This is a genomic window from Massilia sp. 9096, from assembly GCF_000745265.1.
Lineage (GTDB): Bacteria > Pseudomonadota > Gammaproteobacteria > Burkholderiales > Burkholderiaceae_D > Telluria.
Genome location: NZ_JQNN01000001.1, coordinates 5,027,008 through 5,141,229 on the forward strand (window position 1 = coordinate 5,027,008; position 114,222 = coordinate 5,141,229).

Below are 114,222 nucleotides of genomic sequence, written 5' to 3' on the forward strand. Positions count from 1 at the left end.
TACGCCACGCCCAAGGTCGACATCCGCGCCGTGCTGTTTCGCGGCGTCGATGCGGTCCTGATGGTGCGCGAGAAAGCCGACGCTGGCCGCTGGACGCTGCCGGGCGGCTGGGCCGATGTCGGCTATTCGCCGTTCGAAGTCGCCGTCAAGGAAGTGCGCGAGGAAACCGGCCTGCAGGTCGAGGCCATGCGCCTGCTGGCGCTGTGGGACACGCGCAAGCACGGGCATCCCCAGCAGACTTGGGCCATCTACAAGGCCTTCATCGCCTGCCGCGTGATCGGCGGCAGCCTGCTGGCCGAAACGCCCGAGACGACGGAAGCGCGCTGGGTCACGCGTGCCGAACTGCCGGGTCTGGCGCTGTCGACCGGCCGGGTCACGCTGGCGCAACTGGAGCGCCTGTTCACATATGCGCACCAGCCGGACCTGCCGGCCGCATGCGACTAGGCGAGGTCGCCGATGCTTGGCAACCAGCAAACTTTCGCTTAGCATCGCAGGCTGAACTCATCCTGGAGACCCCCATGAAGCGTACCCTGTGCAGCGCCCTGATCGCGGGCCTGTTCGCCGCCAATTTCGCCATCGCCGGCGCCGACAACCCATCCAGCGCAGCGGGCGACGCCATCCAGTCGCAGGCGGCCAATCGCGCCGGCGTCGACCTGTCCTCGCTCGATGCGAAAGTGCGTCCGCAGGACGACTTCTTCCGCTACTCGCAGGGCAAGTGGCTGCAGGACGTCGAGATCCCGGCCGACCGCTCGAGCTGGGGCGCCTTCAACGTGGCCCAGGAAAACGTCGAGAACCAGATCCGCACGCTGATCGAAGCGGCGTCGCAGGACAAGGCTGCCCGTGCCGGCTCGGACGCGCAGAAGATGGGCGACTACTACGCCAGCTACATGGACGAGGCGCGCCGCAACGCGCTCGGCCTGACGCCATTGAAAGGCGAGCTGGCGCGCGTCGCCGCGCTGAAGGACAAGAAGGGCATCGCGGCGCTGGCGGCGCACTTCAACCGCATCGGCGCCGGGGCGCCGGTCGACATGGGCGTCCACCAGGACAACAAGGATTCGACCCGCTACATCGTCGATATCGGCCAGTCAGGCCTGGGCATGCCGAACCGCGACTTTTACCTGCAGGACGACGCCAAGCTGAAGGACACGCGCGAAAAATACCAGGCCCACGTCGAGACGATGCTGAACCTGGCCGGCCACGCGCACGCGCGCGAGGAAGCCGCCCGGATCGTCGCGCTGGAAACCGCGATCGCCAAGGCGCAGTGGAGCGCGGTCGAGAACCGCGATCCGGTCAAGGCCTACAACAAGCTGTCCATCGCCCAGCTCAAGGCGCTGGCGCCGGGTTTTGATTTCGCCGGCTACCTGAAGGGTGTGGGCGTGGCCGGCAAGGTCGATTCGGTGATCGTCAGCCAGCCGTCGTACATCCAGGGCCTCGACAAGATCATCGCCGACACCCCGGTCGAGACCTGGAAAGCCTACTTCGACTTCCGCCTGCTGAGCAGCTACGCGCCCTACCTGTCGCAGCCCTTCGTGGACGAGAGCTTCGCCTTCCGCGGCAAGGTGCTGACCGGCGCGACGGTGAATCGTCCGCTGCAGAAGCGCGCGATCGCCCAGATCAACCGCGACCTGGGCGAAGTGGTCGGCAAGGTCTACGTGCAAAACTACTTCCCGGCGGAGCGCAAGCAGCAGGTGCAGGAGATGGTCCACAACTTCCTGCTGGCCTACAAGGAGCGCATCGACACCCTCGACTGGATGAGCGAGGCCACCAAGAAGCAGGCGCAAGTCAAGCTGTCGAAGATCGCGGTGAAGGTTGGCTATCCGGACAAGTGGCGCGATTATTCGTCGCTGAGCGTGAAACGCGACGACCTGGTCGGCAACGTCACGCGCGCGCGCGAGTTCGCCCATCAGTACGAGATCAACAAGCTGGGCAAGCCGGTCGACCGCAGCGAATGGGGCATGACGCCGCAGACCGTCAACGCCTACTACAACCCGGAGCTGAACGAAGTCGTGTTCCCGGCCGCGCGCCTGCAAAGCCCGCTGTACGACGCCGGCGCCGAACCGGCGATCAACTATGGCGCGGTCGGCATCTCGATCGGCCACGAGATCAGCCACGCGTTCGACGACCAGGGCGCGCAGTACGACGGCGACGGCAACCTGCGCAACTGGTGGACGAAGGAAGACGGCGAAAAATTTGCCGCCAAGGGCAAGATGCTGGTCGCGCAGTACGACAGCTACAGCCCGGTGGCGGGCTTCCACCTGAACGGCGAGCTGACGCTGGGCGAGAACATCGCCGACAACGCCGGCGCCGTGATGGCCAGCCGCGCCTACCAGATTTCCTTGCACGGCAAGCCGGCCCCGGTCATCGACGGCTACACGGCCGACCAGCGCATCTTCATGGGCATGGCCCAGGCGCGCCGCGGCAAGGCGCGCGACGCCGCGCTGATCGCGCAGGTCAAGTCGGACCCGCATTCGCCGTCCGAATTCCGCGTCAACGGCAGCCTGCGCAACCACCCGGACTTCTACAAGGCGTATGACGTCAAGCCGGGTGACAAGATGTACCTGGCGCCGCAGGGCCGCGTGGTGTTCTGGTAAGCGCGGCTGGCCCGCGCCAGCGCCGGACGCCAGCCACGCGGCTGGCGTTTTTTTTCGCCTGGGCGTTTGCCTGCCGGCGTCATCGCCGGGTCACATTCGGGCGCTACAGTCGTCGGCGATATCGTTGACGACAGGACGGGGGCCATGTACGAGTATCGATCGATGGGAAGCGCAGCGCACGCCGTGGGCGCCGGGAAGTGGGCGCCGTGAGGGACGGCGGCGCCGACATCGGCATGGCCGGCAAGCGCATCCTGCTGCTCAGCGTCCCTGCCGGCGCCGGGCACGTGCGCGTGGCCGACGCGATCCAGGCCTGCGCCAGCATCGATCCCTGCGTGGCCGGCGCAGTGCACCTGGATGCGATGGCGTTCGCCGCGCCGCGCCTGCGCAAGGTCTACACCAATCACTACATCGCCCTGGTCAGGCACGCGCCGCAGCTGTGGAGCCGGCTGTACCGGATGAGCAACGAGGCCGCGCCCGAGGGCTGGATCAACCGCCTGCGCCGGCGCGTCGAGCGGCGCGCGTGCCGCCGCCTGGTCGAGCACGTCACCGCGCTGGCGCCCGACGCCATCGTCTGCACCCATTTCCAGCCGGCCGAGATCCTGGCGCGCCAGGTCGCAGCCGGCGCCTTGCGCTGTCCGCTCTGGGTGCAGGTGACCGACTTTGACCTGCACCGCATGTGGGTCCATCCGCACGTCGCCGGCTACTTCGCGCCCAACGAGGAGGTCGCGTTCCGCATGCGCCAGGCCGGCATCGCGCAGGACCGCATCCACGTCACCGGCATCCCGGTGATGCCCGGCTTCGCGCGCACCCACGAGAGCGGCATGTGCGCGCGTGCGCTGGGCCTGGATCCGGCCAGGCCGATCTTCCTGCTGATGGGCGGCGGCGCCGGCCTGGGCGGCCTGAGCGCCGTGGCGCGGCGCCTGCTCGAGATCCCCGCCGACTTCCAGCTGATCGCCCTGGCCGGCCGCAACGCCGCCGAGCTGGCCGCGCTGCACGTGCTGGCGGCGCAGTATCCGGGCCGGCTGGCGCCGCAGGGCTACACCGACCAGGTCGAGCGCCTGATGGCCTGCGCCGACCTGGCCATTACCAAGCCGGGCGGCTCGACCAGCGCCGAGTGCCTGGCGATGGGCTTGCCGATGATCGTCAATTCGCCAATCCCGGGCCAGGAAGACAGCAATGCCAACTTCCTGCTCGAGCAGGGCGCGGCGCTCAAGGCGACCGACCTGGCGGCCCTCGAGTACCGCGTGCGCTATCTGCTGGCGCATCCCGCCGCGCTGGCGCAGATGCGCGAGCGGGCGCGCGCGCTGGGGCGGCCGCAGGCGGCGCGGCAGGTGCTCGGCGCCGTGCTCGGGCAGCTGGCGAGCGAGCATGCCGGTGTTTGAGCTGTCGCGCGCAGGCCAGTTCGGCGCTACCTTCGCCGCGGTGCTGCTGGCCGCCTACTTCTTCGCGCGGGTCGAGGTCGAGATCGAAGGCGATGCCGGCTGGGCCGCCAACCTGCCGACCTGGCGCATCGAACAGCACGTCCTGCTCGACCTGTTCTGGGGCGGGCGCGCCATGACCGGCTACCACGCCTGGATGTTTTCCTTCATCGCGATCTTCTTCCACTTCCCGCTGTGCTTCATGGGGCGCTGGTCGGCGCCGCTGGAGGCCCAGGTGCTGGCGTCGATCATGCTGTTCTGGATCGTCGAGGATTTCCTGTGGTTCGTGGTGAACCCGAGCTTCGGCTGGCGCCGCTTCAAGCCGGCGCACGTGCCCTGGCACCGGCGCTGGCTGGCCGGGGCGCCGGTCGACTACTGGATGTTCGGCGCCGCCAGCGCGCTGCTGTTCTGGTATGCCTTCTGAGCGCGCAAATCGAGCGCATGGCGCACGCGCCGGCTCAACTCGTCCGGCGTGCGCGCGATCAGTTCCGGCGGCACCTCGAACTTGAGCGTCAGCCGGTCGTGGTCTTCGAAGCCGTAGGACACGATGAACGGGTGCATGCCGCTGCCGACCGCCGCCGCGAAATCCTTGTGCTCGTCGCCGCAGACGTAGGCGCGCGCCGGATTGATGCCGAAGCGTTCGCGGATCGCGCGGAAATGCTGGGTCTTGCGTTCGCTTAAGGGGATGTGGACGAAGAAGTCCAGCGCGTCGATGTCGATGCCGTGGCGCGCGAACAGCTGGCGCAGCGTCTCCAGCGGCTCGTGGGTGATGTTGCGCGTGACCATCCCGACCACGATGTCGGGCGCGGCGATCAATTCGCGGATCAGGTCGGGAATGCCGGCGTACAGGCTGGCTTCCTGACGGTAGACCTGGGTCAGGCTGTCGACCAATTTGGCGCGGCTGTTCTTGCGCAGGTTCTTCTTGATGATGGCCGGGAATTCCTTCAAGCCGCCCAGGTACTTGAACAGTTGGTGGCGTTTCTGGAAGCGGGTTTCGTCGCCGATGACCAGGCCGTGCCGCAGGAAGGCGGCTTCGATGGCGGAAAAGGCGTCGATCGTGGTCCCGTCCGCGTCCAGGATCAACAGCCGTTTGTTGCTTGTGTACATGCGCGTAAGCCCCAGGATGCCCAGCCGACCGCCAGGCAACCGTTGTTGCCCAGTTTCCTCATCATACAAACGCAGCTGTGACAGGCGTGTGACAGGCTGGCCGGTTGTTTTTTACGCGCTACTTTCTCGGGTCTCCGTTGCCGGATCTTACTGCGCCAGCTGCTCGGCCGCGACGCGCTGCAGCGCCGCCGCCATGTCCGGCGCAATCCCGATTTCCCTGGCTACGCCTTCGTTCGCGCCCAGCGAACGCGGATCGCGCCCGGTCACCTGGCCGAAGATGGTCAGCGCCTCGAGGTAGTAGCCATGGGCGCTGGCGTGGTAATTGTCCGGCGCCCACAGGTTGACCTTGCCCGCCTCGATGCCGTCGTAGGGGTCCGGATCGGCCAGGCCGGCGGCGATCGCGCGGCTGAACGCCTGGCCGACCGGGATCACGCGCATGTGCCAGGCCTGGCCCGCCTGGTCGTAGCCGGCGCGCAGGTCGAGCGCCATCTGAGTGATCGGCTTGCCATACCAGGCGCCTTTCGGCCGGTAGGTCTGGTCCGGGCGCGACCAGGTCGAATCCAGGCGGATGTCGATCTTCGGGTTCTGCGCGCGCAGGGCCTGGGCCACCAGGCCGGCATACTTGGTCAGCGTGGCCGGGTTGCCCGGCTTGGCGGCATCCAGCGTGCTGTAGCTCTGCAGCACCGCGACGTCGAACGGTTTCGAGATGGTCTTGAGCGCATGGTCGTAATGCCAGTCGAGACCCTTGCCAGGCGAGGTTTCCAGGCTGACCTGGTAGTCCAGCCCGGCTTCTTCGGTGAACGCCTTGAACAGAGCCGGCACCCCGCCGATGCCGCTGCCGTTCAGGTCGGTGACCGTGCCGGGCCGGAAGCGCTCGACCACGGGCGCGGCGCCGGCCGGCTCGCCGAAGGTGAAGCTGTTGCCGATGAAAAGGATCGTGGTCGGCGCGGCCAGCGCCGCCTGTGCGGTCAGGGTTCCCAGGGCGACGAGCAGGGCGGCGACGGTGGGGCGGCGGAACGGACGTGGAATGTGCATGGTGATCTCGGCTCGGTAGTGTCGGGTTGATACCGCATCTTACCGTGACTCGAGCCATGACTTTGCGTGCTGCAAATAATGCACGAGCAGCGCAAAAGTATTTGTACGAATACAATAGCGGGTTGGTCCGCTGCTGTCGAGCGGACGCAGTTACAAAGGAGTGATGCATGCAAATGGTTTTTTCAGCAGGATTCATCTTGCTCGTCGTGCTGTGGGGCGTGCTGGCGCCCGAGAACATGGCGGGCGTCTTCGATACCGTGCTTGCGGCGCTGACCCGCAATTTCGGCTGGCTCTACCTGTGGGTCGTGCTTGGGCTGGTGCTGTTCGCGGCCTTCGTCGCGTTCAGCCGTTACGGCGACCTCAAGCTCGGCGGCGAAGACGAGGAGCCCGAATTTTCGGCCGGCAGCTGGTTCGCGATGCTGTTCGCGGCCGGGATGGGTATCGGCCTGGTGTTCTGGGGCGTGGCCGAACCGGTCTCGCATTACGTGACGGCGCCGCCGGGCATTGCCTCCGGCACGCCGGAAGCCGCCAACGCGGCGATGCGCTACGTGTTCTTCCATTGGGGACTCCACCCGTGGGCGGTGTATGGCGTCGTCGCCCTGGCGATCGCATTCTTCCAATATCGCCGCGGCGGCAATGCGCTGATCAGTACCGCAACCAGCGCCTTGCCATGGCGGCCGGTACAGCGCCTGGCCGGCCTGTTCAACGGCCTGGCGGTGGTGGCCACCGCCTTCGGCGTCGCCGCGTCGCTCGGCATGGGCGCGCTGCAGATCAACAGCGGACTGCGGGCCATGTTCGGCGTCCCGGTCGACCAGGCCTGGCAGGTGGGCATCATCGTGGTCACGACCGCGATCTTCGTGCTGTCGGCGGTGAGCGGTGTCGAAAAAGGCGTCAAGCTGCTGTCGAACTTCAACATGGTGGTGGCGGCGCTGCTGGCGCTCGCCGTGTTCCTGCTCGGGCCGACCGTGGCGATCATCGAGACGTTCACCAATACCCTTGGTAACTACCTGAGCGACATCGTCCGCATGAGCCTGAGGGCGACGCCGTTCCGCGACAGCCACTGGATCGGCAACTGGACCATTTTCTACTGGGCCTGGTGGATTTCATGGTCGCCGTTCGTGGGCCTGTTCATCGCCCGGGTCTCGCGCGGGCGCACGATCCGCGAATTCATCATGGGGACGGTGCTGGCGCCGTCGCTGGCGGCCTTCTCGTGGTTTTCGATTTTCGGCGGCAGCGCGCTGACCATGCAGATCTGGCAGCACGTGCCGATCGCCGCGGCCGTCAAGGACGATGTCGCGACCGCGCTGTTCACGATGTTCGCGGCGATGCCGTTCGGCGCGGCGATGTCGGCCATCGCGACCTTGCTGGTGCTGGTCTTTTTCATCACCTCCGGCGACTCGGCCGTGCTGGTGCTGGGCATGATGAGCACGGGCGGTAATCCGAATCCGCCGGCGCGCATCAAGATCGTCTGGGGAGCACTGGTGGCCGGCATCGCGATCAGCCTGCTGCTGGCCGGTGGCCTGCAGGCGGTCCAAACCGCGACCATCGTGTTTGCGCTGCCGTTCGCGGTGGTGATCGTGCTGATGGTGATCGCCTTGTGGCGCGCCATGCGCGAAGACTGGGTCGAGCAGCAGCAGCGCGAGCGCGAGCTGCGCCGCCGCCTGCGCGCCATGGCCGCGAAATGATCGGCGGCTGCGCATGTCCGGCCCTTGACGTCGTCGGTGCGCGCCAGCCGCTACACTGGCGGTTCGACACCTACCGCAAAGGCAAACATGCGCACCCTCGATTTCAGTTCATGGCATGCGGTCCTGACGACCTTCCTGGGCCTGGCCGTCTTCACGCTGCTCGGCGTCGGCATCCGCGTGCTGATGATGCAGACCGTGCAGCAGCGGCGCGAGCGCATGAACCGCCAGATCAACGAGCGCCTGCGCACGCTGATCGCCGCCTACCGCACGCTGGGCGGTTCCTTCACCGGCGAGCTGACGGTCGATCCCACGCACCTGCGCGCGTTACGCGCGGGCGCGGGCACGGAAAGCACCGCCGCCAGCTTCGACCGTGCGCGCCGCATCCGCGACGCGGTCGAAGCGGCGCTGGCCGACATCCTCCTGCTCGGCACCGAGGAGCACTGCCGCCTGGCCGGCCAGGCGGCCAACGACATGGCGGCCGGCCGCCCTATCCACACGGCCGACCTGGTGATCGCGCTGCGCAGCTTCATCCGCGAGGCGCTCGACCTCGGCCCGGTCCCCGCCGACGTGCCGATTCCGCTGCAGGGGCCGACCCGCACCCAGGGCAGCGGCGGCGGCCGCGGCAAGGGTGAGGGCGGCAGCAAGGCAGAAGGCGGAGGCGGAGGCAACAACATGGACGGCGGCGGCGGCGACGGCCGCGGCATGGCACTCGGCCTGGGCGGCGGGCATCGCGCCGGCGTCCACGATGACCCGGACGCACCGCTGGGGCAGGTATAATCGGCCGCCTTTTTTTCTTCTCTGAGCGATGACGATCGACTGGTTCTCGCCGGCGCAGTGCGTCGGCTATGTGGCATTCGTGCTGGGCGTCGGCGGTTTCCTGCAGCGCGACGACCGCCGCTTCAAACAGTTCATGGCGGCGGAATGTCTGGCCTACATCGTCCACTTCACGCTGCTGGGCAACCCGACCGCCACCGCCAGCTCGGCCGTGTCGATGCTGCGTTCGGTGCTGGCGCTGCGCACGCGCTCGCCGTGGGTGGTGGCTTTCGTGCTCGCACTCAATCTCGGCCTCGGGCTGTCGCTCGCGCACCGCGCCAGCGACTGGCTGCCCTTGACAGCCTCCTGCCTGGGGACGCTGGCCCTGTTTCTGCTGGAGGGCGTGGCGATGCGCGCGCTGATGCTGTGCGGGACCGCGCTGTGGATCGCCAACAACCTGATCGCCGGTTCGATCGGCGGCACCGCGCTCGAAATCGCGATCGGCGCAGTCAATCTGCGCACGACCTGGCTGATGGCGCGTGCCACACGCGCCAGGCCGGCCGGCGCAAGCGCAGACGCCTCACAAGCCGACGACGCGGCGCTCAGTCCGTGACCGCGTGCCAGGCGTTCATGGCCTTGTCGCCGGTCTTGTCGCCGGGTTTCTTATCCTTGACGAAGGTGTACAGCGGCTTGCCGTTGTAGGCCAGCTGCTTGCTGCCGTCCTCGCGCGTGACGACCGAATACGGCGCGGCCGGCTGGGCGGCGTCGGCCTGTACCGGCGGCCAGTTCTCGGCGCAGCGCCCGGTGCAGACGCTCTTGCCGCTGTTGGCGGTGTCCTTGTCGAAGGTGTAGACCGTCATGCCCTTGGCGTCGACCAGCACGCCATCGGATTTTTTCAGGGGGACCGGATCGGCGGCGTGCGCGGACACGCTCGCCAGGGCAAGCACGAGTGCACAAGCCGGGCTGATCGATTTCATGGACGTCTCCTGTCGAGGTTTCGGCCTATTCTAGTCCGGTTGACGACCTTTATTTACCTAGCATTTCGTGCAGGTCATCGCGGCGGCGACGCATCGGGCGCGGCCTTGGCCGTGCGCCGGCAGCGCTCCGAACAGTATTTGACCTGGTCCCAGTCGCGTTCCCACTTCTTGCGCCAGCTGAAGGGCAGGCCGCAGCAGGCGCACTGCTTGCTCGGCAATTCCGATTTTTTGCGCATCTTCATATGACGTCCACGTTACCCGGTTCAAAAACTGTTCAAAGTTCCCTTTTCGCTACAGCAAAAAGTCTTATTCTTGTGTAAGGTTCACAAGTCGCCATTCAATTACGACATCCGACATGACACGCGCCGCGCCGCCGCTCTACAAGCACCATGTGCTGCTGTTGTCTCATAATTTCTTCATCAAAGACAACCGCACCGAGCTGCGCCTGCATGCGCACAAGTACGACTTCGACATCCTGTGCTTCGACGAAGTCCGCGATTTCGTCGCCGCGGTCGCCGCCGTGGCCGAGGAGGGCGGCAACACCCTGTTCGTGATCGACCTCGACGCCCTGCACAACCTGCAGGCCGACATGCTGGCAGCCCGGCGCACGCTGATGCTGAGCGAGCTGCTGCAGCGCCTGCCCGCCGACCACAGCTACGTCTACCTGCAGAGCGCGCGCCAGGGCGGCCGTTTCCTGCTGCAGCAGCGCCTGGTCGACAGCCATTGCCTGGCCTACGCCGAAAAGCCGATCGCCAACGACGTGCTGGTCGACAAGCTGTTCAACCTGTTCGTGCAAAACAAGCGCGGCGACCTGGTGCGCGTGATCGGCCTGGGGGCGGCTGGCGTGGACGAGGAGGCGCTGCGCGAGCATCGCATCGAGCTCATCCATCATACCTATCCCTTAACCCTGCACCTGCGCGTCAAGGAACTCCAGCCCGACCTGGTGCTGATCTCGGACGCCGAGTACCAGCGCACCGAGGCGCTGGTGCGGGTGCTCAAGAAGAACATCGAAGCCGATCCGGTGCGCGAGATCGTCCTGCTGCAGCGCCACAGCGACGCCGACCTGATGCGGCGCGCATTGGCCAGCGGCTTCGACGCGGCGATGCCGGCCGCCGACGGCGCGCTGCTGGCGGCCCAGCTGCTCAACCGCGTCAATAAGATCCGCGTCAACCGCGACCTGATCGGCAAGGACCGCGCCACCGGCCTGCTCAACAAGGTCGGCCTGCAAAAGAAGGCGCAGGACCTGATCCGCCAGGCCGCCATCGAGGGCCGCCCGCTCGCCTTCGGCGTGGTCGACATCGACAAGTTCAAGACCATCAACGACACCTGGGGCCATCATTTCGGCGACATCGTCATCAAGCGGCTGTCGCTGACGCTGGCGTCGATGCTCGGCGAGCGCGACCTGTTGAGCCGCTTCGGCGGCGAGGAATTCGTCGTCGTGTTCTGGGACAGCACGCAGGAACAGGGCCGCCAGAAGCTCGATGCGATGCGCTGCGCGTTCGGTGCGCTGCCGTTCGAGGTCAAGCCGGGCGACGTGCGCCATTTTTCGTTCAGCGGCGGCATCGCGGGCTACCCGGCGTGCAAGACCGAAAACGAATTGTTCGTGCGCGCCGACGCCATGCTGTACGAAGCCAAGCAGGCCGGGCGCAACCGCATCTGCGGCGCACCCATCCCCTGCGACGCGCCGGTCTGCCAGGCCGACGGCTAGACTCCGGATTCGACCAATCGAAGCAGGAGGCATTCATGAGCGATCTGAACAACTTCCCCGTGGCGCATAAATGGCCGGCCAGGCATCCCGAGCGCCTGCAGCTGTACTCGATGCCGACGCCGAACGGCGTCAAGGTGGCGATCATGCTGGAAGAAATCGCCATGCCCTACGAGCCGCACCGCGTGGCGTTCGACAAGAACGAGCAGCACTCGCCCGAGTTCCTGGCGCTGAACCCGAACAACAAGATCCCGGCCATCCTCGACCCGGACGGTCCGGGCGGACAGCCGCTGCCGCTGTTCGAATCCGGCGCCATCCTGCTGTACCTGGCCGAAAAGAGCGCTCGGCTGCTGCCGCAGGATCCGGCGCGGCGCATGGCAACCATCCAGTGGCTGATGTTCGGCATCGGCGGCATCGGCCCGGCCTTCGGCCAGGTCGGCTTCTTCCACAAGTTCGCCGGCAAGGATTGGGAAGACAAGCGTCCGCGCGACCGCGCCGTCGACGAAGCCAAGCGCCTGCTGCGCGTGCTCGATGGCGTCCTGAAAGGGCGCAGCTGGATCATGGGCGACGACTACACGATCGCCGATATCGCCATCTTCCCCTGGGTGAATGGACTGGTGAACGCACTCGGCGCCGGCGAGCTGGTCGGTTTTGCCGATTTTCCCGAGGTCGATCGCGTGCTGCAGGCGTTCCTGGCGCGTCCGGCGGTGCAGCGCGGCTTGAAGGTGCCCGGCCCGAGCGACTGAAGCGCCGCAGCGGCGCAGTGGAGCACAGCCCGCGCGCACGCGTGCGTCCCGCGCGTGCGATCCGTGTTCAAATGCCGCATCCTCAATTCGGCATCGGACCCATCATGACGGACACGCTCAAGGTCGGCGACAAAGTGGAATGGCATTCTTCCCAGGGGCCGGTGCGCGGCACGATCAAGCAAAAGCTCACCAAGCCGACTCACATCAAGACGCACGAGGTCGCGGCCTCCGGCGAGCACCCGGAATACCTGGTCGTCAGCGACAAGACCGGCGCCGAAGCCGCGCACAAGGCCAGCGCGCTCAAGAAGATCTAGTTCACAGGCGTGGCGCGAGTGCCGCCGCAAAAAAATCGGTCACACTGTGCACGTTCGCTGGAATGAATTTGCGATTCGGCCAGATCAGGCTGACATCCCTCATTTCGGCTATGTAGTCGTCAAGGACGGTAACGATGCCGGGGCTGCCTGGACCGGGCAGATCGCCATCCGCACGATTGCCGGTTTGTTATCTGGCGATGCAGCATTACAATCGGCCATCTCATCCAAGGAGTTGACATGCCCGTTCGTGCCGCCGTCCTGCCCCTTATGCTCGCCCTGGCCGCCGCGCCAGCCTTTGCCGCTCAAGCGGCCGCCCAAACCGAAATCAAGATCGGCAGCGCCTCGCCACTGTCCGGTCCCGGCGCCCACCAGGGCAAGGACATTGAAAACGGCGCACGCATGGCGATCGACGACCTGAATGCAAAGGGCATCACGATCGGCGGCAAGAAGGTGCACTGGACTTTGCAGGCGGAAGACGACGGCAGCGATCCGAAGATGGGCACGGCGGTCGCGCAAAAGCTGGTCGATGCCGGCGTGGCGGGCGTGGTCGGCCACCTCAATTCGGGCACCACGGTGCCGGCCTCGAAAATCTACAACAGCGCCGGCATTCCCGAGATTTCGCCGGCTGCCACAACGCCGCTGTACACGCACCAGGGTTTCAAGACGGCGTTCCGGGTCGTCGCCAACGACGACCTGATCGGGCACGCGCTGGCGAATTATTCGATCGGCACCCTGAAAGCCAAGAAGATCGCGGTGATCGACGACCGCACCGCGTTCGGCCAGGGGCTCGCCGACGAATTCATGAAAGAGGTCAAGCGTGCCGGCGGCGCGCAGATCGTCGGCCGCGAATTCACCAACGACAAGGCGACCGATTTCAACGCCATCCTCACCAAGATCCGCGCGCGCGATCCCGACGTCGTGTTTTATGGCGGCATGGACGCCGTGGCCGGCCCCATGCTCAAGCAGATGCAGGCGCTCGGCATGCGCGCGAAAATGGTCTCCGGCGACGGCATCTGCTCGGAAAAACTGCCGCAGCTGGCCGGCGCGGCGCTCGGCAACGACAAGGTGATCTGCGTGGTCGCCGGCGGCGTCAGCGGGGCGGAAGAGGCGGGCTACGCGTCCTTCGTGCAACGCTACCGCCAGCGCTACAAGATGGAACTGCAGACTTACGCGCCCTATGCCTACGACTCGGTGATGGTGTTAGCGCAAGCGATGCAGCAGGCGCAATCGTCCGATCCGGCCAAGTTCCTGCCGGCGCTGGCGAAGGTGCATTACCAGGGCATCACCGGCGCCATCGCTTTCGATGCCAAGGGTGACCTGCAGAACGCCGCCCTGACGCTGTACACCTACCGCGACGGCAAGAAGATCAAACTGCAGGTGGTGCGCTGAGAAAAATTATTATCAAATGTGCATTAGCGTACGGACGCTGCGGTCTGTGCCGGCTTATCCTGAAATCGTCATCAAACAACACGTGAAGGAGAGCATCATGGGTAAGTATTTCCTCGGCTGGCTGCTCGGCGTTCCGGCAATCGTCCTCGTTCTGCTGTATCTGGTCTTCCATTGATTGGATCGCCGATGCGGGCCGCAAAATGAAAACGCCACCCGACGGTGGCGTTTTTGTGTTGCGGCCGCAGTTTCGCCAGCATTCCCGAATGAGTTACACTGTGGAAACATAGCGCGCTTGGACGAGCGTGGATGATGTGAAACGGGGGAATGGTGAAAAGATCAAAGCATATCGCGGCACTCATCCGGAAATGTCTCGCCGCAGCCTGTCTCTTGCCGGCCGTCGCGCATGCCGGTCTGGACGTTACGGCATTTGAAAAGCTCGTGCTCGTCCCTGTGCCGCAAGTCGACAAGGATGGCCAGCCGACCGTCAAGAATCAAGTCAAGCTGTCTCCTGGAGAAATCGTACAGCGCTTTGACGGCTTGAGCGCTGGCGCGGTGTACCACTATGATCAAGCCTTCGACTTCCGTGCTGGATCGTACTCGGGCTACAACTACTGGCGAAACGAGCTCGCAAAACTGGCAGGTTACAAGCCGACGCCATTCAAATCATTCAATGGCAACACCGAACTCCGTTACGACGCTACCGTCTGGAAAATACAGACAGGGCCGTTTTGGGAGCTGATCGATTTTTCGGATGCCGAAGGCGTGATCGGCCCCGCCGTGTGCAAGCGCGTGTATCTGGATTTCGTAAAGTACCAATCCGCGGCGGCTCAGCACCCTGACGCGTATTTTCGTTCTTCCTACCAGGACTGGATGAAAGCGTTCGCCATGTGCGCGAATGACGGCGCCATTGTCTTTCACTAGGAACGCTTGCCGGAGAGCAAAAACGCCACCCGACAGTGGCCTTTTTGTTGATGACAGCCATCGGAGGCGATGATTGCCGTGCTCAGAGGGCGTTGTAGGCACAAAAACCCCGGGCGGCGCGCGGCCGTCCAAAGCGGCTCCGGCGGACAGGCTGTTAAGATTGGCGCCAGCCTTCCAATACCCATTTGCAGGAGTCCAAAAATCCTACGTTTTTTGCTTACAACGGCGATGCGTGCGCCGAAGTCGACCATTGCTGTCGCACTCGTCGTGCTGGCCGCCCTGGCCAGTACCTTGACCTACACGACTTATCTTGTCGTCGGCGTATTGGCCGACTACCTCGGTACGGGGCGGGGCATGGCGGGATTCCTTCTTGCCGTACTGTTTGCGAGACTTCCGTGGATCACCCGGAGTGGGCCGCGCATCGTGGGGCTATTGCCCAAACCTGCCCGTCGCCCGGTCATGGCGACCGTGCTCGCACTCTGCTGCTTGCATTTTCTGTGGCACGGCGAGTATGTGCCCGCAGGGTTCACAGGGTTCGCTATGGTTTTTCTTCTTGCATACCCTCGGTTGAGGAGGACTCTCTTTGATCGGACCTTATCGTCCGTGTTTCCGTTCGCTGGCCGGAACCCGTCCAAAAGCACCGAAGACAACGTGATCGATGTTGAGTTCAAAGAAAGGAAAGACTGAAACAAAAGTAGCGTTTGAGCTAGTTTTCTCCCATGGCTGCGAAATTGCCTTGATGACGAGCGCGGTTGTGTTGACGCCTTGTGTTGCGCAGTGCTAGTTAGCGCTGAGTTTTTTTGGCCTCTGACGATGACGGTGTCGGACACTCATCATTCCAGTCGACGACTTTCATGTACTTAATTTTCTCACCGACGGTAAACACCGTGAGGCATTCATTACCGCGCTTGTAGCGCATGACGCAGCTTGAATTATCAATACTGCAAGAGTCAAATTCCTTGATATTCATTTTTGCGAGTTCATGCTCGACCCCAATGAGGGGATAGTCGTCGTGGGCATGAACGTTGATCGGCTTCCATTTGTCCTTCAGCAGTATTTTGCGAGTAACGGCAAATGAGCTGTGCTTCTGTAGCGACGCTGGGAACGCATATGCGATCGAAGGAAGGGCGAAAAAAAGTATGAGTAGTCGTTGTGCTCTAATCATTTGAGATGCCCCCTAAACGCTTGTAGTTCGACTCAAATGCGTCGAACGAGACCGAAGGCTGGTTGGGATAATACCCTGACTTTCCTTTGCCTTGCGGAAGGGATGACCACCGACGCGATGCCTTGCTCAATGCTGCGTTGATGTCGCCAGATTGAATACTGTCGATCGCCTTGATGACGCGGAGGATCTCGATAGCGATCAAATCCTGTGTTTCAGGCGTGAAATCAGTCAGTCCCATATTTCCGCCCATCTCACGCCAAGTATCGATATTTTCTTGATACATTCCTGCGGCGGTTGTTTTGCCGCCAAATCCAGGGCCGGGGTGGGTGGAGTAATCGGTAAAACGCCATGGATCGTTTTTCTTTCCCTTGACTGCTCCATATTTGAAGTCATAACCACCGCCCTCGGCCTCGGCGATAGCCTTGAGAAATGCATATATATTCGGGTTCTGAAGATATTTCCTATTTTCTGCTAATCGCCGCTCCTTGCTTAGTTTGATCCGCACCACCTTTGCTTCTGCGTCCTCGCGAGGCGTTGTTGTTCTCGTCGCGCGATGGTGCAGGACGCGTCCAGATGGAGAATTAATTGCGGCTGGCATGTTGGCCTCACAAATAGATTTCAATGGATTCAGCGCGTGCTGCTGCCGCTAGTAGATGCGTATGGCCCTTTTCGTCTGTAACTCCAAACTCGACCTTTCCGTTGGCGCGTCTTATCGCGTATTCAGTATGGCGAAGCGGTTCGCCTGTGTCGTCGTCGAGTAAAGAAAATCTGTCGTCGAACAGCGGTTCACCCGTGAATGCACTTATAGCGGCTGATTGCTTATGAGCAACTGTGCTCGCCATACTGTTGTCGCTCAGATTTTGGTATCTGATCGATTGGGAAGGCACGAGCCGAGGTGGGCTGGAGCATCCGCACATACATAGATCATTTTCTAGTGCCACTTTTTTCCCGTTCCATGTCTCGGGAATCCGCGGCTCGACGCACAAGATCTTCCCTGACGACTTACAAGCTGGACAAGAGACTGAGTCGCCCTCAAGCGCTATCGTCACACCATTGACGCTGCCGCTGCTACTTGCTGAGAGAACCGTTCCGCCGACCGTGGTCGATGCTCCAAGCGTAATTGTGTACCGCTTCATCTTGCTGCTCCTGAACGACGATCTGGTCTTTGCAGAACGCTAATTCGAATGCTCAACCCGATTGATCAAAGTAGTACTGGATCATCTCGATAATTATTGACCAGCGGCACTAAAGATGTTTGCGCAAGCGCAACGAACACGCGACATTTGCAAGTGCTCGCAATTCGCGAGCCATTGATGTCTTAAAGCATCGTATAACGGCACAAGTGCACTTGTCTGGGCAAGGTAATCGCGAGCCAATCGACGCAGGACCCAGGCACACACAGTTCTGTAACTTTGAAATGGATGCTTTTGTTCCTTCGTTCGTTTGCCTCGCTGATCGGGTACGCCGCACAGTGGTCGGCCCGGATTGCGGCAACCCGCTGCGACCGATAGTTTTTATTATGGAAAAATAACCATGAAAGCACGCGTCTATAACTGCTTAAAATGTCAAGACCAACCAGACTGTTCCGTTCAAGCCTGCCGCTTATGAATGTTTCTGGATTGCTGATGCGCTAAGTCGTGGGAATCCAAATCATTTCAACCATTGGTTGGAAGCAGCGCACATTCGGCTATATGCACATAAAGCGAATTACAAAGATGAATGGGATGTTGTTGCGTGTCGACATCCACACACTATATAATCTCGACCTACTACAGCCGATCGACGCGCAACTGCGAGTAAGGCTCGCCCCGGCTTTAATGCAATCAAAGTACAAAACCTATGACAGCAAGAGATTCCGGCCACCAAGCTATCCTCTGAGATTCCGAACGCTGATGCATTAAATCGATGCTATCGAGCGTTTATTGTAAAGCAATTGTCAATCATCCTGCCCTTGGGGGATTCGCGACTGTAGAGGTTTTTTTGATAGTCCTTCGATCCAATTTTCGAATATTCAGTCAACAGTATTGACCGAGCGCAAAGGCATGATCTATCCACGCCTCGTCAGTTCCGTCCACAGGATGTTTCCAAGATTTCGATCTCGGTTATCAATTGCTTCATCGCACACTGCTGCAAGTGGTGTGGTTGTGAGACTACACGCGAGCGATGCCGAAACTCGCAAAGCAACATCGCGTGCTGGGCGAGGGGCAGGCTGTCTAGCGCGAGAGCTTGTTTAAGGTTTGGGTAGCTAATGTCAGCACTGGCAAATGCCAACGTTTGCTCTTCATCGATTAAGAACGGCATAGAAGCCGGAAGGCCCCATTTGCCCCAACAAGAGCGCTGAGAATGCTTCAGCCATGATTGACCGGGCGGCCTCTTTTTACGATCGCCGAGCGTTTTGTGCCATCCGAAAGCATGAGCAAGCATCGTAATGCACCGGTCACTCCGTCGCCAGGAGGGGTTTCCGTTCCGCTGATAATTGTCGCAACTTGAATTTCCACCTGACGGTTTCGCTAGATCGTTAGTGCCTGTTAGCAAATATCTTACACCAGTGTACGCAGCTGATGTTTAATGCCTAGAAGAACCATTCTTGTTGAACTATCCGTAAACGCTATTAAGATACGTAAAGTCCGAAGCGCAGGCGGCACTAGACCTCGAAGTCGCTCCCAACAAAAGCAATCAACCCAAAATAGACCGGACACAAGGACTTCGCGTACTAGAAACGAAAACGCCAACCTGCATGGGTTGGCGTTCTGTAAGGGATATTCTTTGGTGGCCCGGGGCGGAATCGAACCACCGACACAAGGATTTTCAATCCTCTGCTCTACCAACTGAGCTACCAGGCCAAAGGAGGCACGATTATAGCCAGTGGTTTCCAAGCACGCAAGTCCTGAGCGGCAAATTTCGGCTGGCCGGACAGGTATAATGTTCCCCATGACGACATCGACCACCTCTACCGCATCGGTTCGCGGCGAACTCGTTCGCAGCGACATCTGTATCGTTGGCAATGGCGCGATCGCCAAGACGGCGGCGCTGGGCCTGTCCCAGGCCGGCCACAGCGTCGCCTTGCTGGTGCCGCCGGCGCGTCCCGGCCAGGACGGCGCCGCCGTCTCGAGCGGCGAGCGCCCGTGGGACACGCGCGTGTACGCGCTCAACCACACGGCGCATGCGCTGCTGTCGTCCTTGAGGGTGTGGGGCGCGCTCGACATGGGGCGCGTGGCGCCGGTCGATGCGATGGACGTGCAGGGCGATGGCGAGAACGGCGGCCGGATCGGCTTCGACGCCTTCGGCGCACACACCGGCACGCTGGCCTGGATCGTCGAAGACAGCAATTTGAACGCGGCGCTCGACGCCGCGCTGCGCTTCGCCCAGAACGTCAAGGTCGTCACCGGCCGCGCGCTGCGCCTGGAACACGCCGACGACGCCCGCATCGAGCTGGAAGAGGGCGGCGTGATCGAGGCAGAGCTGCTGATCGGCGCCGACGGGCGCGACTCCTGGGTGCGCGGCCGCTGCGACATCGGCATCGACTACCGCTCGTACCACCAGCGCGCCATCGTCGCCAACTTCGAGTGCGAAAAGCCGCACCACAACGTCGCCTACCAGTGGTTCACCTGCAAGGAAGGCATCGTCGCCTTGCTGCCGCTGCCGGGCAAGCGCGTGTCGCTGGTGTGGTCGGCGCCGGATACGCTGGCCGACACCATCATGAACGAGTCGCTGGGCGAGCTGGCGATCCGCCTGGGCGAGCACGCCGACGCCAAGCTCGGCCTGCTCAAGCCGCTGCAACCCGAAGCCGTCCAGGCCCTGCCGCTGGCGCTGGTGCGTCCGCATGCGGTCACCGCGCCGCACGTCGTGCTGATCGGCGACGCCGCCCACGTCGTGCATCCGCTGGCCGGCCACGGCATGAACCTGGGCTTCGCCGACATCGTCGACTTGTTGAAAGTGCTGGGTGCGCGCGAAGCGCACCAGGGCGTCGGCGACGCGCGCGTGCTGGCGCGTTACGCGCGCACGCGCAAGGAAGATGTGTTGCTGATGCAACTGGCGACCGACGGGCTCGAACGTTTGTTCGGCGCCAATCTCGAACCGCTGCGCGTGGTGCGCAATTTGGGATTAAACTTGCTGGATAAATTGCCGCTGGTCAAGCGCCGGCTGATTGCCCACGCCATGGGCAAGTAATCATCACTGAGGAAACGTATTCATGTTCAAAACCAAGCTCGCCGTGCTGTTGGCGACCGGCCTGATCACGTCCTGCGTCGGCGCGCAGAACTCGGTCGAAGCCAATATCAAGAAGGCGATCGAGCCACGCCTGGGCGGCGCCAAGATCGAATCGATCAAGGAAACACCGTACGGCGGCCTGTATGAGCTGCGCGTTGCCGGCGACATCATGTACACCGACAAGACCGGCCAATACCTGGTCATCGGCCACGTCTACGATGCCAAGACCACGCGCGACCTGACCCGCGACCGCATCGACGACATCAACAAGATCAAGTTCTCCGACCTGCCGGTCAATGAGGCGATCAAGCAGGTCAAGGGCGACGGCAAGCGCGTCATCGCCGTGTTCGAGGATCCGAACTGCGGCTACTGCAAGAAGCTGCGCAAGGAAACGCTGAGCCACCTGGACAACGTCACCGTGTACACCTTCATGTACAACATCCTGGCGCCGGACTCGTTCGACAAGTCGCGCAACATCTGGTGCTCGCCGGACCGGGCCAAGGCCTGGGACGAGTGGATGATCAACGGTAAGCCGGCAGCGAGCGCCAAGGCCGACTGCCAGGCGCCGAACGACCAGGTGCTGGCGCTGGGCCAGAAGCTGCGCATCAACGGCACGCCGGCGATCTTCTTCGCCGACGGCAGCCGCATTCCGGGCGCGGTCGACTTGCCGACGCTGGAGAAGAAGCTGGAAACGGTCAAGCAATAACACTGTCGAGTCGTCACTGGCGGCCCCGGGCCCGTGCACACGGACCCGGGGCCGTCACGCATAAAAATAAAGAATCCAACTAGGAATTGTCATGGTTACACTCAACATCAACGGGCGCGACGTCCAGGTCGACGCCGATCCCTCCACGCCCGTGCTCTGGGCGCTGCGCGACAACCTGAACATGACCGGCACCAAGTTCGGCTGCGGCGCGGCCCTGTGCGGCGCCTGCACCGTGCACCTGAACGGTCAACCCATCCGCTCCTGCGTGACGCCGATCTCCGCCGTCGCCGGCCAGAAGATCACCACCATCGAGGCGATGGAAAGCGACAAGGTCGGCAAGGCGGTGCAGGACGCCTGGGTCAAGCACGACGTGCCGCAGTGCGGCTACTGCCAGAGCGGCCAGGTGATGAGCGCTGTCGCGCTGGTGCGGGTGAACAAGGCGCCGACCGACGCCGACATCGACAACGCCATGAGCGGCAATATCTGCCGCTGCGGCACCTACCAACGCATGCGCGCCGCCATCAAGGACGCCGCCAAGACGCTGGCGTAAGGAGGCCGCATGAAACCACAATGGATGCACAATAGCGCGCTGCAGGGTGCGGGCACGGCCGCGGTCAAGGCCGGCGTCAGTTCGCGCCGCGGCTTTTTGAAGGCCGGGGCAGCGGCCACCGGCGGCCTGGTGCTGGGCTTCATGCTGCCCAGCGGCGGGCGCATGGCGCACGCTGCGGAAGCGAAGCCGCAAGGCTATGCGCCGAACGCCTTCCTGCGGGTGGCGCCGGACAACACCGTCACCGTGATCGTCAACCGCCTCGAATTCGGCCAGGGCGTGCACACCGCGCTGCCGATGGTGATCGCCGACGAGCTCGACGCCGACTGGGCGCAGATACGCGCCGAGCTGGCCCCGGCCGGCGATGCGTACAAGGATCCGGCCTTCGGCATGCAGATCACCGGCGGCTCGGGCACCATCGCCCACTCGTTTACGCAATACCGCGAAATCGGCGCGCGCGCCCGCGCGATGCTGGTGTCGGCCGCCGCCCAGCAGTGGAACGTGCGTCCGGACGCGTGCCGCACCGCCAAGGGCATGGTCTACGGCCCGGCCGGCCAGAAGGCCAGCTATGGTGCGCTCGCCGACGCGGCGATGAAGCTGCCGGCGCCGGAGCAGGTCGCGCTGAAGGACCCGAAGCAGTTCAAGTTCATCGGCAAGCCGACCCGGCGCCTCGATGCGCGCGCCAAGTCGAGCGGCCACCAGCAGTTCGGCATCGACTTCAAGCCGCCTGGTGCCAAATTGATGGTCGCCGTGGTGGCGCACGCGCCGGTGTTCGGCGCCAAGGTGGCGAAGGTCGACGCATCGAAGGCGAAGGCGGTGCGCGGCGTGATCGACGTGCTGGAGATCCCGCTCGACCGCGGCGGCCGCGGCGTGGCCGTGATCGCCGACGGCTACTGGCCGGCCAGGCAGGCGCGCGACCTGCTGGCGATCGAATGGCATACCGAAGGCCTGGGCAAGACCAGCAGCGAGACCCAGCTGATCGAGTTCACCGAGCTGTCCAAGAAGCCCGGCGCCATTGCGAAAACCGCCGAGACGCCGTCGCGCGGCAGCGCCGCCAGGACCATTTCGGCGGTGTACGAATTCCCCTACCTGGCGCACGCGCCGATGGAACCGATCAACTGCACCGTCGACCTGAAGGATGACAGCTGCACGCTGTGGGTCGGCACGCAGTTCCAGACCGGCGACCGCGCCGCCGCCGCGGCCACCGCCGGCCTCGCGCCCGAGCAGGTCACCTTGCATACCCTGATGGCGGGCGGCGGCTTCGGCCGGCGCGGGGTGCCGAGCTCGGACTTCGTGGTCGAGGCGGTCAACATCGCCAAGGCTTGCAAGGCGGCCGGTCATGCGGGTCCGGTCAAGATGATCTGGAGCCGCGAGGACGACATCAAGGGCGGCTACTACCGTCCGTCGCACGTGCACCGCGCCGACATCGCCCTCGATGCTCGAGGCAACATCGTCGCCTGGGACCACGTGGTGGTCGGCCAGTCGATCGCGCAGGGCACGTCGTTCGAGGGCTTCATGATCCAGAAGGGCGTCGACAGCACCATGGTCGAAGGCCTGGGCGAGCCCTACGACGTGCCGATGAACCTGTCGGCCCACATGGCCCAGGCCAACGTGCCGGTGCTGTGGTGGCGCTCGGTCGGCTCGACCCACACCGCGTTCGTGATGGAGACGCTGATCGACGAAGCCGCTCATGCCGCCGGCATGGACCCGGTCGCCTACCGCAAGAAGCTGATCGACCCGGCCAGGCACCCGCGCCAGATCGCCGCGCTCGACCTGGCGGTGGCCAAGTCCGGCTACGGCAAGAAGACGCTGCCGAAGGGCCATGCCTGGGGCGTGGCCGTGCACGAATCGTTCAACACCGTGGTCGCCTACGTGGTCGAAGCCTCGATCCAGGACGGTACGCCGAAGCTGCACAAGGCGACCGCCGGCGTGCACTGCAATCTGGCGGTCAACCCGCTTACCGTCGAAGCGCAGATCCAGGGCGCGGCGCTGATGGGCCTGGGGCTCACGCTGCCGGGCGCGCGCATCACGCTCAAGGACGGCGTGGTCGAGCAGCAGAACTTCAGCGACTACCAGGTCGCGCGCATGCTCGACATGCCGCAGATCGAGGTGCACATCGTCCCGTCGACCGAAGCCCCGACCGGCCTGGGCGAACCGGGCCTGCCGCCGCTGGCGCCGGCTTTTGCCAACGCGCTGTTCAAGCTGAACGGCAAGCGCCAGCGCAAGCTGCCGTTCGAGACGGCGGCGGCGTGACCATGCGGGGCGCCACGGTCGGCATCCTGATGGCGGCGGGCCGTGGACGCCGCTTCGATCCGCAGGGGCTGCGCAACAAGTTGCTGCAACCGCTGCCCGGCGGTGACGACGCGGTCGTGGTGGCCAGCGCGCGCAAACTCCTGGCGGTGCTGCCGCGCGTGGTGGCGGTGGTGCCGCCCGACGATGGCGGCGTCGGCACGCTGCTGGCGTCGCTGGGCTGTACGGTCACGGTCTGCCCGGACGCCGACAGCGGCATGGCGGCTTCGCTGACCCATGCGATCCGCCATTCACTGGACGTATTCGCCCCGGTCGACGCCTGGCTGGTGGCGCTCGGCGACATGCCGCGCGTGGCGCCGTCCACCTTGCAGTCTCTGGTCGACGCATTGCAGCAAGGCGTGCCCATCGTCGCCCCGGCGCTGGCGGGCAAGCGCGGCAACCCGGTCGGCTTCGGCCGCGCGCACCTGGACGCCTTGCTGGCGCTGCGCGGCGAGGAGGGCGCGCGGCGCCTGCTCAAGACCTTCCCGGTCACCGAAGTCGCTGTCGACGACGCCGGCATCTTCCTCGACGTCGACACGCCGGCCGATCTCTGAGTCGCCACTGAGTCGCCACTGAGTCGGCACCGAGTCGGCACTGAACCGGCGCCAGGCGTTGCTCTGCCGTCGCTTCGGCGGTTTGAACTCCCTCTCTCCGAAGAATCCGATTACACTTAGCCCAATCGGAGAGAGATTGTTCAACCCTATGAAAAAAGCCAACCAAAAAAAGCTGGCGGCGATCCAGTACACCATCGTGCCCAAGGACCTCGCCGGGCACCTGTTCAACGTCAGCCTCACGGTGGCGGCGCCCAGCCCTGAGGGCCAGGTGTTCGCGCTGCCGGCCTGGATCCCGGGCAGCTACATGATCCGCGAGTTCGCGCGCAACATCGTGCGCATCCGTGCCGAGAGCGCCGGCCAGCCCGTCGCATTGGAAAAGCTCGACAAGCATTCGTGGCAGGCCGCCCCGGTCGACGGCCCCTTGACCCTGCACTACGAGGTGTATGCCTGGGACCTGTCGGTGCGCGCCGCCCACCTCGACCAGACCCACGGCTTTTTCAACGGCACCAGCGTGTTCCTGCGCGTGCTTGGCCAGGAAAACATGCCGCACCAGGTCGACATCCAGCGTCCGGGCGACCCGGCCGCCGGCAACTGGCGCGTGGCGACCGCGCTGCCCGAGCTGGGCGCCAAGCGCTACGGCTTCGGCACCTATATCGCCGGCGATTACGATGAACTGATCGACCACCCGGTCGAGATGGGCGATTTCGCGCTGGCCAGCTTTACGGCGCACGGTGTCCCGCACGACATCGTCATCACCGGACGCGTGCCGAACCTCGACATGGAGCGCCTGCAGCAAGACCTGAAGGCCATCTGCGAGACCCAGATCGCCTTTTTCGAGCCGAAAACCAGGAAGGCGCCGGTGGAGCGCTACCTGTTCCTGACCATGGCGGTGGGCGATGGCTACGGCGGCCTGGAGCACCGCGCCTCGACCGCGCTGATCTGCTCGCGCAACGACCTGCCGACCACCGCCGCCCCAAAGACGGCCGAGCGCAGCGAAGGCTACGTGACCTTCCTCGGCCTGTGCAGCCACGAGTACTTCCACACCTGGAACGTCAAGCGCATCAAGCCGGCCGTGTTCGCGCCTTACGACCTGCAGGTCGAGAACTACACGCCGCTGCTGTGGCTGTTCGAAGGCTTCACCAGCTACTACGATGACCTGATGCTGGTGCGCAGCGGCATCATCAGCGAAGCGACTTATTTCAAACTGCTCGGCAAGACCGTGGCTAACGTCGTGCGCGGCACTGGCCGTACCAAGCAGAGCGTGGCCGAGTCCAGCTTCGACGCCTGGAGTAAATATTATCGCCAGGACGAGAACGCGCCCAACGCCATCATCAGTTATTACACCAAGGGTTCGCTGGTCGGCCTGGCTTTCGACCTGACGATCCGCGCCAAGAGCGGCGGCGCCAAATCGCTCGACGACGTGATGCGCACCTTGTGGGCACGCTACGGCCGCGATTTCTATACGAACGGCGCCGGCGGCGGGACCGGCGTGACCGAACAGGACGTGGAAGCGATCTTCGACGAAGTCAGCGGCGTGCGCCTGAAGAGCATCTTCGAGCGCTACGTACGCGGCACCGAGGACGTTCCGCTGGCCAAGCTGTACGCCCCGTTCGGCATCAAGTTTCTCGAGGATCGCAAGGGCAGCAAGCCCGCCCTGAACGCGCCGATCGGCCGCGACGTCATCGGCGCCAAGCTGAACCAGGTGCACGAGGGCGGGGCGGCGCACCAGGCCGGCTTGTCGGCGGGCGACATCGTGATCGCGCTCGACGGCTTGCGCGTGAACGGCAATCCGTCGAACCTGGACCAGCTGCTTGCGCGCTACCGCGTCGGCGACACGGTGACGGTGCATGCCTTCCGCCGCGACGAGCTGATGCAGTTCGACGTCACGCTGCAGGGCTGCCGCGTGCCGTGCATCCAGATTGCGGTGGCGCCGGGTACGCGCAAGGCGGTCATCGCGCGCCCGAGCGCGAGCTGAGCGCGTAACAAAATCCCTCTTGGCTGCGTTGCATCGTCTCGCCGTACAAGCGTACTGTCTTCGCGGTCCGCCGATGCGGCGATGCGCCTTGCCCTGAGGGTTTTGTTACATGCTCTTGTACGGTCTTATTCACCGGCTTGGCCGCTGGCGATGCTGCGCAGCTGGTAGCGCTCCGCGTCGGCGAACAGGAAGGTCTCGGAAAACTTGAGTGAACCCGCCTGGGCCAGGCGTTGCGGCGGGGGCAGCGGTTCGCTGCGCCGCATCGACGCCAGCGCCACCTGCGCCGCGTGCGCGTCACGCGCGCGCTGCACGGCGACGTCGGTCATGCGGCCCTCCTGGTCGACGGTGATCTCGAGCACCACGATGGCCGGCAGCATCGGCGGCAGCGTGCCGCTGAATTGGTGTTCGGGATTGCGGCTGGCCACGTGCTGGGCGACCTGGCTCTTGTAGTCGTCCAGCCCGGCCGGGGGCGGCACGGATGTCGATCTGGAGAAGGGACGGGTAGCGAGCGAAGCCGCGTGCCCGACCGTACTGGTGACGCCGGATGCGACCGTGCCGACGGCCGAACAGCCGCACAGGCTTGCCAGCATCCCGAAAAACAGCAAAACAACGCGAAGTGACGCGCGAAGCCGCGTGCCGGTTGAGTCGCTCATTGTCAGGCCCCAAAGCAGGCGATGCCGTTCAGGACCTGTGAGGAAGGCAGGTCAGCCGAACAGGCGTCGCAGTTCCTTGCCGGGATCGGGCGCGCGCATGAAGGCCTCGCCCACCAGAAAGGCATGCACGTTGGCGTCGCGCATGCGCTTGACGTCGGCCTGGCCCAGGATGCCCGACTCGGTCACCACCAGGCGGTCCGCCGGCATTTGCGGCAAGAGGGCGATCGTGGTGTCGAGCGTGACTTCGAAGGTGCGCAGATTGCGGTTGTTGACTCCCATTAGCTTCGTCTTGAGGCGCAGTGCGGCGTCCAACTCGCCGGCGTCATGCACTTCGACCAGCACATCCATGCCGAGTTCCCGCGCACAGGCGTCGAGGTCCGCCATCAAGCCATGATCCAGGGCAGCGACGATCAAGAGGATCGCATCCGCGCCCATCGCGCGCGCCTCGTACACCTGGTACAGGTCGACCATGAAATCCTTGCGGATCACCGGCAGGTCGCAGGCGGCGCGCGCCTGTTTCAGGTACTCGGGCGAACCCTGGAAGAACTGCACGTCGGTCAGCACCGACAGGCAGGACGCGCCGCCTTCGGCATAGCTGGCGGCGATCTCGGCCGGGCGGAAATCGGCGCGCAGCACCCCCTTGGACGGCGAGGCTTTCTTGACTTCGGCGATCACGCCGGCGCGGCCCGCGTCGATGTTGCGGCGCAGGCTCGCTTCGAAGCCGCGGATGCCGGCGCGCAGCTCGGCATCGGATTCGACGTCGCGGCGCAAGCCGGCGAAATCGCGGAATTTGCGGGCGGCGGCCACCTCGTCGGCTTTCACGGCGAGGATTTTATTCAGGATATCGGACATTGGGAGAGCTTTCTGGTCAGTGCGCGCCCAGCTGGCGCGTCACGCTGACGAACTGGTCGAGCTTGGCCAGCGCCGCCCCCGAGGCGATCGCCGCGCGCGCCTTTTGCAGGCCGTCTTCGATCGAGGAGGCCACGCGCGCCGCGTACAGGGCGGTGCCGGCGTTGAGTGCGACGATGTCGTGCGCCGGACCCGGTTCGCCGCGCAGCGCTTCCAGGATGCGCGCCTTCGATTCGTCGGCGTTGGCCACTTTCAGGTTGCGGCTGGCGATCATCGACAGGCCGAAATCTTCCGGGTGGATTTCGTATTCGCGGATCTCGCCGTCGACCAGTTCGCCGACCAGCGTGCCGGCGCCGAGCGAGACCTCGTCCATGTTGTCGCGGCCCCAGACCACCAGCGCGTGTTCCGCCCCGAGGCGCTGCAGCACGCGCACCTGGATGCCGACCAGGTCGGGGTGAAACACGCCCATCAGGATGTTCGGGGCGCCGGCCGGGTTGGTCAGCGGGCCGAGAATATTGAAAATGCTGCGCACGCCGAGTTCGCGCCGCACCGGCGCCACGTGCTTCATCGCCGTGTGGTGGTTCGGGGCGAACATGAAGCCGATGCCGGTCTGGGCGATCGACTGGGCGATCTGCTCGGGCTTCAGGTCGATCTGGGCGCCCAGCGATTCGATCACGTCGGCGCTGCCGGAAGACGACGACACGCTGCGCCCGCCGTGCTTGGCCACGCGCGCGCCCGCGGCCGCGGCCACGAACATCGAGGCGGTCGAGATGTTGAAGGTGTGCGCGCCGTCGCCGCCGGTGCCGACGATGTCGACCAGGCCCGCGGTCTCGGCCATCGGCACCTTGGTCGAGAATTCGCGCATGACCTGGGCCGCGGCGGTGATCTCGCCGATGGTTTCCTTCTTCACGCGCAGGCCCATGGTCAGCGCCGCGACCATGGTCGGCGACATTTCGCCCGACATGATCTGGCGGAACAGGTGCAGCATCTCGTCGTGGAAGATCTCGCGGTGTTCGATACAGCGCAGCAGGGCTTCTTGTGGGGTGATCATTCGCGCCTGCTCCATCAGCGTTCCAGGAAGTTCTTCAGCATCGCATGGCCGTGCTCGGACAGGATCGACTCGGGGTGGAACTGCACGCCCTCGATGTCGAATTCCTTGTGGCGCACGCCCATGATCTCGCCGTCGTCGGTCCATGCGGTCACTTCCAGGCAGGACGGCAGCGATGCGCGCTCGATCGCCAGCGAGTGGTAGCGGATCACGGTGAACGGGCTCGGGAGACCCTTGAACACGCCTTCGCCGGTGTGGGCGATCTTCGAGGTCTTGCCGTGCATGACCTGCTTGGCGCGGATGATCTTGCCGCCGAACGCCTCGCCGATCGCCTGGTGGCCCAGGCACACGCCGAGGATCGGTTTCTTGCCGGCGAATTCGCGCAGCACGTCCACCGACACGCCGGCATCCTTGGGCGACTTCGGACCCGGCGACACGCAGATGCGGTCCGGGTTCAGGTCGGCGATCTGCGCCAGCGAGATCTCGTCGTTGCGCACGGTGCGCACGTCTTCACCCAGCTCGCCGAAGTACTGCACGATGTTGTAGGTGAAGGAATCGTAGTTGTCGATCATGAGCAGCATGTCAGATCTCCCCATCCAGTCCGTCTTGCACTTGCTCGGCCGCGCGCAGCACGGCGCGCGCCTTGTTTTCGGTTTCCAGCCATTCCATCTCGGGGATGGAATCGGCCACGATGCCTGCCGCCGCCTGCACGTACAGGTTGCCGTCCTTGATCACGCCGGTGCGGATCGCGATCGCCACGTCCATCTCGCCGCCAAACGACAGGTAACCGCAGGCGCCGCCGTAGATGCCGCGCTTGACCGGCTCGAGCTCGTCGATGACTTCCATCGCGCGCACTTTCGGCGCGCCGGTCAGGGTGCCGGCCGGGAAGGTCGCGCGCAGCACGTCCAGGTTCGACATGCCGTCCTTGAGCGTGCCTTCCACGTTCGAGACGATGTGCTGCACGTGCGAGTATTTTTCGATGACCATCTGGTCGGTGACCTTGACGGTGCCGGTCTTGGCGATGCGACCGATGTCGTTGCGCGCCAGGTCGATCAGCATCACGTGCTCGGCGATTTCCTTCGGGTCGGCCAGCAGCTCTTTCGCCAGCTCGGCGTCGCGTTCCGGCGTCGAGCCGCGCGGACGGGTGCCGGCGATCGGGCGCAGCGTCACGGTGCGGCTGCCGTCGGCTTCCTGTTCATTACGGACCAGGATCTCGGGCGACGAACCGACGATCTGCATGTCGCCGAAGTTATAGTAGTACATGTACGGCGACGGGTTCAGCGACCGCAGCGAGCGGTACAGCGACAGCGGCGAATCCACGTACGGCTTGCGGATGCGCTGGCCGATCTGCACCTGCATCAGGTCGCCGGCCATCACGTATTCCTGGGCCACCGCGACCGCCTTCAGATAGTCTTCCTTGCTGAAGTCGCGGATCGATTCTGTGCGCACCGAGGCCGAGGTCACGGGCGCGTCGACGCTGCGGCGCAGCATCATGCGCAAGTCCTTCAGGCGCTGCTTGGCCCTGGAATAGGCTTCCGGCTGGCCGGGGTCGGCGTAGACGATCAGGTAGAGTTTGCCGGACAGGTTGTCGATCACGGCCAGCTCTTCGGTCAGCATCAGCTGGATGTCGGGCAGGCCCAGCTCGTCCTTCGGTGCGCCGCCGGCCAGCTTCTTCTCGATGTGGCGCACGGTGTCGTAGCCGAAGTAGCCGGCCAGGCCGCCGCAGAAGCGCGGCAGTCCCGGTCGCAGCGCGACCTTGAAGCGCTTCTGGTAAGCCTCGATGAATTCGAGCGGGTTGCCCTCATGCGTTTCGATGACTTCGCCGTTCTTCTCGATCGTCGTCACCTCGCCGGTAGAGCGGAGCAGGGTGCGCGCCGGCAGGCCGATGAAGGAGTAGCGCCCGAAGCGCTCGCCGCCTACCACGGACTCGAGCAGGAAGGTGTTCCGGCCGGCGTCCTGGCTCTGGGCCAGTTTCAGGTACAGCGTGAGCGGCGTTTCGAGATCGGCGAAGGCTTCCGCGATCAGGGGAATACGGTTGTAGCCTTCCGTGGCCAGCGATTTGAATTCGAGTTCGGTCATGCTTTTCTCCAGGCCGGCCCGTGCGCGGGTGGACGGGCGGCGTCTTTTCTTTTCAAAAAACCTGCCTGGTCACGTGCGTGCACAGGCAGCAATCAACGGGTCAGTTTGCCCAGGATTGCCAGCGTCGCCACAGCCAGGCCTCGAGGGCGCCGGTTTGGTTGACGGTGTGTTTTTTGGTGAAAAACATGGAGTAGATGGTGTTAGGAAAGGTTGTTACTGAGGGCGCCGTTGTGGGCGCTGATCAGTTTTGCGGCATCGAGCAGCGAATCCACTATACCATCGGAATTAATACTTTGCACAGGTTTACCGTGGTTGTAGCCATACGGGACCGTCAGCACGAAACAACCGGCGGCACGTGCGGCCTCGGCGTCGTTGCTGGAGTCGCCGATCGCGACCACCCGGGCCGGATCGAGATCGAAGTCGCGGCAGACCTGCAGCAAGGGCAGCGGATCGGGCTTTTTCTTCGGCAGCGAGTCGCCGCCGTAGACGATCTCGAAGAAGGGCGCCAGCCCGAACCTGGCGAGCAGCGGCGTGGTGAACGCGATCGGCTTGTTGGTCACGCAAGCCAGGCGCAGGCCGCCGTCCTTGAGCGCCTGCAGGCCCTCGAGCACCTGCGGGAACAGCGTGCTCTTCTCGCCGTTGATCGCGAGGTAGTGGCGCTGGTAGCCTGCCATCGCCTGTTCGAACACGTCGTCGATGCGGGACGGGGCGTAGTCGAGCGCCAGCACGTCGCGGATCAGCTTTTCCGAGCCCTTGCCGACCATCGGCTCGATGGTCGGCTGGTCAATCGGGGCCAGGCCGAAGTCGGCGCGCATGCCGTTCAGGGCCAGTTCGAAATCCGGCACCGTGTGCAGCATGGTGCCGTCCAGGTCGATGATGGCGGCTCGAATCGCCGCGGCGCCGGCTTTCATCAGGCCGCTTTCCTGGCGACGCCGGCCAGCTCGCCGCGCATGGCGTCGATCACGGCCTTGTAGTCCGGCTTGCCGAAGATGGCCGAGCCGGCGACGAAGGTGTCGGCGCCGGCCGCCGCGATCTCGGCGATGTTGTCGGCTTTGACGCCGCCGTCGACTTCCAGCAGGATGTCGCGGCCGGACTCGTCGATCATGCGGCGCGCGATCGCGATCTTCTTGAGCGCTTCCGGGATGAAGGACTGGCCGCCGAAGCCCGGGTTGACCGACATGATCAGGATGATGTCGATCTTGTCCATCACGTGGTCGAGGTAGTGCAGCGGCGTGCCCGGGTTGAACACCAGGCCGGCCTTGCAGCCGTTGTCGCGGATGAGCTGCAGCGAGCGGTCGACGTGCTCGGACGCTTCCGGGTGGAAGGTGATGATGTCGGCGCCGGCCTTGGCGAAGTCGGGGATGATGCGGTCGACCGGCTTGACCATCAGGTGCACGTCGATCGGCACCTGCACGTGCGGACGGATGGCCTGGCATACCATCGGGCCGATGGTCAGGTTGGGAACGTAATGGTTGTCCATCACGTCGAAGTGGATCATGTCGGCACCGGCGGCGACGACATTGCGCACTTCCTCGCCCAGGCGGGCAAAGTCTGCGGACAGGATGCTGGGAGCGATGCGGTAGGTGGTCATGGCGGTGAGGCGGTCTGCCGGGTCTGCTGGTAAATAAAGACCGCCATTGTACGCCGATGCTCCGTGCGAGTCTGTTATATGATGCGGCCTTCTGCGCTTATCCGCCCCACAAGGAACACCCATGCCCGTCTACGACTTCGCGATTTCCGTCAGGACCCAGTATCTGCCGGAGCAATCCAGCCCGGAACGGACGCGGCACGTGTTCACCTACACGATCACGATCAAGAATACCGGCAGCGTCCCGGCCCAGCTGATCTCGCGCCACTGGGTGATCACCGACGCCAACGGCCAGACCCAGGAAGTGCGCGGGCTGGGCGTGGTCGGCCACCAGCCGCTGCTCAAGCCGGGCGAGCAGTTCGAGTACACCAGCGGCACCCAGCTGGCCACGCCGCAGGGCTCGATGGTCGGCGAGTACTTCTTCGTGGCCGAGGACGGGCATCGCTTCGAGGTCAACATCCCCGAGTTCGTGCTGTCGCTGCCGCACGCCTTGCACTAGACTGATCAAGAGCCCGGCTCATCCGAGCCTGGGGCGGGGTCGGCCTTGCGCGCGCGCGCAGGCGGCTGCTCGGGCGCGCGGCCCGAGTACATGGTCCACCACACGATGAACACCAGCAGGAGCAGCGCCGCGCCGGCTTCCAACACGAGTATCCACATGACGGTTTCCCTTATGTTTTCGACACGCCGCAGTGTACCTGCTTTGCTCACCCTCGTGGCCTTGCTGGCCGCTTGTACCACGCCGCAACAGCAACCGCAGCCACAACCGCAACCGCAAGCACAGCCGCCGGTGAAGATGCCGCCGCCGGTCGGACCGGTGACGGTACCGACGCAGCCGCCAGCACAGCCGCCGGCCCCGCCCGCGCCGCTGTTCACGCCGGTCAGCTTCGAGGCGCTGCCGGGCTGGCGCCAGGACGACCTGCGCCAGGCCTGGCCGGCGTTCCAGGCGTCCTGCCGCGCGCTCGCCGCCCGGCCCGACTGGAAGACCGCCTGCGCCGCCGGCCGCCTGGTCGACACGGGCGACGGCGAAGCGATCCGCCATTATTTCGAGACGTATTTCGTGCCCAACCTGGTGCGCGCGCCGGACGGCGCGGATAGCGGCCTGATCACCGGCTACTACGAACCGCTGCTGCACGGCTCGCGCAAGCGCGGCGGCGCCTTCCAGACCCCGCTGTACAAAGTGCCGGACGACCTGATCACGGTCGACCTGGCCAGCGTCTACCCGACCCTGAAGGGCATGCGTCTGCGCGGCCGCCTGGTCGGCAAGACCGTCGTCCCGTACGGCAGCCGCGCCGAGATCGAGCGCTCCAAAATTCCGGGCAAGGAGCTGGTCTGGGTCGACGATCCGGTCGAGGCCTTCTTCCTGGAGGTGCAGGGTTCGGGCCGGGTGCAGCTCGACGATGCCGGCGAGACCGTGCGCGTGGCCTACGCCGACCAGAACGGCCATCCGTACAAGGCGATCGGCCGCTGGCTGATCGACCAGCACGAGCTGACGCCGGAGCAGGCGTCGGCCCAGGGCATCAAGGCCTGGATCGCGGCGCATCCGGAGCGCCGCCAGGAACTGCTGGACGTCAACCCGAGCTATGTGTTCTTCAAGGAGGAGCGTCTGCCCGATCCTTCGGTCGGCCCGAAAGGCGCACTCGGCGTACCCCTGACGCCGGGGCGCTCGGTGGCGATCGACAAGACCATCCTGCCGCTGGGTGCGCCGCTGTTCCTGTCGACCACCCAGCCGGCCAGCGACACGCCGCTGCAGCGCCTGGTGATCGGCCAGGACACCGGCGGCGCGATCCGGGGCGCAGTGCGCGCCGACTTCTTCTTCGGCTTCGGCGGCGACGCGGCCGACAACGCCGGGCGCATGAAGCAACGCGGCCAGCTGTGGGCGCTGCTGCCGAAATCATGAGCTGATTGCGTTGGCGTGGCAATTCGGATACTGTACAGATAGTTGCTAAGCAGAAACCGAAAAGGACACGCCATGCATATCTCGAAGCTCATCGCCACCGCCTTGGTGGCGGCCCTCTGCAGCACCGCGCAAGCCCAATCGAATTTTCAGAATCCTTCCGATGCCAGCCTGACGAGCGCCCTCGTCAGCGTTGCCTTGCCTTTCCTGCTGGTGTCGGGCGGCGTTTCCGTTGCCGCCCAATCGATCGACAAGCTCAGCGACCACTCGCGCTGGACGGTGACGCAGTTGAAGGATCAGCCCGGCGGCAAGACCGAAGCCAAGTTGCACTGCGACGACGGTAAATTCGACCTCACCATGACCGTGCTGACGCCCACCGTGCGCACGCAGCGCCTGGCGGCCGGCGACCGGGTCGACATCGACCGCGTCGGCGATACCGGCTACGTCGTCAGGAAGGATGGGGCGACGATCGGCGTGCTGCCGCGCACCGACGGCGGCATGGTGCACTCGAAGGCCCGCGGCTGAGCATGCGCCGCCTGCTCTTTGCCCTGTTGCTGGGGGCAGCCGCCGCGACGGCGACCAACACGGCGATCGCGGGCACGCCCTGCAAGGAAAAGGCGGAGTCGCCCGAGGCGGCGCGCAAGGCGCTGGAAATGGCCGACGCCACCCGCAAGGCCCTCGCCGGCATCGACGACGATGTCGTTCTCATCGGCCGGATCGGCCAGGACCTGTCGAAATACCACCTGACCTATTCGCACATGGCGTTCGCGGTGCGCGAGCATCCGGCGGGCGCCTGGTCGGTCGTGCACAAGCTCAATACCTGCGGCACCGCGACCTCGGCCTTGTACGACCAGGGCCTGGTCAACTTCTTCTCCGATTCGCCGGTGCGCTACCAGGCCGGCGTATGGCGCCTGCAGCCGCAGGTCCAGGCGCGCCTCAAGAAAGCCCTGCTGGGCAAGAAGGCCGGCGACTATCTCGAGCCGAACTACAGCCTGGTCGCTTACCCCTTCAGCACCCGCTACCAGAATTCGAATGGCTGGGTGCTCGAAGTGCTGGCCTATGCGCTGGCGCCCGAGGACGAGGCGAACACGCGGCGCAGCGCCCAGGCCTGGCTGCAAATCGCCGGCTATGTGCCGACCGAGCTCGAACTGGGCACGCTGACGCGTCTCGGCGCGCGCATGACCAAGGCCAACGTCAGCTTCGACGACCATCCGCCGGCGCTGCGCTGGTCCGGCCATATCCAGACGGTGACGGTCGACTCGGTCGTCACCTGGCTGCGTACGCTGCCGAACGGCTGCCTGGCGATGGGATGTCCCGAAACCCGGGTGACGCTCAATCCCTGATGTGGCGCAGCCGGGTGCCGAACCAGGTGCTCAGCGTCAGCAGCGCCGCGCCGACGGCGACGCATCCGAGGCCGCCGCGCACGCCGACGTGCTCTGCCAGCAGCCCCGCGCCGGACGCGCCGAGCGGCGCCGTGGCCACGGTCATGAAGCGCATTGTCGATGTCATCCGTCCGAGGAAAGCGTCGGGCGTGACGCGCTGGCGCAGCGCCAGGTAGGGCATGAAGAACAGCGTGCCGCCGCAATCGAGCCAGAACACCACGACGGCATAGGCGATGGCGCTGGCGGCCGGGCTGCCGAACAGGTCGTGCGGGATCGCCGGCATCAGGATGAAGCCGATGCTCGATGCGCACAGCCCGATCACGACCGTGCCGCCCGAGCCGAAGCGCCGGGTCAGCGGTTTCAATAACACCGAGCTGGCCAGCACGCCGACGCCGCCCAGCATCTGCGCGGTCCCCATGAGGCCGGGCGACATGCCGAGCACACGCGTGGCGAACAAGACATATAAAGCGGTGTAGCCGTAGAACAGCAGGTGCCAGCAGGCCGAGGTCCAGGCCAGCAGCCGCAGCGTCGGCTGGCTCCAGACGAAGCGCAGGCCTTCCAGCATCGCGCGCAGCACATGCGACTGCGGCGGGTGCGGCTCGGGCTCGCGCGTGCGGATCTGGCGCAGGTTCCACAGCGACACCGAAAACCCGGCGACATTGCACAGGATCGCGAACGGCGCACCCAGCGCCTGCACCAGCACCCCGGCGATGCCCGGCCCGAGCAGGCGCGACGCCGATTCGGTCGCCGCGAACTTCGACTGGGCATCGGTCAAGCCGTCGCGGCCGACCAGGAAGGTCAGGAAGATCTGCTCGGCACCGCCGCCCACCACATAACCCGTGCCCAGCATGAACTGGACCGCGTACAGCCAATGCACGCTGAGCCAGCCCTGCCACCAGGCGAAAGGCACGCTGGCCAAGCTGAGCGCGACCATGGTGTCGCTGCCCAGCATCACCGGAAGGCGCCGGCTGCGGTCGAGCAACACGCCGGTCGGCAAGCCGAACAGCAGGAAGGGCAGGGAGCCGACCGCCGCCAGTGTTCCCATCTGGGCCGGCGTTGCGTGCAGCAGCAGCGCCGCGCAGATCGGCAGGGCCAGCAGGGTGATCTGCGCGCCGAAATTGGTCAGGATGCTGCTGAACCAGAAGCGGCGAAAGTCGGCGCTGCGTAGTTGCGGGTCGGTGGCGAGGCTGCGCAAGAAAGCGAGGAGCGGCACGAAGGCATCCAGCGAGCGGATTGATCGGATGACGATGATAGCAAAGCATGCTTGCCGTATACGTCATATCCGTGCGTCAGGCGCTACAATCGGGACTCATCTTACTAAGGGGTGTCTCATGGAATATTCTGACCTGCTGATCGAACAGCATGGCAAGGTAGTCGTCATCCGCCTGAATCGTCCGAAGGCGATGAACGCCCTCAACGACAACATGATGAACGAGTTGGGCGAGGCGCTGTATGCATTCGACGCCGATCCTGCGATCAACGTGATCGTCCTGACCGGCAGCGAAAAGGTATTTGCGGCTGGCGCCGACATCGCTGCGATGGCAAATTACACCTACGCCGATACCTATCCGCAAAATTACATCGGCCGCAATTGGGAGCACATCCTGAACGTGCGCAAGCCGGTCATCGGCGTCGTGGCCGGTTATGCGCTGGGCGGTGGTTGCGAACTGGCGATGATGTGCGATTTCCTGATCGCCTCCGACACCGCCAAGTTCGGCCAGCCGGAAATCAAGGTCGGCGTCACGCCGGGCGCCGGCGGCACCCAGCGCTTGCCGCGCGCGATCGGCAAATCGAAAGCGATGGACATGCTGCTGACGGCGCGCATGATCGACGCGGCCGAGGCCGAGCGTACCGGTCTGGTGTCGCGTATTTTCCCGGCCGATAAACTGATGGACGAAGCGCTGGCGGTGGCCAATACCATCGCCGAGATGCCGGTAACGGTGGCCATGCAGATCAAGGATTCGGTCAACCGTGCTTTCGAGACCACGCTGACCGAAGGCGTGCGTTACGAGCGGCGTTATTTCCACGCAGGCTTCGGTACACCAGCGCAGAAAGAGGGCATGGCCGCGTTCCTGGAAAAGCGCAAGGCGAACTTCCAGGGACTCTAATATAGACGAGGAATTTCGGCCTTTGCCTGGGCTGGCGCAGCCAGCCCAGGCTCGAGCGTGTGTGGTATCGGTACAGCGGTTACGATAACGGGCCCTTGCAGGCTGGTGCGGGCTTTGCTATAGTTTGCCTCCTGCTTCTGCAGCGCACGAAAAGTTTAACCGAAACAAGGAGTTAAGCTTTTCATCTCAGCAACATCGAGCGCACTGCAGAAAACGAAGGGGTTGACGAGTAACGCGAAACACAGCATAATCTCACTTCTCTGCTGCTGACGAACAAAACGATTCGCAAGTGCAGCAAGGCAGTACAGAACACAGTTCTTTAACAATAAACAGTCGATAAGTGTGGGCGTTTGATGAGGTGCCGGCAGCCGCGTAAGTGGTTGCTGAATACTTAAATTATCAAATGTTCACGCAAAAGAAATACGTTGTCTCAGCAATGAGGCGACGGTCAGTATTTTGAGTGAGCGACTTCGCTAGCGATAGCGAATGACACGAAAGTGTCGCAAACAGAGATTGAACTGAAGAGTTTGATCCTGGCTCAGATTGAACGCTGGCGGCATGCTTTACACATGCAAGTCGAACGGCAGCGCGGGGCAACCTGGCGGCGAGTGGCGAACGGGTGAGTAATATATCGGAACGTACCCAGAAGTGGGGGATAACGTAGCGAAAGTTACGCTAATACCGCATACGATCTACGGATGAAAGTGGGGGACCTTCGGGCCTCATGCTTTTGGAGCGGCCGATATCTGATTAGCTAGTTGGTGAGGTAAAGGCTCACCAAGGCGACGATCAGTAGCTGGTCTGAGAGGACGACCAGCCACACTGGGACTGAGACACGGCCCAGACTCCTACGGGAGGCAGCAGTGGGGAATTTTGGACAATGGGCGCAAGCCTGATCCAGCAATGCCGCGTGAGTGAAGAAGGCCTTCGGGTTGTAAAGCTCTTTTGTCAGGGAAGAAACGGCTTGGGTTAATACCCTGGGCTAATGACGGTACCTGAAGAATAAGCACCGGCTAACTACGTGCCAGCAGCCGCGGTAATACGTAGGGTGCAAGCGTTAATCGGAATTACTGGGCGTAAAGCGTGCGCAGGCGGTTTTGTAAGTCTGACGTGAAATCCCCGGGCTTAACCTGGGAATTGCGTTGGAGACTGCAAGGCTGGAGTCTGGCAGAGGGGGGTAGAATTCCACGTGTAGCAGTGAAATGCGTAGAGATGTGGAGGAACACCGATGGCGAAGGCAGCCCCCTGGGTCAAGACTGACGCTCATGCACGAAAGCGTGGGGAGCAAACAGGATTAGATACCCTGGTAGTCCACGCCCTAAACGATGTCTACTAGTTGTCGGGTCTTAATTGACTTGGTAACGCAGCTAACGCGTGAAGTAGACCGCCTGGGGAGTACGGTCGCAAGATTAAAACTCAAAGGAATTGACGGGGACCCGCACAAGCGGTGGATGATGTGGATTAATTCGATGCAACGCGAAAAACCTTACCTACCCTTGACATGTCAGGAAGCCTGGAGAGATCCGGGTGTGCCCGAAAGGGAGCCTGAACACAGGTGCTGCATGGCTGTCGTCAGCTCGTGTCGTGAGATGTTGGGTTAAGTCCCGCAACGAGCGCAACCCTTGTCATTAGTTGCTACGAAAGGGCACTCTAATGAGACTGCCGGTGACAAACCGGAGGAAGGTGGGGATGACGTCAAGTCCTCATGGCCCTTATGGGTAGGGCTTCACACGTCATACAATGGTACATACAGAGGGCCGCCAACCCGCGAGGGGGAGCTAATCCCAGAAAGTGTATCGTAGTCCGGATCGCAGTCTGCAACTCGACTGCGTGAAGTTGGAATCGCTAGTAATCGCGGATCAGCATGCCGCGGTGAATACGTTCCCGGGTCTTGTACACACCGCCCGTCACACCATGGGAGCGGGTTTTACCAGAAGTAGGTAGCTTAACCGCAAGGAGGGCGCTTACCACGGTAGGATTCGTGACTGGGGTGAAGTCGTAACAAGGTAGCCGTATCGGAAGGTGCGGCTGGATCACCTCCTTTCTAGAGTGGCACCTGGGCTAACGCTCAATCATCAAGCGCCTACGCTTATCGGCTGTTGAACAGAGAGAACAGTTTCGGGGCTGTAGCTCAGCTGGTTAGAGCACCGTGTTGATAACGCGGGGGTCGTTGGTTCGAGTCCAACCAGCCCTACCAAGCCCCTTTCAAACGAAAGTAAAAACCTACTTTCGTTTGGAACTGCGTTAGCTAAAAATGCCCGGCAGAGCCGGATAATTTTTAGATGACAAAGGCGGCATGGGGGGATTAGCTCAGCTGGGAGAGCACCTGCTTTGCAAGCAGGGGGTCGTCGGTTCGATCCCGTCATCCTCCACCATCGACTGTTTCTACTACCTTTATCCAAGACATAACGAATTATTGTTCAGTCTTTGATAAGTGTAGTTCTCGTTCTTTAACAATCTGGAAGAAGTAAAGTTTTCTTTAAGCGTGTAGTTGATCCAACGATCAAATGCACACTTAGGGTAGAAAATCTGTATGTATCAAACAAAGTAAGCTGAACTTTAACTATGACGTTCCCTGACACTCATGCAGGGGCCAACGTTATAGGGACAAGTGAATAAGTGCACATGGTGGATGCCTTGGCGATTACAGGCGATGAAAGACGTTGTAGCCTGCGATAAGCTACGGGGAGCTGGCAAACGAGCTTTGATCCGTAGATGTCTGAATGGGGAAACCCGGCCTTTTAGGTCATCGCATGCTGAATACATAGGTATGCGAAGCGAACGCGGCGAACTGAAACATCTAAGTAGCTGCAGGAAAAGAAATCAACCGAGATTCCCAAAGTAGTGGCGAGCGAAATGGGATGAGCCTGTACGTGATAGTCGATTGAATAGTGGAACAGTTTGGAAACACTGGCCATAGCGGGTGATAGCCCCGTACACGAAATTCAAACGGTGGTACTAAGCGTACGACAAGTAGGGCGGGACACGTGAAATCCTGTCTGAAGATGGGGGGACCATCCTCCAAGGCTAAATACTCGTAATCGACCGATAGTGAACCAGTACCGTGAGGGAAAGGCGAAAAGAACCCCGGGAGGGGAGTGAAATAGATCCTGAAACCGTGTGCATACAAACAGTCGGAGCCTCTTCGTGGGGTGACGGCGTACCTTTTGTATAATGGGTCAGCGACTTACATTCAGTGGCGAGGTTAACCAAATAGGGGAGCCGTAGAGAAATCGAGTCCGAACAGGGCGACAGTCGCTGGGTGTAGACCCGAAACCAGGTGATCTACCCATGGCCAGGATGAAGGTGCGGTAACACGCCCTGGAGGTCCGAACCCACTAATGTTGAAAAATTAGGGGATGAGCTGTGGGTAGGGGTGAAAGGCTAAACAAACCTGGAAATAGCTGGTTCTCTCCGAAAACTATTTAGGTAGTGCCTCAAGTATCACCATCGGGGGTAGAGCACTGTTATGGCTAGGGGGTCATTGCGACTTACCAAACCATTGCAAACTCCGAATACCGATGAGTGCGAGCTTGGGAGACAGACGTCGGGTGCTAACGTCCGGCGTCAAGAGGGAAACAACCCAGACCGCCAGCTAAGGTCCCAAAGATTGGCTAAGTGGAAAACGAAGTGGGAAGGCTAAAACAGTCAGGATGTTGGCTTAGAAGCAGCCATCATTTAAAGAAAGCGTAATAGCTCACTGATCGAGTCGTCCTGCGCGGAAGATGTAACGGGGCTAAGCCAGTCACCGAAGCTGCGGATATGCGTAAGCATATGGTAGGAGAGCGTTCTGTAAGCCTGCGAAGGTGTCTTGTGAAGGATGCTGGAGGTATCAGAAGTGCGAATGCTGACATGAGTAGCGATAAAGAGGGTGAAAAGCCCTCTCGCCGAAAGCCCAAGGTTTCCTGTTCAACGTTCATCGGAGCAGGGTGAGTCGGCCCCTAAGGCGAGGCAGAGATGCGTAGCTGATGGGAAGCAGGTTAATATTCCTGCACCGTCGTATGATGCGATGGGGGGACGGATCGCGGAAGGTTGTCCAACTGTTGGAATAGTTGGTTTTTGGCTCATAGAAGGTGCTTAGGCAAATCCGGGCACGTAATTCAAGGGGTCGAGACGAGCGGCTTTAAGCTGCGAAGCAATCGGAAGTGGTTCCAAGAAAAGCCTCTAAGCTTCAGTCATACGAGACCGTACCGCAAACCGACACAGGTGGGCGAGATGAGTATTCTAAGGCGCTTGAGAGAACTCGGGAGAAGGAACTCGGCAAATTGGTACCGTAACTTCGGGAAAAGGTACGCCCCGGTAGCTTGATCACTTTACTGTGTGAGGGCGAAAGGGTTGCAATAAACTGGTGGCTGCGACTGTTTAATAAAAACACAGCACTCTGCAAACACGAAAGTGGACGTATAGGGTGTGACGCCTGCCCGGTGCTGGAAGATTAAATGATGGGGTGCAAGCTCTTGATTGAAGTCCCAGTAAACGGCGGCCGTAACTATAACGGTCCTAAGGTAGCGAAATTCCTTGTCGGGTAAGTTCCGACCTGCACGAATGGCGTAACGATGGCCACACTGTCTCCTCCCGAGACTCAGCGAAGTTGAAATGTTTGTGATGATGCAATCTACCCGCGGCTAGACGGAAAGACCCCATGAACCTTTACTGTAGCTTTGCATTGGACTTTGAACCAATCTGTGTAGGATAGGTGGGAGGCTTTGAAGCGGGGACGCCAGTTCCCGTGGAGCCAACCTTGAAATACCACCCTGGTTCGTTTGAGGTTCTAACCTTGGTCCGTGATCCGGATCGGGGACAGTGCATGGTAGGCAGTTTGACTGGGGCGGTCTCCTCCTAAAGTGTAACGGAGGAGTTCGAAGGTACGCTAGGTACGGTCGGACATCGTGCTAATAGTGCAATGGCATAAGCGTGCTTAACTGCGAGACCGACAAGTCGAGCAGGTACGAAAGTAGGACATAGTGATCCGGTGGTTCTGTATGGAAGGGCCATCGCTCAACGGATAAAAGGTACTCTGGGGATAACAGGCTGATTCCTCCCAAGAGTTCATATCGACGGGGGAGTTTGGCACCTCGATGTCGGCTCATCACATCCTGGGGCTGTAGCCGGTCCCAAGGGTATGGCTGTTCGCCATTTAAAGTGGTACGTGAGCTGGGTTTAAAACGTCGTGAGACAGTTTGGTCCCTATCTGCCGTGGGCGTTGGAAATTTGAAGGGGGCTGCTCCTAGTACGAGAGGACCGGAGTGGACGAACCTCTGGTGTACCGGTTGTCACGCCAGTGGCATTGCCGGGTAGCTAAGTTCGGAAGAGATAACCGCTGAAAGCATCTAAGCGGGAAACTCGCCTTGAGATGAGATTTCCCGGAGCCTTGAGCTCCTTGAAGGGTCGTTCGAGACCAGGACGTTGATAGGTCGGGTGTGGAAGTGCAGTAATGCATTAAGCTAACCGATACTAATTGCCCGTACGGCTTGTCCCTATAACCTTGGCAGTCATGCCATTGAAGTTCAGCGTTCGATACAACAGATAAAACTACTTCTTCCAGATTCAGGGCGGCGCCAAGCCAGCGCGAACGCGACGCCCGTACAAGTCATGCCTGATGACCATAGCAAGTCGGTACCACCCCTTCCCATCCCGAACAGGACCGTGAAACGACTTTGCGCCGATGATAGTGCTGCAACCAGTGTGAAAGTAGGTTATCGTCAGGCTAATTATTCGCAGAAGCCCGCCCAGTTGATACTGGGCGGGCTTTTTGCTTTTCCAAAGCCGGAATGCCGCGACCGGAAAATACGCCTCGACGACGCCAATGCACCAGCGACGGCCGAGCCGCCGCCAGCAACCAAGCATCGCAGCTATTTATTTAGCGATCAAAGATGTCGCCATCAAAGCCGGGACGCCACACCCAGCGCCATCAGCTTGTCCAACAGCGGCGACGCCGCTTCCGCAATCCGATCCAGGCTGGCTTCGCGCAGCGCCCGGCTATCGACTTCTTGATCGCTGTCCAGCCCAGCCCAGCGCAACAGCGCGGCACACGACGCGCCTTCATCGAACAGGCCGTGCAGATACGTTCCCAGGATCTGCCCATCTTCCGAAACCGCACCTTCGCCACGCCCGTCGATTTCGAATACCGGACGAGCCAGCGCCGCGCCGGACGAGACGCCCATATGGATTTCATAGCCGCTGACAGCAGCACCGGCGGCATCGACGGAATCGACGGCACCGGGCGAAAACACGCAGCGGCCACTCACCCGCGTCAGCCGCTTTTCACGCGTCAGCACCGTCTCGAGATCGAGCAATCCCAACGCTTCCGATCGGCCAGCCACGGCTTCCACGCCGTCCGGATCGTCGACAAACCGCCCTAGCATCTGGAAGCCTCCGCAGATGCCGATGACTTTGCCGCCGTACCGCAGATGCCGCAGAATCGCCGGCAGCCAACCGTGCCGACACAACCAATCCAGATCCGCGCGAGTATTCTTGCTGCCCGGGAGGACGATCAGATCGCCGCCCGGAATCGGCTGACCCTCGCGCACGAAGCGCAAATCGACATCCGGATGAAATCGCAGCGGATCGAAATCGGTGTGGTTGCTCATGCGCGGATAGCTCGGCACCAGCACGCGGAATTTACCCTCGCGCCTGGAGACGCTTTGCACTGCATCCTCGGCATCGAGATATAAACCGTGCAGATAGGGCAGCACCGCCAGCACCGGCTTGCCGGTCTCGCGCTCCAGCCATTCCAGCCCCGGCTCGAGCAGCTTGATATCGCCGCGGAAGCGGTTGATCACGAAGCCGACGATGCGCGCCCGCTCGCTCGGCGACAGGCAGGCCAGCGTGCCGACCAGGTGGGCGAACACGCCGCCGCGGTCGATGTCGGCGACCAGGATCACCGGGCAATCGACCGCTTCGGCAAAGCCCATGTTGGCGATGTCGCGCGCACGCAGGTTGATTTCGGCCGGACTACCGGCGCCCTCGACGATCACGGCATCGTACTGCGCGCGCAGGCGCGTGTGCGACTCGAGCACTGCCTCCATCGCGACCGTCTTGTAGCGATGATAGTCGCGCGCACTCATGTCCGCGCGCACGCGCCCATGGATGATGACCTGGGCGCCGGTATCGCTCGAGGGTTTGAGCAGAACCGGATTGAAATCGGTGTGCGGCTCGAGCCCGGCGGCAAGCGCCTGCAGCGCCTGGGCGCGGCCGATCTCGCCGCCGTCGCGCGTCACCGCGCTGTTGAGCGCCATGTTCTGCGGCTTGAAGGGCGCCACCCGCACGCCGCGCCGGTGCAGCAGCCTGCACAAGGCCGCCACCAGCGTGGTCTTGCCGGCGTCCGAGGTCGTGCCCTGCACCATCAGGGTCGGGAAGGGGAATCCGCTCATCGATGGATCACTTGGCGCGGTGGCTGCGCGCCAGCTCGAGCTTTTCGCACAGCTGCGCGGTCCCGGCGATCATGCGCGGCCCGGCGCGGTTGAGCAGCTGCCCGTCGATCGTGAACAGGTTGTCGTTGCGGACCGCGGTCAAGGTCGGATAGGCCTTCCACATGCTCACGCCGCCATAGTTCTTCTCGGCGGTCGCGAAGATCGCTTCCGGATTCTCCTGCAGCACGGCCTCGACGCCGACCACCGGCGCGGTCACTTCGAGTTTGGCAAAGATGTTCTCGCCGCCGCACAGGCGCAGCGCATCGCTGACGATGTGGCGGCCGCTCAGCGTGTACAGCGGCTTGTCCCAGACCTGATAAAAGCTGCGCACGACCGGACGGTTCGCGTAGCGCTTGCGCAGGTCGGTGAGCTGGTTGCGCAGCCCATCCGCAGCCGGGCGCGCCGCCGTATCGGTGCCCATCAGCTGACCGAGCCTGGCGACGCTGTCGGGAATATCCTCGAGCTTTTGCGGATCGCTGTGAAACATTGGTACGCCGAGCTTGCGCACCATTTCGATCTGCCGCTCCGACCCGCCGTGGCGCCACGCGACGATCAGGTCGGGCTTGAGCGCCATGATGCGTTCCAGGTCGAGCTCGCGGTTCGACCCGATCTGCGGGATCTTCTTGGCCGCTTCCGGAAAATCGCTGTACGACACCACGCCGACCACGCGGCTTGCGCCGCCCGCCGCGAACAGCAGCTCGGTGACGTGCGGCGCCAGCGAGATCACGCGCTGGGCCGGCTTTTGCAGCGTGACCGTGTTGCCGTCGTCGTCCTTCACGGTGACCGGCGCGGCATGCGCAGCGATCGGCAGGCCGATGGCCGATACGGCCAGCGCCGCCAGGAACGGAGATGTCTTCATCGATGAGTCCATTGTCGTAATGCGTGTTCGAGACGTGCCCACTCGGCGTCAACCGCAGGCAGGCCGAGACGGATGCCGCGCCCGGCGTCGCGCAACAGCCGCACCCAGATCGCGTGGCGCGCCATGTGTTCGTGAAAGGCTTCCGGCTGCTCCTGCGCCCACCAGTGAAACAGCGGCGAGCCGGACGCGCGAATATCGTGCTCGCGCAGCAGCGCACGCATGCGTTCGCCGTCGCGATGCAGGCGCAGCGCGGTCGCCTGCTGCCATTCCTGATCGCGCAGCGCCGCCAGCGCCGCCTGCTGGGCCGGGCCGCTGACTGCCCATGGTCCGAGCAGATCATCCAGCGCCGCCAGCAGCGACGATTCCGCCGCGACGAAGCCGAGGCGCAGCCCCGCCAGGCCAAAAAATTTTCCGATCGAGTGCAGCACGACCAGCCCGGGCTGGTCGGCATGCGCTGCCACGCTCAGCGCCCGGTCCGTGTCGCCGAAGGCCTGGTCGACGATCAGCCAGCCGCCGCGCGCGGCCAGCTCGGCATGCCAGGCGAGCAGCCGTTCCGGCGCGACCGTGGCGCCGGTGGGATTGTTCGGGTTGACGACCACCACCACGTCGCTGTCGCGCACCGCGTCGTCCAGCTCGCCGTAGGTTACGGCGCGCATCACGTGGCCGTGGCGCGCCCAGTGATGGCTGTGCTCCGCGTACGAAGGCGCGGACACGCTCACGCGCGCGGGCGCGCGCAGGCGAGGGAGGGCCTGGATCGCCGCCTGGGTCCCGGCCACCGGGAGCAGGCGCGGCGCGCCATAGTAATCGCAGGCGGCCCGCAGCAGCGCGGGGTCGGGCTCCGGCAGGCGATGCCAGGCCTCCGGCGCAGGCGGCGCGACCGGATAGCCGACCGGATTGACGCCGGTGGAGAGATCGATCCAGTCGTCGCCGCCATAGCGCAGGCGCGCTTCGCGCAGCTTGCCGCCGTGTTCAAGCATGTCCAGCCTTCCCCCACAGCGGCAGCGACAGCAGCGCGGCAAGCGCCAGCGCGGCAAACACCCACAACAGGGTGGTGCGCATGACCAGCTTCCACGCACGCCCGATGTCGGCGCCACGCGGCTGCGGACCCATGCCCAGGGAAGGGCGCGTCTCCAGCTCGCCGTCATACAGCGCCGGCCCACCGAGGCTGACCCCGAGCGCACCGGCGCCGCTGGCCATCACCGGCCCCGCGTTCGGGCTGCTCCAGTGACGCGCCTGCGTGCGCCAGCAATGCCAGGCGCGCCGCTGCCCGGCGTTTGAAGCCAGCACGACGTACGACAGCGCGGTCAGCCGCGCCGGCACGTAGTTGAGCACATCGTCGATGCGCGCGGCGACGCGGCCGAACAGGTTGAAGCGTTGCGTGCGATAGCCCCACATCGCATCGAGCGTGTTCGCCAGGCGGAACAGCAGGGCGCCGGCGCCGCCGCCGACCAGGAACCAGAACAACGCGCCGAACACCGCATCGTTGCCGTTCTCGAGCACCGACTCGGCGCCGGCGCGCGCCAGGTCAGGCTCGCATGCCTGGGTGGTATCGCGGCTGACGATGCGCGCGGTCAGCCGGCGCGCTTCAGGCAGGTCGCCGGCGGCCAGCGCCGCGCCGATCGGCAAGGCATGGTCGCGCAGGCTGCGCAGGCCGAGGCAAAAGTAGAGCAGCAGCGCATGCACCGCCAGCCCACCCGACTGGCAAGCCAGCCAGGCCAGCACGCTCAAGGGCCCGACCGCCAGCAGCCAGCCGAGCAGGCCGCGCCCGATGCGCCAGCCGCCGCGGTTCAAGCGCCGCTCCAGCCAGAGCGCCAGGTTGCCGAAGCCGACCAGCGGGTGCCAGCGCCGTGCTTCGCCCAGCAGCACATCGAGCGCGACGCCGGCCGCCATCAACAACGCCAGCGTCAGCGGCGGCAAACCGGTCAGCACGCCGGACCTTTGAGCGTCAGCGGCAAGCCGGCAGCCACGAACACGACCTTGTCGCAGCGTGCCGCAACGTCCTGGTTCAGGCGCCCGGCTTCGTCGACGAAGGCGCGCGAGATGGCGCCGAACGGCACGACACCGAGGCCTATCTCGTTCGACACGAAGATGACTTCGCCTTCCGCCGGCGTCTCGAGCCACTTCATCAGCGCCATGCGCTCGTCGAGGAACAGGGCGGTCAGCTCGATCGGTCCGACGTCCGGATGATCCTGGTGCGTCGAGAACATCAGGTTACTCAGCCACAGGGTCAGGCAGTCGACCAGTACGATGCACCCCGGTCTGCAAAGCTCACCCAGGCGCGCTGCGAGCGCGCTCGGCTCTTCGACCGTTTGCCATTGCTCCGGCCGGCGTGCGCGGTGGTGCGCGATGCGCGACGCCATCTCGGCGTCGCCGGCCTGCGAGGTGGCCAGGTAGACGACCTCCTTGCCAGAATCGCGCGCCAGGCGCTCGGCCAGCGCGCTTTTTCCCGAGCGCGCGCCGCCCAGGATCAGGGTGCGCGTCATCGCGCTTCTCCCATCAACAGGTCACACGCCGCCACCGGATTCGATTGGAAAAACGCGTGGAAGTAGGTGGCGGTCAGCGAGCCGGCGCGATACACGGCTTCGCCCTCGGCGCCGGACGGATGCTTGACCGTGCGCGCGCTGGGTGTCAGCGGCGTGTCCAGCCGCGAATAGTGGAAAGTGTGGCCGCGCAGCAGGCCGTGTGACGTGGCCAAGCCCTGGGCGCCGAGCGCGCCGAGGCGCTTCTGCATCGTCACATCACCCGGCAGCAGACCGGCCATCGGCCAGGTGCGGCCATCCTGGTCGGTGATCGAACCGGCCACCGCCATCATCCCGCCGCACTCGGCCAGGATCGGTTTTCCCGCAGCGTGGGCCGTGCGGATCGATTCGCGCCAGGATCCTGCCCCGGCCAGCGTCGCGCCGTGCAGCTCGGGGTAGCCGCCCGGCAGCCAGACGATGTCGGCCTCGCCAGGCACCGGCTCGTCGAGCAGCGGCGAAAAGAACACGAGGCGCGCGCCCATTTCGCGCAGCGTGTCGAGGTTGGCCGCGTACAGGAAGCAGAAGGCCGCGTCGCGCGCGATCGCCACCGTCTTCCCCGCCAGCAGCGGCGCAGCCGGTTCCTGCGGCAGCGCCTGTTCCGGCAGTTGCGGCGCCAGCGCGTCCCACGCCGCATCGTCGAGCTGCAGCTGGTCGGCCAGCGTATCGAGCAGCGTGTCGATGTGCTCGACTTCGCCGGGTGTCACCAGGCCCAGGTGGCGCTCGGGCATCTTCTGCGCCTGCTTGGGCAGCGTGGCCAGCAGCGGTACGCCGCGCAGCGAATCGCGCACCATCTGCGCGTGGCGCTCGCTGCCGACACGGTTGGCCACCACGCCGGCCAGGCGCACCGGCCCGTAATCGCGCAGGCCGAGCACTACGGCGCCCGCGGTCTGCGCCATCGCGCCGGCGTCGATCACGGCCAGCACCGGGATGTCGAAGCTGCGCGCGAGGTCGGCGGCCGAAGGCTGGCCGTCGTACAGACCCATCACGCCTTCGATCAGCACCACGTCGGCATCCACCGCGGCGGCTGCGAGCTGGCGCCGGCACGATTCGAGTCCGACCATCCACAGATCGAGCGTGTGCACCGGCGCCCCGCTGGCGCGCTCCAGCAGCATCGGGTCGATGAAGTCGGGGCCGACCTTGAACACGCGTACGCGCTGCCCCATGTCTAGGCACCGGCGCGCCAGCGCGGCCGTCACCGTGGTCTTGCCCTGGCCTGACGCGATCGCCGACACCAGCACCATGCGTGCACCTGCCTGTGTCATCGCGGCTTCCTCACCATTCGGTTCCGGCCTGCGCGCCGATGCCGGCCCGGAAAGCGTGCTTCACCACCTGCATCTCGGTGACGGTGTCGGCGATCTCGATCAGCTCGGGCGGCGCCGCGCGGCCGGTGATCACCACGTGCTGCATCGGCGGGCGGTCGAGCAGGTCGGCGATCACGGTGTGCACGTCGAGGTAGCGGTACTTGAGCGCGATGTTCAATTCGTCCAGCACGACCAGGCCGATGTCCGGATCGGCCAGGAAGCGCTTGGCCTGCAGCCAGGCTTCCTGGGCCTTGGCGGTGTCGCGCTCGCGGTCCTGGGTCTCCCAGGTGTAGCCTTCACCCATCGCGTGGAAACTCACCTCGACCGGGAAGCGGCGCAGGAACAGCTCTTCGCCGGTCGACATCGCACCCTTGATGAACTGGACCACGCCGACCTTCATGCCGTGCCCCAGTGCGCGCGCGACCATGCCGAACGCGCTCGAGCTCTTGCCCTTGCCGTTGCCGGTGTTGACGATGATGATGCCGATGCGCTTGTCGGCGGCGGCGATGCGCGCATCGATGATCTCCTTCTTGCGCTGCATGCGCTCGCGATGGCGCTCGTTGAGGGTCGATCCGTTCAGGTCACTCATGCTGGAACTCCTGGGGAATGAAAATACGGCGGCCGCCGTGCTCGAGGGCCTCGAGCGGATGGCCGAGTACATGGCTCAGCCGCGCAGGCTGCATGGCCTCCTGCACGGGACCGGCGAACCAGCCGCCGTCGCCATCGGCGCCCAGCAGCAGGGCATGGGTCGACACCGCATAGGCCAGGTTCAGGTCATGGCCGATGGCGATCACGGTCTTGCCCTGCTCGCGGCACAGGCGCGCCAGCAGCGACATCGCCTGCACCTGGTGCGCCAGGTCGAGCGCGCTGGCCGGCTCGTCGAGCAGCAGCAGCGGTGTGTCCTGGGCCAGCAGCGCGGCGATCGCAACGCGCTGGCGCTCGCCGCCGGACAGCGTGCGCACGTCGCGCGCGGCCAGGTGCCCGGCCTGCATCGCATCAAGCGCGCGCATGGCCGCCTCGTGGTCGTCGCCGCCTTCCCAATAGCGGTCGGCGTGGTAGGGGTGACGGGCGGCCAGCACGGTGTCGAGCGCACGGTAGGCGAACGCGTCGTGGCGCGACTGCGCCAGGTAGGCGCGCTGGCGCGCCAGGTCCTCGAGCGGCCAGTCGGCCAGAAGCCGGTCCTGTACGATCACGCTGCCGGCCTCCGGCTGGCGCAGGCCGGCCAGCGTGCGCATCAGCGTGCTCTTGCCGGCGCCGTTGCGGCCGACGATGCTCCAGCATTCGCCGGCGTGCGCCTGCCAATCCAGCGCGCGCACCAGCACGCGGCCAGCGACGGACAGCGTCAAGGTTTGTGTGGCGATCGCGCTCATATGAGCCTCATGCACGCAGCCGGTGCAGTTGATACAGGAACACCGGCGCACCGATCAGGGCAGTGATCGCGCCCACCGGCAGCTGCACCGGCGCGACCACGGTGCGCGCCAGTGTGTCGCACAGCACCAGGAAGCCGCCGCCGGCCAGCACCGCGCTCGGGGCCAGTACGCGGTGGTCGGGGCCGAAGGCGAAGCGGCAGGCGTGCGGCACGATCAGGCCGACGAAACCGATGGCGCCGGCACTGGTCACCGAGCTCGCGGTCAGCAGGCCGGACACCAAAAACAAACCCTTGCGCAGCGCGCCGACGCGGATGCCGAGCGTGGCCGCGGCTTCCGCATGCAGGGCGGAGACGTTCATCGCGCGCGCGTTGTGCAGCGCATAGGCGAGGCTCCCCGCCAGCACCACCCAGGGCAGCAGGCGCGGACTGGCGCCGGCCAGGTCGCCGATCATCCAGAACACCATGCTGCGCAGCTGCCCGTCGGGTGCGATCGACAGCATCAGCGTGACCAGCGCCATGCAGGCCGAGGAGAGGATCACGCCGGTCAGGAGCAGTTGCGACGCGCCGCCCTCGGCCGCGCCGCCGCCGCGCAGGTCGCGCCGCGCCAGCAGGTAGAGCAGCATCGACACCGTCACCGCCCCGATCAGTGCGGACGCGTCGACCGTGACCGCGGCGCACATCAGCAGCAGCGCCAGCAGCGCGCCGACCGAGGCGCCGGCCGAGATGCCCAGCACGTACGGGTCGGCCAGGGGGTTGCGCAGCAGCGCCTGCATCATGACGCCGGCCAGCGCCAGCGCGCCGCCGCTGACGAAAGCGACCAGCGCGCGCCCGGCGCGCAAGGCCAGTAGCGAAGCCGCGAGCGATTCCTGGCGGCCGTGCAGCAGCTGGTCCAATGCGTCCGGCAGCTCGGCGACGTGCACCGCGACCGAACCGGTCATCCCGGCCACCAGCAGGCTGGCCAATGCGGCGAGCAGCAGCGCCCCGACGATCAGAAGGGCGCGTTGGCGGTGCGCTTGCGGGGCAGCGTGCATGAGGTGTTCAGCGAATGGTCAAGTGAGCGTTAATGAAAGCCGTAGCGCAGCGCCGCGAACCAGCTGCGCCCGGCCGTGCCGTAGAAGCGCGCCAGTTCGTAGCGCTCATCAAAGGCGTTGTCGAGGCGGACCAGCAGCGACCAGTCGCCCGTGAAGCGCCAGTCAGTGTACAGGTTCAGCAGGCTATAGCCGCCGAGGCGGTTGCGGTTGGCGGCATCGTCGTAGCGCGCGCCTGACGCCTGCAGCTCGGCGCCGAGGTCGAACCGGCCGATCGCATAGTCGGCGGCGAAGGTCGCGTGCCTGCGCGCGCGGCGCGCCAGCAGTTTGTCGGTGGTCTCGTCGCGCGGATCCTGCAGGTCGGCGCTGGCGCGCAGGCGCAGGTCGCCCAGGCGGTGCTGGGCAGACAGCGTCAAGCCCTCGAGCAGCGCATGGTCGACGTTGTAGGCGCAGCTGCCGGTGATGGTTGGCGAAGGGCAGGGCGAGGCCGAGACGATCAGGTCGCTCACGCGGTTGCGATAATAGTTCGCCTGCAGTTCGGTGCCGGCCAGGTCGTAGCGCAGGCCGGCCTCCAGGTTGCGGCCCTTTTCCGGCTTGTTGGCCGGCAGGCCGTAGCCGGGGTAGTACAGCTCGTTGAAGGTCGGCGCACGGAAACTGGTGCCGAGGCTGGCAGTCGCACGCAGGCCTTTACGCAATTCATAGCCGTAGCCGAGCGCACCGGTGGTCTTGCTGCCGTAGTCCGAGTCGTCGTCGCGCACGCTCAGGTCCAGCAGGTGCGGGCCGCGTTGCATGGCGTAGGAGGCGGCCAGCGAGTTGGTGATGCGCGCGCGGTTCAAGCCGGCGGTCGAGCTGGACCCGACTTCTTCCTTGCGATGGTTGGCCAGCACCTGCACGGTATCCGGACCGAGCGCGATCGTGTTCTGCCAGGTCAGCTCGTCCTGGCGCGTGTTCAACTGGCTGACGCCGCTGGCGGCGGCGCTGGTGAAGCTGCCCAGCTTGTCGAACGAGCGCGCGGCCTGCACGCTGCTGCGCCAGTTGGGCAGGAAGCGGTCGTTCAGGAACAGCGCGTAGCTGTCGACGTCCTGGATGTTGTGGGTATCGAAGCTGGCGGCGCTGCTGTCGTACTGGGCGCGCACGCGGCTTTGCAGGAACTGGGCGCCGAGCTCGTGGCCCTCGGCCAGTTGCAGCGCCACGCGGCCGGTGACGCTGTTGCGCCGGTAGCCATCGTCGTCCGGGTTGTAGCCGAAGGCGCCGGGACGGGTCGCCGAGAAGCCGCTCGCGGTCTCGTGCTCGCCGGTGATCGCGTAGCTGAGCGCATGTTCGCCGCCGCTGGACCCATTCAGGCTGGCCGAGCCCTGGCGCGTGCCGTAGCTGCCGCCGCCGGCGCTGGCGCTGAAGGCCGGCGCGCCACTGCCTTTTTTGGTGAAGATCTGCACCACGCCACCGATCGCATCGGCGCCGTACAGCGAGCTCAATGGCCCGTAGACGATTTCGATGCGCTCGATCGTCGACAGCGGGATCGCATTCCAGCTGGCCACGCCGGTGGTCGAGGAGCCGATGCGCACGCCGTCGACCAGCACCACGACCTGGTTGCTGTTGGCGCCGCGCAGGTAGACGCTGGTGCTGGCGCCGGCGCCGCCGTTGCGCACGATCTCGATGCCGCGCTGGCGGCGCAGCACGTCGGCGACGGTGCCGGCGCCGGCGCGCGCGATCTCGGCGTCGTCGATCACGACCGTGTCGGCGATGACTTCATCGGCGCGCTGCGGCGTGCGGGTGGCGGTGACGACGACGGTGTCGGCAGGGGCAATATCCGGCGATGCGGATGCGGCGGATGCGCAGGGCGCGGCAAACAGGGAAGCCAGCAAAAGCGCGAGCGGCAGCGCGAACGAAGGCGCTGCCGTCTGGCGTGGAACCGGAAAGCTCATCAACAATTATTCTTCAGCAGACAACCGGCCGACGTCCCCGTCAACCGGATGGAACAGAGGCGCGCCGGCAGCGGTCGCGCTTCCACCTTTTGGCCGGTATCCGGGCTGGCAAGTCTGGCCGTCCGACCTTCCCATGCATGCGCACAGTGGTATGTGAAGACGGTTGCCGCGTACGTCGACGCGGCACTTGCTTACCGTTGCGGGGGCAGCACGCGTTGGCCTGTCGATCGACAGGCTTCGCGTTTCCCGTTTAACTGCGACCGAGGACTCGGGCGCGAGCACCAAAACCCCGCAATTATACGTGGTTTGGTATCTTGTTTGATGGCCCGCGTTCTCAAACTTCCAGCGTCAGCAGGGCGCCGTACTCGATCTGGTGCGGCGTTTGTGCGGCCTGCAGTGCGGCCTGTTCAAGCGTTGCGCCGGCGGTCAGCCGGGTGATCTGCGTGAGAAGGCGGATGGTGCCGGCGTGGCACACCAGCAGGGCTTGCGCGGCGCCGCTGTGGCGCAGCTCGTCAAGGAAGGCGGCCACGCGGCGCGCGACGTCGAGCACGTTCTCGGCGCCGCCGGGACGGTAATGCAGCAGGTCGGCGGCCCAGGCGTCGACTTCATCACGCGCGATCGTGGACCAAGGCTGCAGTTCCCAGCGGCCGAAGTCCATCTCCATCAGGCGCGCGTCGAGCCGAAGGCGGCGCGGCCGCAGGGCTTGGGCCAGGTCCGCGCAGCGGCGCAGCGGGCTGGCGTAGACCGGCAGGTCGTCGTGGGCGCCGTCAAACAGGGCGGCCCCGCGCAGGCACGCGCAGGCGCGGGCGAGTTCGTCATCGGCGACCGGCACGTCGCTTGCGCCGTAGCACAGGCCCGGGCCGACCAGGGGGCGCGGATGGCGCACGAGGTGGAGCTTCATCGCCGGGTCAGTTTGGCCAGGCGCCGTGGCCGAGGGCCGCCAGGATCGCCACGTAGATCAGCGCTTCGGCCAGCTGCTGCACCGCGCCGAGGCAATCGCCGGTGTAGCCGCCGAGACGGCGCACGAACAGGCGTCCCAGCCACAGCGCGGCGGCGAGCGCAGAGGCGATGGCGGCCAGGATGGCAAGCGGTGCGCTCCAGCCGGTGGCGAGCAGCAGTGCCGCGGGCAGGCCGGCGCCGAGCGCGGCGATCGCGAACTCGGCGTTCGTCATCTGGTGGGCCAGCGGCTTGGCCTTGCCTTCGCCGCGCACGTATTCGAGCTTCCAGATCAGCGCCGTCGCCGCCAGGCGCGACAAGGGATGGGCGAGCAGCAGGGCGGCGACGGCGGTATGGGGCGGGAGCATGGCCAGCGCCGACAGTTTGGCCGCCAGCATGCACACGATGCCGATCGCGCCGTAGGCGCCGACGCGCGAGTCTTTCATGATCTCGAGTGCGCGCTCGCGCGTGAGGCCGCCGCCCAGGCCATCGCAGGTATCGGCGAAACCGTCTTCATGGAAGGCACCGGTGATATAGATCGACGCCGCGGTCGACAGCACGGCCGCCACCGGCGCCGGCAGCACGAGCGCCGCGGCAAAGTACACGGCGGCCGCGATTGCGCCGACCACGACGCCGACCAGCGGGAAGTAGCGCGACGCGTGCTGCAGCCAGCTGGCTTCGAAGCCGACCCAGGCCGGGATCGGCAGGCGCGTGAAGAACTGCAGCGCGATGAAGAACAGGCGGACCTGCTGCATCAGGCCGGGGCGTCGCCGCCGATTTTTTCGCTGACCGCCGCCGAGCCGAAGGTCGCCATCTCGTTCAGGAAGTTGGCGGCCGCATGCAGCAGCGGTAGGGCGAGTGCGGCGCCGGTGCCTTCGCCCAGGCGCAGGCCGAGCTGCAGCAGCGGGTTCGCACCAAGCGCGTCGAGCATGCGGAGGTGGCCGGCTTCGTCCGAGCAGTGGGCGAACACGCAGTAGTCGAGGATGGCCGGGGCGATGCGCGCCGCGACCAGCAGCGCGCTGGTGACGATGAAGCCGTCGATCAGCAGCAGCTTGCGGCGCTCGGCCGCTTGCAGCATGGCGCCGGTCATCATCGCGATCTCGAAGCCGCCGAAAGTGGCGAGGACGTCGACCGGGTCGGCTATGCCGGCATGGCGCTTGACCGCGTCTTCGATCACGCGCTGCTTGCGCAGCACGCCTTCGGGCGACAAGCCGGTGCCGGCGCCGACGCATTCCGCCACCGCCGTGCCGGTCAGCTTGTGCATCAGCGCGGCGGCGGCGGTCGTGTTCCCGATGCCCATCTCGCCGAAGCCGATCACGTTGCCGGGCAGGTCGGCCGCGAACGCAGCGCCCGCTTCGATGGCGCTGGCGCATTGCGCGCGCGTCATTGCCGGTTCGACGGCGAAATTGCGGGTGCCGTGGGCGATCTTGCGGTCGACCAGACCGGCGCGGGCGCCGAAATCATGGGCGACGCCGGCGTCGACGACGTGCAATGCGCAGCCGTTCTGACGCGCGAACACATTGATGGCGGCGCCGTTGCCCAGGAAGTTTTCCACCATTTGCCAGGTGACGTCTTGCGGATAGGCGGAGACGCCTTCCGCGACGACGCCGTGGTCCCCTGCGAATACGACGATGGCCGGGCGGTCGATCGATAAGGACACCGTCTCTTGCACCAGTCCAATCTGTTTCGCCAACCGTTCGAGCACGCCGAGGCTGCCGAGCGGCTTGGTCTTTTGGTCGATGGCGTTATCGAGTTGAGCGGCCAAGACAGAATTGGCCGTGGAAGCGATCTGGGGAATACGCATGAGAAGAAAGCCGGTATTGAGAATCGGGCAAAGATAGCACACGGACAAGCGTTGCAGAATGATCGCGGCTTTGCTATAGTTCGCCTCCTGCTTCTGCAGCGCACGAAAGTTTAACGGAAACAAGGAGTTAAGCTTTTCATCTCAGCAACATCGAGCGCACTGCAGAAAACGAAGGGGTTGACGAGTAACGCGAAACACAGCATAATCTCACTTCTCTGCTGCTGACGAACAAAACGATTCGCACAACGCAGCAAGGCAATACAGAACACAGTTCTTTAACAATAAACAGTCGATAAGTGTGGGCGTTTGATGAGGTGCCGGCAGCCGCGTAAGTGGCTGCTGAATACTTAAATTATCAAATGTTCACGCAAAAGAAATACGTTGTCTCAGCAATGAGGCGACGGTCAGTATTTTGAGTGGGCGACTCTGCTAGCAATAGCAGATGACACGAAAGTGTCGGAAACAGAGATTGAACTGAAGAGTTTGATCCTGGCTCAGATTGAACGCTGGCGGCATGCTTTACACATGCAAGTCGAACGGCAGCGCGGGGCAACCTGGCGGCGAGTGGCGAACGGGTGAGTAATATATCGGAACGTACCCAGAAGTGGGGGATAACGTAGCGAAAGTTACGCTAATACCGCATACGATCTACGGATGAAAGTGGGGGACCTTCGGGCCTCATGCTTTTGGAGCGGCCGATATCTGATTAGCTAGTTGGTGAGGTAAAGGCTCACCAAGGCGACGATCAGTAGCTGGTCTGAGAGGACGACCAGCCACACTGGGACTGAGACACGGCCCAGACTCCTACGGGAGGCAGCAGTGGGGAATTTTGGACAATGGGCGCAAGCCTGATCCAGCAATGCCGCGTGAGTGAAGAAGGCCTTCGGGTTGTAAAGCTCTTTTGTCAGGGAAGAAACGGCCTGGGTTAATACCTTGGGCTAATGACGGTACCTGAAGAATAAGCACCGGCTAACTACGTGCCAGCAGCCGCGGTAATACGTAGGGTGCAAGCGTTAATCGGAATTACTGGGCGTAAAGCGTGCGCAGGCGGTTTTGTAAGTCTGACGTGAAATCCCCGGGCTTAACCTGGGAATTGCGTTGGAGACTGCAAGGCTGGAGTCTGGCAGAGGGGGGTAGAATTCCACGTGTAGCAGTGAAATGCGTAGAGATGTGGAGGAACACCGATGGCGAAGGCAGCCCCCTGGGTCAAGACTGACGCTCATGCACGAAAGCGTGGGGAGCAAACAGGATTAGATACCCTGGTAGTCCACGCCCTAAACGATGTCTACTAGTTGTCGGGTCTTAATTGACTTGGTAACGCAGCTAACGCGTGAAGTAGACCGCCTGGGGAGTACGGTCGCAAGATTAAAACTCAAAGGAATTGACGGGGACCCGCACAAGCGGTGGATGATGTGGATTAATTCGATGCAACGCGAAAAACCTTACCTACCCTTGACATGTCAGGAAGCCTGGAGAGATCCGGGTGTGCCCGAAAGGGAACCTGAACACAGGTGCTGCATGGCTGTCGTCAGCTCGTGTCGTGAGATGTTGGGTTAAGTCCCGCAACGAGCGCAACCCTTGTCATTAGTTGCTACGAAAGGGCACTCTAATGAGACTGCCGGTGACAAACCGGAGGAAGGTGGGGATGACGTCAAGTCCTCATGGCCCTTATGGGTAGGGCTTCACACGTCATACAATGGTACATACAGAGGGCCGCCAACCCGCGAGGGGGAGCTAATCCCAGAAAGTGTATCGTAGTCCGGATCGCAGTCTGCAACTCGACTGCGTGAAGTTGGAATCGCTAGTAATCGCGGATCAGCATGTCGCGGTGAATACGTTCCCGGGTCTTGTACACACCGCCCGTCACACCATGGGAGCGGGTTTTACCAGAAGTAGGTAGCTTAACCGCAAGGAGGGCGCTTACCACGGTAGGATTCGTGACTGGGGTGAAGTCGTAACAAGGTAGCCGTATCGGAAGGTGCGGCTGGATCACCTCCTTTCTAGAGTGGCACCTGAGCTAACGCTCAGCATCAAGCGCCTACGCTTATCGGCTGTTGAACAGAGAGAACAGTTTCGGGGCTGTAGCTCAGCTGGTTAGAGCACCGTGTTGATAACGCGGGGGTCGTTGGTTCGAGTCCAACCAGCCCTACCACGTTGCCTTCATCGTGTTTGATCCGTAAAAATCATCTGGCTCTGCCAGGGATTTTTACCTCGACCCACAAAAAAGTAGGTTTGTACTTTTTTGTGATGAAGTTTGGGGGATTAGCTCAGCTGGGAGAGCACCTGCTTTGCAAGCAGGGGGTCGTCGGTTCGATCCCGTCATCCTCCACCATCGACTGTTCAGACTATTCTTATCAAAACATAGCGTTGCTATATTTTGATAAGTGTAGTTCTCGTTCTTTAACAATCTGGAAGAAGTAAAGTTTTCTTTAAGCGTGTAGTTGATCCAACGATCAAATGCACACTTAGGGTAGAAAATCTGTATGTATCAAACAAAGTAAGCTGAACTTGATCTATGACGTTCCCTGACACTCATGCAGGGGCCAACGTTATAGGGACAAGTGAATAAGTGCACATGGTGGATGCCTTGGCGATTACAGGCGATGAAAGACGTTGTAGCCTGCGATAAGCTACGGGGAGCTGGCAAACGAGCTTTGATCCGTAGATGTCTGAATGGGGAAACCCGGCCTTTTAGGTCATCGCATGCTGAATACATAGGCATGCGAAGCGAACGCGGCGAACTGAAACATCTAAGTAGCTGCAGGAAAAGAAATCAACCGAGATTCCCAAAGTAGTGGCGAGCGAAATGGGATGAGCCTGTACGTAATAGTCGAACAGATAGCAAAGTCCTCTGGAAATAGGAACCATAGTGGGTGATAGTCCCGTATGCGAAATCTGATCGGTAGTACTAAGCGTACGATAAGTAGGGCGGGACACGTGAAATCCTGTCTGAAGATGGGGGGACCATCCTCCAAGGCTAAATACTCGTAATCGACCGATAGTGAACCAGTACCGTGAGGGAAAGGCGAAAAGAACCCCGGGAGGGGAGTGAAATAGATCCTGAAACCGTGTGCATACAAACAGTCGGAGCCTCTTCGTGGGGTGACGGCGTACCTTTTGTATAATGGGTCAGCGACTTACATTCAGTGGCGAGGTTAACCAAGTAGGGGAGCCGTAGAGAAATCGAGTCCGAACAGGGCGACAGTCGCTGGGTGTAGACCCGAAACCAGGTGATCTACCCATGGCCAGGATGAAGGTGCGGTAACACGCCCTGGAGGTCCGAACCCACTAATGTTGAAAAATTAGGGGATGAGCTGTGGGTAGGGGTGAAAGGCTAAACAAACCTGGAAATAGCTGGTTCTCTCCGAAAACTATTTAGGTAGTGCCTCAAGTATCACCATCGGGGGTAGAGCACTGTTATGGCTAGGGGGTCATTGCGACTTACCAAACCATTGCAAACTCCGAATACCGATGAGTGCGAGCTTGGGAGACAGACGTCGGGTGCTAACGTCCGGCGTCAAGAGGGAAACAACCCAGACCGCCAGCTAAGGTCCCAAAGATTGGCTAAGTGGAAAACGAAGTGGGAAGGCTAAAACAGTCAGGATGTTGGCTTAGAAGCAGCCATCATTTAAAGAAAGCGTAATAGCTCACTGATCGAGTCGTCCTGCGCGGAAGATGTAACGGGGCTAAGCCAGTCACCGAAGCTGCGGATATATTTCTCGTGATTTATCACTTGATCTATATGGTAGGAGAGCGTTCTGTAAGCCTGCGAAGGTGTCTTGTGAAGGATGCTGGAGGTATCAGAAGTGCGAATGCTGACATGAGTAGCGATAAAGAGGGTGAAAAGCCCTCTCGCCGAAAGCCCAAGGTTTCCTGTTCAACGTTCATCGGAGCAGGGTGAGTCGGCCCCTAAGGCGAGGCAGAGATGCGTAGCTGATGGGAAGCAGGTTAATATTCCTGCACCGTCGTATGATGCGATGGGGGGACGGATCGCGGAAGGTTGTCCAACTGTTGGAATAGTTGGTTTTTGGCTCATAGAAGGTGCTTAGGCAAATCCGGGCACGTGATTCAAGGGGTCGAGACGAGCGGCTTTAAGCTGCGAAGCAATCGGAAGTGGTTCCAAGAAAAGCCTCTAAGCTTCAGTCATACGAGACCGTACCGCAAACCGACACAGGTGGGCGAGATGAGTATTCTAAGGCGCTTGAGAGAACTCGGGAGAAGGAACTCGGCAAATTGGTACCGTAACTTCGGGAAAAGGTACGCCCCGGTAGCTTGATCACTTTACTGTGTGAGGGCGAAAGGGTTGCAATAAACTGGTGGCTGCGACTGTTTAATAAAAACACAGCACTCTGCAAACACGAAAGTGGACGTATAGGGTGTGACGCCTGCCCGGTGCTGGAAGATTAAATGATGGGGTGCAAGCTCTTGATTGAAGTCCCAGTAAACGGCGGCCGTAACTATAACGGTCCTAAGGTAGCGAAATTCCTTGTCGGGTAAGTTCCGACCTGCACGAATGGCGTAACGATGGCCACACTGTCTCCTCCCGAGACTCAGCGAAGTTGAAATGTTTGTGATGATGCAATCTACCCGCGGCTAGACGGAAAGACCCCATGAACCTTTACTGTAGCTTTGCATTGGACTTTGAACCAATCTGTGTAGGATAGGTGGGAGGCTTTGAAGCGGGGACGCCAGTTCCCGTGGAGCCAACCTTGAAATACCACCCTGGTTCGTTTGAGGTTCTAACCTTGGTCCGTGATCCGGATCGGGGACAGTGCATGGTAGGCAGTTTGACTGGGGCGGTCTCCTCCTAAAGTGTAACGGAGGAGTTCGAAGGTACGCTAGGTACGGTCGGACATCGTGCTAATAGTGCAATGGCATAAGCGTGCTTAACTGCGAGACCGACAAGTCGAGCAGGTACGAAAGTAGGACATAGTGATCCGGTGGTTCTGTATGGAAGGGCCATCGCTCAACGGATAAAAGGTACTCTGGGGATAACAGGCTGATTCCTCCCAAGAGTTCATATCGACGGGGGAGTTTGGCACCTCGATGTCGGCTCATCACATCCTGGGGCTGTAGCCGGTCCCAAGGGTATGGCTGTTCGCCATTTAAAGTGGTACGTGAGCTGGGTTTAAAACGTCGTGAGACAGTTTGGTCCCTATCTGCCGTGGGCGTTGGAAATTTGAAGGGGGCTGCTCCTAGTACGAGAGGACCGGAGTGGACGAACCTCTGGTGTACCGGTTGTCACGCCAGTGGCATTGCCGGGTAGCTAAGTTCGGAAGAGATAACCGCTGAAAGCATCTAAGCGGGAAACTCGCCTTGAGATGAGATTTCCCGGAGCCTTGAGCTCCTTGAAGGGTCGTTCGAGACCAGGACGTTGATAGGTCGGGTGTGGAAGTGCAGTAATGCATTAAGCTAACCGATACTAATTGCCCGTACGGCTTGTCCCTATAACCTTGGCAGTCATGCCAACGAGTTCAGCAGTTCGATACAACAGACAAAACAACTTCTTCCAGATTCAGGGCGGCGCCAAGCCAACGCGAACGCGACGCCCGTACAAGTCATGCCTGATGACCATAGCAAGTCGGTACCACCCCTTCCCATCCCGAACAGGACCGTGAAACGACTTTGCGCCGATGATAGTGCTGCAACCAGTGTGAAAGTAGGTTATCGTCAGGCTAATTATTCGCAGAAGCCCGTCCAGTTGATACTGGGCGGGCTTTTTGCTTTGTACATCTTCATTTCAATTTCTGCCTTATCGGTCAAAAATCGTTTTTATGATGGAATCGAGCCGTGATCTACGGTACGATTCGCAATCTTAAACGTATGGCCAGCATATGAACGTACGCAGCGACATTGTCAGCCGAGCCGGCAAAACCAGGTCATTTCGCCTCGCTCATTTGATGGTGTCGTTCGCTTGCGTGATCGTGGCCGTGACAACGCTGCTGCAACTCGGCCTGATCGACCATTTCGCGATCGCGCATGCATCCCAGGAAGCGGAACTCCGGCTGCAGCAACTGTCCTTGCAAATGCGCGATGCGCTCGACCGAACGCTCGACCAGGCGACGCACGACGTGCAACTGCTGTCCGCATTGCCGGACTTGCGCGAGGCGAACAGCCCCGATACCGCCCGCCACATCCTTGAGAACTTGCAGCGCGCCGATCCCGACTATGCCTGGATCGGCATCGCCAAGCCGGATGGCAAAGTGATGGCGGCGACCGGCGGTATGCTGGAAAACCGTGATGTCACTATGCGTCCCTGGTTCCATACCGGCCAACAGAAGCTGGTGACCGAGGATTATCATCCCGCGATCTTGCTCGGCAATCTGCTGCCGCGCAGCGAGGACCCCTGGCGTTTCGTCGACATCGCCGGACCGATCCGCGATAGCCAGGGCAACCTGCGTGGCGTGCTGGCGATTCACCTCAGCTGGCAGTGGGCGCGCACGCTCGCACGCGAGCTTCTTACGCCGGTGATCCGCGAGTTCGGCGCCGAGATTCTGATCGTACGCAGCGACGGCTTTGTCCTGCTTGGTCCGAGCCACCTGGTCGAACAGCGCATCACCACCGACAGCCTGAAGCTGGCCTGGCAGGGCAAGAGCGGCGCGATCGAAGAACGCTGGCCCGATGGCCAGATGTACCTGACCGGTTTCAGCCTGACCGGACGCAACCTTGATCGTCCCGGTCTGCAGTGGGCCGTGCTGGTGCGCCAGACCGAAAGCAAGGCGATGGCTTCGGCGCACGCCTTCGAACACCGCATGCTGTGGCTGAGCGGCTCGCTGGCGGCGGTATTGGCGATCGGCGCCGCCATGCTGGCACGCCGTATCGTCAAGCCGCTGAATGTGCTCAGCGGGGCGATCGAAGATCTGGCGCAGGCACCGGCCAGCGCGGCGCCTGCGGTGATTCCCGAAGTCGGCAGCTTCCATGAAGCGCACGTGCTGTCGGAGGCGTTGCGCCATCTGGTGGACAGCGAACGCCGTCATCGCGATGCGCTCGAGCGTATGAATGCCGAGCTGGAGGAGACGGTAGCGGCGCGCACCGCCGAGCTGCACCAGTTGGTCATGCGCGACGCCCTGACCGGACTGCCAAACCGGCGCGCGCTGATGCAGCTGCTGCCCGAAGCGATGGCGCGGGCAGCACGCCTGGGCCGGCTGTGCGCGGTGCTGTTCCTCGACATGGATGGCTTCAAGCTGGTCAACGACACCCGCGGCCATGAACAAGGTGATGAGCTGCTGCGCCAGTTCGCCACGCGCATCCGGGACAGCATCCGCGAAACCGACACGGCAGTGCGCCTGGCCGGCGACGAGTTCGTCGTCATCCTCGACATGGTCAACGAACGCAGCGACGCCGAGCACAAGGCAAGATTACTGCTGAGTCAGCTGACCCGCCCGTTCCCGCTGCACGGCGGCAGCGTCACGGTAGGCGCCAGCATCGGCCTGGCTGTGCAATTGCCGCATCAGCGACAAGATCCAACCGGCCTGCTGGCGCGCGCCGACCAGGCGATGTACGACGCGAAGCGCAAGGGCAAGGGCCGCGTCTCGGTTGCGGCCATCGACCTGGAAAACTCGGCGCCCTGAACCTTGCCGCGCGAGCGTCAACGGGCAGGGCGCCGATTACGACGAGATGATGCGGGGTCAGACGCCCCAGAGCACGTCGGCTCTCTGGTCGCGCGCTGCGCGCAGCATTTCGAGCAGCGGGTACGCGCGCGTCGAGAACGACACGGCCTGGATTTGATCGTGTTCGGCGTCTTCGTTGTCGCCGTGGTGCGCTTTCACGTCCTGCTCGACTTCATCGGTGGCCTGGTGCTTGCGGCTTTCGTCGATCTCGTGCTCGAGCAGCTGGACTGCCTGCGGTGCTTCCTCGGAGGTAATGACGCCGCGCTCGGCATCCTTGTTCAGCAGGTCGAGGATGCGCTTGGCGTGATCCTGGTACATCAATACGTTCGGGTAGGCTTTGGATTTAAAAGTAATCAGCATAGTTTTCTCGTTCAAACATTCGTAACCAAACGATAACACGACTGCCGCATTGGGGTTGGTTACGGTCCCGTCATCCGGGTCGTCTGCGCAGCAGCCAGGCCAGCAGAAGCGTGACAAACGCCGTCGCCAGGGCCGCGGCGGCGCCCGGGACGTTCATCGCCACGAGCAGCCATCCGGCGGCGCCCCAGGACAGGATATTCAGCATTTCAAAAGCGGTGCACAGGAAGTTCTCCTTGCCGCGCGTTTTGAAATTGCTGCGCGGCGCCGGCCGGCCGAGCCACAGCACGATCAGCCCGGCGCCCAGCACCGCCCCGCTCACGGCAAAGCAGACCATGAACCCGGCGATCGGGGCGCGCAGCACCAGCCAGGCCAGCGGCAGCGCGACCAGCAGCAGCGGCGGCATCGCGGCTGCAGCCAGCTTGGCCAGGCGAATCAGGCGCAGCGGCGCCGGTGCAGAGAGCAGCAGGTCGGGCGCGTCCTCGGCCGAGATCACGATCCAGGCCAGGCTCGCGGTCAGCGAGGCGCACAGCAGCGGCAGGGCGGCGCCGATCGGCGCCAGCGGCGCTTCGCCGGAGCTCAATATAAGAAACAGCAGCGGCGCCAGGTAGATCAGTTGCAGCAACACCTGCGAAATCAAGTGCGGATCGCGCGCGATCAGGCGCCACTCCTTGATGACCACGGTGTCGAACAGGCTGCGCCGCACATGCAGGCGCAGCGGCCCGCTCGGGCGCGCGCGCGTGCGCGAGGTCGACGCGGCTTCCTGCAGGCCGTGCACGAAGAAGCGGTGGGTGCGCGCTACCGTCAGCGCGAACGCGCCCGCCGCCAGCGCCACGACGGCGAGCAGCGGCAGGGGGTGGCCCAGCGCCGCACGGCCGGGCAGCCACAGGGGGCTGTCCGGGGCCAGCATGCCGCGCGCGACCAGGCGCTGCGTCAGGTGCGCTGCGGCCTGCGGATCGCTGCCGTGGCTCATGAAGTTGTAGGCCTGGCTCAGCAGAAACAGCGCCGCACCGGCCAGCGCCGCCACCACCTGCGCCACCACGCGCGTGCGACGCGCGCCCAGCAGGCGCACCAGCAGCAGCGTCAACAGCATGCCGATGCAGGCGGCCAGCACGGCGATCGCGCCCACCACCGGACAGATCGCCAGCCAGCCAGGCCGGCCGAACGCCAGGCCGACGTTGGCGAACGGCGAGAACAGGAAGATGTACAGCGTCCCCGTGCTGACCGCAACCCCGAGCAGGCGCGTGGCGAACACGCTGCGCGAAGGCAGCGGCGAGGACAGCAGCAGGTCGAGGTCGCCGCGTTCGAACAGGACGATCACGCTGCTGCGCAGCGCCTGCGACAGCATGAAGGTCGAACAGATCAGCAGGATCGCGCCGGCCGCCACCGCCAGCAGAGGGTCGGCGCGTACGGCGTCGCCCAGCTTGCTCATCAAGGCGTAGGCGAACGCATGCAGCGCGGCCCAGCCGAGCACGCCGATGACCAGGGTAGCGGTCGCCGGCCGGCGCTTGCCGGCGCGGTTCAGCGCGGCGCCGTACCACGCGTGGCGCAGCTCATGGCCGAGCAGCCACAGGGCGCTGCCGGGCGCGGCATTGCGAAACGGCGCCGGGCGCATCATGGGCTTTCCGTCAGCTGCAGGAACACGTCTTCCAGGCTGTTGCCCTGAGTGCGCTCGCGCAGTTCGGCCAGCGTGCCCTCGGCGATCAGGCGGCCCCGGCGGATGATGCCGATGCGCTGGGCCAGCCGCTCCGCCACTTCGAGGATGTGGGTAGTCAGGATCACGGTGCCGCCGCCTTCGACGTGTGAGAGCAGCAGATCCTTGACCTGGCGCGCGGCGGCGGCGTCCAGCCCGGTCAGCGGTTCGTCGAGGATCAACAGTTCCGGCTCGTGGATCAGCGCGCCGGCCAGCGCCAGCTTTTGCTTCATACCGCGCGAAAAGCCTTCGCTCAGCTCGTGCGCGTGCTGCGTCAGGTCGAGCCAATCGAGCAGGCGGCGTGCGCGCGGCTCCGCGTCTTCGGCGCGCATCCCCCACAGGCCGGCGACGAATTCCAGGTACTCGGTCGGCTTGAGCTTCCCGTACAACATCGGGTCGTCGGGCAGGTAGGCCAGCCGGCGCTTGGCCGAGGCCGGATCGCGCGCCATGTCGATGCCGAACACTTCGACCCGGCCGGCATCCGGCGCCAGCAGCCCGGTGACCATGCGCAGGGTGGTGGTCTTGCCGGCGCCATTCGGACCGAGCAGGGCGTACAGTTCGCCGCGCCGCACTTCCAGGTCGAGGCCGTCGACGGCCGGGCGGCCGAAACTCTTGTGCAGGCCATGCAGGCGCAGCGCCGGCGGCGCGTGGAGGTCAGGCGGGAGGTCGGTCATTGGAGCTTGAAGGACGTGAAGAATTGTTCGAGCTGTTCGGGCGGGACCGCCTCGGGACGGCCCATCACGATCACCTGGTAGAAGCGCTTGCCGCGTGATTCGAAATGGCCGACCAGGCGCATCGGCGCGCCGTTCGCATTGCCGGTGGCGTCGACGTCGAGCGCGGCCCGGTTCTCGCCGCCGCTCGTGGCCGAGGCAGACGCCGATGCCTGCTGCTGCGCGCTGGCGCCGATATTGCGCAGCAGCGCCAGTTTCATCGCCTCGAGCGCGGCCTGGGCGCGCGCCGGATCCTGCGCCTGGGCGGTGCCGACCGCGAAGGTGGCGCCGTCGACCTCGGCCGCCGTCATCGTCATCGCGACGCGCATGCCGTCGAGCTCGATGTCGCGTGTAGAACTGGCCGGCTTGGCCGGGAACGTCACGCGGTAGGGCGCGTCCGGGCTGGCGTAGTCGCGCCAATTGTATTTGGGACTGCAGGCCAGCAGGGCCGGCAGCAGAAGGGCGGCGAGGGCGGGGACGGGACGGAGGGTCATCCGGCGATGGTAGCAAACACCGCGTCCCGGCGATATATCTTCTGCAATTTTTTCAGGCGCCATCTCTGGCCCCATCGCGTCAGCCATCGCGCAGTGCGCGCCGGTACTGGATCGCCTCGGCGACGTGGCCGGCCTCGACCGTGTCCGCATCGGCAAGATCGGCCACCGTGCGCGCCACCTTCAGCACCCGATGGTAGGCGCGCGCCGACCAGTGCAGGCGTTGCATCGCCTCGCGCAGCAGGGTGGACGCGGCGGCATCGAGCCGGCAATGGCGGTCGATCTCGCGCGTCGACAATTGGCGGTTGGCCTTGCCCTGGCGCGCCTGCTGGCGCGCGTGCGCGCGCGTGACGCGCTCGGCGATGGCGCTGCTCGGCTCGCCATCGGCCAGCTGGGCCATCGTCTCTGGCGCCATCGCCGTGACCGGGACCTGCAGGTCGATGCGGTCGAGCAGCGGCCCGGAAATGCGGTCCTGGTAGCGCAGCACCGCGTCGGGCGTGCAGCGGCACCTGGCCGACGGATGGCCAAACCAGCCGCAGGGGCAGGGATTCATCGCCGCGATCAGCTGGAAGCGCGCCGGGAAGTCGGTGTGGCGGGCGGCGCGCGAGATCGTGATCACGCCGGCTTCGAGCGGCTCGCGCAGCACTTCCAGCACCTTGCGGTCGAACTCGGGCAGTTCGTCCAGGAACAAGACCCCGTGATGCGCCAGCGACACCTCGCCCGGGCGCGGTACGCCGCCGCCGCCGACCAGCGCCACGCCCGAACAGGTGTGGTGCGGATTGCGAAACGGCCGGCGCCGCCAGCGCTCGATCGAAAAGCTGCCGGCCAGCGATTGCACTGCGGCCGCTTCCAGTGCCTCGTCTTCGCTCAAGGGCGGCAGCAGGCCGCGAAAGCGCGCGGCCAGCATGCTTTTGCCGGCGCCGGGCGGGCCGACCAGCAGGATCGAATGCAGGCCGGCCGCCGCCACCTCGAGCGCGCGCTTGACGTGCTGCTGGCCTTTCACGTCCGCGAAGTCGGGGTAGACCGGGGCATCCAGGCTGGGCCGCGCCTGGTGGCGCGCCAGGTGTCCGTCCTCGCTCCTGGTTGAAAAATGCGTGCAAACCTCGAGCAGCGTGCGCGCCGGATAGACCATGGCGTCGCGCACCAGCGCGGCTTCGTCGGCGTTAGCGTGAGGCAGGATGAAGGCGCGCGCCGTGCCGCCCGCGTCCCCGGCTTCGCGCCGCATGGCAAAACTCATCGCCAGCGCGCCACGCACCGGACGCAGCTCGCCCGACAGCGACAATTCGCCGGCGAATTCGTAGCCGTCCAGCGCCTCGATGGGAATCTGCTCGGACGCAGCCAGGATGCCGAGCGCGATCGGCAAATCGAAGCGGCCGGATTCTTTCGGCAGCTCGGCCGGCGCCAGGTTGATCGTGATGCGCCGGCTCGGCACTTCGAAGCCGGAGTTCTGCAGCGCCGCGCGCACACGGTCCTTGGCTTCGCGCACTTCGGCGTCGGGCAGGCCGACGATGCTCATCGCGGGCAAGCCATTGGCGAGGTGGACTTCGACGCTGACGGCATGCGCCTGGACGCCGGCGAGGGCGCGGCTGCGGAGAACGGCTAGACTCATCAGGCGTTTTGGTGGAGGATGCGAAGCTGCCCATCATAGGGCGCCGCCGATGAGACCATTTGTGAAGCAGCAAAGAGAAAGAGCAAGCGCATGCCACGACTGATTTTTACCTGCATCGTCCTGGTGACGCTGTTCTGCCTGCTATGCGCACCGGCGCTGGTCGTGGCGCGTCAATTGGAGCGGCGCGGCGACGTGGCCGCCTTGCGCGCGCTGCCGCGCGTATGGATGAGCCAGGTGGTGGTGGCCAGCCTGCTGATCTTCGCCGCCGATACGCTGGGCTGGCGCAATCCGGCCGGCTACATGGTGGGAATCGTGCTGGGCACGGGCGTGGCCGGGGCCGCGCTGTTCGGCGGCTGGCGCATCGTGCGCCGCTGGCTGCGGCGCTCGTCCAGATAAGCGGCGGCGCTTGGGTGCACCACCGTGTACCAAGGCTCCGGTCAGCCCTGGGTGGCCGATGCCGCCAGCTTGGCTTCCAGGTCGGCCACGCGCTGCTCCAGTGCATCGAGCTTGGCGCGGGTCTTGGTCAGCACCTGCGCCTGGATGTCGAATTCTTCGCGCGTCACAAGGTCGAGCTTGGAAAAGCCCTGGGTCATCATCGCCTTCACATTGCGCTCGATGTCCTTGGCCGGCGAATTTTCGATCGCCTGGTTGATCTTGTCCTGCAGGTCGTTGAAGAAGTTGTTCATCGCTATTCCTTAGCCTAAACCGCTTGCACCGGAGCGGTGCGCATGCATCCCATTTGGTGCGTGCACCATCATGAGGCGCGCATACTTACGGCGTTTATTTTTCTGGCATCAAAAGTGGGGACGGCAAGCTTGAAAAACAAGCCACAGCCGGTCCGGCTTGGGGTGGCACGCATCGTGCTAAAGCATATACAAAAGCTATACGCATACCTGAGCTGCATGCTCGATTGTAAACCTATTACAAAGGATTGTTCATAACCACAACAGGGAGAGTGTCATGAAGCGTCTCAGCAGCAATTGGACTAATACCGCAGTACTCATCGCAGGACTGTGGGGCCTGACCACCGGGCTGGCTGGCGCCGAAGAGCAGAAACCCGATAACGAAGTGAGCTATAACGCCTCGATTACCAGCGACTACCGGTATCGCGGCATTTCCCAGACCCGACTCGACCCCGCCTTGCAAGGCGGCGCCGACTACGTGAACAACCCCACCGGTTTATACGTAGGCACCTGGCTCTCCACCATCAAGTGGATCAAGGATGCGGGTGGCGACGGCAACGTGGAATGGGATATCTACGGCGGCAAACGCGGCAACATCACCGGCGACATCACCTATGACGTCGGTGGGCTGTACTACTTCTACCCAAGTAACAGCCTCGCAGTCAATGCCAATACCTTTGAGCTGTACGGCCAGCTCGGTTATGGCCCCGCCTATATCAAGTATTCGCATTCGCTGACCAACCTGTTCGGCACCGCCGACAGCAAGAACAGCGGCTACCTGGACGTCGGCGCCAACGTCGACGTCGGGAACGGTTTTACCGTGATCCTGCATGCCGGACGCCAGAACGTCCGTCACAACGGTTCACTGTCGTACACGGACTACAAAATCGGTGCGACCAAGGACCTGGGCATTTGTACCGTTGCCCTGGCCTGGTTCAAAGCCGACACCAGCGCTTACCTGAGCCCGGACAGGGAAAATCTGGGCAAGTCCGGCGTCGTCGTTTCAGTTTCAAAAACTTTCTGAAAGAGGCAACAGCATGAAAATGATCACCGCGATTATCAAACCCTTCAAGCTCGACGAAGTGCGTGAAGCGCTTTCGGAGATCAATGTGCATGGCATCACGGTGACCGAAGTGAAGGGCTTCGGCCGCCAGAAGGGCCACACCGAGCTGTATCGTGGCGCGGAATACGTGGTCGACTTTCTGCCCAAGACCAAGATCGAAGCCGCGGTGGACGATGCCATCGTCGACCAGGTGATCGACACGATCCAGGGCGCTGCCCGCACCGGCAAAATCGGTGACGGCAAAATTTTCGTCTCCAATCTGGAGCAGGTAATCCGTATCCGTACCGGCGAGACCGGCAACGATGCGCTGTAAGGGGAACCCGATGATCCATACCATGACAAAACTGATCGCAGGCGTCACCGTCGCGCTGGCGCTGGGCAGTTCGCTGCCGGCGCTGGCGCAGGATGCTCCCAAGGCCCCGTCGGCGGCTGCCGCGCCGGCAGCCTCGGCCCCGGCCGCGTCCGCACCGGCCGACAGCGCCTCGGCCCCGGCGGCAGCGCCTGTTACCGCCCCGGCCGCCGCCACAGCAGCAGCCCCGGCATCAGCAGCCCCGGCCGCGGCGCCGACGCCGCAAAAGGGCGATACCGCCTGGATGATGGTCTCGACGATGCTGGTGATCATGATGACGATCCCGGGCCTGGCGCTGTTCTACGGCGGCCTGGTGCGCTCGAAGAACATGCTGTCGATCCTCCTGCAGGTGTTCATGATCTTCTCGGTCATCATCGTGCTGTGGTGCCTGTACGGCTACTCGCTCGCGTTCACCGAGAACAACGCCTTCATCGGCGGCTTCGACCGCCTGTTCCTGAAGGGCATCTGGGATCCGGTCAAGGCCAGCTTCTCGACCGCAGCCACCTTCAGCAAGGGCGTGGTGATTCCCGAGTTCGTGTACGTGGCCTTCCAGGGCACCTTCGCGGCCATCACCTGCGGCCTGATCATCGGTGCGTTCGCGGAGCGCGCGCGCTTCTCGGCGGTGCTGCTGTTCGTGGTGCTGTGGTTCACCTTCGGCTACCTGCCGGTGGCGCACATGGTCTGGTTCTGGACCGGTCCTGACGCGATCACCGCCTCGACCCTGGCGACCGAAACCGCCAAGGCCGGCTGGCTGTGGCAGAAGGGCGCGCTGGACTTCGCCGGCGGCACCGTGGTGCACATCAATGCGGCAGTCGCCGGCCTGGTCGGCGCGATCCTGATCGGCAAGCGCGTCGGCTATGGCCGCGAATCGATGGCCCCGCACTCGCTGACCATGACCATGATCGGTGCTTCGATGCTGTGGGTGGGCTGGTTCGGCTTCAACGCCGGCTCTGCGCTGGAAGCCGGCGACGTCGCCGCGCTGGCCTTCGTCAACACCCTGCTGGCCACCGCCGGCGCGACCGTGTCGTGGGTGTTCGGCGAGTGGATCACCAAGGGCAAGCCGTCGATGCTGGGCGGCGCATCGGGCGCAGTGGCCGGCCTGGTGGCGATCACCCCGGCCTGCGGCTACGTCGGTCCGATGGGCGGCCTGATCATGGGCCTGGTGGCCGGCATGGTCTGCCTGTGGGGCGTGAACGGCCTGAAACGCCTGATCGGCGCCGACGACTCGCTCGACGTGTTCGGCGTGCACGGCGTGGGCGGTATCCTGGGCGCGCTGCTGACCGGCGTGTTCGCGGCGCCGCAGCTGGGCGGCCAGGGCATCTTCGACTACACCACCAACAAGATGTCGGCCGACCCGTACTCGATCGGCAGCCAGGTGCTGGTGCAGGCGCAGGCGATCGGCACCACCATCCTGTGGTCGGCCGTCATCTCGTTCATCGCCTACAAGATCGTCGACGTGGTGCTCGGCCTGCGCGTGTCGGAAGACGCGGAACGCGAGGGCCTGGACATCACCAGCCATGGCGAATCGGCGTACCATTCCTGATAGCCCCGCTTGAAGATGAAAAAGCGCCCTGCGGGGCGCTTTTTTATTTCCAATGGGATAATAGGACTTTAAAAGGCGCTGGGCCGCCCCAATTTGTGTCACCCATATCGCCAAGAAGCCTCAAGGACGTCATTTTATGGTTCCCCACCTCGCCACTGCCCTGAACGGTCCGCTGCTGGACCTGGAAAAGAAGATTCTCGAAGCCACGCCTGCCATCGAGCGCTGGTTCCGCCTCGAGTGGCAGGAGCATACCCCGCCGTTCTATTGCTCGGTGGACCTGCGCAATGCCGGCTACAAGCTGGCGCCGGTGGATACCAACCTGTTCCCGGGCGGCTTCAACAACCTGTCGACCGAGATGCTGCCGCTGACCGTGCAGGCGGCGATGGCGGCGATCGACAAATACTGTCCGGACGCGCGCAACCTGCTGCTGATTCCGGAAACCCATACGCGCAACCCGTTCTACCTGCAGAACGTGCAGCGTTTGATGCAGATCTTCCGCCAGACCGGCCTGCACGTGCGCCTGGGCTCGCTGTCGCCCGAGGTGACCCAGCCGACCCCGCTGGCGCTGCCGGACGGGAACATGCTGGTGGTCGAGCCCTTGGTGCGTTCGCCCAACGGCCGCCGCGTCGGCCTGGCCGATTTCGACCCATGCACGATCCTGCTCAACAACGACCTGTCGGCCGGCATCCCGTCGATCCTGGAAAACATCCACGAGCAGTCGCTGCTGCCGCCGGTGCACGCCGGCTGGGCAATCCGCCGCAAGAGCAACCACTTCAAGGCCTTCGACGAAGTGGCGAAGAAATTCGGCAAGCTGATCGACATCGACCCCTGGCTGGTCAACCCGCTGCACAACAAGTGCGGCGAGGTGAACTTCCAGGAAGACACCGGCATGGAATGCCTGGCCGATAACGTGTCGGCGCTGCTGTCGAAGATCAAGAAGAAGTACAAGGAATACGGCATGAAGGACCAGAAGCCGTTCGTCATCGTCAAGCCCGACGCCGGCACCTACGGCATGGGCATCTTGACGGTGAAGGATGCGAGCGAGGTCAAGGACTTGAACCGCAAGCAGCGTAACAAGATGTCGGTGATCAAGGATGGCATCGAAGTCCATGACGTCATGATCCAGGAAGGCGTACCCACCTTCGAATCGATCAACGACGCGGTGGCCGAACCGGTGGTGTACATGATCGACCGCTATGTGGTCGGCGGCTTCTACCGCATCCATGCCGAGCGCGGGATCGACCAGAACTTGAACGCACCGGGTTCGCAGTACGTGCCGCTGGCGTTTGCCCAGCAGCACGCGATGCCGGACCTGCAGGCCAAGCCGGGCACCGCGGCGCCGAACCGCTTTTATGTGTACGGTGTGGTGGCGCGCCTGGCGCTACTGGCGGCTTCCCTGGAGCTGGAACGGACCGACCCCGACCCGGAAATCTACTGAAGGAACCTCGAAAAAGGAGCCTCGAAAACCGTAGCGAGCGGCAGCAATGGTGGTCGAAAAGCGCAGCCGTACTTAAGGTACGGCCGGTCCGCCGTAGCGGAGCATCGGAGACCGCCAGTGCAACGCGCAGTAGGTTTGCGATGCTCCTTCACTTCTGCGCCATGTAGAAGAAGTGCGAGCGCAGCGGCGGGAGCAGGGCGGCGAGCAGTTCCGGCGCGAGACGCGGCAGACGCGCCATGGCCCGGCCCAGCGGCGGGGCCAGCACCAGCGTGCGGTAGTGGCGCTTTTCGGCGGGCCAGAAGCGCAGCAGCTCGACGTCGGTGACCTTGCGCACCTGTTTGTTGCGCGGATTACTGTAGCGGAAATCGAAGATCATCGCCCAGCCGCCGGGTCTGAGCACGCGCCACATCTCGCCGGCCAGCTCGCGCCGCAGGTCGTCGTCGAGGATCGAGGAGAACACCGTGTGGGCACTGACCAGGTCCATGCTGCCGTCGAGGAAGGCATCGAGGGTGCCCAGGTGCCAGCGTACGCCGGGCGCGGTATGCAGGCGCGCATGCTCGAGCCGGTCCGGTTGCAGCTCGGTGCCGGCCAGCTGGGACGGCGTGGCGCCCCAGTCGATCAGCTGGCGCAGGAAGCTGCCGTGGCCACAGCCGACGTCGAGCGCGCGCACGTGCGACAGGTCGGCGCCGACCGTGACCGGCAACAATGCGGCCAGCGCGCGTGCGCGATCGGCTTCCTGCACCAGGATTTCGCTGCGGTGCCAGGCATACCGGACCAGGCCGGCGCCGCCGTGCCATTGACGGTAGACGTGGTTGATGCGGTCCTGCTCGGCCTGGTTGGTCATCGCGTTCCTCCTGGAGCGCATCATCCCAAAAGGGTACGGCGGACACTTGAGGGCACGCAAAGCCGGGTCAATCGGATGATTTTTTGCTAACAGGCATCGGCTAGGGCAGAGCGCGGCCGCGCCGGGGCGCTGTTCCGCGAACATCTGCGTTTCCGGCTAAAATCGGGACATTGCCCCGACTGGAACCAACATGAAAATCGCATTCCTCGCCGATCCGCTGGCCGGCTTCAAGATCTACAAGGACTCGACCTTCGCCATGATGCGCGAAGCGGCCCGCCGCGGCCATCGGATCTACGCCTTCGAGCAGCGCCACCTGGTGCTGGACGAGGGCGTGGTCACCGCCGAGGCGACCGAGATCACGCTGACCGGCGACAAGGACGACTGGTACCGCGAGGGCGAGGTCGATACCGTACCCCTGTCCAAATTCGACGCCGTCATCCAGCGCAAGGATCCGCCGTTCGACATGGAATACATCTACGGCACCTACCTGCTCGAGCTGGCCGAGCGCCAGGGCGCGCGCGTGTTCAACAAACCGTCGGCGATCCGCGACCACAACGAAAAGCTGTCGATCGCCCAGTTCAGCCAGTTCACATCGCCGACGCTGGTGTCGTCGTCGCCGACGCGCCTGCGCGCCTTCCACGCCGAGCACGGCGACGTGATCTTCAAGCCGCTCGACGGCATGGGCGGCGCCGGCATCTTCCGCGTCAAGGACGATGGCCTGAACCTGGGTTCCATCATCGAGACCCTGACAGACAACGGCGCGCGCACCATCATGGCCCAGAAGTACATCCCGGCCATCGTCAAGGGCGACAAGCGCGTGCTGGTCATCGACGGCAAGCCGGTGCCGTTCGCGCTGGCGCGCATCCCGCAGGCCGGCGAAGTGCGCGGCAACCTGGCCGCCGGCGGCACCGGCGTGGCGCAGCCGATTTCGGAGCGCGACCGCGAGATCGCCGAGGCTCTGGGCCCGGTGCTGGCCGAGCGTGGCCTGTTGCTGGTAGGATTGGATGTGATCGGCGATTTCCTGACCGAAGTGAACGTCACCAGCCCGACCTGCTTCCAGGAGATCACCGACCAGACCGGTTTCGACGTCGCAGCGATGTTCATCGACGCCGTCGAACGGAAGGTAACGGGAAACTAAACGATTATGGTAGGCATTCTGCTGATGACCCACGCACCGCTGGGTCAGGCATTCATCGCCGCGGTGGCGCATGTGTTCCGCGGCCCGACCGAGCGCTTCGAAGCGATCGACGTGACGGCGGACCAGGACACCGCGCAGGTCAATGAACTGGCGCGCCAGGCCATCTGCCGTCTCGACGACGGCGACGGCGTGCTGGTCATCACCGACATCAAGGGCGGCACGCCGTCCAACTGCTGCAACCGATTGGCCGAAGCGGGGCGGGTCGAAGTCATCGCAGGCATCAGCCTGCCGATGCTGCTGCGCGCGATCACCTATCGCCGCGACACCCTCGACGTGGTGGTCGAGATGGCGCTGGCCGGCGCGCAGAACGGCGCGGTCAGGGTGGACAACCGGATCCGGGTCGGCACCTAGCCGCCCACTCTATTAAAACGACAACATGATCCAACAAGAACTCGAGATTGTTAATAAACTGGGCCTGCATGCCCGCGCTTCCGCCAAGTTCACCCAGCTGGCCGCCAAATACCAGAGCGACGTCTGGCTGACCCGCAACGCGCGCCGCATCAATGCCAAGTCGATCATGGGCGTGATGATGCTGGCCGCCGGCAAGGGCGCCAAGGTCACGCTCGAGGCCGACGGACCGGACGAGGAAGCCTGCATCGCGGCGTTGACGGCACTGATCAACGATAAGTTCGGCGAAGGCGAATGATCACCTCGACGACTTTGTTCGAGGTGCTCTAATGCCTGATTCGCGCGGCAGTCGCTTCCAGGGACCCTCGATGGCATCGTTCACACTGCACGGCATTCCGGTCTCGCGCGGGATCTCGATCGGGCGCGCGCACCTGCTCACGCCGGCCGCGCTCGACGTCAAGCACTACCTGGTGCCGGAAGAGCAGGTCGAGGCCGAGGTCAAGCGCCTGCAGGACGCGTTCGCCGCGGTGCACCGCAACTTGCAGGAGCTGTGGACCGAGCTGCCCAAGGATGCGCCCACGGAACTGGGCGCGTTCATCGACGTGCACGTGCTGATCCTGTCCGATCCGATGATCTCGGAAGCGCCGCTCGACATCATCCGCAGCCGCCACTACAACGCCGAGTGGGCGCTGGTGACGCAGATCGACGAGCTGTCGGCGCAGTTCGACGAGATCGAAGACGAGTACCTGCGCGAGCGCAAGCAGGACATCCAGCAGGTCGCCGAGCGCGTGCTGAAAGTGCTGATGGGGACCGCGCTCACCACGCCGCCGGCGCCGCCGGTCGGCGAGGACCAGTACCAGCCGCAGATGATCGTGGTGGCCCACGACATCTCGCCGGCCGACATGCTGGCCTTCCGCGACCGCTCGTTCGTCGGCTTCGTGACCGACGTCGGCGGCCAGAATTCGCATACCGCCATCGTCGCGCGCAGCCTGGACATCCCGGCCGCGGTCGGCATGAGCCAGGCCTCGCGCCTGGTCGAGCAGGACGACTGGGTGATCGTCGACGGCGACGCCGGCGTCGTCATCTGCAACCCGAGCGCGCTGGTGCTGGACCAGTACCGCGCGCGCCAGGCCGCGCTGCTCAAGGCGAGAAAACGCCTGCTCAAGCTGAAGAAGACGCCGGCGGTCACCAAGGACGGCACGCCGATCACGCTGCTGGCCAACATCGAGCTGCCCGACGATTGCGGCCCGGCGCTGGACGCGGGCGCGGTCGGCGTCGGCCTGTTCCGCTCCGAATTCCTGTTCATGGGCCGCGGTGCCCAGGGCCTGCGCGTACCGGACGAGGACGAGCAGTTCGAGCAGTACCGCAAGGCCGTGCTGGCGATGAAGGGCCGGCCGGTGACGATCCGCACGCTCGACGTCGGCGCCGACAAGCCGCTCGACCAGACCGAGCACACCGCCCTGAATCCGGCGCTGGGCCTGCGCGCGATCCGCTACTGCCTGGCCGAGCCGCAGCTGTTCCTGACCCAGCTGCGCGCGATCCTGCGTGCCTCCGCATTCGGCAAGGTGCGCATCCTGATCCCGATGCTGGCGCACGCCTTCGAGATCGACCAGTCGCTGGCCATGATCGCCCAGGCCAAGCAGCAGCTGCGCGAGCAGAACGTCAAGTTCGACGAGGCGATCGAGGTCGGCGCCATGATCGAGATCCCGGCCGCGGCGCTGGCGCTGCCGATGTTCGTCAAGCGCATGGATTTCCTCTCGATCGGCACCAACGACCTGATCCAGTACACGCTGGCCATCGACCGCGTCGACTACGAGGTGGCGCACCTGTACAATCCGCTCCACCCCGCGGTGCTGAACCTGATCGCGATGACGATCGCCGCCGGCGCCAAGGCCGGCATCGACGTCGCCGTGTGCGGCGAGATGGCGGGCGACGTCAAGCTCACGCGCCTGCTGCTCGGCATGGGACTGCGCGAATTCTCGATGCACCCGGCCCAGCTGCTGGCGGTCAAGCAGGCGATCCTGTCGAGCGACCTGACGCTGCTGCAGCCGCGCACGCGCCGCATCCTGCGCGCGATGGAGCCGGCCGCCATCGCCGACGCCGTGGAGCAGCTGCAGTCCATTTAATAAGAGTCTCATGGGATCCATCGGAATCGTTTCACCCCAGGCGATGCATTTCGCCGAACCCTTGCGCCTGCAGAGCGGCGCGGCCATCGGCGACTACACGCTGATGTACGAAACCTACGGCACGCTGAACGCCGACAAATCGAACGCCGTCCTGATCTGCCACGCGCTGAATGCCTCGCACCACGTGGCCGGCCACTACGCCGACCAGCCCAAGAGCACCGGCTGGTGGGATAACATGGTCGGGCCGGGCAAGCCGGTCGACACCGACCGCTTCTTCGTCATCGGCATCAACAACCTCGGTTCCTGCTTCGGCTCGACCGGGCCGATGCACGTCAACCCGGCCAGCGGCAAGCCTTATGGCGCGGCGTTCCCGGTGGTGACGGTCGAGGACTGGGTCGCGGCCCAGGCGCGGCTGGCCGACCGGCTCGGCATCCAGCAGTTCGCCGCAGTGATGGGCGGCTCGCTGGGCGGCATGCAGGCGCTGGCCTGGAGCATCATGTTCCCCGAGCGCCTGCGCCACTGCATCGTGATCGCCTCGACGCCCAAGCTGTCGGCGCAGAACATCGCCTTCAACGACGTCGCGCGCCAGGCCATCCTGTCCGACCCGGACTACCGCGGCGGCGATTTCTACGAGCATGGCGTGGTGCCCAAGAATGGCCTGAAAGTGGCGCGCATGGTCGGCCACATCACCTATCTGTCGGACGACGACATGGCGGAGAAATTCGGCCGCAAGCTGCGCAACGAGGCCGAGGGGAACGACTACAAATTCGGCTTCGGCGTCGACTTCGAGATCGAATCCTATTTGCGCTACCAGGGCGACAAGTTTTCGGAATACTTTGACGCCAACACCTACCTCCTGATCACCAAGGCGCTCGACTACTTCGACCCGGCGCGCGAGCACGGCGGCAGCCTGGCCAAGGCGCTGCAAAGCACGCGCGCGCAGTACCTGATCGCCTCGTTCACCACCGACTGGCGCTTCTCGCCGGAGCGCAGCCGCGAGATCGTCGAGGCGCTGCTGGTCAACCGCCGCAAGGTCAGCTACGCCGAGATCGACGCGCCGCACGGCCACGACGCTTTCCTGCTGGAGGACGCGCGCTACATGAACATCGTGCGCGCCTATTACGAGCGCATCTGGAAGGAGGCTACATGAAATTCGAAGACCTGAGCACCCTGCGCCCCGACCTGGCCTTCATCGCGCACTGGGTGGAGCAGGGCGCGCACGTGCTGGACGTCGGCTGCGGCGACGGCGCCATGCTGCGCTACCTGGAGACGAGCAAGAACTGCAGCGGCTACGGCGTCGAGATCGCCGACGACAAGGTGCTGGAAAGTACCCGGCGCGGCATCAACGTGATCCAGCACGACATGGAGCAGGGCCTGGACCTGTTCGCCGACGACGCCTTCGACGTGGTGCTGAGCCTGTCCTCGCTGCAGATGATGCAGCATGTGGAAGCGCGCCTGCGCGACATCGTCCGCGTCGGCAAGGAAGCGATCGTGTCGTTCCCGAACTTCGCCTACTGGCCGCACCGCGCCGCGCTGCTGAAGGGCCGCATGCCGCTGTCGCGCTCGCTGCCTTACCAGTGGTTCGACACGCCCAACGTCCGTTACGCGACCATTTACGACTTCAAGGACCTGGCCGAGAAGTGCGGCCTGGAAGTGCTGGAGTACGTCGCGCTGGCCGAGGGCAGGGTGGTCAACTTCCTGCCCAACCTGCGCGGCAGCCTGGCGGTGTTCAGGTTGCGCAAGAAGGATCTCGTGCTCGCTTGATCGGCGGCGCCGGCTGGGCGATGATGCGCTCGACATTGACCGTAAAATGCGTGTCAATACGCATCGAGGAGGCGAGCATGAAAAGAATCCACTACAAGCGCCACGCGCTACGGCTGATGTTCCCGCTGGCGCTGCTCGGCGCGGCCAGCGCGGCGCCCGCATCGGCCCAGGAGCGGCCGCAGGGCCAGGTGGTCCAGGACGGCATCGCCGTCAAGCCGCTGCCCAAGGGCGGCGTGGCCGGCCTCTGGCGCGACCTGGCCGCGCCCGAGGAAGTCGTCAACCAGCAGTCGGCCCAGCAGTACCTGGCGCTGATGAGCCAGGCCAGGGACAAGGGCGTGCTGGCGCCAGGCAACGACCGCCAGCTCGCGCGCCTGCGCGCGATCGCCGACCGGCTGATCCCGCACACCGCGCGCTGGAACCCGGAGGCGCAGCGCTGGCAGTGGCAGGTCAACCTGCTCAGGTCGGAGCAGGTCAATGCCTTCTGCATGCCGGGCGGGCGCATCGCCTTCTTCACCGGCATCCTCGACAAGCTCAAGCTGACCGACGACGAGATCGCCGCGGTGATGGGCCACGAGATCGCGCATGCGCTGCGCGAGCACGGGCGCGAGCGCATGAGCAAGGCCACCGCCACCGGCCTGGCCAGCCAGCTCGGCGGGGCGGCGCTGTCGGCCTGGCTCGGCGTCGACGTGCGCGGCGCGACCCATACCGCCGGCCAGATGCTGGTGCTGAAGTTCTCGCGCGACGAGGAGCGTGAGGCCGACCTGGTCGGCCTGGACATCGCGGCGCGGGCCGGCTACGATCCGCGCGCCGGCCTGGCGCTGTGGAACAAGATGGCGGCGCTCGACGGGCGCGGCGCGCCGCCGGCGATCGTGTCCGACCATCCGGGCGGTCCCGAGCGCCTGCAGCAGATCGGGGCGCACATGAACGTGCTGCTGCCGCTGTACGCGCGCGCGAAAAACCTGCCGCTCGAGCGGCTGCCGCCTTACCGCACCAATCTCGCATCGCGCTGAACTCACCCAGATCACACAGGAGACCGATGGCTCGTTTCGTCCGCAAAGGCCACCAGGCCGAGGCCAATTCCCATGTCCCGCTGCCGATCCGCGACGGCGTCGCGCCCAGCTACTTGTGGATCACCGAAGACCGTCCCGGCGGCATGCTGCGCTTCCTGGAAGAGCGCTTTTCCGAGATCGCCGGCCCATCCTGGCTGGATCGGCTGGCGCGCGGAGACGTGGTCGACGCCAAAGGCGAGGTGCTGGGCCCCGACAGCCACGTGCGCCAGGGCATGCGCATCTGGTACTACCGCGAGCTCGACGAGGAGACGCCGATCCCGTTCGAGGAAGCCATCCTGTTCCAGGACGAGCACCTGCTGGTGGTCGACAAGCCGCACTTCGTGCCGATGATCCCGACCGGGCGCTTCCTGCGCGAGACGCTGCTGGTGCGCCTGAAACGCAAGTTGGAACTGCCGCACCTGACGCCGATCCATCGCCTGGACCGCGAGACCGCCGGCGTCGTCATCTTCTCGCACAACCTGGCCACGCGCGGCACCTACCAGTCGATGTTCCAGAAGCGCAGCATCCGCAAGGTGTACGAGGCGCTGGCGCCGATGCTGGCAGGGCATGCCTTCCCGTTCACTTACCGCAGCCGCATGGTCGACGGCGACAAGTTCTTCGTCATGAAGGAAGAGGCGGGCGAGCCGAACTCCGAGACCCGTGTCGAGTTGATCGAGCAGCGCGGCGCGCTGGCGCATTACCGCCTGCACCCGCACACCGGCCGCAAGCACCAGCTGCGCCTGCACATGGCCTCATTGGGCGTGCCGATCCTGAACGATGCCTTTTATCCGGTCGCGCTGCCGTGCAAGGGCGACGATTTTTCCGCACCGCTGCAGCTGCTGGCGCGCCGCATCGGCTTCGACGATCCACTGACCGGCGCGGCGCGCAGCTTCGAAAGCCGGCGCGTGCTCCACTGGCCGGGCGTGTGAGATTTCGCGTGTCCGTGGTTTATCGGATCCGCAGACCGGTCACGGCGCGTAGTCGATGATCAAGGGCGCGTGGTCCGAGAAGCGCTCGTCCTTGTAGACCGAGACCGCATGCGCCTTGGCGGCGATGCCCGGGGTGGCGACGTGGTAGTCGATGCGCCAGCCGACGTTCTTGGCCCAGGCCTGGCCGCGGTTGCTCCACCAGGTGTACTGCTCGGGGCGCTGGTCGACGCCGCGGTGGACGTCCACCATGCCGAGCTCGTCGAAGATGCGCGTCATCCAGGCGCGCTCCTCGGGCAGGAAACCGGAATTCTTCAGGTTGCCCTTCCAGTTCTTGAGGTCGATTTCCTTGTGCGCGATGTTCCAGTCGCCGCACACGACGACCTCGCGGCCTTCGGCCTGCAATTCCTGCAGGTGCGGCAGGAACACTTCCATGAAGCGGAACTTGGCTTCCTGGCGCTCCGGCGAGGACGAACCGGACGGGGCATACAGTGAAATGACGGTCAGGTCGCCGCAGTCGACGCGGGTGTAGCGGCCTTCGTTGTCGAATTCGAGGCAGCCGAAACCGATTTTCGCGTTGTCCGGCCTGGTGCGGCTGTAGACGCCGGTGCCCGAATAGCCCTTCTTTTCGGCGTAGTGGAAATGGCCGTGGTAGCCGTGCGGGACGAGGAAGGCCTCGGTCATGTCGGCCTGCTGGGCCTTCAGTTCCTGGACGCAGACGAAATCGGCGTCCTGCTTGGCCATCCAGTCGAAAAAGCCCTTCTTGTGGGCCGAGCGGATGCCGTTCAGGTTGGCGGAGATAATTCTTGGCATGGGAAGAAGAGAGACGGGCCGCACGGTAAAATAGCGGCCATTGAAAATTCTATGGGGTCATCGTGAACAACTTGCGTCAACAGTTTATCGCGTTTTCCGTCTCGACGGGAGTGCTCAAATTCGGCCAGTTCACCACCAAGGCCGGCCGCCTGTCGCCGTACTTCTTCAACGCGGGACTGTTCCACGACGGCGCGACGCTGGGTCAGCTGGCGCAGTTCTACGCGCAGACGCTGATCGATTCGGGCGTTCAGTTCGACATGCTGTTCGGCCCCGCCTACAAGGGCATCACGCTGGCCTCCGCCACCGCGGTGGCGCTGGCGTCGAAAGGCCACAACACCTCGTTCGCCTACAACCGCAAGGAAGCCAAGGACCACGGCGAAGGCGGCACCATCGTCGGCGCGCAACTGAAGGGCAAGGTCGTGATCATCGACGACGTGATCTCGGCCGGCACCTCGGTGCGCGAATCGGTGCAGATGATCCGCGCAGCCGGCGCCGAGCCTGCCGCCGTGCTGATCGCGCTCGACCGCATGGAACGCGGCGGCAAGGATGGCGTGCTGTCGCCGCTGTCGGCGGTGCAGGAAGTCAGCCAGAACTACGGCATCCCGGTGATCTCGATCGCCAACCTGGCCGACCTGTTCGGCTACCTGGAGGCGGATCCGTCGCTGGGGCAGCACAAGGACGCGGTTGCCGCGTATCGCCAGCAGTACGGCATCGCGTAAGCACGCCCGTCTGTCAACGACGGCATGGCCTACGACGAACGCATGATGAATGGCCTGGGCGTGCTGGGCGCCGTGGTGGACAGCGGCAGCTTCGCGCGCGCGGGCGTGGTGCTCGGGATCTCGCCGTCGGCGGTCAGCCGCGCCATCTCGCGCCTGGAAGAGCGGCTCGGCATCCGCCTGTTCGAGCGCACCACGCGCGCGGTGGTGCTGACGGAAGAGGGACGCGCGCTGTGCGAGCGGGTGATGCCCTTGCTGGCCGGGCTGGAAGAGGCGACGTCGTCGGCCAGCCAGAGCGGCGCGCAGGTACGCGGGCGGCTGCGCGTGAACATCGACCCGTTCTTCTCGCGCCTGGTGCTGGGCCCGCAGCTCGGCACTTTCCTGGAGCGCCATCCCGAACTGCAGCTCGAGCTGGTCAACCGCGACCAGCTCGGCGACCTGGTCGGCGACGGTTTCGATCTGGCGGTGCGCTTCGGCACGCCGGTCTCGTCGAGCCTGGTGGCGCGCAAGCTGCTCGACACGCGCATCGTCACGGCCGCCGCGCCGAGCTACATCGCAAGGCACGGGCGGCCCGTGAAACCGCAGGACCTGGCCGACGGGCGCCACGTCTGCCTGCAGTTCCGCGATCCGCATTCGGGCCGCCTGTATTCCTGGGAATTCCATCGCGGCCGCAAGAAGGTCGAGGTGCAGACGCAGGCGCCGCTGACGCTCAACGACGCCGGTTCGCTGCACGCGGTCTGCCTGTCCGGCTACGGCATCGGCCAGCTGATGGAGCTGGGCGCCGAGCACCTGTTCGCGCAAGGACGCCTGGTCGACCTGTTCCCGGACTGGCCGGACGAGCGCTTTCCGCTGTACGCACTGTACCCGTCGCGCCGGCACCTGCCGGCCAAGGCCGTGGCCTTCCTCGACTTCCTGAGCGCGCTTGGTCCTGCCTGACGTTGGGGGTAGAGTGGCCGCGGTCAGCGAAGAGCGCGGCCGCCTCTACATGAAACGGTGATCAGGCCGCGGCCTTCGCTTGCACCAGGCGGTCGATCGCCTGCTGCAGCGTGGTGGCGCCGCGGCGCTGTTCGACGGCGCCGCCTTCGAACACCAGCCAGCCTTCGTTGAAGCCGTCCAGCATCTGGATGCGCGGAATCGGGTTCTGTGCGCCCTGGGCGCGGAAGGTCGGCTCCCACTGGTCGCGCGGCACGGCCGTCACTTCGACCGCGTGGCCCAGGGACTTGGCGAAGGCACCCGCGATGTCGTTCGGCGACACGCCGGCGGCCGGGCCGTCCAGCTCGATGACGCGTGCGCCGTTCCAGGTTTCCTGCAGCAGGTCGGCCGCGGTGGCGCCGATGTCCTCGGTCGAGACCATGCCGATCGCACGGTCCAGCGGCTGCAGGTAGCTCTTGATAGTGCCGGTCTTGGCCGCGTCCAGGTCCCAGGAGGCGTTCTCCATGAACCAGTTGGCGCGCAGGAAGGCGACCGGGACCGGCAGGTCGCGCAGGCCGTCTTCGGTCATCTTCAGGTTGTTCAGCAGGTTCTCGCGTTCGACGTGACCGCCGACGGTCGACAGCACCACCGCCTTGGCGGGCTTGGCGGCGGTCAAGGCCTCGCGGACCGCGGCGATGGCGGCGATCGTCAAAGGGTAGCCGGGAATCGGGTCGTAGGTCGGCGGCATCAGCACGAACACGCCTTCGGTGCCGGCAAACGCCGCGGTCATCCCGGCCACGTCGGTGTTGTCGGCGACAGCGACTTCGCAGCCGAGCGCGGCCCAGGGCGCGCCCTTGTCGGCGCTACGGACGACGGCGCGGACCTGTTTGCCGGCCTTGAGCAGCGAGCGGGCGACGGCGCCGCCGACCTGGCCGGTGATTCCAGTGATTGCATACATGACGGTTCTCCTTTTTGTTCGCACGTGAAAAGCAGAGGCGACAGCATAACAATCGAACAGGCCCGCGATTGATGAACCTTCGGTACTTCATTTGTGCGTTTCAGGCACGAGCAAGGGACCCGCTGCCGGGACCACGGCCGGCGCGGCCGCCATCTGCTTGACCGCCATCGCCAGGAAAGCATCCAGCGCCGTGCCGCCACCACCCGCGCCTGCCGGGCCGCCACCGACCTGGATCGACGGCACCAGCGCCACCTGGCCGCGTTCGATCGCCTCGGCAAAGCGCAGCAGCACGGTCTGCTGGAACTGCAGTTCCGGGCGGCCGTAGGCCGCCACGTTCATCTCCGTCGCCTTGGCCTGGGCCTGGCCGACCGCCTCCACCTGGTAGGCTTCGGCCTCGGCCAGGCGGCGCTTGGCGTCGGCCGCGCCGGCCGCGCCCTGGCGCGCTTCCTCGGCCGACTTGATCGCCTTCTGCACGGCGGCGCTGCCCTGGTTCTCGGCGATGCGCACCGCCAGTTCGGATTCGGTGATCGAAGTCTGCTGCTTGGCGCGCGCCTCGGCTTCGCGCAGGATGCGTTCCTGCTGCGCCGCCGCTTCCTTGGTGCGGTAGGTCTCGAGCTGCTCGCGCGAGACCTGGCGCTCGCGCAGCTGGCGCAGGATGGTCTCGATCTGGGTATCGCCGGGTTTGGCGCGCGGGGTGCCGATCAGGACCTCGTTGAGCGTCAGGTTGTAGCCCTCGAAGTTGCGGCGCATTTCTTCGATCGCGCGTTCCTGGATGTCCGAGCGCTCCTGCAGCAGTTCGATCAGCGTCTTGCGCTGGCCGACGTTCTTGAAGTACGCGGCCACCATCGGGTCCAGGGTCTGCTCGACGAGTTTGCGGATGTCGCCGAAGCGCTGGATCACCAGCGGCGCCATCTTGTAGTCGATGTTGACCACCACCGACAGCGGCAGGTCCGGCTCGAACGCGTCCTTGGTGATCAGGGAGACCTCGGACAGGTGCTTGTCCAGCTCGTGCGAGCCGATCGCGCCGGCCTGCCACTTCAGGATGAAGTTCGTGGTCGGCACTTCGATCACGCGCTTGGCATACGGGTTGAGCGCGTACTTGCCGGGCAGGAGCGGGGTGGCCTGCACGCCTTTCTCGTCGACGCCGACCAGCTCGCCGTGGCGGTAGTCGTCGCCGGTCTGGTCCTGGCCGGCCTTGCCTGTGTACGACACCACCACGCCGACGAAGCCGACCGGCACCTCGGTCTTGGCCACGATTTCCCACGAGGCGAAGCGCGCGTTCAGGTAATAGGTCCCCTCGACCAGCACCTGCAGCTGGCGCCCCTTGTAGCCACCGGCGTCGATGAAGATTTCCGGTTCCTGGAAGTCGTGGTGGTAGCGCTGTGCATCGGCCGGGTCGGCGCCGACCACTGGCGCGACGATGGTCCCCTCGGGCAGCGACTGGCCTTCGTGGCTCGTGACCACGGCCAGCCTGTCTTCGCGGATCACCAGCGGCCGGAAACCGCCGCGCGCCACCAGGTCGTCGTGCACGGCGGCCAGGATGCCGCTGATCTCACCCCTGGCGTTGACGTTGGCGTCGCCGGGCAGGGGCAGGGCATACACGTGGTTCTCGGCCAGCACCACGAACTGCGCCAGGTTGATCGCATACGTGCCTTCACGCAGGATCTTGCGCTGCAAGCCCTTCTGGCCGCCCTTGGAGAGAAACGCCGCGACGTCCGTGAAATCGTCGGCGGCCTTGTTGCAGCCGAGGTTCTGGCTCGGCGCCATCGGCAGGCCGTCGCGCGCGAACACGTAGGCCAGGGTGCCTTGCTGGATGGTCACCAGGTTCTGGCGGTGCACCCGGTACTGGAACGGCGCGTACAAATGGAAGCCGCCGCGCAGCACGTCGGGCTGGAAGCCGGCTTCGCCATGCAGCGCGACGAAGCCGGCATGCACGGAGCCGCGCCCCGACCACTTTTTTTCCACGATCCCGATCTTGTCGTTGGGGATGTAGACCACGCTGCTGGCCACGGCGAACACGAGAAACACGAGCACCACGCCTGCAACGATCAAACCGATGATCTCGAACATGTGACGTCCTTTCGATGAATGATGACGAGGTCAGCTTATCGAGAAGGGCGTAAACGCGGTGTATACAGATTGGCAAGGGCTGCAACGGGCGCGTAAAAATGCGCTCGGCGCGTCCGCGCGCCGCGGCGGTTTCAGAGGAAGTCGTCCGCGATCGTCGCCGCATCGGCTGTCAGTTGCGTCAGGCGCAGCGCCTGCGCATCGACGAACGCAGCCAGCTGCATGACGAAGCTGCGCTCATCATCCGCGTACTCGGGCGCGCGCGCTTGCACGGACGCGGCCGTGCGTGCGCGCGTGGCGAGCCGTTGCGCCTCACGCCGCATCAGCTTCCGATCGATACCGCAACGTACGGCAAAGTCGGCCATGGCGAAAGGCGTGATCTCGTCCAGGGTGAAGGCATCGCCGAACGCCATCGCGAGGTCGGTGTCGAAATGCGTGTATTGGACGACGCTGACCAGGTCGTACCAGGGTGTCGGCTCGAGGTAGCCGCCCGGCCCGACGAAAAACGAGAAGTTTTTCCCGTGGGCGTCGCTGTTCCCGATCAGGAACTGAAACAAGGCCCATTGCAGCATGGCGCGCTTTGCCAAGGCTTTGTTGGCAGCCAGGTCGGCAAGCGCGAACAGGCGTGCGAAGCTGACGCCGTCGCGCACTGCGCGGACTTCCGCACTCTTGCCGAGGTTACGTTCGTACTTGAATCCTACCGGCAGGTCGCACGCTTGACAGGTATCCACCATGTGCCGCCGTTGGACCCGGCGCGCATCGCCCTGGCCTTGCATCACCCGGTCGAAACGCCGTACCACGAGCACCGGACGGGGCGTGCGTACCAAGTCGGCATCGGCAACCGGCAGGCCGATGCGATGTGCCAGGCGCATGCAAAAATGTTCGTTGACCGCAAGGTGCGGCAAGCGGGGCTGGCCCAGGTCCGGTTTGAGCAGGTGGGTCGAGGCCAGACGAGGACCATCGACCAGGAACATGCGTCCCCCCTCCGACAGCGGTGCGTCGAGGTAGACCAGAAGCTTGTCCTGTACGCCCGCGACCGACATGCGCACTTTGCCGTCCCAGACCGAAAACGGCGTCGCGCGGTCGGCGATGCGCGCATCCAGTTCCTCGACCGTGACCTCGCGCTGGACATCTGGGGTAGCCGACAGTGGCGTGTCCTGCGCCGAATCGCGAAAGCGCAGCACCCCGGCGGTTTCCGTGCCGAGTGCCCGGATCAGGCCGAATACATTGCTTCGGGCGAGTCCGTTGGCGGCCACCGCATCGTCGAGGGCTCGGCCTTCCGGCAGCAGGTTTTCGATGAACCGCTTGACCGTACGCGAGTCGTAAGCTGCATCAGGTGCAGTCAGCGGCAATGGCGGAGAGAACGGAAAGGCCATGGAATCGGCGCGCCACGCTTGCGTGTAGGCGAGCGACCATGCATCGTCCAGCGGGACGTGCGCCAGGCGCGCCGCGAGAGCATCATTTGCCAGAACGTCCAGTGCGACGTTCACGTAGGCGCCTTCGAGTCGGATGCCGGCGTGGAGCCGTCGATCTGCGCCTGACGCAGCCATGGGTGCTCTTTCGGGACCACGACCATTGCCAGCCCAAGGGCGTCGAGGATGGCAAGCGCCTTGTCCAGCCTGACCGTACCCTGGCCGTTTTCAAGGCGTGACATCAGGTCTTGCGACACGCCTATCAGCTGGGCGGCATCATCGATCCGAAGTTGCTGTGCGCGCCGACGTTGACGAACCAAGGGGCCGAGCTTGGTTGCATCGACGAGGACGAAAGGAGCGTTTGGCATGATCCAGGTAGTTTCGGAATTTCAGGGATAAAACAAGTATAGCCCAGAAATTTTTAAGTATTTCTGAAATTCCGAAACTTTCCTGGATAACCCGTGCGGTTTCAAAAGTATTTCTTAAATTCCGAAACTACCTCCAGCGCCGAATGACGAAAAAAAACCGGGTCGAGCCCGGTCTTTGAAGAGGCAAGGCTGGCTCAGGCCGCCAGCTTCTTCTTGAGCAGCTCCGTGACCTGCGCCGGATTGGCCTTGCCCTTCGAGGCCTTCATGCACTGGCCGATCAGCGCATTGATCGCGGCTTCCTTGCCGGCCTTGTACTGCTCGACCGACTTGGCGTTGCCCGCCAGGACTTCGTCGACGATCGCTTCGATCGCGCCGGTGTCCGAGATCTGCTTCAGGCCTTCGCGCTCGATGATGAGGTCGGCCAGGTTTTCCTCGCCGGTGCGCGCTTCCCACATCAGGCTGAACACCTTCTTGCCGGCGTTGTTCGAGATCGTGCCGTCCTGGATGCGCTTCAGGAGCAGGGCCAGCTGCAACGCCTCGACCGGCGACTCGGCGATGTCGACGCCTTCGCGGTTCAACGCCGAGGACACGTCGCCCATCAGCCAGTTGGCGGCGGCCTTGGCGTTTTCCTTGCCGGCCTCGGCGACCACGGCTTCGTAGTAGGTGGCCATCGTCTGCGACGCGGTCAGCACCAGCGCGTCGTATTCGGGCAGGCCGTACTCGCCGGTGAAGCGCTCGCGCATGGCGCCCGGCAGTTCGGGCATGCTCAGCTTCACGCGCTCGATCCAGTCGTTCGAGATGGTCAGCGGCGGCAGGTCGGGGTCGGGGAAGTAGCGGTAGTCCTGCGCGTCCTCCTTCGAGCGCATCTGGCGCGTTTCCTTGCGGTCCGGGTCCCACAGGCGCGTGGCCTGCACGACCTTGCCGCCATCTTCGATCAGCTCGATCTGGCGGCGCACCTCGTAGTGGATCGCCTCTTCCATGAAGCGGAACGAGTTCAGGTTCTTGATCTCGCAGCGGGTGCCGAATTCGGTCTGGCCGAGCGGGCGCACCGAGACGTTGACGTCGCAGCGGAACGAACCTTCCTGCATGTTGCCGTCGCAGACACCCAGCCACATCACCAGCGAGTGCAGCGCCTTGGCGTAGGCGACCGCTTCGGCGGCGCTGCGGATTTCCGGCTCGGAGACGATCTCGAGCAGCGGCGTGCCGGCGCGGTTCAGGTCGATGCCGCTCATGCCGTGGTAATCCTCGTGCAGCGATTTACCGGCGTCTTCTTCCAGGTGCGCGCGCGTGAGGTTGACGGTCTTGGTTTCCAGCTTGCCGTCCTTCTCGTAGGCGAAGCTGACGGTGCCGCCCTGGACCACCGGTTCCTCGAACTGGCTGATCTGGTAGCCCTTGGGCAGGTCGGGGTAAAAGTAGTTCTTGCGCGCGAACACCGAGTGCGGCGCGATCTTCGCCCCGACCGCCAGGCCGAAGCGGATCGCGCGCTCGACCGCGCCCTTGTTCATCACGGGCAGCACGCCCGGCAGCGCCAGGTCGACCGGGCTGGCCTGCGTGTTCGGCTCGGCGCCGAACCGGATCGAGCTGCCGCTGAAGATTTTCGAGTTGGTCGTGAGCTGGACGTGGTTCTCGAGACCGATGACGACTTCCCATTGCATATTCTGTTCTCCTTATCGCCTGCGTTAGACGCCTTCAGGCGCGCGCTGGTGCCAGTCGGTCGCTTGCTGGTATTGGTGCGCGATGTTCAGCAGCTTCGATTCGCTGAAGTAGTTGCCGATGATTTGCAGGCCGACCGGACGCTTGGCGTTTTTCTCGCCTTGGCCGAAACCGACCGGGATCGACATGCCGGGCAGGCCGGCCAGGCTGGTCGACAGCGTGAAGATGTCGGCCAGGTAGTTGGCGACCGGGTCGTTGGCCTTCGCGCCGAGATCCCATGCCACGGTCGGGGCCACGGGGCCCATGATGACGTCGCACTTGTCCTTGAACGCGGCCTGGAAGTCGTCGGCGATCAGGCGGCGGATCTTTTGCGCCTGCACGTAATAGGCGTCGTAGTAGCCGTGGCACAGCACGTAGGTGCCGACCATGATGCGGCGCTGGACTTCCTTGCCGAAGCCTTGCGCGCGCGTCTTCTTGTACATGTCCTGCAGGTCGCCGTACTCGGGCGCGCGGTAACCGTAGCGCACGCCGTCGAAGCGCGACAGGTTCGACGAGGCTTCCGCCGGGGCGATGATGTAGTACACCGGGATCGACAGCGAGGTCTTGGGCAGCGAGATCTCGACCAGGGTCGCGCCCAGCTTGACGAACTGGTCGAGCGCGGCGCGCACGGCCTGCTCGACGTCCGGCGCCAGGCCTTCGCCGAAGTATTCCTTCGGTACGCCGATGCGCAGGCCGGCCAGCGATTCCTTCAGCTGCAGCGTGAAGTCTTCGCGCACGTTGCCTTGCTCGGCGGTCAGGCTGGTCGAATCGCGCGTGTCGAAGCCGACCATCTCGCCCAGCAGCATGGCGCAATCCTCGGCGGTGCGCGCCATCGGGCCGCCCTGGTCGAGCGAGGAGGCGAACGCGATCATGCCGAAGCGCGACACGCGGCCGTAGGTCGGCTTGATGCCGGTGATGCCGCAGAACGCGGCCGGCTGGCGGATCGAGCCGCCGGTGTCGGTGCCGGTCGCGGCCGGCGCCAGGCGCGCGGCGATCGCGGCGGCCGAACCGCCCGAGGAACCGCCCGGCACGGCTTGCGCGTCCCACGGGTTCTTCACCGCGCCGAAGGCCGAGTTCTCGTTGCTCGAGCCCATCGCGAATTCGTCGCAATTGAGCTTGCCGATCGTGACCATGCCGGCATCAAGAAGTTTTTCGACCACGGTCGCGTCGAAGGGGCTGACGTAATTTCCCAACATTTTCGAGGCGGCGGTCGAGCGCCAGCCCTTGGTGACGAAAATGTCCTTGTGCGCGATCGGGATGCCGGTCAGCGGGCCGGCCGAACCCTCGGCCAGGCGTGCGTCGGCCGCCTTGGCCTGGGCCAGCGACAGCGCGGCGTCGACCTGCAGGAAAGCGTTGTGGTTGCTGGCGGCGATGCGGTCCAGGAAGTGCTGGGTCAGCTCGGTGGACGTGATCTGCTTCGTGTGCAGGAGCGTCGACAGCTCTTTTAAGGTTTTGTTATGCATGTTCGGTGCTCCTTACTCGATGACCTTCGGCACCAGGTACAGGCCGTCCTGGGTCTTGGGGGCCGGCGCCTGGTAGTCTTCGCGATGGTTTTCCTCGCTGACCACGTCTTCGCGCAGGCGCAGCGGCAGGTCGACCATGACCGCCAGCGGATGCGACAGGGGCGCGACACCGCTCGTGTCGACCGCCTGCATCTGTTCGGCCAGGGCGAAAATCCCGTTCAGCTCGTTCAGGGCGGTCTCGGCATGCGCGTCGTCCATTTCGAGCTGGGCCAGGTTGGCGATCCGTTTTACGTCTGAAAGTGTCAGGGACATGGCAAATGGCGCGGCTCGTCGCCGCGTTCAAAGAGTGTTCTGTGAATGATGAATTTTGAATAACAGCGCGTTAAAGCCGATAAAAGCTTGGTAATGCCGTCGATTTCGCAGCCTGATATGGGCATGTTTCCGCCCGTTTTTCAGCATTTAAACGCCAAATTATAAGGTAGAATGGCGGGCTAATGCGTTCTGAGGCGAAAGCTCGCCCGTGCGCATGACGACAAGCCCGCGATGCGGATTCATCCTTCGCGGCGAGGATTCCCCGATCAATGTTAGGGACCTTGAACATTCGAGGTCCGCTTAGGCGCACGAGGTTGCGCATCAGGACACACATGTTTGGTTTTTTACGCAGCTACTTTTCGAACGACCTGGCCATCGACCTGGGTACCGCCAACACCCTGATCTACGTGCGTGGCCTGGGCATCGTGCTGGATGAACCGTCGGTCGTCGCGATCCGCCAGGAAGGCGGCCCGAACGGCAAGAAGACGATCCAGGCGGTCGGCAAAGAAGCCAAGCAGATGCTCGGTAAGGTGCCGGGCAACATCGAAGCGATTCGCCCGATGAAGGATGGCGTGATCGCCGACTTCACCGTCACCGAGCAGATGCTCAAGCAGTTCATCCGCATGGTGCACGACTCTAAATTCTTCCGTCCGTCGCCGCGCATCATCATCTGCGTGCCGTGCGGTTCGACCCAGGTCGAGCGCCGCGCGATCCGCGAATCGGCGCTCGGCGCGGGCGCCTCGCAGGTATACCTGATCGAAGAGCCGATGGCGGCCGCGATCGGCGCCGGCCTGCCGGTGTCGGAAGCGACCGGCTCGATGGTGGTCGACATCGGCGGCGGCACCACCGAAGTCGGCATCATCTCGCTGGGCGGCATGGTGTACAAGGGCTCGGTGCGCGTCGGCGGCGACAAGTTCGACGAAGCCATCGTCAACTACATCCGCCGCAACTACGGCATGCTGATCGGCGAACAGACCGCCGAATCGATCAAGAAAGCCATCGGCTCGGCCTTCCCGGGCTCGGAAGTCAAGGAGATGGAAGTCAAGGGCCGCAACCTGTCCGAAGGCATCCCGCGTTCGTTCACGATCTCGAGCAACGAGATCCTGGAAGCGCTGACCGACCCGCTCAACAACATCGTCTCGGCCGTCAAGAACGCGCTCGAGCAGACCCCGCCGGAGCTGGGCGCCGACATCGCCGAAAAGGGCATGATGCTGACCGGCGGCGGCGCGCTGCTGCGCGACCTGGACCGCCTGCTGATGGAAGAGACCGGCCTGCCGGTGCTGGTCGCGGAAGACCCGCTGACCTGCGTGGTGCGCGGCTCGGGCATGGCGCTCGAGCGCATGGACAAGCTGGGTTCGATCTTCTCGTACGAGTAAATCCGGCGGTGAAGCGACCTTGTTGACGTGAACCGGATGCGCGGCGTTTCGCTGCGCATCCGGTTTCGCGTTTGGTGATGTAGATTATTGGAAGTCATGGAATACAGTCCTCCGCCGCTGTTCAAGCAAGGCGCCCCTGCGAGGGTCAAGGTGACGGTGTTCGCGCTGCTCTCGATCGCGCTGCTCGTGGTGGACGCGCGCTTCCACGCGCTGACCGTGCTGCGCCAGGTGGCGGGCACGGTCCTCTATCCGCTGCAGATGGCGGCCCTGGCCCCGCGCAACGCGGCCTCCAGCATGAGCGATTACTTTTCCTCGATCTCCGCGCTGGAAAAGGAAGTGCGCGACCTGAAGAGCCAGCAGGTCGCCATGGCCCAGGCCATGCAGCAGGCCCAGCTCCAGACCGCCGAGAACGCCCACCTGCGCCACCTGATGGACGCGCGCGAACACCTGCCGGTGCGCTCGATGATGAGCGAGATCCTGTACGACGCGCGCGATCCGTCCACGCGCCGCGTGGTGCTCGATCGCGGCGCGCGCGACGGCGTCAAGCTCGGCCTGCCCGTGATCGACAACGCCGGCGTGGTCGGCCAGGTCACGCGCGTGTTCCCGCTCACCTCGGAAGTCACGCTGCTGACCGACAAGGAGCAGGCGATTCCGGTCCAGGTGCTCAGGAGCGGCCTGCGCAGCGTGGCCTACGGCCGCGGCCAGTCGGGCCTGCTCGACCTGCGTTTCGTCGCGCCCAACGCCGACATCCAGGTCGGCGACATCCTGGTCACCTCCGGCCTGGACGGCATGTACCCGGCCGGCCTGGCGGTGGCCAAGGTGGTCCAGGTCGAATCGGTCGCCAACGGCGCGTTTGGCCGCGTGGTGTGCCAGCCACTGGCCGGCATCGACCGCCATCGCCAGCTGCTGGTGGTGATGTCCGACCAGCAGCTGCCGCCGCGTCCGGACGAGCCGGCCAAGACGACCGTCAACGGCGCGCCGCTGGCCAAGCGCAACCTGCCGAAGATGGCGCCGATCCCGCTGCCGCCGCTGCAGGCCCAGCCGCTGCCGGCGGCGGTCCCGCCGGCAGCCGGTACGGCTGCTGCGGCCGGGACGAATGCCGGCGCCAACGCGGGCGCGCACGCGTCGCCCGCGCCCGCGCAGGCGGGTGGGGCGGCTGCGGCGCAGAACGGTGCTGCGGCGCCGGCTGCTTCGCGTGGCGCCGGCGCACCGGCCGGCGTACGCCCGGCCGCGGCTGCCCAAGCTGCACCCGCGCGTGCGGCCGTTCCTGCCAATCAGCCGCAGTCGGCCGCCGGCGCGCCCGCAGTGCCGGCCGCGACGCCGTCCGCCGCCACGCCGGCGGCGCATAAGGCGGCGCCGGCGCCGGCAACGGCCGCGCCGGCAACCGTGACGGCCGGCGCCAAGCCGCAGGAGGGCGTCTGATGCCGACGACTAACCGCCCTCACTACATCCTGCTGCCGGTCAACCCGCTGTTCATCGCGTTCAGCCTGATCTGCGCCTTCATGCTCAACCTGCTGCCTTGGGGACGCTGGATCGGCGCGCCGGACTTCGTCGCGCTGGTGCTGGTCTTCTGGGGCATCCACCAGCCGCGCAAGGTCGGCATCGGCATCGCCTTCTGCATGGGCCTGCTGATGGACGTGCATGACGCCACCCTGCTGGGCGAGAATGCGCTGGCCTACACGCTGCTGTCCTACCTGGCGATCATGATCCACCGCCGCGTGCTGTGGTTCCCGCTGATGACCCAGGCGATGCACGTGTTCCCGCTGCTGCTGCTGACCCAGGCGATCCAGGTGGTGGTGAGCTTTGCCGTGACCGGGCGCTTTCCGGGCTGGCTGCATTTCATCGAGAGCGTGGTGGCCGTCGTCCTGTGGCCGGTGATTACCTGGGTCTTGCTCGCCCCGCAACGCCGTGCGGTCGACAAAGACCACACCCGCCCTATCTGATGGGACGTTCGCCAAACCTGCTGCGCTTTGCATATGCGGCCTGCGATGCTCGCTGTACTCCAGTACAGCTGCGCTTCTCGGCCACATCTGCTGCCGCTCGCGACGGTTTTGCGAAGTCCCGATACGTACGTTGAGTACCATTTTTAGATGACAGAGATTAAAGACAGCGATCGCGAGATCCACCTGTTCCGCATGCGCCTGACGGCGATGGTCGTCTTCGTGTTCATCTGCTTCGGCCTGCTGGTGGCGCGCTTCGTGTGGCTGCAGGTCGTCAAGCACAGCCAGTACATGGCGCAGGCGGAGGACAACCGCATCGCGCTGGTGCCGATCGTCCCGAACCGCGGGCTGATCACCGACCGCAACGGCGTGGTCCTGGCCAGTAACTACTCGGCCTACACGCTCGAGATCACGCCGTCCAAGCTGGAAGCCAATTTGGATTCCGTGATCGACGAGCTGGCCAAGCTGGTCACGATCGAACCGAAGGACCGCAAGCGCTTCAAGCACCTGATGGAAGAGTCGAAGAACTTTTCCAGCGTGCCGATCCGCACCCGCCTGACCGACGACGAGGTCGCGCGCTTCACCGCGCAGCGCTTCCGCTTCCCGGGCGTGGAGGTGCAGGCGCGCCTGTTCCGCCAGTACCCGCTGGGCGAGGTCGCTTCGCACGTGCTGGGCTACATCGGCCGCATCAACCAGGCCGAGGCCAAGGTGATCGAGAACGGCGACGACGCCGCCAACTACAACGGCACCGACCACATCGGCAAGGAAGGCCTGGAAAAGAGCTACGAGCGCCAGCTGCACGGCCAGACCGGCTACGAGGAAGTCGAGCGCTCCGCCGGCGGGCGCGCGATCCGCACGCTGTCGCGCACCGCGCCGACCCCGGGCGACAACCTGATCCTGTCGATCGACATCGAGCTGCAGAAGGTGGTCGAGGAAGCCTTCGGCGACCAGCGCGGCGCCCTGGTGGCGATCGAGCCGGAAACCGGCGACGTCCTGGCCTACGTCTCGAAACCCGGCTACGACCCCAACCTGTTCGTCGACGGCATCGACCCGCAGAGCTGGACCGCACTCAACACCTCGCTCGACAAGCCGCTGATGAACCGTCCGCTGTCCGGCACCTATCCGCCCGGCTCGACCTTCAAGCCCTACATGGCCCTGGCCGCGCTCGAATACGGGGTGCGTACGCCGCAGTACGGCATCAGCGATCCCGGCTTCTTCATGCTGGGCGGGCACCGCTTCAACGACGACAAGAAGGGCGGCCACGGCTTCATCGACATGTACCGCTCGATCGCGATGTCCTGCGACGTCTATTACTACCAGCTCGGCAACGACCTGGGCATCGACCGCATCCACGACTTCATGCAGCCGTTCGGCTTCGGCGAAAAGACCGGCATCGACCTCGAGCACGAGAAGAGCGGCATCCTGCCGTCGCAGGCCTGGAAGCGCGAGCGCTTCAAGCGCAATCCGCGCGCCGGCAAATGGGTCGGCGGCGACACCATCTCGATCGCCATCGGCAACGGCTTCAACAGCTACACGCCGCTGCAGATGGCGCACGCGGTCGCGACCCTGGCCAACGATGGCGTGATCATGAAGCCGCACCTGGTCAAGATGCTGGAAGACCCGGCCACGCGCCAGCGCACGCCGACCGTGCCCAAGGAATCGGGCCGCATCCCGCTCAAGCAGGCGAACATCGACATCGTCAAGCGCGGCATGGTAGGCGTGACCTCGGACCCGAAGGCCGGCACCGCTTTCCAGCAGTTCCGCAGCGCGCCCTACACGGTCGGCGGCAAGACCGGTACCGCGCAGGTGGTCGGCCTGAAAGGCGGCAAGTACAACGCCAGCGCCACGCCGGAACGCCTGCGCGACAACGCGCTGTTCATCGCGTTCGCACCGGCCGACCATCCGAAGATCGCGCTGGCGCTGGTGGTCGAGAACGGCGGCTGGGGCGCGGGCACGGCGGCGCCGATCGCGCGAAAAGCGCTCGACTACTACCTGCTGCACAAGCGTCCGGGCGACGCCGACAAGCCGGCCCCGAAACCCGCCGATCCGGAACCGGCCGCCGAGGACCAGTTCGCGCCGACCGCCGGCGCCGAGTTCAAACCGGGCGGCGAGACTCCTGGCAACAAGGAGGAAGAATAATCATGGCGCATCATTTCCCCGAACGCCGCTCGCTCGGCCGCCGCTTGAAACCGTATCTGATGGTGTTCGATCCGGCGCTGTCGCTGATCCTGTTCATGCTGCTGTGCGTCGGCACGATCACGCTGTCCTCGGCCGGCCACGATTTCCCGGGCCGCCTGGAAGGGCAGATGCGCAACTTCATGGCCGCCTTCGTGTTCATGTGGATGGCGGCCGTGATCCCGCCCCAGACCCTGCTGCGCATGGCGGTGCCGATCTACACCTTCGGGGTCGCGCTGCTGCTCGCGGTGGCGGCAGTGGGGACGGTCAAGAAGGGCGCACGGCGCTGGCTGCACGTCGGCACCGACATCCAGCCGTCCGAGATCATGAAGATCGCGATGCCCCTGATGCTGGCCTGGTACTTCCAGACCCGCGCCGGCATGGTCAAATGGAAGTCGTTCCTGATCGCGGCGGTGCTGCTGCTGATCCCGTTCGGCCTGATCGCGAAGCAGCCCGACCTCGGCACCGCGCTGCTGGTCGGCGCTTCCGGCTTCTGGGTGATCTTCCTGGCCGGCCTGTCGTGGAAGGCGCTGGCCGCCATGGCCGTGGCCGGCGGCGCCAGCCTGCCGGTGGCCTGGTCGATGATGCACGACTACCAGCGCGAACGCGTCATGACGCTGATCGACCCGACCTCGGACCCGCTCGGCAAGGGCTTCCACATCATCCAGTCGACCATCGCGATCGGCTCGGGCGGGATGGCGGGCAAGGGCTACATGAAGGGCACCCAGGCCTACCTCGAATTCATCCCCGAACGCACCACCGACTTCATCTTCTCGGTGTTCTCGGAAGAGTTCGGGCTGATCGGTAACTTAGTATTGCTGTTCTTGTATTTGCTTCTCATCGGGCGCAGCATGATGATCGCGGCCAACGCGCCGAACCTGTTTACGCGCCTGCTGGCAGGCGCGATCACGATGATGTTTTTTACCTACGCCTTTGTGAACATGGGCATGGTGAGTGGAATCCTTCCGGTGGTCGGCGTTCCGCTTCCGTTCATGAGCTATGGCGGAACTGCATTGATTACGTTGGGTCTATGCAGTGGTATATTGATGAGCATTCAACGACACCGAAAATTGGTGCAGACTTGAAATGAAAGAGAACGCATTGGCCGTTCCGAGGTTACTCCCAGCGGTCATTGCGGTCTTTGCAATGCTGACCGGATGCAGTACCACCACGGATCAGAACGGCGAAAAACAACACCATAGCCTCATCCCCCTGCCATGGGGACACAAGGTCACCGCCAACCACAAGCCCGACCCGAGCCTGCCCAGGTTGCCGGCAGCCGGCTCCGGGCGCGGCGGCTACTACCAGGACGACGGTCCCGGCGCCAATCCGCCGGCCGGTCTGATGGACACCCCGGATGCGGTCGTCAAGTACGAGCCCTACGCGAGGTTCGCCAACAAGCCCTACGCGGTGTTCGGCACCACCTACACGCCGCTGATCACGGACGAGCCGTTCATGCAGCGCGGCCTCGCCAGCTGGTATGGCGTGAAGTTCCACGGCCAGCGCACCTCGTCGGGCGAGCCGTACGACATGTACAAGATGACGGCCGCGCATCCGACGCTGCCGATCCCTTCGTACGCGCGCATCACCAACGTCGCCAACGGCAAATCGGTGGTGGTGCGCATCAACGACCGCGGTCCCTTCCATTCGGACCGCGCGATCGACGTGTCGTATACCGCCGCGCTCAAGCTCGGCCTGCTCGGCAGCGGCAGCAACCAGGTCCAGATCGAGCGCCTGTTCCCGGGCGATGAGATCCGCCTGGCCAGCCAGCGCCGCGCCGCCGCGTCCGAGGCGCAGGCCGGGCCGCCGGAAATCGCCGCGCTGATGCTGCAAGACCGCGTCGCGATGGACAGCGCCGCCGTAGCCATCCCGGCGCCGCGGCTACCGGCAAGCCCGGTATCGACTTCGACATCGACTTCGGCGGCGGGTGCAGTGGCAACCTCGATGGCCGGGCCGGCTGGCGGCGCGCAGGTGCCGGCGTCCAGCTCGGGCGGTTCCGACCAGGCTTCCAGGTCGGGCCAGGACGTGGCCGCTGCGGCGCCATCCGGGTTCTATCTGCAGCTGGGCGCCTTCGGGCGCGAAGGCAAGGCCGAGGAAATGAGTGAGCTGCTCAAGAAATCCGGCGTGTCGCAGGCGATCGAGGTCGTGCACGCCGGCGCGGTCAACCGCCTGTACACCGGCCCCTACGAAACCCGCGCAATGGCGCAGGAGGCGGCGCGCCAATTGCCCGCTTCACTCGGCCTGAAACCGATCGTAGTACGTCGCTGAGCATCGACGCTGTTCGCCAGCGTAGCTTTGTGCGCTCACATCCTGACATCGGCCCGCTTTCCGGGCCGATGCGTTTTCAGCGCTCCTCCATCACCAGATACAGCTATCCAGTAACAAGTTGAGTCATAAGATGTCTCACCTCATCGCTTCGATACGTTAACCGGTTTGCCCACGTTTTTTACTTATTGAGCATATATTGCCTAAATAATGTGCGGAATAGCGATGCCGTGTTGCGTTTACTCGTCAGATGTCAGACGTCTATAACAAAATCGTCGATCGAGCTTCGGCCGTATTTTCACCAAGCTGAAGGCGGTTTACATGAATCTTCATCGTCATTTATGCAGACAACCACGTACGTACGCGGCTTAAAGACTCGTGTTAGCGTATTACATTCCATTTTAGAAAATTGACATCATTTAACTTGCTCTCCTACACTGATTTCGCCTCAACATAAATACAGTCGCTGGCTTCAGACCAGCACCACAGGAGACAGAGTGATGACCCAGCAGTCCGTACGGCGGCGCAGCCAGCGCCGGCAAGTCGTGTTCGGCCTGAGCGTGCTCGCCGGCCTGATTCATCAGGCCTACGCCCAGGAAGCATCCACCCCAGCCCAGGACGCCCCGGTGCAGGCTGTTCCGGCCGTGCAGGCCGACACTTCGGTCGTCAAGGTGACCGGCTACCGCGCCAGTCTGCTGTCCTCGGCCAGGGACAAGAAGGAAGCGATCGGCTTCCAGGACACGATTTCCGCTGAAGATCTCGGCAAATTCCCCGACAAGAACATCGCCGAATCGCTCAGCCGCGTTCCCGGCGTGCAGATCTCGCGCGACGTCACCGGCGAGGGCATGAACGTGCAGATCCGCGGACTCGGTTCGAGCTTCACCAAGATCACGCTGAACGGCGCGCAGATCGCGGTGGCGTCGTCCGGTCCGATCGACGGCGCCAACACCAACCGCGAAATCGACCTCGACCTGCTGCCGACCGACCTGTTCACAAAGCTCACCGTCAGCAAGAGCCCGACCGCCGACCTGATCGAAGGCGGCGCGGCCGGCGTGGTCAACCTGCGCAGCGCGCGTCCGTTCGACAACCCGGGCACCCATGTCGCCTACAGCGGCACGGCGCAGAAGCAGCAGATCGCCAGGGACGTCGGCGGACGCGGTTCGCTGCTGGCCAGCCGGACCTGGGGCGATACCTTCGGCATCCTGGCCGGCATCTCGGTCAACCGCCAGGAGGCGCGCACGCGCGGCTACGAGACCCTGGGCATGACCAATCCGAATCTGTCGGCCGCCCAGAGCAGCTCGCCCAACCGCAACGCCAGCGGCGGCGGCAACTGGACCATTCCGGCGACGGTGCCGGCCGGCGCCGGTGCCGGCCTGGTGGCGGGTACGCCGATCAACCAGGCCTTCCTGCTGGCCAATAACCCAGGCATGAGCATCGACCAGATCGACAACGCCCTGATCCCGCGCCTGGGCCGCTTCATGGATTACTACGGCACGCGCGACAAGGGTGCGGCGATCATCAGCGCCGAATGGCGTCCGCTGACGAACCTGCACTTCTACCTCGACACCCTGTACAGCAAGAAGGACGACGACATGACCCGCGTCGCCTATACCTGGGCGGTGCGCAACGGCGCCTCGATCCCGCTGAACATGCAGGTCGACCAGAACAACTGCGCGGCCGGCTGTACGGTCACCAGCGGCACCTATGCCAACACCAGCTACTTCATCGAGTACGGTCCGCGCCGCGACAAGACCAGCCTGAAGGGCCTGAATCCCGGCATGGAGTGGAAGATCAGCCCGACATTGAAACTGGACGCGCAGGCCAACTATACCAAGTCGACGTTCTCGCACGAAGCGCCGACCATCATGCCGATCACCGCCGCCGGCAGCGGCCTGGTCGCCACCTTCGACAACAACGGTGGCGGCGTGCCGGGCATCACGTTCAACCGGGACGTGACCGACCCGGCCAACTTCGTCTGGAATGGCGGCCGCGTCAACATCCAGAACGAGCTGCGCGACACCAGCACCAAGGGCTTTCACACCGACCTGACCTGGGGCGACGCCAAGCTGAACCTCAAGGCCGGCCTGGCCTACGACGACATCGACCGCCGTATCCGCGGCCAGGACAACTCGGCCGCCTGGCAAGCCGCCGTGTGCGGCAACAACCCGAGCGTGTTCCTGCAGGGCCCGAACGGCGCGCCGACCTGCAACGGCGCCAATACCCCGGGCGCCAGCGCCGCCGCGCTCTATCCGGGCTACGGCACCGGCTACACCGCCGGCCAGAACGCGCCGCTGACCTACCAGGGCTCGCTGATCCCGCTGAGCCAGCTGCCGGGCTACCTGGTGCAAAGCCCGTACGGCGGCCTGGTGATCGACTGGAACCGCTTCCGCAAGGACTCGAACTACGACGCCTACAATTCGAGCGCGCCGGATTCGACCAGCTCGTCGACCGGCGCCAGCTCGGGTTACGTGCGCGAGAAGGCGACCGGCTTCTACACCGAGGTCAGCGGCCAGTACGACCTGCTTGGTTTCCCGGTGCGCTACAACGCCGGCGTGCGCTACGTGCGCACCAAGCAGATGGTCGGCTCGCTCAATTCGTTCAGCGATCCGCGCAACGCCAACCTGGCGCTGAACGGCGCGAAGTACCCGAACCAGACCGAGTGGATCTACCAGGACAAGACCTACAACAACACGCTGCCTTCGGCCACCGCGGCCATCACGCTGCGTCCGGACGTCGTGGCGCGCATTGCGCTGTCCAAGAGCATGACCCGCGCCAACCCGAACTCGCTGCGTCCGGGTATCAACTTCAGCGGCACGTCGGCCGACACCGGCACCATCGGCAGCCCGAACCTGATGCCCTACCTGTCGAACAACATCGACCTGGGCATCGACTGGTACACCGGCGGAGAAGGCTACGTCAGCCTGACCGCCTTCCAGAAGCGCGTGAAAGGCTTTACCGTGATCGACAACATCACGATGCCGTTTTCCGCCCTGGCTGCCTACGGCATCACGTACGCCAACCTGATCCCGACCCAGCAGGTGGCGATCGACTCGCGCGGCGGTCCGGGCGCGGCCACCGTGGTGATGAGCCAGGAGCGCAACGCCGGCGGCATGCTGAAGGTGAGTGGCTTGGAGCTCGGCTGGGTCCAGCCGCTCGACAAGCTCCTGCCGATCAAAGGCTTCGGTTTCAGCGAGACCGCGACCCTGATCAACCAGAGCGCGAGCGGCGAGGGCACCAGCGGCTACATCGCCCTGAACGTGCCGAAGAAGAGCAACAACTTCGGCCTCTACTACGAGAACCACGGCTACATGGCGCGCATCACGCACCAGTACCAGGAAGGCAGCCAGTCGGCGACCGGCAACCAGAACAGCATCCCGCTGGCGGCGCTGTATGGCCGCTCGTACAAGCAAGCCGACTTCTCGTCCAGCATCGACCTCGAGCAGGTGCTGGACCGCGAGCACTGGCCGACGATCACGTTCGATATCGTCAACCTGAACAAGGCCAAGCGCGAAGGTTATTTCCAGTTCGCGAACGCGGCGTTCACGTCGTACGATCCGGGCCGCACCTTCCAGCTGGGCGTGCGCGGCAAGTTCTGAGCGATCCCCCTTGACCCCGCACGTCGCTGTCGAAGATCGGCGGCACGGGCGGGGGTTTTTGCTTGTCCGGTGTCCGGATCAGCGGCAGCTGTGCGTCTCGAACGTGCCGATCGCGCCGGCCAGCGCGACGATCCGGGCGCGCACCGGTTCGGTGACGTCGCGGAAGCGGTAAGTGTAGACCGTGGTCTGCGGGCCGCGCGGCGTGATGCGCGCGGTGCGCACGCCCTGCTTGTTCAGTTGGGCCAGGCGCGCCTGGGCCCCGCTTTCGGTCTTGAACACGCCCAGCGACAGCGCGTACTTCAGCGGCGAATCGCCCTGCAGGACGTAAAAATCGGTCACGCCCAGGTTGCGCAGCTCGTCGGCCTTGCGATCGGCCGCTTCCTTGCTGCCCTGCGGCGGGATGTTCACCAGGAAGCTGCTCACGTCCTGCTCCTGCTGCGCCTGGCGCGATTGCTTGTCGCCCAGCTCGAGCGCGGCCAGGCGCGTGTCGAAACGGCGCGCTTCGGACGCGTCGAAGGTGCCGATCTCGGTGCAGGCGATGGCCGCCGCGGCCGGGTCGGCGGCGGCCGGATTGGCGCCGGCAGCGGCAGCCGCGGGCGCCGTTGCCGGCACCGGCACGACCGCCGCCGCGCCGGCCGTCTCGGTGGTCGAGGCGCCCGATGCGGACGCGGCGGATGCGGAGGCTTGCCTGGCCATCGCATCGGCCTGCGCGTTGGTCAGCATCGTCATCTTGGCGGTGTTGAACTGGCGCTTGAGGCGCTCGGGTTCGTGCTCGCCGCCGCTGGCCGTGCCGAAGTAGCCGTGGCTGTAGGCGTACACGGCGCCATTGAGCACCAGCAGGGTCCAGAATGCGAATCTCAGCACGGCGATCCTTTCGATCCGAATGGGGCTTGGTCGAGCTTAGTTGAAATGAGGCGTGGCCGCATGCAGGCCGACCAGCACGATATTATCCAGCATCCGGTACGGCACGCCGAGCGCCGGCGCGACCTGCGCCGCAGCCCCGCCCGACAGGATGCACAGCGCATCCGGCAGCGCCGCGCAGGCGCGCTCGATCGCGCCGGCCTGCGCCGCCAGGCAGCCGGACAGGATGGCGTCCCGGGTATTGTCGGCGAAAGCCGGCGGCAGCGTCGCGCCCGCGGCCACTTGCGGCAGCTGCGCGGTGTTCTTCGCCAGCGCACCGAGCATCAGCCCCAGCCCCGGCAGGATCATGCCGCCGGCGAACTCGCCATCCGCGGTGACCGCGTCGACCGTGGTCGCGGTGCCGCAGGTCGCGACCACCAGCGCGCGCGCGGGCGCGAGCGTGCGTGCCCCGAGCGCGGCGGCGAAGCGGTCGGCGCCGAGCCGGGCCGGTTCGCGGTAGCGGTTGCGCAGCCCGGCCAGTTCAGGGCGCGACACGAACGGCGTCGGCGCTACCTGCAGCAGGGCCAGCAAATGCGCCAGGCGCTCGCCCAGCGCCGCGCCGGCGACGTTCGAGACGATCGCGCGCGTGACCTCGTGGACGGCCCCGTGGCTCGCCCAGGCGTCGCGCAGCGTCTCCAGGTCCGCGTGCGCGACTGCCCCGTGCGCGATCCAGTCGCCGGGCGCCGCCTCGTCGTGCGCGATGGCCCACTTGACCCGGGTATTGCCTGCGTCGACCAGCAGCAGCATCGGCGTGGCCTCAGTCTTTGGGACGCAGCGAGACGTCGCCGGCCACGATGGCGATGCGGCCCTCGGCGGTGTCGAGCAGCAGGCGGCCGACATCGTCGACGCCGGCGGCCAGGCCCTCGTGCAGCACCTCGCCGCGGTCGACGATGGTGACGCTCTGGCCCTGGTAGGCATGCAGCAGGTTCCAGCGCCCGGCAAAGCCGGCGAAACCCTCGTTCGCGAACTGGGCCAGCGCCGCGGCCACGCCGTCGAGCAGTGCCGCCACCAGCGTGTCGCGGTCCATGCGCGCCAGCCAGGGCACGGCCGCGACCGCGCGGCCGATGCGCTGTTCCAGTTCGTCCGGCATGACCAGGTTCAGGCCGATGCCGACGATGGCCCAGGTGGCGCCGTCGCTGCCTGCCGCGGTCTCGACCAGGATGCCGGCCAGCTTGTCGCCGTCCTTGAGCAGGTCGTTCGGCCATTTCAGCTGCACCTGCTGTCCGAGCCGGCCGAGCGTCTCGGCTAGGGCCACGCCGACCGCCAGCGGCAGGCCGGTCAGGCGCTGCAGGCCGCCGTCGAAGCGCCAGGCCAGCGAGAAGGTCAGCGAATCGCCGGGCGCCGACAGCCAGCTGCGCCCGGCGCGTCCGCGCCCGGCGGTCTGGTGCTCGGCGATCAGCAGCAGCGGGGCGGTCAACGCGCTCGCGCGCGCGAGCAGGTCGGCGTTGGTCGATCCGGTCTCGAGCACCACTTCGACGGCGACGCCGCTGGTGGCGTGCGCCATGATCTGCTGCGCATTCATCGTGCCGCTCATGGCGCCACCTTGCGCGCCTTCTGCGGCGCATGCGCGAACAGCGCATCGAATACGGCGTTGGGCAGCAGGCGCAGCAGCTTGGCGGCGACGCCCATCTGCCAGGGAATCACGCGGTAGCTGCGGCCGGCGCCGATGGCGCGCACGGCTTGCTCGGCGAAGCGCCCGGCCGGCATCAGGAAAGGCATGGGGAAACGGTTGTTGCGGGTCATGGGAGTATCGATGTAGCCGGGCGCGATGGTCACGACCCGGATACCGTGGGGGTTCATTTCGAGGCGCAGCGATTCGGCATAGCTGTGCACGGCGGCTTTCGAGGCGCAGTAGGCGCCCGCGCCTTTCATGCCGCGCACGCCCGCGACACTGCCGATCGCCACCAGGCGGCGCGCACCGGTCCCGGCCTTCATCGCCTCGATGAAGGGGGCGAAGGTGGCGATCGTCGCCGTCACGTTGGTGGCGAACACCGACTCGAACAAGGGCAGATCCTCGGGCCGCTCGGTCAGCGTGCCGTGCGAGATGCCGGCCGAGGCGATGACGACGTCGATGCCGCCGTTGGCGTCGATGAAGTCGTGCGCGGCGCGCGCCAGGGCGGCGTGGTCGAGTACGTCGAGCGCGTACAGGCGGTGACGGCCGGGCCGGGCGCTTGTCAATTCAGCGGCAAGTTCATGCAAGGCCTGTTCGCGCCGTCCCACCAGGCCGAGGGTCGCGCCGCGCGCCGCGTACGCGCGCGCGAGGGCGGCGCCGATGCCGCTCGAGGCGCCGGTGATGAACACGCGCAGCGGGCGGCCCGGCATCGCGCTCATCACGGGGCCGCTTTCATTCAGCGGCCTTCATTTCGCCTTGGCCTTGGCGACCAGCGCGTCCATCACCTGCAGCACGCCCTGCTGCTGCTGGGCTTCGCTGCTGCCCTCCGGCATGCCCTTGCCGGCGTGGGTCGGCGAGGTCACGTAGCGGCCGTCGATCACGACCATCGGCCAGAACTCGACGTGGTAGGCATCCATCAGGCTGTCGACGCGGCGCACCTTGGCCCCGATGCCGAACGAGTTGTAGACGCTGGCGAATTTGGCGCGGTCGATGCCGTTCTTGGCGGCCCATTCGAACACCTGCTCGTCGTTCGCGAAGCGCATGTGCTCGACGTGCAGGGTGTCGAACACCTTCTGGTGGTACTGCGGCAGCAGGCCCATCGCGTCGAGCGTGTAGAACAGGCGCTGCTGCGGCACGACGGCCGCGCCGCCGCTCACGTGGACGCGCTTGAACACGATGTTGTCGCCCTGTTTCCTGACCCAGGCTTCCAGGCCCGGCTCGAAGGCGTAGCAGTGCGGGCAGTAGTAGGCGAAGAACTCGATCACCTCCACCTTGCTGCCGGTGTCGGTCGGCTGCGGAGAAGGCAGGGTCTGGTACTCGACGCCTTCCTGCGGTGCGGTGGGCGAAGCGAGGGCGTAGGTGGAGCCGCCGGCCGCGAGGCCGAGCAGGGCTGTCAGGAGCAGGCGGCGCAGCGGTCGCATCGAGGTCCTTGTCAGGGTTAGCGCTGGCTGCGCACGATGGCGACGTCGACTCCGCTGTCGAGCAGCTTGGCGCGCGCCTTGTTCATCGTTTCGACCTGCTTGTACGGACCGAGGCGCACGCGGTGCAGCACGCCGCTGTCGCTGCTGTGGTCGCTGATCGCGGCCTCGAAGCCGAGCAGGGCCAGCTTGGCGCGGGTCGACTCGGCGTCCGACAGGTCGCGGAAGGAGCCGGCCTGCAGGTAGTAAATGTAGTCGCCGGTAGCGCCGGACGCTGCGGAAGCCGACGTGGTCGACGCTGGGGCGGCGCTGGCGACCGTGCGGCTGTCGGCGCGCGCGGCCGGCCTGGACGGCGCCGGATCCTTCAGGCCGGCGATGGCCTGGCCGAGCGGGTCGTCGCTGTCCGCGTGCGCTGCCCGGGGCGCCGGCGCCGCGGGCGCCGCCGGGGCCGGAATCGCGGCCGGCGCCGGAATCGTGGCCGGCGCCGCCGGTGCGGCCGCCACCGCCGGTGCGTTCGAGCGCGCCGCCGCCTTTTGCGTGACTTCCTTGTTGGCCTCGCGCACCGCCTGGCGGTTGGCGTACATCGGCTTGTTCGGATCCTGCGCCTGGCCGGGCAGGGGATCGGCCGGGCGGCCGGCCTTGGCGGTTTTATCCGTGAACGGCGAGGCGCCCTTGGTGATCGTCAGGGCCACCGCGACCGCGATGCCCAGGCCGATGATCAGGCCGATGATCAGGCCGGTCAGCGTGCTGCCGCGCTGGCGCGCAAAGGTTCGGAGAGAACGGGTACGAAAGGTCATCGAGTACGAAGTCACAGTACGTTGGAACGTTTGGATCCGGGCTTACATCTTCTCCGGCGCCGAGACGCCGATCAGGGCCAGGCCGTTGCGCAGCACCTGGCGCGTCGCCGTGGCCAGGGCCAGGCGCGCCAGCTTGAGCGCTTCGTCGTCGTCGAGCAGCCACTTGTGCGCGAAATAGTAGCTGTGCAGCTCGCCGGCCAGTTCGCGCAGGTAGAACGCGACCTGGTGCGGACCCAGCTCGGCCTGCGCGCGCTGCAGCATCTCCGGGTAGGCGGCCAGCTTGGCCAGCAGCGACTGTTCGTGCGGCTGGGTCAAGGGCGACAGGTCGACGCCGGTGAGCGTTGCCGGATCGCCGCCCCAGTTGGCCAGCGCCGAGCAGATGCGCGCGTGGGCGTACTGCACGTAATACACCGGGTTCTCGTCGTTGGTGGCCAGGGCGACGTCGACGTCGAACACGAACTCGGTGTCGGCCTTGCGCGAGATGAGGAAGAAGCGCACCGCGTCGCGCCCGCGCGTGACGTCGCCGTTGCCCGACCATTCGATCAGGTCGCGCACCGTGACGTAGGAACCGGCGCGCTTGGAGATCTTGACCTCCTGGCCGCCCTTCATCACGGTGACCATCTTGTGCAGCACGTAGTCGGGGTAGCCCTGGGGGATGCCGATGTCGACCGCCTGCAGGCCGGCGCGCACGCGCGCGATGGTGCCGTGGTGGTCGCTGCCCTGGACGTTGATGGCCTGGTCGAAGCCGCGCTTGAATTTCTGGATGTGGTACGCCACGTCCGGCACGAAATAAGTGAAGGTGCCGTCGGACTTGCGCATCACGCGGTCCTTGTCGTCGCCGTAGTCGGTGGTCTTGAGCCACAGCGCGCCGTCCTGCTCGTAGGTGTGGCCGGCGTCGACCAGCGCCTGCACGGCGGCCGCCACCTTGCCGTCCTTGTACAGCGAGGACTCGAGATAGTAATTGTCGAACTTGACGCCGAAGGCCTGCAGGTCCTGGTCCTGCTCGTTGCGCAGGTAGGTCACCGCGAAGCGGCGGATCGATTCGATGTCGTCGACATTGCCGCTGGCGGTGGCCGGCTGGCCGTCGCTGGCCGAGACGGTCTTCCTGGCGAGGAAGTCGTCGGCGATGTCCTGGATGTAGTCGCCGTTGTAGGCCGACTCGGGCCACTCGGCGTCGCCCGGCTTGAAGCCGCGCGCGCGCGCCTGCACCGAATTGGCCAGCGTCTGGATCTGCACGCCGGCGTCGTTGTAATAGAACTCGCGCGTGACCTGGTGGCCCTGCGATTCGAACAGCGCCGACATCGAGTCGCCCAGCGCGGCCTGGCGGCCGTGGCCGACGTGCAGCGGGCCGGTCGGGTTGGCCGAGACGAATTCGATGATCACGTGGTGGCCTTGGCCAGCAGTGCCGCGCCCGAAAGCCTGGCCCTGCTCGAGGATCGTGCGCACCACCGATTGCTTGGCGCCGCTTGCCACGCGCAGGTTGATGAAGCCGGGACCGGCGACGTCGGCCGACTCGACCAGGCCTTGCGCCTTCGGATCGGCGAGCAGGGCGGCGACCAGGCGCGTGGCCAGTTCGCGCGGATTGGTCTTGAGCGGCTTGGCCAGCTGCATGGCGATGTTGCAGGCGATGTCGCCGTGGCCGGGGTCGCGCGGACGTTCCAGCACCACCTTGGAGAGGGCGTCGGTCGGATTCAAATCGCTGCCGGCGATGATCGGCGCCAAAGCGGCCTGGAACAGGGCAACGATTTCTTGTTTTTGTTGGCTAAGCATGAACTGTGATCGAAATGGTAAGAGTCTGCGGCGCGGCATGGGCGCCAGGCGGTGGCGGAAACCACCGGCAATCATCGGCCATTATACTGGTTTGCCGCAACGCCGGATCATGCTGAGCAGACATCTCAAGCCTCACTTAAGCCTGCGCAAGGTCCGACCCGTTACAATGTGCGTCTTTAAGAATCAAGCCATTCGCCATGACTGAAAAGCGCCCGACGCTCACCCTCAAACCCAAGGCCAAGGCTGCGGCCTCTTCCTCGAGCGCGGGCCGGCCCGGCGCCAAGCCGCGTCCAGGCGCCGGCGGCGCAGGGCAGGGACCGGCCAAGGGCCAGGGCAAGCCGGGCCCGCGCCCGCCGCGCGACGCCAAGCCGCGTCCATCCGAGGAGCGCGAGCTCGCCGGGGCGCGTGCCGCCTCGCGTATGACGTCGCAGGCGGTGGCGCCCGTCAGGCAATCCGAGCCGCAGCCGGCCGCACCTCAGCCGGCCACCCCGCGCCTGCGCAGCAGCCATGAAGTCAAGGCGCCGGCGCAGCTCGACTACCGCCCGCTGCTCAAGGGCGATTCGCTGGCGTTCGCGCTGCTCGGCGCGGCCAGCAGCCTCGCGCGCGTGCGCGCCGGCGAGGCCCTGCCGCAGGCGCTGGGCGAGGTGTTCCGCGCCTACGACGCCCAGCCGCAGGCGCGCGGCGCGATCCAGGACATCGCCTACCGCACGCTGCGCCAGCTGGGCCGCAGCGAAACCCTGCTCGGCTTGATGACCTCGAAAGCACCCGAGCCGCCGATGCTGGCCGGCCTGCTGTGCGCCGCCTTGGCGCTGCTCGATCCCCCAAGCGGCAGCGCGCCGCCGTACGAGCCGTTCACCGTGGTCGACCAGGCGGTCGGCGCGGCCACGGCCCACCCCGACTTCGCCCATGCCAAGGCGATGGTGAATGCGGTGCTGCGCCGCTTCCTGCGCGAGCGCGACGCGCTGGTGACGGAGGCGTTGAAGTCGCCGCTGGCCCGGTTCAATTACCCCGATTGGTGGATTGCCGACACCCGCAGCGCCTACCCGCAGGACTGGCAGGCGATCCTGGACGCCGGCAACCGCCAGCCGCCGCTGACGCTGCGCGTGAACCGCCGCAAGACCAGCGTCGAGGCGTATCTCCAGACGCTGCAGGACGCCGGAATGCCGGCGAGCCAGGTCGGTCCGTCGGCGATCCGCCTGGCCCAGGCCGTCAACGTCGGCCAGATCCCGGGCTTCGATCAAGGCCTGGTATCGGTGCAGGACGCCGGCGCCCAGCTGGCCGCGCTGCTGCTCGACCTGCAGGACGGCATGCGCGTGCTGGACGCCTGCGCGGCCCCGGGCGGCAAGAGCGGCCACATCCTGGAGACCGCCGACGTCGACCTGACCGCGCTCGACGTCGATGCGCGCCGCCTGGCCCGGGTCGAGGAAAACCTCGGCCGTCTCGGCCTGCAGGCGCAGGTGCTGGCCGGCCCGGCCGAAGGACACGATTGGTGGGATGGACGTCAGTACGACCGTATCCTGGCCGACGTGCCGTGCACGGCGTCCGGTATCGTTCGGCGCCACCCGGATATCCGTTGGTTGCGTCGCAAGAGCGATACCCACCAACTTGCAACACTTTCCACGAAAATACTCGACAATCTTTGGCAGATGCTCCGGCCGGGTGGTAAATTGCTGTTCGTAACATGTTCGCTCTGGCCTCAGGAATCGGAAGCGCAAGCCGCCGCCTTTGCGGTGCGCCACGGTGCCGTCCGACTCGACGCGCCAGGCCAGCTGCTTCCGCAAAGCGGTGCCGGGCAAGACCACGATGGTCTGTTCTACGCCTTGTTCCACAAGGCCGGGGCATAATTCATTCCCGACAAACCGCTTTATTAAGGCACCGGCCACCTGTGACTGTACGATTTTTCCGCCTCCTCGCTTGCCAGCTGATGCTGGTCCTCGCGTGCGTGACGGCGCAGGCGGCCACCGACGGGATCGAGATCACCCGCGCCACCATCGAAGCATCCGACGACGGCTACCGGCTGAACGCCGCCTATTCGTTCGACCTGAACACCGGCCTCGAGCAGGCCATCCAGCGTGGCACCAAGCTGTATTTCACCACCGAGATCGAGCTGACCCGGCCGCGCTGGTGGTGGACCGACGACAAGGCGGTGCTCATGCGCCGCACCGTGGCTTTGGAATATGATGTGCTGCTGCGGTCCTACCACGTGACCGTGCCCGGCAGCCTGGGCCAGAACGTCGATACGCTCGAGGACGCCCTGTTCCTGATCCGGCGTCCGGGCCGCTGGCTGGTCGCCAAGAAGGGCGACCTCAAGCCCGGCGAAACCTACAACGTCACCTTGCGCATGTACATGGACCCCGCATACCTGCAAAAGCCGCTCCAGGTGGATGCATTCAACAATGCCGACTGGCGCCTGGCCTCGCACAAGAGAAACTTCACCTACCGTGCGGAGTAAGCCGTGACCCAGGCCTTGCGTTACGCCCTGGTGGTCGGCAGCGCGATCGCCTCGATCCTGCTGTTCCTGCTCGCGTCCGCCTCCGACAACTCGGGCTTCTTCGACCGTTATTATTCCTGGCTGCTGGGACTGAATGCCGCGGTGGCCGGCGCGCTGCTGATCCTGGTCGTGGTGGTGGTGTGGCGCCTGTATTCGCGCTACAAGGCCGGCAAGTTCGGCTCGCGCCTGATGGGCAGGCTGATGCTGCTGTTCGCCGGCATCGGCATCCTGCCCGGGCTGGTGATCTTCATGGTCTCGGTGATGTTCGTGTCGCACTCGATCGACTCCTGGTTCGACGTCAAGATCGAAGCCGCGCTCGATTCCGGCCTGAACCTGGGCCGCGCCGCGCTCGACGAGTCGCTGGCCGACCTGGCCGCCACCGCCGGCACCACCGCCGCCACCCTGGCCGGGCAGGACGACGAGGCCGCGCGCACCGTGCTCGCGCGCACCGTCGAGGACGTGAGCGGCGTGCAGAACGCGATGCTCTTGTCCGCCGACGGCAAGCTGATCGCCGGCGCCGCCGAGGAC

Annotated in this window: 101 protein-coding genes, 5 tRNA genes, 6 rRNA genes and 1 riboswitch (2 of these 113 cut by a window edge); of the genes, 60 read left to right on the top strand and 52 right to left on the bottom strand. The window is 64.6% G+C overall.

Annotation, left to right across the window (positions count from 1 at the left end):
* The 4 genes from FA90_RS27025 to FA90_RS21885 form a co-directional block, all read left to right on the top strand.
* Positions 1–444, top strand: partial view of an NUDIX hydrolase N-terminal domain-containing protein gene (locus FA90_RS27025; protein ID WP_036172541.1) — the 3' portion only. Its footprint begins 843 nt before the window's first position; 444 of the gene's 1,287 nt are visible here — the last part of the coding sequence; its start codon lies off the left edge, out of view; the stop codon is at positions 442–444.
* A gap of 74 nt (positions 445–518) precedes the next feature.
* Positions 519–2,591: a M13 family metallopeptidase gene (locus FA90_RS21875; protein WP_036172542.1), complete on the top strand. Its 2,073-nt coding sequence runs from the start codon at positions 519–521 to the stop codon at positions 2,589–2,591.
* 197 nt (positions 2,592–2,788) lie between these two features.
* Entirely contained in the window at positions 2,789–3,973 is a 1,185-nt protein-coding gene (locus tag FA90_RS21880) for a glycosyltransferase (protein WP_307172145.1), read from the top strand.
* Positions 3,960–4,433 (top strand): hypothetical protein, encoded by a 474-nt coding sequence (locus FA90_RS21885; protein WP_051971997.1) that lies wholly within the window; start codon positions 3,960–3,962, stop codon positions 4,431–4,433. Before FA90_RS21880 ends, FA90_RS21885 begins: the two co-directional genes overlap by 14 nt.
* Here the strand turns inward: FA90_RS21885 and FA90_RS21890 are convergent.
* Together FA90_RS21890 and FA90_RS21895 are read right to left on the bottom strand one after the other, a co-directional pair.
* Entirely contained in the window at positions 4,382–5,116 is a 735-nt protein-coding gene (locus FA90_RS21890; protein ID WP_036172544.1) for an HAD family hydrolase, read from the bottom strand. The two genes, FA90_RS21885 and FA90_RS21890, sit on opposite strands and share 52 nt — an antisense overlap.
* Before the next feature lie 147 nt (positions 5,117–5,263).
* Positions 5,264–6,151, bottom strand: a complete 888-nt coding sequence (locus FA90_RS21895; protein ID WP_036172546.1) for a hypothetical protein — start codon at positions 6,149–6,151, stop codon at positions 5,264–5,266.
* 167 nt (positions 6,152–6,318) lie between these two features.
* On the opposite strand from FA90_RS21895, the gene FA90_RS21900 reads away from it, so the two are divergent.
* The 3 genes from FA90_RS21900 (at position 6,319) to FA90_RS21910 (ending at position 9,202) form a co-directional block, all read left to right on the top strand.
* Positions 6,319–7,836 carry a BCCT family transporter gene (locus tag FA90_RS21900; protein WP_036172548.1) on the top strand — a complete coding sequence of 506 codons (1,518 nt, stop codon included), beginning with the start codon at positions 6,319–6,321 and terminating at the stop codon, positions 7,834–7,836.
* A gap of 87 nt (positions 7,837–7,923) precedes the next feature.
* Entirely contained in the window at positions 7,924–8,613 is a 690-nt protein-coding gene (locus FA90_RS21905; RefSeq protein WP_036172550.1) for a hypothetical protein, read from the top strand.
* A 28-nt stretch (positions 8,614–8,641) separates the two neighbouring features.
* Complete coding sequence (locus FA90_RS21910) at positions 8,642–9,202, top strand: YgjV family protein (RefSeq protein WP_051971998.1); 561 nt, start codon at positions 8,642–8,644, stop codon at positions 9,200–9,202.
* Here FA90_RS21910 and FA90_RS21915 read toward each other — a convergent pair.
* Positions 9,192–9,566 (bottom strand): lipoprotein, encoded by a 375-nt coding sequence (locus FA90_RS21915; RefSeq protein ID WP_036172552.1) that lies wholly within the window; start codon positions 9,564–9,566, stop codon positions 9,192–9,194. The two genes, FA90_RS21910 and FA90_RS21915, sit on opposite strands and share 11 nt — an antisense overlap.
* Positions 9,567–9,640: 74 nt before the next feature.
* The gene (locus FA90_RS25930; RefSeq protein WP_081933985.1) at positions 9,641–9,808 is read right to left on the bottom strand and encodes a DUF2256 domain-containing protein; all 168 of its coding nucleotides are present in this window, start codon (positions 9,806–9,808) and stop codon (positions 9,641–9,643) included.
* A gap of 113 nt (positions 9,809–9,921) precedes the next feature.
* On the opposite strand from FA90_RS25930, the gene FA90_RS21920 reads away from it, so the two are divergent.
* From FA90_RS21920 to FA90_RS21945, 6 genes are all read left to right on the top strand, one after another.
* On the top strand, positions 9,922–11,274 hold the full coding sequence (locus tag FA90_RS21920; protein WP_051971999.1) for a diguanylate cyclase: 1,353 nt from the start codon (positions 9,922–9,924) through the stop codon (positions 11,272–11,274).
* A gap of 35 nt (positions 11,275–11,309) precedes the next feature.
* On the top strand, positions 11,310–12,017 hold the full coding sequence (locus FA90_RS21925; RefSeq protein WP_036172554.1) for a glutathione binding-like protein: 708 nt from the start codon (positions 11,310–11,312) through the stop codon (positions 12,015–12,017).
* Between the two features lie 104 nt (positions 12,018–12,121).
* Positions 12,122–12,331 carry a DUF2945 domain-containing protein gene (locus tag FA90_RS21930; protein WP_036176720.1) on the top strand — a complete coding sequence of 70 codons (210 nt, stop codon included), beginning with the start codon at positions 12,122–12,124 and terminating at the stop codon, positions 12,329–12,331.
* A 237-nt stretch (positions 12,332–12,568) separates the two neighbouring features.
* On the top strand, positions 12,569–13,720 hold the full coding sequence (locus tag FA90_RS21935; protein WP_036172556.1) for a branched-chain amino acid ABC transporter substrate-binding protein: 1,152 nt from the start codon (positions 12,569–12,571) through the stop codon (positions 13,718–13,720).
* Between the two features lie 387 nt (positions 13,721–14,107).
* On the top strand, positions 14,108–14,641 hold the full coding sequence (locus tag FA90_RS25265; RefSeq protein WP_156116802.1) for a hypothetical protein: 534 nt from the start codon (positions 14,108–14,110) through the stop codon (positions 14,639–14,641).
* 228 nt (positions 14,642–14,869) lie between these two features.
* Positions 14,870–15,328, top strand: a complete 459-nt coding sequence (locus FA90_RS21945) for a hypothetical protein (protein WP_036172558.1) — start codon at positions 14,870–14,872, stop codon at positions 15,326–15,328.
* Between the two features lie 97 nt (positions 15,329–15,425).
* Here FA90_RS21945 and FA90_RS26675 read toward each other — a convergent pair whose 3' ends face one another.
* The 4 genes from FA90_RS26675 to FA90_RS21955 form a co-directional block, all read right to left on the bottom strand.
* Positions 15,426–15,806, bottom strand: a complete 381-nt coding sequence (locus tag FA90_RS26675) for a hypothetical protein (protein WP_051972001.1) — start codon at positions 15,804–15,806, stop codon at positions 15,426–15,428.
* Positions 15,799–16,404, bottom strand: coding sequence for a glycoside hydrolase family protein (locus tag FA90_RS25935; RefSeq protein WP_239700901.1), 606 nt, complete (start codon positions 16,402–16,404; stop codon positions 15,799–15,801). Before FA90_RS25935 ends, FA90_RS26675 begins: the two co-directional genes overlap by 8 nt.
* Positions 16,405–16,411: 7 nt before the next feature.
* Positions 16,412–16,942 (bottom strand): PAAR domain-containing protein, encoded by a 531-nt coding sequence (locus FA90_RS27410; RefSeq protein ID WP_239700903.1) that lies wholly within the window; start codon positions 16,940–16,942, stop codon positions 16,412–16,414.
* Between the two features lie 1,631 nt (positions 16,943–18,573).
* Positions 18,574–18,649: transfer RNA gene (locus tag FA90_RS21955), tRNA-Phe, on the bottom strand.
* An 88-nt stretch (positions 18,650–18,737) separates the two neighbouring features.
* Here FA90_RS21955 and FA90_RS21960 point away from each other — a divergent pair.
* The 6 genes from FA90_RS21960 to FA90_RS21985 all read left to right on the top strand — a co-directional run bounded on the left by FA90_RS21960 (position 18,738) and on the right by FA90_RS21985 (position 26,086).
* The gene (locus FA90_RS21960; RefSeq protein WP_036172560.1) at positions 18,738–19,976 is read left to right on the top strand and encodes an FAD-dependent monooxygenase; all 1,239 of its coding nucleotides are present in this window, start codon (positions 18,738–18,740) and stop codon (positions 19,974–19,976) included.
* Positions 19,977–19,998: 22 nt separating this feature from the next.
* Positions 19,999–20,721: a DsbC family protein gene (locus FA90_RS21965; protein WP_036172562.1), complete on the top strand. Its 723-nt coding sequence runs from the start codon at positions 19,999–20,001 to the stop codon at positions 20,719–20,721.
* A 91-nt stretch (positions 20,722–20,812) separates the two neighbouring features.
* Complete coding sequence (locus tag FA90_RS21970) at positions 20,813–21,271, top strand: (2Fe-2S)-binding protein (protein WP_036172564.1); 459 nt, start codon at positions 20,813–20,815, stop codon at positions 21,269–21,271.
* A 9-nt stretch (positions 21,272–21,280) separates the two neighbouring features.
* The gene (locus FA90_RS21975) at positions 21,281–23,521 is read left to right on the top strand and encodes a xanthine dehydrogenase family protein molybdopterin-binding subunit (RefSeq protein ID WP_036172566.1); all 2,241 of its coding nucleotides are present in this window, start codon (positions 21,281–21,283) and stop codon (positions 23,519–23,521) included.
* Positions 23,522–23,523: 2 nt separating this feature from the next.
* A complete protein-coding gene (locus FA90_RS21980; RefSeq protein ID WP_036172567.1) occupies positions 23,524–24,111 on the top strand; it encodes an NTP transferase domain-containing protein in 588 nt (195 codons plus the stop codon).
* 148 nt (positions 24,112–24,259) lie between these two features.
* Positions 24,260–26,086, top strand: coding sequence for a M61 family metallopeptidase (locus tag FA90_RS21985; protein WP_036172570.1), 1,827 nt, complete (start codon positions 24,260–24,262; stop codon positions 26,084–26,086).
* A 125-nt stretch (positions 26,087–26,211) separates the two neighbouring features.
* Here FA90_RS21985 and FA90_RS21990 read toward each other — a convergent pair whose 3' ends face one another.
* The 7 genes from FA90_RS21990 to rpe form a co-directional block, all read right to left on the bottom strand.
* The gene (locus tag FA90_RS21990) at positions 26,212–26,676 is read right to left on the bottom strand and encodes an energy transducer TonB (RefSeq protein WP_156116804.1); all 465 of its coding nucleotides are present in this window, start codon (positions 26,674–26,676) and stop codon (positions 26,212–26,214) included.
* Between the two features lie 114 nt (positions 26,677–26,790).
* Positions 26,791–27,591 carry an indole-3-glycerol phosphate synthase TrpC gene (gene trpC, locus FA90_RS21995; protein ID WP_036172571.1) on the bottom strand — a complete coding sequence of 267 codons (801 nt, stop codon included), beginning with the start codon at positions 27,589–27,591 and terminating at the stop codon, positions 26,791–26,793.
* Positions 27,592–27,607: 16 nt separating this feature from the next.
* Positions 27,608–28,639 carry an anthranilate phosphoribosyltransferase gene (gene trpD / locus FA90_RS22000; RefSeq protein WP_036172573.1) on the bottom strand — a complete coding sequence of 344 codons (1,032 nt, stop codon included), beginning with the start codon at positions 28,637–28,639 and terminating at the stop codon, positions 27,608–27,610.
* Positions 28,640–28,653: 14 nt separating this feature from the next.
* On the bottom strand, positions 28,654–29,217 hold the full coding sequence (locus FA90_RS22005) for an aminodeoxychorismate/anthranilate synthase component II (RefSeq protein ID WP_036172574.1): 564 nt from the start codon (positions 29,215–29,217) through the stop codon (positions 28,654–28,656).
* A 1-nt stretch (position 29,218) separates the two neighbouring features.
* A complete protein-coding gene (gene trpE / locus FA90_RS22010; protein WP_036172575.1) occupies positions 29,219–30,715 on the bottom strand; it encodes an anthranilate synthase component I in 1,497 nt (498 codons plus the stop codon).
* Between the two features lie 200 nt (positions 30,716–30,915).
* Positions 30,916–31,626, bottom strand: coding sequence for a phosphoglycolate phosphatase (locus tag FA90_RS22015; protein WP_036172576.1), 711 nt, complete (start codon positions 31,624–31,626; stop codon positions 30,916–30,918).
* Complete coding sequence (gene rpe, locus FA90_RS22020; RefSeq protein ID WP_036172577.1) at positions 31,626–32,306, bottom strand: ribulose-phosphate 3-epimerase; 681 nt, start codon at positions 32,304–32,306, stop codon at positions 31,626–31,628. Before rpe ends, FA90_RS22015 begins: the two co-directional genes overlap by 1 nt.
* Positions 32,307–32,427: 121 nt before the next feature.
* On the opposite strand from rpe, the gene apaG reads away from it, so the two are divergent.
* Entirely contained in the window at positions 32,428–32,802 is a 375-nt protein-coding gene (gene apaG / locus FA90_RS22025; protein WP_036172578.1) for a Co2+/Mg2+ efflux protein ApaG, read from the top strand.
* A 5-nt stretch (positions 32,803–32,807) separates the two neighbouring features.
* On the opposite strand, the gene FA90_RS27030 is transcribed toward apaG, so the two are convergent.
* Positions 32,808–32,960, bottom strand: a complete 153-nt coding sequence (locus tag FA90_RS27030; RefSeq protein WP_197065339.1) for a hypothetical protein — start codon at positions 32,958–32,960, stop codon at positions 32,808–32,810.
* Positions 32,961–32,973: 13 nt separating this feature from the next.
* Between FA90_RS27030 and FA90_RS22030 the strand changes: the two genes are divergently transcribed.
* The 3 genes from FA90_RS22030 (at position 32,974) to FA90_RS22040 (ending at position 35,540) form a co-directional block, all read left to right on the top strand.
* Positions 32,974–34,200, top strand: coding sequence for a murein transglycosylase A (locus FA90_RS22030; protein WP_051972003.1), 1,227 nt, complete (start codon positions 32,974–32,976; stop codon positions 34,198–34,200).
* A gap of 72 nt (positions 34,201–34,272) precedes the next feature.
* Entirely contained in the window at positions 34,273–34,722 is a 450-nt protein-coding gene (locus FA90_RS22035; protein WP_036172580.1) for a hypothetical protein, read from the top strand.
* Between the two features lie 2 nt (positions 34,723–34,724).
* The gene (locus FA90_RS22040; RefSeq protein WP_051972004.1) at positions 34,725–35,540 is read left to right on the top strand and encodes a DUF2145 domain-containing protein; all 816 of its coding nucleotides are present in this window, start codon (positions 34,725–34,727) and stop codon (positions 35,538–35,540) included.
* Here FA90_RS22040 and FA90_RS22045 read toward each other — a convergent pair.
* Positions 35,530–36,792, bottom strand: coding sequence for an MFS transporter (locus FA90_RS22045; RefSeq protein ID WP_239700906.1), 1,263 nt, complete (start codon positions 36,790–36,792; stop codon positions 35,530–35,532). The genes FA90_RS22040 and FA90_RS22045 overlap by 11 nt on opposite strands.
* Positions 36,793–36,910: 118 nt before the next feature.
* On the opposite strand from FA90_RS22045, the gene FA90_RS22050 reads away from it, so the two are divergent.
* The 6 genes from FA90_RS22050 (at position 36,911) to rrf (FA90_RS22075) (ending at position 43,395) form a co-directional block, all read left to right on the top strand.
* Entirely contained in the window at positions 36,911–37,687 is a 777-nt protein-coding gene (locus FA90_RS22050) for an enoyl-CoA hydratase (protein WP_036172581.1), read from the top strand.
* A 515-nt stretch (positions 37,688–38,202) separates the two neighbouring features.
* A 16S ribosomal RNA gene (locus FA90_RS22055) occupies positions 38,203–39,731 on the top strand.
* A 76-nt stretch (positions 39,732–39,807) separates the two neighbouring features.
* Positions 39,808–39,884, top strand: a tRNA-Ile gene (locus FA90_RS22060).
* A 102-nt stretch (positions 39,885–39,986) separates the two neighbouring features.
* Positions 39,987–40,062, top strand: a tRNA-Ala gene (locus FA90_RS22065).
* Between the two features lie 230 nt (positions 40,063–40,292).
* A 23S ribosomal RNA gene (locus FA90_RS22070) occupies positions 40,293–43,166 on the top strand.
* Between the two features lie 116 nt (positions 43,167–43,282).
* Positions 43,283–43,395: ribosomal RNA gene (gene rrf / locus FA90_RS22075) — 5S ribosomal RNA — on the top strand.
* Together the 16S, 23S and 5S rRNA genes with 2 tRNA genes alongside form the textbook arrangement of a ribosomal RNA operon.
* Before the next feature lie 174 nt (positions 43,396–43,569).
* On the opposite strand, the gene FA90_RS22080 is transcribed toward rrf (FA90_RS22075), so the two are convergent.
* The 13 genes from FA90_RS22080 to cobT form a co-directional block, all read right to left on the bottom strand.
* Positions 43,570–45,060: a cobyric acid synthase gene (locus tag FA90_RS22080; protein ID WP_036172582.1), complete on the bottom strand. Its 1,491-nt coding sequence runs from the start codon at positions 45,058–45,060 to the stop codon at positions 43,570–43,572.
* Positions 45,061–45,067: 7 nt separating this feature from the next.
* Entirely contained in the window at positions 45,068–45,958 is an 891-nt protein-coding gene (locus tag FA90_RS22085; RefSeq protein WP_036172583.1) for a cobalamin-binding protein, read from the bottom strand.
* Positions 45,955–46,935: a threonine-phosphate decarboxylase CobD gene (gene cobD / locus FA90_RS22090; RefSeq protein WP_036172584.1), complete on the bottom strand. Its 981-nt coding sequence runs from the start codon at positions 46,933–46,935 to the stop codon at positions 45,955–45,957. Before cobD ends, FA90_RS22085 begins: the two co-directional genes overlap by 4 nt.
* On the bottom strand, positions 46,928–47,887 hold the full coding sequence (gene cbiB / locus FA90_RS22095) for an adenosylcobinamide-phosphate synthase CbiB (protein ID WP_036172585.1): 960 nt from the start codon (positions 47,885–47,887) through the stop codon (positions 46,928–46,930). Before cbiB ends, cobD begins: the two co-directional genes overlap by 8 nt.
* Entirely contained in the window at positions 47,881–48,441 is a 561-nt protein-coding gene (gene cobU / locus FA90_RS22100; protein WP_036172586.1) for a bifunctional adenosylcobinamide kinase/adenosylcobinamide-phosphate guanylyltransferase, read from the bottom strand. Before cobU ends, cbiB begins: the two co-directional genes overlap by 7 nt.
* Positions 48,438–49,739 (bottom strand): cobyrinate a,c-diamide synthase, encoded by a 1,302-nt coding sequence (locus FA90_RS22105; RefSeq protein WP_036172589.1) that lies wholly within the window; start codon positions 49,737–49,739, stop codon positions 48,438–48,440. The genes cobU and FA90_RS22105 overlap by 4 nt, the downstream gene beginning before the upstream one ends.
* A gap of 10 nt (positions 49,740–49,749) precedes the next feature.
* Positions 49,750–50,367 carry a cob(I)yrinic acid a,c-diamide adenosyltransferase gene (gene cobO, locus FA90_RS22110; protein ID WP_036172591.1) on the bottom strand — a complete coding sequence of 206 codons (618 nt, stop codon included), beginning with the start codon at positions 50,365–50,367 and terminating at the stop codon, positions 49,750–49,752.
* The gene (locus FA90_RS22115) at positions 50,360–51,148 is read right to left on the bottom strand and encodes an ABC transporter ATP-binding protein (RefSeq protein WP_036172593.1); all 789 of its coding nucleotides are present in this window, start codon (positions 51,146–51,148) and stop codon (positions 50,360–50,362) included. The genes cobO and FA90_RS22115 overlap by 8 nt, the downstream gene beginning before the upstream one ends.
* Before the next feature lie 7 nt (positions 51,149–51,155).
* Positions 51,156–52,178: an iron ABC transporter permease gene (locus tag FA90_RS22120; RefSeq protein WP_036172595.1), complete on the bottom strand. Its 1,023-nt coding sequence runs from the start codon at positions 52,176–52,178 to the stop codon at positions 51,156–51,158.
* 29 nt (positions 52,179–52,207) lie between these two features.
* Positions 52,208–54,100, bottom strand: a complete 1,893-nt coding sequence (locus FA90_RS22125; RefSeq protein ID WP_036172597.1) for a TonB-dependent receptor domain-containing protein — start codon at positions 54,098–54,100, stop codon at positions 52,208–52,210.
* A gap of 73 nt (positions 54,101–54,173) precedes the next feature.
* Positions 54,174–54,401, bottom strand: a riboswitch (cobalamin riboswitch).
* Between the two features lie 33 nt (positions 54,402–54,434).
* Positions 54,435–55,001 carry a histidine phosphatase family protein gene (locus FA90_RS22130; RefSeq protein ID WP_036172599.1) on the bottom strand — a complete coding sequence of 189 codons (567 nt, stop codon included), beginning with the start codon at positions 54,999–55,001 and terminating at the stop codon, positions 54,435–54,437.
* Positions 55,002–55,008: 7 nt separating this feature from the next.
* Positions 55,009–55,791: an adenosylcobinamide-GDP ribazoletransferase gene (locus FA90_RS22135; RefSeq protein WP_036172601.1), complete on the bottom strand. Its 783-nt coding sequence runs from the start codon at positions 55,789–55,791 to the stop codon at positions 55,009–55,011.
* Complete coding sequence (gene cobT, locus FA90_RS22140; RefSeq protein ID WP_036172602.1) at positions 55,791–56,840, bottom strand: nicotinate-nucleotide--dimethylbenzimidazole phosphoribosyltransferase; 1,050 nt, start codon at positions 56,838–56,840, stop codon at positions 55,791–55,793. The genes FA90_RS22135 and cobT overlap by 1 nt, the downstream gene beginning before the upstream one ends.
* A gap of 471 nt (positions 56,841–57,311) precedes the next feature.
* Between cobT and FA90_RS22145 the strand changes: the two genes are divergently transcribed.
* From FA90_RS22145 to FA90_RS22170, 6 genes are all read left to right on the top strand, one after another.
* Positions 57,312–58,840: ribosomal RNA gene (locus FA90_RS22145) — 16S ribosomal RNA — on the top strand.
* 75 nt (positions 58,841–58,915) lie between these two features.
* Positions 58,916–58,992, top strand: a tRNA-Ile gene (locus FA90_RS22150).
* 104 nt (positions 58,993–59,096) lie between these two features.
* Positions 59,097–59,172: transfer RNA gene (locus FA90_RS22155), tRNA-Ala, on the top strand.
* A 223-nt stretch (positions 59,173–59,395) separates the two neighbouring features.
* A 23S ribosomal RNA gene (locus tag FA90_RS22160) occupies positions 59,396–62,287 on the top strand.
* 116 nt (positions 62,288–62,403) lie between these two features.
* Positions 62,404–62,516 (top strand): 5S ribosomal RNA (gene rrf, locus FA90_RS22165).
* A 224-nt stretch (positions 62,517–62,740) separates the two neighbouring features.
* Positions 62,741–64,411, top strand: a complete 1,671-nt coding sequence (locus FA90_RS22170; protein WP_239700909.1) for a sensor domain-containing diguanylate cyclase — start codon at positions 62,741–62,743, stop codon at positions 64,409–64,411.
* A 57-nt stretch (positions 64,412–64,468) separates the two neighbouring features.
* Here the strand turns inward: FA90_RS22170 and FA90_RS22175 are convergent, their stop codons facing one another.
* From FA90_RS22175 to FA90_RS22195, 5 genes are all read right to left on the bottom strand, one after another.
* Positions 64,469–64,810 (bottom strand): DUF1840 domain-containing protein, encoded by a 342-nt coding sequence (locus FA90_RS22175; RefSeq protein WP_036172606.1) that lies wholly within the window; start codon positions 64,808–64,810, stop codon positions 64,469–64,471.
* A gap of 70 nt (positions 64,811–64,880) precedes the next feature.
* The gene (locus tag FA90_RS22180) at positions 64,881–66,425 is read right to left on the bottom strand and encodes a hypothetical protein (protein WP_197065340.1); all 1,545 of its coding nucleotides are present in this window, start codon (positions 66,423–66,425) and stop codon (positions 64,881–64,883) included.
* The gene (locus FA90_RS22185; RefSeq protein ID WP_036172608.1) at positions 66,422–67,174 is read right to left on the bottom strand and encodes an ABC transporter ATP-binding protein; all 753 of its coding nucleotides are present in this window, start codon (positions 67,172–67,174) and stop codon (positions 66,422–66,424) included. Before FA90_RS22185 ends, FA90_RS22180 begins: the two co-directional genes overlap by 4 nt.
* On the bottom strand, positions 67,171–67,704 hold the full coding sequence (locus FA90_RS22190) for a hypothetical protein (protein WP_036172610.1): 534 nt from the start codon (positions 67,702–67,704) through the stop codon (positions 67,171–67,173). The genes FA90_RS22185 and FA90_RS22190 overlap by 4 nt, the downstream gene beginning before the upstream one ends.
* 79 nt (positions 67,705–67,783) lie before the next feature.
* Complete coding sequence (locus FA90_RS22195; RefSeq protein WP_036172612.1) at positions 67,784–69,310, bottom strand: YifB family Mg chelatase-like AAA ATPase; 1,527 nt, start codon at positions 69,308–69,310, stop codon at positions 67,784–67,786.
* Positions 69,311–69,400: 90 nt separating this feature from the next.
* On the opposite strand from FA90_RS22195, the gene FA90_RS22200 reads away from it, so the two are divergent.
* The gene (locus FA90_RS22200; RefSeq protein WP_036172614.1) at positions 69,401–69,706 is read left to right on the top strand and encodes a hypothetical protein; all 306 of its coding nucleotides are present in this window, start codon (positions 69,401–69,403) and stop codon (positions 69,704–69,706) included.
* 41 nt (positions 69,707–69,747) lie between these two features.
* Here the strand turns inward: FA90_RS22200 and FA90_RS22205 are convergent, their stop codons facing one another.
* Positions 69,748–69,996 carry an accessory factor UbiK family protein gene (locus tag FA90_RS22205; RefSeq protein ID WP_373994621.1) on the bottom strand — a complete coding sequence of 83 codons (249 nt, stop codon included), beginning with the start codon at positions 69,994–69,996 and terminating at the stop codon, positions 69,748–69,750.
* Positions 69,997–70,270: 274 nt separating this feature from the next.
* On the opposite strand from FA90_RS22205, the gene FA90_RS22210 reads away from it, so the two are divergent.
* From FA90_RS22210 to gshA, 4 genes are all read left to right on the top strand, one after another.
* Positions 70,271–71,017 carry a TorF family putative porin gene (locus tag FA90_RS22210; protein WP_036172618.1) on the top strand — a complete coding sequence of 249 codons (747 nt, stop codon included), beginning with the start codon at positions 70,271–70,273 and terminating at the stop codon, positions 71,015–71,017.
* 13 nt (positions 71,018–71,030) lie between these two features.
* On the top strand, positions 71,031–71,369 hold the full coding sequence (locus FA90_RS22215) for a P-II family nitrogen regulator (protein WP_036172620.1): 339 nt from the start codon (positions 71,031–71,033) through the stop codon (positions 71,367–71,369).
* 22 nt (positions 71,370–71,391) lie between these two features.
* Positions 71,392–72,948 (top strand): ammonium transporter, encoded by a 1,557-nt coding sequence (locus FA90_RS22220; protein ID WP_239700912.1) that lies wholly within the window; start codon positions 71,392–71,394, stop codon positions 72,946–72,948.
* 136 nt (positions 72,949–73,084) lie between these two features.
* Positions 73,085–74,386 carry a glutamate--cysteine ligase gene (gene gshA / locus FA90_RS22225; RefSeq protein WP_036172623.1) on the top strand — a complete coding sequence of 434 codons (1,302 nt, stop codon included), beginning with the start codon at positions 73,085–73,087 and terminating at the stop codon, positions 74,384–74,386.
* Positions 74,387–74,534: 148 nt separating this feature from the next.
* On the opposite strand, the gene FA90_RS22230 is transcribed toward gshA, so the two are convergent.
* Positions 74,535–75,230: a class I SAM-dependent methyltransferase gene (locus FA90_RS22230; protein ID WP_051972006.1), complete on the bottom strand. Its 696-nt coding sequence runs from the start codon at positions 75,228–75,230 to the stop codon at positions 74,535–74,537.
* Between the two features lie 190 nt (positions 75,231–75,420).
* Here FA90_RS22230 and gshB point away from each other — a divergent pair, with 190 nt between their 5' ends.
* The 8 genes from gshB (at position 75,421) to FA90_RS22270 (ending at position 82,644) form a co-directional block, all read left to right on the top strand.
* Positions 75,421–76,368, top strand: a complete 948-nt coding sequence (gshB, locus tag FA90_RS22235; RefSeq protein WP_036172627.1) for a glutathione synthase — start codon at positions 75,421–75,423, stop codon at positions 76,366–76,368.
* Between the two features lie 6 nt (positions 76,369–76,374).
* Entirely contained in the window at positions 76,375–76,779 is a 405-nt protein-coding gene (locus FA90_RS22240) for a PTS sugar transporter subunit IIA (RefSeq protein ID WP_036172629.1), read from the top strand.
* A 25-nt stretch (positions 76,780–76,804) separates the two neighbouring features.
* The gene (locus FA90_RS22245; protein WP_036172631.1) at positions 76,805–77,074 is read left to right on the top strand and encodes an HPr family phosphocarrier protein; all 270 of its coding nucleotides are present in this window, start codon (positions 76,805–76,807) and stop codon (positions 77,072–77,074) included.
* A 70-nt stretch (positions 77,075–77,144) separates the two neighbouring features.
* A complete protein-coding gene (gene ptsP / locus FA90_RS22250) occupies positions 77,145–78,902 on the top strand; it encodes a phosphoenolpyruvate--protein phosphotransferase (protein WP_036172634.1) in 1,758 nt (585 codons plus the stop codon).
* A 43-nt stretch (positions 78,903–78,945) separates the two neighbouring features.
* Entirely contained in the window at positions 78,946–80,052 is a 1,107-nt protein-coding gene (locus FA90_RS22255; RefSeq protein WP_036172636.1) for a homoserine O-acetyltransferase, read from the top strand.
* The gene (gene metW / locus FA90_RS22260) at positions 80,049–80,666 is read left to right on the top strand and encodes a methionine biosynthesis protein MetW (RefSeq protein WP_036172637.1); all 618 of its coding nucleotides are present in this window, start codon (positions 80,049–80,051) and stop codon (positions 80,664–80,666) included. The genes FA90_RS22255 and metW overlap by 4 nt, the downstream gene beginning before the upstream one ends.
* Before the next feature lie 77 nt (positions 80,667–80,743).
* Entirely contained in the window at positions 80,744–81,676 is a 933-nt protein-coding gene (locus tag FA90_RS22265) for a M48 family metallopeptidase (RefSeq protein WP_036172639.1), read from the top strand.
* A 26-nt stretch (positions 81,677–81,702) separates the two neighbouring features.
* Positions 81,703–82,644 carry an RluA family pseudouridine synthase gene (locus tag FA90_RS22270; RefSeq protein ID WP_051972007.1) on the top strand — a complete coding sequence of 314 codons (942 nt, stop codon included), beginning with the start codon at positions 81,703–81,705 and terminating at the stop codon, positions 82,642–82,644.
* 39 nt (positions 82,645–82,683) lie between these two features.
* Here FA90_RS22270 and FA90_RS22275 read toward each other — a convergent pair whose 3' ends face one another.
* Entirely contained in the window at positions 82,684–83,454 is a 771-nt protein-coding gene (locus FA90_RS22275; RefSeq protein ID WP_036172641.1) for an exodeoxyribonuclease III, read from the bottom strand.
* Between the two features lie 62 nt (positions 83,455–83,516).
* Between FA90_RS22275 and pyrE the strand changes: the two genes are divergently transcribed.
* Entirely contained in the window at positions 83,517–84,173 is a 657-nt protein-coding gene (gene pyrE, locus FA90_RS22280; RefSeq protein WP_036172644.1) for an orotate phosphoribosyltransferase, read from the top strand.
* Positions 84,174–84,197: 24 nt separating this feature from the next.
* On the top strand, positions 84,198–85,106 hold the full coding sequence (locus FA90_RS22285; protein ID WP_036172646.1) for a LysR family transcriptional regulator: 909 nt from the start codon (positions 84,198–84,200) through the stop codon (positions 85,104–85,106).
* Between the two features lie 61 nt (positions 85,107–85,167).
* On the opposite strand, the gene FA90_RS22290 is transcribed toward FA90_RS22285, so the two are convergent.
* The 7 genes from FA90_RS22290 to gatC all read right to left on the bottom strand — a co-directional run bounded on the left by FA90_RS22290 (position 85,168) and on the right by gatC (position 93,354).
* A complete protein-coding gene (locus FA90_RS22290; RefSeq protein ID WP_036172648.1) occupies positions 85,168–86,040 on the bottom strand; it encodes an NmrA family NAD(P)-binding protein in 873 nt (290 codons plus the stop codon).
* An 87-nt stretch (positions 86,041–86,127) separates the two neighbouring features.
* A complete protein-coding gene (locus tag FA90_RS22295; protein WP_036172650.1) occupies positions 86,128–88,110 on the bottom strand; it encodes an SPFH domain-containing protein in 1,983 nt (660 codons plus the stop codon).
* Between the two features lie 131 nt (positions 88,111–88,241).
* The gene (locus FA90_RS22300) at positions 88,242–89,597 is read right to left on the bottom strand and encodes a HipA domain-containing protein (protein ID WP_036172652.1); all 1,356 of its coding nucleotides are present in this window, start codon (positions 89,595–89,597) and stop codon (positions 88,242–88,244) included.
* Positions 89,594–89,887, bottom strand: a complete 294-nt coding sequence (locus tag FA90_RS22305) for a helix-turn-helix domain-containing protein (protein ID WP_036172654.1) — start codon at positions 89,885–89,887, stop codon at positions 89,594–89,596. The genes FA90_RS22300 and FA90_RS22305 overlap by 4 nt, the downstream gene beginning before the upstream one ends.
* A gap of 194 nt (positions 89,888–90,081) precedes the next feature.
* Positions 90,082–91,542: an Asp-tRNA(Asn)/Glu-tRNA(Gln) amidotransferase subunit GatB gene (gene gatB, locus FA90_RS22310; protein ID WP_036172656.1), complete on the bottom strand. Its 1,461-nt coding sequence runs from the start codon at positions 91,540–91,542 to the stop codon at positions 90,082–90,084.
* 24 nt (positions 91,543–91,566) lie between these two features.
* The gene (gatA, locus tag FA90_RS22315) at positions 91,567–93,042 is read right to left on the bottom strand and encodes an Asp-tRNA(Asn)/Glu-tRNA(Gln) amidotransferase subunit GatA (RefSeq protein ID WP_036172658.1); all 1,476 of its coding nucleotides are present in this window, start codon (positions 93,040–93,042) and stop codon (positions 91,567–91,569) included.
* A gap of 12 nt (positions 93,043–93,054) precedes the next feature.
* Positions 93,055–93,354: an Asp-tRNA(Asn)/Glu-tRNA(Gln) amidotransferase subunit GatC gene (gatC, locus tag FA90_RS22320; protein WP_036172660.1), complete on the bottom strand. Its 300-nt coding sequence runs from the start codon at positions 93,352–93,354 to the stop codon at positions 93,055–93,057.
* Positions 93,355–93,686: 332 nt separating this feature from the next.
* On the opposite strand from gatC, the gene FA90_RS22325 reads away from it, so the two are divergent.
* The 7 genes from FA90_RS22325 (at position 93,687) to FA90_RS22355 (ending at position 104,706) form a co-directional block, all read left to right on the top strand.
* Positions 93,687–94,730, top strand: coding sequence for a rod shape-determining protein (locus FA90_RS22325; RefSeq protein ID WP_025511657.1), 1,044 nt, complete (start codon positions 93,687–93,689; stop codon positions 94,728–94,730).
* 96 nt (positions 94,731–94,826) lie between these two features.
* A complete protein-coding gene (gene mreC / locus FA90_RS22330) occupies positions 94,827–96,152 on the top strand; it encodes a rod shape-determining protein MreC (RefSeq protein ID WP_051972008.1) in 1,326 nt (441 codons plus the stop codon).
* A complete protein-coding gene (gene mreD, locus FA90_RS22335) occupies positions 96,152–96,673 on the top strand; it encodes a rod shape-determining protein MreD (RefSeq protein ID WP_036172664.1) in 522 nt (173 codons plus the stop codon). The genes mreC and mreD overlap by 1 nt, the downstream gene beginning before the upstream one ends.
* 147 nt (positions 96,674–96,820) lie before the next feature.
* Complete coding sequence (mrdA, locus tag FA90_RS22340; protein ID WP_036172666.1) at positions 96,821–98,809, top strand: penicillin-binding protein 2; 1,989 nt, start codon at positions 96,821–96,823, stop codon at positions 98,807–98,809.
* A gap of 2 nt (positions 98,810–98,811) precedes the next feature.
* Positions 98,812–99,930: a rod shape-determining protein RodA gene (rodA, locus tag FA90_RS22345; protein ID WP_036172668.1), complete on the top strand. Its 1,119-nt coding sequence runs from the start codon at positions 98,812–98,814 to the stop codon at positions 99,928–99,930.
* Between the two features lie 61 nt (positions 99,931–99,991).
* Positions 99,992–101,113: a septal ring lytic transglycosylase RlpA family protein gene (locus FA90_RS22350; protein ID WP_239700913.1), complete on the top strand. Its 1,122-nt coding sequence runs from the start codon at positions 99,992–99,994 to the stop codon at positions 101,111–101,113.
* 497 nt (positions 101,114–101,610) lie between these two features.
* The gene (locus FA90_RS22355; protein WP_036172670.1) at positions 101,611–104,706 is read left to right on the top strand and encodes a TonB-dependent receptor; all 3,096 of its coding nucleotides are present in this window, start codon (positions 101,611–101,613) and stop codon (positions 104,704–104,706) included.
* 78 nt (positions 104,707–104,784) lie between these two features.
* Here the strand turns inward: FA90_RS22355 and FA90_RS22360 are convergent, their stop codons facing one another.
* The 7 genes from FA90_RS22360 to argS are packed head-to-tail and all read right to left on the bottom strand — an operon-like array spanning position 104,785 to position 111,203.
* Entirely contained in the window at positions 104,785–105,570 is a 786-nt protein-coding gene (locus tag FA90_RS22360) for an SPOR domain-containing protein (RefSeq protein WP_036172672.1), read from the bottom strand.
* A 36-nt stretch (positions 105,571–105,606) separates the two neighbouring features.
* On the bottom strand, positions 105,607–106,353 hold the full coding sequence (locus FA90_RS22365; RefSeq protein ID WP_036172674.1) for a type III pantothenate kinase: 747 nt from the start codon (positions 106,351–106,353) through the stop codon (positions 105,607–105,609).
* 10 nt (positions 106,354–106,363) lie between these two features.
* Complete coding sequence (locus tag FA90_RS22370) at positions 106,364–107,140, bottom strand: biotin--[acetyl-CoA-carboxylase] ligase (RefSeq protein ID WP_239700915.1); 777 nt, start codon at positions 107,138–107,140, stop codon at positions 106,364–106,366.
* Positions 107,137–107,937, bottom strand: coding sequence for an SDR family oxidoreductase (locus FA90_RS22375; RefSeq protein ID WP_036172676.1), 801 nt, complete (start codon positions 107,935–107,937; stop codon positions 107,137–107,139). The genes FA90_RS22370 and FA90_RS22375 overlap by 4 nt, the downstream gene beginning before the upstream one ends.
* Before the next feature lie 27 nt (positions 107,938–107,964).
* On the bottom strand, positions 107,965–108,639 hold the full coding sequence (locus FA90_RS22380; RefSeq protein WP_036172678.1) for a thiol:disulfide interchange protein DsbA/DsbL: 675 nt from the start codon (positions 108,637–108,639) through the stop codon (positions 107,965–107,967).
* A gap of 17 nt (positions 108,640–108,656) precedes the next feature.
* Positions 108,657–109,433 (bottom strand): SPOR domain-containing protein, encoded by a 777-nt coding sequence (locus FA90_RS22385; RefSeq protein WP_036172680.1) that lies wholly within the window; start codon positions 109,431–109,433, stop codon positions 108,657–108,659.
* 42 nt (positions 109,434–109,475) lie between these two features.
* Positions 109,476–111,203: an arginine--tRNA ligase gene (gene argS, locus FA90_RS22390; RefSeq protein WP_036172682.1), complete on the bottom strand. Its 1,728-nt coding sequence runs from the start codon at positions 111,201–111,203 to the stop codon at positions 109,476–109,478.
* Between the two features lie 197 nt (positions 111,204–111,400).
* On the opposite strand from argS, the gene rsmB reads away from it, so the two are divergent.
* From rsmB to FA90_RS22405, 3 genes are all read left to right on the top strand, one after another.
* The gene (rsmB, locus tag FA90_RS22395) at positions 111,401–113,047 is read left to right on the top strand and encodes a 16S rRNA (cytosine(967)-C(5))-methyltransferase RsmB (protein ID WP_036172684.1); all 1,647 of its coding nucleotides are present in this window, start codon (positions 111,401–111,403) and stop codon (positions 113,045–113,047) included.
* A gap of 80 nt (positions 113,048–113,127) precedes the next feature.
* The gene (locus tag FA90_RS22400; RefSeq protein ID WP_051972009.1) at positions 113,128–113,655 is read left to right on the top strand and encodes a DUF4390 domain-containing protein; all 528 of its coding nucleotides are present in this window, start codon (positions 113,128–113,130) and stop codon (positions 113,653–113,655) included.
* Positions 113,656–113,658: 3 nt separating this feature from the next.
* Positions 113,659–114,222, top strand: partial view of an ATP-binding protein gene (locus FA90_RS22405; RefSeq protein ID WP_036172689.1) — the 5' portion only. Its footprint extends 1,764 nt past the window's final position; the window shows 564 of its 2,328 coding nt (coding positions 1–564); the start codon lies at positions 113,659–113,661; the stop codon falls past the right edge of the window.

Coding starts and splice junctions, on each gene's coding strand:
- gatC (WP_036172660.1), bottom strand. CDS start 93,354: ATGTCCCTGACACTTTCAGACGTAAAACGGATCGCCAACCTGGCCCAG.
- mreD (WP_036172664.1), top strand. CDS start 96,152: ATGCCGACGACTAACCGCCCTCACTACATCCTGCTGCCGGTCAACCCG.
- FA90_RS22180 (WP_197065340.1), bottom strand. CDS start 66,425: ATGATGCGCCCGGCGCCGTTTCGCAATGCCGCGCCCGGCAGCGCCCTG.
- FA90_RS22120 (WP_036172595.1), bottom strand. CDS start 52,178: ATGCACGCTGCCCCGCAAGCGCACCGCCAACGCGCCCTTCTGATCGTC.
- FA90_RS21945 (WP_036172558.1), top strand. CDS start 14,870: ATGCGTGCGCCGAAGTCGACCATTGCTGTCGCACTCGTCGTGCTGGCC.
- FA90_RS21895 (WP_036172546.1), bottom strand. CDS start 6,151: ATGCACATTCCACGTCCGTTCCGCCGCCCCACCGTCGCCGCCCTGCTC.
- FA90_RS21965 (WP_036172562.1), top strand. CDS start 19,999: ATGTTCAAAACCAAGCTCGCCGTGCTGTTGGCGACCGGCCTGATCACG.
- trpC (WP_036172571.1), bottom strand. CDS start 27,591: ATGTCCGATATCCTGAATAAAATCCTCGCCGTGAAAGCCGACGAGGTG.
- FA90_RS22365 (WP_036172674.1), bottom strand. CDS start 106,353: ATGCTGCTGCTGGTCGACGCAGGCAATACCCGGGTCAAGTGGGCCATC.
- cobO (WP_036172591.1), bottom strand. CDS start 50,367: ATGAGTGACCTGAACGGATCGACCCTCAACGAGCGCCATCGCGAGCGC.
- trpE (WP_036172575.1), bottom strand. CDS start 30,715: ATGACCGAACTCGAATTCAAATCGCTGGCCACGGAAGGCTACAACCGT.
- FA90_RS22135 (WP_036172601.1), bottom strand. CDS start 55,791: ATGCAGCAGGTCCGCCTGTTCTTCATCGCGCTGCAGTTCTTCACGCGC.
- FA90_RS21905 (WP_036172550.1), top strand. CDS start 7,924: ATGCGCACCCTCGATTTCAGTTCATGGCATGCGGTCCTGACGACCTTC.
- FA90_RS22255 (WP_036172636.1), top strand. CDS start 78,946: ATGCATTTCGCCGAACCCTTGCGCCTGCAGAGCGGCGCGGCCATCGGC.
- FA90_RS21970 (WP_036172564.1), top strand. CDS start 20,813: ATGGTTACACTCAACATCAACGGGCGCGACGTCCAGGTCGACGCCGAT.
- FA90_RS25935 (WP_239700901.1), bottom strand. CDS start 16,404: ATGCCAGCCGCAATTAATTCTCCATCTGGACGCGTCCTGCACCATCGC.
- cobD (WP_036172584.1), bottom strand. CDS start 46,935: ATGCTTGAACACGGCGGCAAGCTGCGCGAAGCGCGCCTGCGCTATGGC.
- FA90_RS22130 (WP_036172599.1), bottom strand. CDS start 55,001: ATGAAGCTCCACCTCGTGCGCCATCCGCGCCCCCTGGTCGGCCCGGGC.
- FA90_RS22370 (WP_239700915.1), bottom strand. CDS start 107,140: ATGAGCGGCACGATGAATGCGCAGCAGATCATGGCGCACGCCACCAGC.
- trpD (WP_036172573.1), bottom strand. CDS start 28,639: ATGATCACCCCACAAGAAGCCCTGCTGCGCTGTATCGAACACCGCGAG.
- FA90_RS22190 (WP_036172610.1), bottom strand. CDS start 67,704: ATGACCCTCCGTCCCGTCCCCGCCCTCGCCGCCCTTCTGCTGCCGGCC.
- FA90_RS22325 (WP_025511657.1), top strand. CDS start 93,687: ATGTTTGGTTTTTTACGCAGCTACTTTTCGAACGACCTGGCCATCGAC.
- FA90_RS22220 (WP_239700912.1), top strand. CDS start 71,392: ATGACAAAACTGATCGCAGGCGTCACCGTCGCGCTGGCGCTGGGCAGT.
- FA90_RS22175 (WP_036172606.1), bottom strand. CDS start 64,810: ATGCTGATTACTTTTAAATCCAAAGCCTACCCGAACGTATTGATGTAC.
- FA90_RS25930 (WP_081933985.1), bottom strand. CDS start 9,808: ATGAAGATGCGCAAAAAATCGGAATTGCCGAGCAAGCAGTGCGCCTGC.
- FA90_RS22230 (WP_051972006.1), bottom strand. CDS start 75,230: ATGACCAACCAGGCCGAGCAGGACCGCATCAACCACGTCTACCGTCAA.
- gatA (WP_036172658.1), bottom strand. CDS start 93,042: ATGCATAACAAAACCTTAAAAGAGCTGTCGACGCTCCTGCACACGAAG.
- FA90_RS21885 (WP_051971997.1), top strand. CDS start 3,960: ATGCCGGTGTTTGAGCTGTCGCGCGCAGGCCAGTTCGGCGCTACCTTC.
- FA90_RS22085 (WP_036172583.1), bottom strand. CDS start 45,958: ATGAAGACATCTCCGTTCCTGGCGGCGCTGGCCGTATCGGCCATCGGC.
- FA90_RS22195 (WP_036172612.1), bottom strand. CDS start 69,310: ATGAGTCTAGCCGTTCTCCGCAGCCGCGCCCTCGCCGGCGTCCAGGCG.
- FA90_RS21925 (WP_036172554.1), top strand. CDS start 11,310: ATGAGCGATCTGAACAACTTCCCCGTGGCGCATAAATGGCCGGCCAGG.
- cobT (WP_036172602.1), bottom strand. CDS start 56,840: ATGCGTATTCCCCAGATCGCTTCCACGGCCAATTCTGTCTTGGCCGCT.
- gshA (WP_036172623.1), top strand. CDS start 73,085: ATGGTTCCCCACCTCGCCACTGCCCTGAACGGTCCGCTGCTGGACCTG.
- FA90_RS22030 (WP_051972003.1), top strand. CDS start 32,974: ATGTTTTCGACACGCCGCAGTGTACCTGCTTTGCTCACCCTCGTGGCC.
- FA90_RS22205 (WP_373994621.1), bottom strand. CDS start 69,996: ATGAACAACTTCTTCAACGACCTGCAGGACAAGATCAACCAGGCGATC.
- FA90_RS21900 (WP_036172548.1), top strand. CDS start 6,319: ATGCAAATGGTTTTTTCAGCAGGATTCATCTTGCTCGTCGTGCTGTGG.
- FA90_RS22295 (WP_036172650.1), bottom strand. CDS start 88,110: ATGTTCGAGATCATCGGTTTGATCGTTGCAGGCGTGGTGCTCGTGTTT.
- FA90_RS22375 (WP_036172676.1), bottom strand. CDS start 107,937: ATGAGCGCGATGCCGGGCCGCCCGCTGCGCGTGTTCATCACCGGCGCC.
- FA90_RS22350 (WP_239700913.1), top strand. CDS start 99,992: ATGCTGACCGGATGCAGTACCACCACGGATCAGAACGGCGAAAAACAA.
- FA90_RS22400 (WP_051972009.1), top strand. CDS start 113,128: ATGCTGGTCCTCGCGTGCGTGACGGCGCAGGCGGCCACCGACGGGATC.
- FA90_RS21985 (WP_036172570.1), top strand. CDS start 24,260: ATGAAAAAAGCCAACCAAAAAAAGCTGGCGGCGATCCAGTACACCATC.
- rodA (WP_036172668.1), top strand. CDS start 98,812: ATGGCGCATCATTTCCCCGAACGCCGCTCGCTCGGCCGCCGCTTGAAA.
- FA90_RS22200 (WP_036172614.1), top strand. CDS start 69,401: ATGCCACGACTGATTTTTACCTGCATCGTCCTGGTGACGCTGTTCTGC.
- FA90_RS26675 (WP_051972001.1), bottom strand. CDS start 15,806: ATGATTAGAGCACAACGACTACTCATACTTTTTTTCGCCCTTCCTTCG.
- rpe (WP_036172577.1), bottom strand. CDS start 32,306: ATGACCACCTACCGCATCGCTCCCAGCATCCTGTCCGCAGACTTTGCC.
- ptsP (WP_036172634.1), top strand. CDS start 77,145: ATGGCATCGTTCACACTGCACGGCATTCCGGTCTCGCGCGGGATCTCG.
- FA90_RS21920 (WP_051971999.1), top strand. CDS start 9,922: ATGACACGCGCCGCGCCGCCGCTCTACAAGCACCATGTGCTGCTGTTG.
- FA90_RS27410 (WP_239700903.1), bottom strand. CDS start 16,942: ATGAAGCGGTACACAATTACGCTTGGAGCATCGACCACGGTCGGCGGA.
- FA90_RS27030 (WP_197065339.1), bottom strand. CDS start 32,960: ATGTGGATACTCGTGTTGGAAGCCGGCGCGGCGCTGCTCCTGCTGGTG.
- rsmB (WP_036172684.1), top strand. CDS start 111,401: ATGACTGAAAAGCGCCCGACGCTCACCCTCAAACCCAAGGCCAAGGCT.
- FA90_RS22125 (WP_036172597.1), bottom strand. CDS start 54,100: ATGAGCTTTCCGGTTCCACGCCAGACGGCAGCGCCTTCGTTCGCGCTG.
- FA90_RS21960 (WP_036172560.1), top strand. CDS start 18,738: ATGACGACATCGACCACCTCTACCGCATCGGTTCGCGGCGAACTCGTT.
- FA90_RS21980 (WP_036172567.1), top strand. CDS start 23,524: ATGCGGGGCGCCACGGTCGGCATCCTGATGGCGGCGGGCCGTGGACGC.
- metW (WP_036172637.1), top strand. CDS start 80,049: ATGAAATTCGAAGACCTGAGCACCCTGCGCCCCGACCTGGCCTTCATC.
- FA90_RS21875 (WP_036172542.1), top strand. CDS start 519: ATGAAGCGTACCCTGTGCAGCGCCCTGATCGCGGGCCTGTTCGCCGCC.
- cobU (WP_036172586.1), bottom strand. CDS start 48,441: ATGACGCGCACCCTGATCCTGGGCGGCGCGCGCTCGGGAAAAAGCGCG.
- FA90_RS22005 (WP_036172574.1), bottom strand. CDS start 29,217: ATGCTGCTCATGATCGACAACTACGATTCCTTCACCTACAACATCGTG.
- FA90_RS22270 (WP_051972007.1), top strand. CDS start 81,703: ATGGCTCGTTTCGTCCGCAAAGGCCACCAGGCCGAGGCCAATTCCCAT.
- FA90_RS22040 (WP_051972004.1), top strand. CDS start 34,725: ATGCGCCGCCTGCTCTTTGCCCTGTTGCTGGGGGCAGCCGCCGCGACG.
- FA90_RS21890 (WP_036172544.1), bottom strand. CDS start 5,116: ATGTACACAAGCAACAAACGGCTGTTGATCCTGGACGCGGACGGGACC.
- mrdA (WP_036172666.1), top strand. CDS start 96,821: ATGACAGAGATTAAAGACAGCGATCGCGAGATCCACCTGTTCCGCATG.
- FA90_RS22170 (WP_239700909.1), top strand. CDS start 62,741: ATGGTGTCGTTCGCTTGCGTGATCGTGGCCGTGACAACGCTGCTGCAA.
- gshB (WP_036172627.1), top strand. CDS start 75,421: ATGAAAATCGCATTCCTCGCCGATCCGCTGGCCGGCTTCAAGATCTAC.
- argS (WP_036172682.1), bottom strand. CDS start 111,203: ATGCTTAGCCAACAAAAACAAGAAATCGTTGCCCTGTTCCAGGCCGCT.
- FA90_RS21935 (WP_036172556.1), top strand. CDS start 12,569: ATGCCCGTTCGTGCCGCCGTCCTGCCCCTTATGCTCGCCCTGGCCGCC.
- FA90_RS22215 (WP_036172620.1), top strand. CDS start 71,031: ATGAAAATGATCACCGCGATTATCAAACCCTTCAAGCTCGACGAAGTG.
- FA90_RS22385 (WP_036172680.1), bottom strand. CDS start 109,433: ATGACCTTTCGTACCCGTTCTCTCCGAACCTTTGCGCGCCAGCGCGGC.
- FA90_RS22080 (WP_036172582.1), bottom strand. CDS start 45,060: ATGAGCGGATTCCCCTTCCCGACCCTGATGGTGCAGGGCACGACCTCG.
- FA90_RS22210 (WP_036172618.1), top strand. CDS start 70,271: ATGAAGCGTCTCAGCAGCAATTGGACTAATACCGCAGTACTCATCGCA.
- FA90_RS22050 (WP_036172581.1), top strand. CDS start 36,911: ATGGAATATTCTGACCTGCTGATCGAACAGCATGGCAAGGTAGTCGTC.
- FA90_RS22240 (WP_036172629.1), top strand. CDS start 76,375: ATGGTAGGCATTCTGCTGATGACCCACGCACCGCTGGGTCAGGCATTC.
- FA90_RS22275 (WP_036172641.1), bottom strand. CDS start 83,454: ATGCCAAGAATTATCTCCGCCAACCTGAACGGCATCCGCTCGGCCCAC.
- FA90_RS22015 (WP_036172576.1), bottom strand. CDS start 31,626: ATGAAAGCCGGCGCCGCGGCGATTCGAGCCGCCATCATCGACCTGGAC.
- FA90_RS21975 (WP_036172566.1), top strand. CDS start 21,281: ATGAAACCACAATGGATGCACAATAGCGCGCTGCAGGGTGCGGGCACG.
- FA90_RS22355 (WP_036172670.1), top strand. CDS start 101,611: ATGACCCAGCAGTCCGTACGGCGGCGCAGCCAGCGCCGGCAAGTCGTG.
- FA90_RS22305 (WP_036172654.1), bottom strand. CDS start 89,887: ATGCCAAACGCTCCTTTCGTCCTCGTCGATGCAACCAAGCTCGGCCCC.
- mreC (WP_051972008.1), top strand. CDS start 94,827: ATGGAATACAGTCCTCCGCCGCTGTTCAAGCAAGGCGCCCCTGCGAGG.
- FA90_RS22290 (WP_036172648.1), bottom strand. CDS start 86,040: ATGTATGCAATCACTGGAATCACCGGCCAGGTCGGCGGCGCCGTCGCC.
- FA90_RS22380 (WP_036172678.1), bottom strand. CDS start 108,639: ATGCGACCGCTGCGCCGCCTGCTCCTGACAGCCCTGCTCGGCCTCGCG.
- FA90_RS22265 (WP_036172639.1), top strand. CDS start 80,744: ATGAAAAGAATCCACTACAAGCGCCACGCGCTACGGCTGATGTTCCCG.
- FA90_RS21990 (WP_156116804.1), bottom strand. CDS start 26,676: ATGCTGGCAAGCCTGTGCGGCTGTTCGGCCGTCGGCACGGTCGCATCC.
- FA90_RS21930 (WP_036176720.1), top strand. CDS start 12,122: ATGACGGACACGCTCAAGGTCGGCGACAAAGTGGAATGGCATTCTTCC.
- FA90_RS22285 (WP_036172646.1), top strand. CDS start 84,198: ATGGCCTACGACGAACGCATGATGAATGGCCTGGGCGTGCTGGGCGCC.
- FA90_RS22185 (WP_036172608.1), bottom strand. CDS start 67,174: ATGACCGACCTCCCGCCTGACCTCCACGCGCCGCCGGCGCTGCGCCTG.
- FA90_RS21915 (WP_036172552.1), bottom strand. CDS start 9,566: ATGAAATCGATCAGCCCGGCTTGTGCACTCGTGCTTGCCCTGGCGAGC.
- FA90_RS22115 (WP_036172593.1), bottom strand. CDS start 51,148: ATGAGCGCGATCGCCACACAAACCTTGACGCTGTCCGTCGCTGGCCGC.
- FA90_RS22105 (WP_036172589.1), bottom strand. CDS start 49,739: ATGACACAGGCAGGTGCACGCATGGTGCTGGTGTCGGCGATCGCGTCA.
- FA90_RS21910 (WP_051971998.1), top strand. CDS start 8,642: ATGACGATCGACTGGTTCTCGCCGGCGCAGTGCGTCGGCTATGTGGCA.
- FA90_RS22245 (WP_036172631.1), top strand. CDS start 76,805: ATGATCCAACAAGAACTCGAGATTGTTAATAAACTGGGCCTGCATGCC.
- gatB (WP_036172656.1), bottom strand. CDS start 91,542: ATGCAATGGGAAGTCGTCATCGGTCTCGAGAACCACGTCCAGCTCACG.
- apaG (WP_036172578.1), top strand. CDS start 32,428: ATGCCCGTCTACGACTTCGCGATTTCCGTCAGGACCCAGTATCTGCCG.
- FA90_RS22035 (WP_036172580.1), top strand. CDS start 34,273: ATGCATATCTCGAAGCTCATCGCCACCGCCTTGGTGGCGGCCCTCTGC.